Below are 115,343 nucleotides of genomic sequence, written 5' to 3'. Positions count from 1 at the left end.
GCTATCTTATCTATCAGCGTTTGTCCAAACACTATAAGGTTACGTGTAATAAGCCGGGAGGTTTCTTTATTGCTGTACGCTAACCTTTTACTGTAAAAATACCTGAGCGGCCTAATGGCAGCAGGCACAAATAACTTGTAATAAATGATAACAAAACGCAACAGTAGGTAGGCTGCACCCAGTCCACCTTTACGCAGCAACCATACAAATATCCTATATCCCAATGTAGTGCCGCGCGAGCGGCCCTCCCATGAGGTTTCCTCAGACATTGCTAGCCTCTAACCTGTTTATAACATAATCGTAAAAATCCTGGATCGTGGTCATCTTCTGGAAATCTTCCGGCTTTACCTTAAAACCGAAATTCTGTTCAATAACAACCACCAGGTCAATGTAATCAAGGCTGTCCAGATCTAGTGTAGCTTTCAGATCAGCTTGCGGAGTGATAGTCTGTTCATCTACTTCAAAATCTTCAACCATAAAAGCGTTAATACGCTCAATTATTTCTTGCTGACTCATATTCTATTAAACGTTAGGGGTAACCGTTTACTAAACTATTTTAAGAGGCAAAGATAATTACAAAAAATGAATATCAGTGAAATCATACTAAGCCTCTCCTGTTCGCTGTATACAGGCAGCGACGAGCGGCAAACATCAAGAAGGGATACCCCTAAAAATGTATATCTATCACACTATTTAGCGGAATGTTGAGACCTCCCTTCAGCTGAATAAAGTTATTAGTAACGGACCATACCGTTGTAGTAACGGAACGTGGCCCCTGGGTTGTTTCAAAAGTTATCGTGGTTTTCCCCTTAAACTCATTACCCAACCTAGCTGCGTAATGCATTTCTTTTTCCCATTGTTCAGTTTTGTCTACGAACGCCGGAACAATCTTTACATCCGGTATTTGTTCTTTTTCAATGATCGTGCCCATTGCCATTATCGGTACTTTTAATATGAATTTAATTTGAAGTTACCGAAATGGAATGAAAAAAGCGCAGATTTTTAAGATTAAAATCTGCACTTTAACAAAGTGAAATCACAACAAAAATCAAGCCAAACTGCTATTTCAAGTAAATGGGGAAGATAGCCTGTGCATCTGTTTCCCCTCCGGCCTCATCGGGTGTATTAGCATTCTTATTAGTTGGCTGATGCTTCAGTGTTACAATAAGTGTTCCATCTCCGGCAGCGCCTGTAGTAAATTTGACGGTCCTATTGAAAGGTGCCCCATTATCATCTTTATTACCGTCAGAGAATGCTATTGAGCCGGCACCCGTTTCAGGCAAACTCTGATGCAGGAACAAATGCTCTGTATTCTCAGATATGATCTCGTCCGTAATATTCTGAGCAGGAGTATCGGCTTCATTCAGAACTGTTACCTCTACATTATATTCAGTGGCAGGTAGCAGTTCTACATCTTCAACCAATTTGATACCGGGCTCGGAGCTGTTGAAGCCATTCAACACTTTGTAGTTGAAACTTTTATTGAAACCACTACTGTTAGTTACGTTCAACCTGATAGTTGTTATCAATTCCTGTTGCACCGGTTGTGGATTATCTATCGGAGTCTTTTTACATGCTGTAAGTATTACTGACATTATCAGCATTGAGCATACTATTGATACTATCTTCTTCATTATTAAGATGATTTTTTATTGTTAAATGATACAGGCACACGCACTCTTAGTACGACATTCGTGCCCGGTTGGTTAATGAAATACCTGAACGCATCCAGGTAATCCCTGTATTTCTGGTTGAAAAGGTTCATGACGGTCAGGCTCATGTATAGAGGCTGCTTACCCGCTTCCAGTGTCGTACCAACAGATACGTCTGCGAGAAAATAACCCGCTGGCGGCCTTGGAAAATCTACCTGGTCGAAATTGGCAGGAATGCGCCATTGGTGAAATACAAACTTAGCATCAGCCGATATGTAACACTCCTTTAATCCGGGGCTTATATCCCTGGTATATGTAGTGCTCAGCGACAACCTGTCTGCCGGCATCAGTATCACCCAGTCGTGAGCAGTAACATTACGTGCAAACAGGAAGGACGCCATAAAGTTTGACTTCAGGTATGCATTCCAATTGTACATAGCTGAGAGATCGGTACCTGAAAGCTGAGCATTGGTCTGCTGATAATTAAAGGTTTTGAAATATCCGGAAATGGTCAACAGGTCAGCCCCCGGCTCCAGGTAAACATAGTTCTGAATGTACTGTGTGTACAGCGATATTTCCGTTGACAGTTTTTTGCCTAAAGTATTTTTACTTTCAATGTTCAGGTTATACGAGCGCTCCGGTTGCAGGTTCTTATTACCCAACTCTATTCTTGCCGCTCCCTGGTGCAGCCCGGCACTAAACAACTCGTTTGCCTGTGGTGCACGCCATGCGTTGGAAAGTATAGTAGACAACTGCCATTTATCACTTAGTTTTTTCGTTGCCCCGAATGTACCCGACAGATTATTGAAATGATACTCATACCGCACTACCTGCTGCTTACTACCTTCGGGGTTGAATGCCTCATACCAGCGATAATCATAGCGCAAACCACCTTCGAATGTCCAGTCATGGGCTCTGTACCTTTCTATAAGGTATGCTGCCGCTCCTTTAGAACGATAGTTGGGCAGGAATACCCTGTCTCCATTCTGGATAAAATTCTCCTGGTAGATACCATCAAATCCAGCCTCTCCTTTCAGCTTCCATATCTGCCTGTGCTCGAGGTTTAAGTTGAATGTCTGTGTATTCAGTGTCAGGTTCAATTGCGCCCTGTCTGTTTCCACCCTTTGCACGTCATACTCCTGCCTGAAATTCTGCTGGTAGGCATACGTAGCATGCCATGTACCCAAACTACTTTCAAGATACATTTTCGCTTTGCCCAGGTCGTGCTCCACATGCTGGCGCGGTCTTTTCAACTCATAAGTAAAGTCCGCAGGCACAAGAGGCGTATCGCTATTCACTGCAGCCAGCTTATCAGCTTCATTGCCCGTATGCGAACCACGATAAACGCCAAGGTTAGTATTGAAGTGACTATAGAACACCTCGGCACCATAATGCTGTTTTCGCCATGCTGCGGCAGCAGAATAGTTATTCTCCTCCACCCCCGTATTAGCCACCCAGTAGCCGGGGATACGATAATTACCACCCTTTTTATAAGTACCCTGCAAGCGAATACTCAATGGCGTTAACTTTTTAAAGTTGTGGTTCACCATAGCAGAAGCTACCCCCATGCGGTTGTTACTCAGCCCTGCCAGGTTCAGCTCAGCATCCGTTCCCTGTGTTGCACGCAAAGGAGCAGGCTCTACCAGTATTACGCCACCTATAGCGTCGGTACCATATTTTACACTGGCGGCTCCTTTTATAACCTCAAGACTATTGGCCAGGAAGGGGTCAATATTCGGGGCGTGTTCTCCACCCCATTGCTGGTCTTCCTGGCGCACACCATTGTTCAGCATCACAATACGGTTGCTGTGCATGCCATGAATAACAGGCTTTGCTATAGTAGCTCCATTAGATATAACCGTAACGCCATTCACAGCCTGCAACATATCGCCCAGGCTTTTGCCGCTATTAGCGGCTATTTGCTTGCTGTCCATGCCGTCTTTTGCCTGCAATAATGTCTGCTCGCGGGCATCAGCAATGGTCACCTCATCCAGCACACCTTCTATATGCGAAAGTTTGAACTTCAATTCAGTACTGCTTGTAATGGTCACCTGCTCTGCATAGTGTTCATAACCATCTGAGTGAAAATGGAAGTTGTATTTGCCCGGACAGATACTACCCAGCTCAACACGCCCTTTTTCATTTGTTTCGTAGGTAGCATTCAGTTCATCTATATGAACCACAACCGGGAACAATGGCTGCCCGGTATGCTTTTCAACCACCAGTACATTAATATTCAGCTTGCAGTCCTGTTGCGCATGTGCGGGTACTACCGTGTACAACAGAACCAACAGCAGTACATACTTCATAACTGCAATTGATAAAAAATAAAGTATAGGAACAGTAACAAGCTATATCGCTTGTACACACAGTTCCATTCAGACTATCATTAAGCGAAAATTGCCGGTGGGCCGCGCAGACGGGAAACAGGTACTGCACGCGGTATAAGATGCGATACCGTAACCGTGATATTGTGTAGAAATACTTCTTTAGGTTGTGGCAGCTCATAAATAGCCGCATCATCTACATAAGGTGGTAGTGTGAATGAAAGAAAGGTACAGTGATGGTGTTCACTCTCCAGGTGCAGACCATCGTTACCATAGTTGTGGTCAATGGTATCCGTGTGGCCGGTGAACATGTGCAGGTACTCCTTGGAGACTCCTCCAAAAACCAGCAGCAGCGCCATAACCACCGAAAAAACAATATGTACTATTCTCTTCAGCACAACTTAATATGCAAAAATACAGAAAATTGAAAAGTAGTGATTGGGGGATATTAGGGGGGATGCTCTGCAGAATACAGCCAGCATTATTTGAAATGCCCAACTACTACATCGTCCCCGGCTTCAGGTCCTGAGCAGTTTTGGGTTTACGCTTCAGGAAGTTCAGGCTCATATCATACCCCACAAGTCCTACTACCTCGCCGTACCAGAAATGATGGCTCACCCTGCCTGTACCCACACCTAACGCATCTAAATAATTAGCAAAACCACTTTTGCCCGTAGCTTCGAGAAACAGATGTTTTAAAGGATAAAAACGGAAACCTGCCTCTACACTGGCTATATAACCCGCCACCTTGAACCTGTTGTCCAGCTTCTGGTAAAATGCGATAATGAAAGATTTGGGTATCACAACACCCGCACCGGCCTTCCATACGGCTGTAGCCATTGTGCGGTCATTCTTCTTACCATGCCACAATTCGGTTTGTCCTACATAGTTCAGATGGTAGAAGTTGGCACCATTGGTATGCTCTACGTGTATCAGGTACTGACCAAGGTTGGTATCCGCATCTACCTGTTTACCACCTATCTGTCCTTTCATACGCAGGGTCTGGTTATCTACCTGCACATATTTGGCATGGTCGTAATTGATCTCAATAGCATGGGTATGCTTTTTGTTCAGGTAAAAACCTATACGATAACTGTTTTGCGGAATAGTTATATCAAAAGGATGATCTTTGTAATAACTAAAATCAGGTTTATCCTTCGCTACCACATCGTAAATAGTGATGTCGTATTTGTCGCCGTCCCTCAGACGGATGTCACTTTTTGAATACCAGTCGCGATTATAACCCCACTGAAAATATATTCCTGAGAAAACCGGCTTTTCTAACTTAAACTGGGCCTGCGAAGAAAACCCTGATAACAATAGCGCCACCAGGCAAATAAACTTGTTCATCTGTTCGATCCTTTCTGAAGAGTGGCAAAAATACGGATTTTCAACTCAGTAGTTTATAATAAGTTAGCCCAGTCGCTCAATAATTCCGGCAATACCTTGTCCGCCCCCCACGCAGGCTGTCACCATACCGTACTTTTTATCCAGGCGTTTCATATCGTGCAATAACTGTATGCTCAATTTGGCGCCACTGCACCCCAACGGGTGGCCTAAAGAGATAGCCCCGCCATTCACATTTACAATATCAGGGTTCATACCCAGCTCACGAATTACGGCAACGGATTGCGATGCGAATGCCTCGTTCAATTCTACCAGTTCTATGTCATTCAGTTGCAGGCCCGCCTGCTTCAAGACTTTAGGCACAGCAGCTACAGGTCCGATACCCATGATGCGCGGGTCTACCCCGGCACTGGCACATGCCACCAGCCTACCCCAGGGCTGCAGCCCCAGGCTCTTCATCAGCTTTTCACTCATAACTATCACAAATGCGGCACCGTCTGATGTCTGTGACGAGTTACCCGCAGTCACAGTACCGCCTTGCGCAAACACAGGTTTTAGTTTAGCCAGTGCCTCCATTGAGGTGTCTGCTCTTGGCCCCTCATCCGTATCTACTACGTATTCTTTCTCTACCCTTTTGCCCTTTTTGTCAATCCCTATCTCCTTTACCGTTATCGGCAGAATGCCTTCTTTAAAATAACCCTCTTTGATCGCATTCAGGGCTTTCAGGTGTGAGTTGTAGGCAAATTCATCTTGCTCCTCGCGTGTCACTTTATAGTCCTGTGCCACCTGTTCAGCAGTAAGTCCCATGCCAAGGTAATAATCACCATTGTCTTTTACATATTCGTAGTTGGGCATGGTACGCCAACCCGCGGTAGGCACCAGGCTCATACTCTCCGTACCTCCGGCGATGATACAATCGGCCATACCACTCTGTATCTTGGCGGTGGCAATAGCGATAGTCTCCAGCCCCGAGGCGCAATAACGGTTCACTGTTACACCGGGTGCCCACTCGCCAATAGCACGGTTGGCAATGATGCGTCCTACCTGCAGGCCTTGTTCTGCTTCCGGCACTGCATTGCCTACTATCACGTCATCCACCTGTTTGGGGTCAAGCTGCGGCACCGATGCCAGTAAACCTTTTATCACATCAACCGCCAGATCATCAGGGCGGGTAAAACGAAACCCGCCCCTGTTTGCCTTGCCTACTGCTGTGCGGTAGCCCGCTATTATGTATGCTGTATTCATTTCAAAATCAAAAGTAAAAAGTTAAAAAGTAAAAACCCTTTCCATTAAAGTTACTAAAAAAGGTACTCATTGATCTGTGAAGAAAAGGTGAAATAAGTATAACATGCAACTATAGTTCTATTTGTATCAACTCGCAGCGCTGTAGTAACTTTGTACTATGAGTAAGAAAACACTGGTTTTAGGTGCGTCGGAGAACCCTTCAAGGTATAGCAATATGGCGATACACAGGCTTTTATCGCACAAACACCCTGTAGTGGCCATAGGTAAAAGGCAGGGCGATGTGATAGGTGTAAAAATAGGTACGGATACACCGCATATGGAGGATATTGATACAGTTACCCTCTACCTGAATCCACGCAACCAGCAGGATTATTACGATTATATCCTGTCGCTGCACCCTAAACGTGTCATCTTCAACCCGGGTACGGAGAACGATGAGTTGGAAGATATGCTGCGCGAAAAAGGCATTGAAGCCAAAGAAGCCTGCACGCTTGTGATGCTGAGCACGGGCCAGTATTAAACATATTTATGGAATTTCCATGGCAATTGTATCTTACAGGTATCGTAACTTGTAGTTGCAATGAAACAACCCAAAACCATACAATTAAGCATACCCCAGCCCTGCACAGAGGACTGGCATAAAATGACTCCACAGCAGCAGGGCAGGAATTGTGATAGCTGCCGGAAATGCGTGGTGGACTTTACAGGGTTTACAGATGAGCAACTATACAATTTTTTCATTGAGCACAAAGGGCAAAAGGTTTGCGGGAGAGTGAAGAAAACGCAACTGAACAGGCCTATCTTACTTCCACCACAGCCACACAGTACTTTATATAAATGGATCATTGCGGCAGGGCTGGCATTGATAATAACAGTGGGGAGCAATCATACATCTTTTGCCCAGGTGCCTTATAAAAATAAGGCTGTTGTTATAGAAAAAGAGCAATCAGAAGATAGTGTTAGTAATGAATCAATTAACATTACAGGAACTATAGTAGACGAACATAACGAGCCTGTAATATTTGCCGTCATACAAATATTCAAGGATAGCATACTTAAAGGTGGAACTACAACAAATGAAGATGGGAAATTCAGCATCTCTATCCAGGGTAAAAGTAAGTATACATTAATAGCTAAATACGTCGGCTATGAAGAAGAACACATACAAATTTCTACTGACAGTTCTTTAAACAATATTGTCATTAAACTGCAAACGAATATCAACATTGATGAAGTCTATATCACATCGGGATATGTTGTTCCTCTAATTGAGAAAATCCCAATAAAATCTACAGTTGAAATAAAACGAAAAACACAGATAGACAAATTTGAAGGCGGCAATTCAAAAACTATCTATTCTGATGAAATAGAACATATGGGACACTAACCCGCCTCACCTACCTGATTAACTATACGAGTGTCCCATCCACAGCGCACCGCCTATACTATCGCGGCTGGCGCCGGTAATACTGCTCAGCACATTGGTCTCTTCGCGAAAGCGGAGTGTGCCTATCAAAGCCATAACAATAGCTTCTTTATAATTCACCGTTTGTTCATCGGGTATATGCAGGTCGGTATTCAATGCTGCCAGCCCTTCCCTGATACGCTCCATAAGGAAACCATTAAGAGCGCCGCCACCTGTAGCCAAAAGCACAGAACGTTCTTTGCCTGAGGGGTGTTTCTTTACAGCTTCTGTTATCTTATCTGCAATATGTTGCACGGCCGTACGCAACAGATCGTTCACTTCATTTTTACTTTCCAGCAGTATGGGGAATACCAGTTGTTTAGCCTGCTCGTTGCTTAACGATTTTGGAGGCTCCTGCAGGTAGTAGGGCTCGTCGTTCAGGTCGGCCAGTATATCCATTTGCAGTTTACCTGTACGCGCCATCGCCCCGTCTTTATCCATGTGCATGCCTTTCATCTCGGCCAGTCCGTTCAACATTTGGTTAGCCGCGCAAACATCAAATGCCAGTGTTTCTCCGTTGTGCGGGACAGTAATATTAGCTATACCACCAATATTCAGCCAATAATCATATTGCCCGAACAGTAGCTTATCGCCTACCGGTACTATCGGGGCGCCCTGCCCTCCCAACGCTACATCCATATTGCGCAGGTCGCTCACTACAGGCAACCCTGTTACCGCTGCTATAGTTGCGCCATCGCCAATCTGTGTGCTGGTGTGGTTATGCGGTTCGTGCATCACAGTATGCCCGTGCGATGCTACCAGGTGTACCTGGTGTTCAATACCATTCCGCTCAATGAAACCATTTACAGCTTCACCGAGGAAACGCCCATACGAAGTATTCAACCTCAGGTACTCATGTACGCTTTTTTGTGATGCGTTCCTGAGTTGTTCTGCTAGGTTTGCACTATAGGGTACACATTCAGCATGTATCACCTCATAGTTCCATTGTCCGCCCACCTCGTTCAGGTGCACGTATGCTATATCCAGCCCATCCAGCGAACTGCCACTCATCAAACCGATAACCTTGTAAACCATGCGGCGAAATTAAACAAATGACCTTTAACTTTACCTCATTATGTACGGACCTAAACATTATACGGAAACAGACAGGGAAAAGATACTGGAGTTCATAGCGACACACCCCTTTGCTACGCTCATTGTCAACGACAAAGAACGAAGCTATGCAACACAAATACCGGTAATGCTTGATGAACGTGATAATACACTTTACTTACAAGGTCATGTATCCCGCCATACCGACCACTATCCTATACTGGCAGACAGTACAGAAGTGTTGCTCATGTTTACAGGTGCGCACTGTTATGTAAGTGCCGGTTGGTATGCAGAGCGTGGCCAAGCCTCTACATGGAACTATATGACCGTACAGGCAAGAGGTAGCATTCACTTATTTGACGAGCACGAATCCTTAGAGTTACTAAAAGAACTGACCCACTATTACGAGGACGGGCAGGACCACCCTGAATTGCTGGAGAACATGCCGGAAGAATATGTCGCAGCCAATGTAAAGGCTATTGCAGGGTTCGAGATAACAGTCACATCTCTTGATGCCACATTCAAGCTGAGCCAGAACCGTACGGACGAAAGCTACAAACGCATTGTAGAGCACCTGATGAACAGCGGTGATATAGACAGCATATCCATAGCAGGAGAGCTGATACAGCGCAGGCCGGAGTTGTTTGAAAAATAAAAGCTGCTCCTTGTGGGAGCAGCTTTCCAGATTGCTTACTAAATATTATTATGCGGGTTGCTTTTGCAACACCTCAGCCATTGTTTTTCCTATATCAGCAGGGCTGTCTACTACGTGTATACCACACTCGCGCATGATCTTCATTTTTGCAGCAGCAGTATCGTCAGCACCACCAACTATAGCACCTGCGTGGCCCATACGGCGGCCCGGAGGCGCTGTCTGTCCTGCGATGAAACCAACAACAGGTTTTTTCATATTGCCTTTCAGCCAGCGCGCTGCGTCAGCTTCCATGCTACCACCAATTTCGCCTATCATAATGATACCATCCGTTTCAGGATCGTTCATCAACAGTTCTACCGCTTCTTTAGTTGTAGTACCAATGATCGGGTCGCCACCAATACCGATAGCGGTAGAGATACCCATACCTGCCTTAACAGCCTGGTCAGCAGCTTCGTAAGTCAGCGTACCTGATTTAGAAACAACACCTATGCGGCCTTTTTTGAATACAAAACCAGGCATGATGCCCACTTTTGCCTCATCGGCAGTGATAACACCAGGACAGTTAGGGCCTATCAGGCGGCAGTCTTTATCATTAATATACGCCTTCGCTTTCACCATATCCTGAACAGGAATACCTTCTGTAATACAGATGATCACTTTGATACCCGCGTCAGCAGCTTCCATAATAGCATCAGCAGCAAATGCAGGTGGAACGAATATGATAGAAACATCTGCACCTGTTTGATTTACAGCGTCCTGAACGGTATTAAATACAGGTTTGTCCAGGTGAGTAGTACCACCTTTACCGGGTGTAACACCACCTACTACATTTGTACCATACTCTATCATCTGACCTGCGTGGAAAGTACCCTCTCCACCGGTGAAACCCTGTACAATTACTTTTGAATCCTTATTTACCAATACAGCCATGAGCTTATTAATATCTTGATGTATAATTATTTTACGGGGCAAAATTAACGTAAATACTGCCAAAATCAAATGTAAAAATCCACACAGAACGTATTAAGATAAAAAAGTTTCAACTTTTACCAACCTTTTCTCCAATGCGTTCGTCTTATTGTTCAGAAGATACGAAATAATACAAAAACTATCCTCCTTCACCACACAATATTTAAGTATGTAATGGGTAATCAATTCTAGATTATGGAAGCCGGTCTCTACCGGCTTTCTTCATTTTCAGGACTCTGAGCACCCTTTCCCTAAAAACGGCTACAAATCTTTCGTCAGTATACACCAAACTGCCTCTACAATCTGGCATACTTGTTGATTAAAGTATATAATTAATATTATACAACTAATAGTTTTGAATAAAAAACAAGTTCGGAATTGATGAAAACCTCTTATTTAAGTACCGCCTTATCGCTGATATTGTTCTTTTCCCTTCAGGCAAACGGCCAGCTTCTCTCGTCATACGTCTACGGACCTTGTGATACAGTTAACTATTGGTATGTATGGGGAGCCAAAACAAATTATAAGACAAAAATATATTGGGGCGACGGAACATATACAAAAGATTCAGTTACAGCTTATATAAGAGTTCCAAAATCAGGTTATGGACATACATATCTAGCTCCAGGCAGTTATACAATCACTAGTATAATCAGGTTTCACGATGGAACTATTATGGATTCCTCAAGTACTACTTATTCAACATTTTGCAGTTTTGTAAACATCTACGGATTTATTGATAGCAATACCAATTGTGTGCGCGACTCGAATGAACGCTATATTAACAATCCTCTTCATATAGAAGTTGATTCGGCAGGCACAATTGTTGATACCATAGATATTTTAGGTAATTATCACTATGCAACTATACCCGGCACTTTATACAAATTCAAACCTATCAATATACCCGTAGGCTCCATTGTATCCTGTCCCTCAGGGGGAATTGCAACAGTAACAGGACCTCCGTCACATAGTACCATAACTGCGGGTTTTGCTTTTCAATGTGGCAGCACATCACAGTATGATCTGGCAATAGCAATGAGTGGTTTGTTCCGACCAGTTGCCACCAGCACGTTAACCCTCCATGCCTACAACAATGGCTGCGGCAGTCAAAACGGAACAATTACTCTACACCTAAGCAAGAAATACGCTTATAGAAGTGCTAGCAGACCACCAACTGGAGTGAGCGGAAACACCATTACCTGGAATGTTAGTAACCTTTCCATCGGCAATAACGCCACTATTTATGTGTATGCGGATGCAGCGATAGGAACAACTTTAAAAGTCGACGACACCATCTGCAACACAGTAGCAATAGCGCCCGTCTTAAATGATGTTAATCTGTCCAACAATACAATTTATCAGTGCGACCGTGTACGAGCATCTTTTGACCCCAATGACAAGGGAGTATTCCCATCCGGAGATATTTCGCCAGGAACTAAACTTACCTATACTATCAATTTCGAAAACCTGGGAGATGATACGGCATTTAATATTTATATCTTAGATACCCTCTCAGATATGCTGGATGCAGGTAGCTTTCAAATTTTGCACAGCTCACATGCTATATCACATGTTATGCAGGACCCTCCTGGTGGACAAAAAGTTGTCCGTTTCGAATTTAAGAACATTAACTTACCCTATAAAAATACTCCCGCCTTTAACAAAGGTTTCGTGCAATTCAGCATAAATGCAAAATCAGGCCTCCCCCCCCTGACCCAGATCAATAACAGAGCAGGTATATATTTTGATATTAACCCCGCTGTAATGACAAACAGTACAGAGAACAGGGTTACCCCGGTTGCTGTCAGTGATATTGATGTCACCGCCGAATACAGTTTATTCCCCAACCCTGTTAAAGATATACTAACAGTAGAAACTGAGCCAAACGGTTTCGAATCACTAACCCTGCTGAATAGTATGGGGCAGGTTGTAACAAAGCAACAGGTTACCGGACGCAGTTCATATATTAATATGATGTCTTTACCTGCAGGATTGTACTATATACAATTAATCGGCAGGGAAGGTGTTTCAACACAAAAAGTAGAGAAGCTGTAAAACAAGGAGCACTACAATAAAAAGCCGGCTTGTGCAAGCTTTTTGCTATTTAGTATTATCAGCCTCTCTACGACTGGCTTCTTTGGCTTTGCGCAGAAAATCTGAGGCAAAAATGAAGTTATTCAATTCTTTATCATCGCTAAAAACAATATCCCGACTGCTACCTTCCCATTTCTTAAGCCCTTTGTGCAGGTAAATGATATTATCACCGCTACCCATTACTGAGTTCATATCGTGGGTATTGATAACTGTAGTTATATTAAACTCCTGTGTTATATCCCTTATCAGTTCATCAATTACGATAGATGTCTGTGGGTCAAGGCCAGAGTTAGGCTCATCGCAAAACAGGTATTTGGGGTTCATCACGATTGCACGCGCCAGCGCAACCCTTTTCTGCATACCACCACTTATTTCTGAGGGGTATTTATCATTTACCCCTTCCAGGTTCACCCTTTTCAGCACCTCGTCAACCCTGTCTATCTTTTCACCTTTGCTTTTTTTCGTCAGCATATCCAGGGGAAATCTGACATTCTGCGCAACCGTCTGGCTGTCAAACAAGGCTCCTCCCTGGAAAAGCATACCTACTTGTTGGCGCAGTTCTTTCAGGCTATACTTATCCATATCAAGCAGGCTTTTACCTTCGTACAGTACTTCTCCCTCATCAGGCCTGATAAGACCGATCATACATTTGATAAATACTGTTTTGCCGCTACCACTTGCCCCTATGATCAGGTTGGTCTTACCGGGCAGCATGTTAGCAGAAACACCTTTCAGTACTTCTTTATCACCAAAACTTTTTCGAATATTCTTTACTTCGATCATGCAAAAAGGGAAGTATATCTCCCAAAAATAGACTTGTATCCCGCAATCTCAAAATCTATTTGAACCTTCGGGCGATCTTATTGACAAATGCATAGTAAGGTTTGCGCGGCAAAACAGGCATTATACGCTTTATGACTTTATTTATATGACCAGGAACACATATTACCTCACCCCTGTCCAGTCCTCTCAAAGACGCCTCTACAACCATATCCGGCTCCATCCACAAGCTCAGTCCACGCACCTCTGTGCGTTGCGTCACCTGCGTATTATTATGAAAACCTGTATGGGTCAGACCCGGGCAAAGACTCTGCACACGTATACCATATTTACGCACTTCCATATATATCGACTCCATAAATGAGTTGAGAAAGACCTTGGACGAGGAATAAATACTACTGCCCGGAGCCGGAACAAAAGCACTTAATGATGAAACAGTGATGATACTTCCTTTCTTTGCATTGATCATTTTAGGCAATACAGCATGCACCAGTTGTACCGTTGCATTGATAAATACGCTGATCATTTGCAGCACTTTATCTACCGGCTCATGTTCAAAACGGCTTCTTTCTCCATAACCGGCATTGCTCACCAGCATATCTATACTATCTATCGTGCTTAACTTATCGGTCAGCACTTCTATTCCGGTAGGATGAGAAAGGTCTGTGACAACTATATCCGTATCTACACCATATGATGTCCTTAGTTCGTCAGCCAGTTTTACAAGTTCGGATTCATTACGGCCCGATAATACCAGGTCATACTGCTGAGCGGCCAGTTGCCTGGCAAATGATCTGCCAATTCCGCCTGAGGCCCCTGTTATAATTGCTTTCCTACCTGTGGTATTAACATCCCGTCTCATAGAGTAATGACAACCCCGGGAGGTTTTACCCCTATAGGTGCTTACCTATCAATAATGTTACCACTCCGTATAATGCTGTCAGCATAAGTTATTTGATTGATCTGTGATGATATTATTTCCCCTATGGTATAACGACAACCAATAAAGATCTCACCCCTATTACTCTTTCAAATAACAGCTTTCACACCTATTTAAGATTATATCATATACCTTGAAACATATTTTACACCTGAGAAAGCTTAACACATGAAAAGAACATCATTACTTATTTCGTCAATAGCACTTGCTGCAATCATCATCAGCCAATCATCCTGCTACAGGTTGTGGACCTGTTCTTGTGCCGTTGTCTCATGGGATTCCAGTTCGGGAAATATGAATACTACCTACCCCGACCCTTATAGTGAAAAAACAGACCTGGATACCAAACAGAATATGAAAGAGTACTGCGACCGCCAGAAGTGGATCATACAAAGTAACGACCCTAACGTAGACGAAGCAGAATGTAAGCTCACACCGGGTTGACTGGGGAATAATGGAAACACTGTTTTTCTGAAATGTTTGATTAATTTTATTTCATGAAAAAACTTATACCTATTATTCTTACAGCAGTCGCCGTGCTAAGCCTGTCATCTTGTTTCAAAGTTTGGACATGCCGATGTGATATTACTGTTTATGACACAACATATATTACTCCTAACAGTTCTGCAGAGATTACAGCACCCGGATTTAAGAAAGACATGAAAAAGGATTGTGATGTACAAAAAGCCCGAATGGAAAGCTGGCAAGGCGTCACCCAAGTTGACTGTACCGTAAAATGAGTTTTGCGATTTGCAAAACTCATTCAGCATACTATATAAATTTCAGCTTTTAATTATACCTGGAAGACACCTGATTTAAACTCTTTCATATCAGGATTATGATTAGCAGCAGCAATACCTTCACTGATCACTTTGCGTGTATCTATCGGATCGATTATATCATCTACCCACAAACGGGCTGCTGCGTAATAAGCTGAGGTTTGAGAGTCGTATTTATCAGTTATCTCTTTCAGCAATGCTTTTTCCTTTTCGGGGTCTATCTCTTCTCCTTTTGCTTTAAGGCTGGCCACCTGTATCTGCAACAACACTTTAGCTGCCTGCGCACCACCCATAACCGCTATTTTAGCATTAGGCCATGCATATATAAAACGAGGGTCATAAGCCTTGCCACACATTGCATAGTTGCCTGCCCCATAAGAATTACCTATCACGATAGTAATTTTAGGCACAACAGAATTACTCACTGCATTCACCAGCTTGGCACCGTCCTTAATGATACCTGCATGCTCGCTGCGGCTGCCCACCATAAAGCCGGTAACATCCTGCAGAAACACTAAAGGTATCTTCTTCTGGTTGCAATTCTGAATGAACCTTGCAGCCTTATCCGCACTGTCATTATATATCACACCGCCTATCTGTATCTCTCCTTTGGTGCTTTTGATAACTGTACGTTGATTAGCTACTATTCCAACAGCCCAGCCATCTATACGTGCATATCCACATACGATAGTTCTGCCATAGTCTTTTTTAAACTGGTCGAACTCTGAATTATCCACTATCCTTTCTATCACCTCCACCACATCGTACTGCTTGCTGTTATCAGCAGATACAAAACCATATATCTCTTTCGGATCTTTCTTAGGTGCTTCAGGTTTCACCCTGTCAAAACCTGCGCGAGGTTGCTCACCCAGCTTATCAATGATACGTTTCACCTGGTCCAGGCACTCCTGTTCTGTATCAAATTTATAATCAGCTATACCACTTATCTCCGTATGCGTTTTAGCGCCGCCCAGCGTTTGCAAGTCTACATCTTCGCCAATAGCTGCCTTTACCAGGTATGGGCCTGCAAGAAAGATAGAACCATTACCTTCTACCATCAGCGTCTCATCGCTCATAATAGGCAGGTATGCTCCACCCGCTACACAACTACCCATAACAGCCGCTATCTGGGTGATTCCCATAGCGCTCATCTGTGCATTGTTGCGGAATATCCTGCCAAAGTGTTCTTTATCAGGGAATATCTCGTCCTGCATAGGCAGGTACACACCTGCACTATCCACTATGTAAATAACAGGCAGGTGGTTCTCCATAGCTATCTCCTGCAGGCGTAGGTTCTTCTTGCCTGTTATCGGGAACCATGCTCCTGCTTTTACAGTATTATCATTTGCTACTATGATACACTGGCGGCCTTTTACATAACCAATACCTGCAACGGTACCAGCCGAAGGGCATCCACCATGCTCTTCGTACATATCCCACCCTGCAAAAGAACCGATCTCAGTAAATGCGCTACCCTTGTCAATAAGGTACTGGATGCGTTCGCGCGGGGCCATCTTGCCACGTGCCTTGTTTTTCTCCATTGCCTTTTTGCCGCCGCCTAAGCTCACCTGAGCGTGGCGTTGTTTCATCTGGCTGACCAGCAGCTTCATCTCATCTTCGTTCTTATTAAATTCCAGGTTCATATTTGTGTATTAGACTGCGCAAAGATAATAGTATATGTCCAAAGCGAAAACGAGACACATTAGTGAAATACATTTACTTATCAGCACCGTATAATTCAATACCATGTTCACCAGCGGACTTGTACCATGCGCGGTTCATGCCAGCTGTATTGAATTGTATGGAGAAATCGCCTTTTTTGTCAACAACGATCACTCCTCCCGTAGCGCCCATATCCCGTAGCTTCTGATGAATCATCAGTTTAGCTGCGTCATCCACAGACAAGTGTATCAGTTCAACCCTGTCGCATATAGCTTTGGCCATGCCCAACCTGATGAAATATTCGCCCCAACCTGTGCAGCTCACTGCACAGCTGTTATTATCAGCGTAAGTACCGGCACCTATTATCGGGCTATCGCCTATACGATTATACTTTTTACCGCTCATTCCACCTGTGCTGGTTCCTGCCGCGAGATTACCATGTTTGTCAAGTGCTACAGCACCGACTGTACCGTATTTGTCATCTACATTACCCGGTTGTCCCAGCATAGACTTTTTACCTCTATTCTCTTTTGCCTTTTTCAGCCTTGACCTGTTCTTTTCTGTACCAAAATACGATGGGTCAACTATCTCACAGCCAGCCTTTTCTGCAAATTCTTCAGCCCCCCTGCCGCTCAGCATCACATGCTCACTCTTATCCATTACCATTCTTGCAGCAGTTATCGGGCTTTTTACGGTCGTAACACCGGCAACTGCACCCGCATTCAGGTCAATACCATTCATAATAGAAGCATCCAGTTCGTTCACACCATTATCGGCAAATACAGCTCCCTTTCCGGCATTGAATAAAGAATCATCCTCCATAACCATAATAGCCGCCTGCACGGCATCAATGGCCAGGCCGCCTTTTTCAAGCACGGCCCTGCCAGCATCCAGAGCTTTTTGCAGCCCTAGTTTATACATAGCCTCCTGCTCTGCAGATATTTGTCCCTTGCGTAAACCTCCGGCACCTCCGTGAATAACCAATGTATACGGAGTATCTCCTGTTGTTGATAGCGGCTGTGCATTAATCGCACAACATAGCATTAATGCTACTATTATTGAAGAAATTACTTTCACATGACGATAATAACCAAATATTCAAACAATGACAATTAAATTGCCCGTTATAATAATATTACGGAAATTTGATATCGGTGTTCCTAATGTTCAAAACATAGCTTTCGAATGTACAGGCGACTTGTACTTTTAGCTGCATTTCTATTTTTGCTGTTATCCTGTTTTACAGCAAATGCCACACATATATTCGGAGGTGAGCTTCTTTATACGCATATTGTCAACAATACTTACAGGGTAACACTTACCCTCTATGGAGACTGCACGGGACAAAGTTTTCCTAAACTATACAATGCACAGCCATCGGTTTATGTCTACAATTCAGGCATACTTACCGACAGCCTGTTTCTTGACGAAGATACTACCCAGCGTAAAGAAGTATCGCCTGTATGCCCCGGTGACGAGGGAAAAACTGCTTGTAAGGATATTAACGGTACATTACCAGGTGTTACAAAATTTGTATTTACTACTACTGCAAGCCTTCCCCCTTCTGCTGACTGGCGACTTGCTTTCACCGGACAGATGAACAATGGCACCCAGGCAGGACGCAGTGTCAGTATAAGTAATATATCAGTAGGCGCCGGAAGCGGACAGCTAATGTACCTGGAAGCAATACTCAATAACCGGGACGGACACAATTCATCACCAAGGTATACATCTATCCCGACACCTTTTTTCTGTATCAACAAGTCGCAGCAATATAACCAGGGAGCTGTAGACCCGGACAACGACTCATTGGCCTTTTCTTTGATACCGGCATTGGTAGGTAATAGTTCAGCCTCAGTAAAATATATATCGTCTTTCAGCGGAGCACAACCCCTGGCAACACTTTCAGGAACCTTCAGCTACAGCGCACTATCCGGTCAAATGAGATTTGTGCCGGACCAGATACAACGTTCACTGGTAGTAAATAAAGTTGAGGAGTATAAAAATGGTAAACTGGTAGGTAGTAGTATGCGCGAGATGACATTTATTGTACTTGACTACTGTCACAACACAGCTCCCGAAGGTACAGTAGATACCACATCATTAACAGGAGGCGGTATTTTTGACAACATTATCAATGTCTGCGTCAACACACCTAAACTTTCCTTTACTATACCTGCAAGAGATGTAGACAACGACAATATATTAGTTACACTGAACAATTTGCCTAATGGTGCTACAGCAACTGTAACATCCAATAACGGTCATGCACCGCTTGTCAATTTTTCATGGAACACCGCAAACATCCCCGTAGGTAACTACAACTTGTTTGTTACATATACAGATGATGCCTGCCCGCTGTATGGCAGCCAGACAATAGCCTATACCATAAGGGTTGTCAACCCTATAAGTATTGTACACGAAACATTGCAACCTACCAACTGCCTCTTCCGTGAGCATATAGGCATTAAGGTAGCTGATGGCATCCTGCCCCGCAAGATCACGATCGTCAACAACAATAATAACATAATACTCGGTACATATATTGACACGAGTGGATACCTCACAGACAGTTTCCGCTCAGGCAGCTACACTATTTATGCAGAATCTGAAGCACTCAGGTGCAAAACCTCTTATATATTTACCGTTGAAGACAGAGGCACATACCCTATTCCTCCCGAACATAACAACCCTGACCTTTGTCTTAACGACCCTCTTGAACCATTATATGTATTGCCGGCCAACAATGCTGAGGTAAAATGGTACTCAGTTGAAGGCGGTCTTTTAAAACAGAAACCTGTCTACGAAACAAAAGACATAGCTACATATCAATGGTTGGTGAGCCAGCAGGTAGGAGTTTGCGAATCCGATAAAGATACGGTAACAGTATCCGTAAATGGCTTCCCCACAATTAAAGTACTGAACACACCTCAAAGGGTTTGTGCAGGAGATGGGATGTACCTGTTGGCTGAAGGCGGCATTCGCTATGAGTGGACCCCGGAAACTGACATTATCTATTTCAACGACTCAGCCTATACTCGTGTAAAACAACCTACAACATATGTAGTAAAAGGATACGACGCACATGGTTGCGTGAACACCGACTCTGTCACGTTTGACCAGATAGAACAATGTTGTACTTTTTCATACCCGGATGCCTTTACGCCGAATCATGATGGACTGAATGACGGCTGGAGCCCTTTAACTTATGGCAATGTTGATTTCTATCTCTTATCAGTATATAACAGGTGGGGACAAAGAGTGTTCATTACCTCAAACCCCGGTGAACATTGGGATGGCACATGGAATGGTAAAGACGCAGGCACGGATACATATTACTTTTACCTGCGGGCAACCTGTGTCACAGGACATAAAGAATCGACCAAAGGTTCCTTCGTTCTTATACGGTGATCTGTCGGCAAGTAATAAAACCATAACACAACCATAAAATAAAACCCGCACCTATACGTTAACTTCAATATACTACCTGCCGTGGTAGCTATAGAAAACAATGAAAACGACCTGCACACTTATAACACTATTAACGTTGCTGCTGCTGCACAACACCACATATGCCGACCATGTTCTCGGCGGCGAACTATTATACAAACATCTTTCGGGCGACAACTACAAAATAACGCTTGTGGTTTATGGTGAATGCTCAGGAGGCAGTTTTAATCACCTGAAAAACGCTGAGCCCCGTATTGAAATACTCAATGAGGAAGGCGCGCTTAACCTCCTGGTATTACAGGAAGAGGTCAGCAACAGGAAAGAGGTAACCAATGTTTGCCCAAGGGACTCAAACAAAACTTCATGCAAGACCCCGTCCGGTACTATACCGGGAACAACACGATTTATCTACTCGCGTATAACACAATTACCCCCATCCGCTACCTGGCGTATTTTGTTTGACGGACGTATGGATAATAGCGGGAAAACACAATCCGGGTATACCAACCTGATCTCGAATATCACGAACAATTCAGGATTCGGTTACTTTATGTACCTGCAAGCTACTTTGAACAATCTGCATGCTCCTAATTCATCGCCGGAGTATTCGGTGGCACCCACCCCCTTTTATTGTGTCAACACACCTCACCAATACAACCAGGGTGTAATAGACAAGGATAATGACATATTGCGGTTTAACCTCATTCCCCCTCTCGACCTTAATGCCATCGCCACACATTATGTTTCTCCATACTCTTTCACTTACCCGTTTGCTACGCAAAGCGGCTCATTGTTCTATGATTCGATAACCGGACAAATGTCATTCACACCCGCCAAGATTGAAGTATCACTTATTGTAAATGAAGTAAGAGAGTATAGAAATGGCGAACTGGTGGGCAGCAGTATGCGTGCTATGACCTTCTTCATCAGGAACGACTGCAACAACCAGGCACCATCCGGCGATATTGACCCGTCATCTGTGGTAGGAGGTGAACTATATAATAACACTTTGAACTTATGCGATGGCCAGCAAACAGTATCATTTCAAATACCTGTTACCGATAATAACGCTGACAATATCAACGTCGTATTAACCAACCTGCCACAGGGTGCAAATGTGACCGTAAAAGGTAATGGCTCAAAGAATCCGGTTATCGAATTCAGTTGGGACATGTCAAATACTGCAGCAGGCACTTATACTTTCTTTGCCAATTATAATGACGAGGCTTGTCCTATTCCGGGCAACCAGGTGATGGCTTATACAATTAACCTGGTAACACCTTTTACAGTATTTCACGAAGTTCTGGAGCCGACAGATTGTATCCGTAAACAAAAAATAAGATTCCATACAGATGGCGGAGTATTTCCCAGGCAGTTGAAAATATATGACGAAAGCGGTAAGGTAATTACTACTCATACCGACTGGTCGGGTAGTCTTGATGACAGTTTCAAAACTGGCACCTACAAAGCAGAACTATTTGCAGAACACCTGCCATGTATCACTACTTACCATTTCGATGTTTCAGACTTTGGCACCTACCCACTGCCGCCTGAGTTTGAAGATATAGACCTCTGCCTGGGTGCACAGCCTGTTGAAACCAATGCCAAACCTGCAAAAACAGGCGTGGTGCAGTGGTATGATATGAACATGGATCAACTACCGGGTGCACCTGTTTACAATACTGATAGCGTCAGGCAATATCAATGGCTGGTAAACCAGAAGGTACGCTCATGTGAATCTGTTTTTGACACATTCAATGTGGCCATACATGACTATCCGGACATTCATGTAAAAAACACCGGCGGGCATGCCTGCGTGGGCGACGGGATGTACCTGGAAGCCACAGGAGGCATAAGATACGAGTGGTTACCTAAGGACAAAATAGTTTTTTATGACAGTATGCCTTACGCCTTTGTGTATGGTCCTGTAACATTTATTGTAAAAGGCTACAGCGAGTTCAACTGTATGGCAACAGACACCGTAAGCTATGATAATATTGAGCAATGTTGCCTGTTCTCCTACCCCACTGCTTTTACCCCAGATGGCAACGGAACCAACGACGGGTGGCATCCTATCACTTATGGCAATGTTGACTTCTATCTTCTGTCTGTCTATGACCGTTGGGGAGAAAGAGTATACACCTCATCTGACCCGAAAGAAAAATGGGATGGTACTTACCTTGGCAGATCTTGTGCGATAGGCACCTACTACTATTATCTGCGGGCAACGTGTATTACAGGTCACGAAGAAAAAAAAGCAGGTTCTTTTATCCTGATCAGGTAATATTACTCCCACTTAAAAACTTTGCCGGCAACTATATAAAGCACTACTGCCCATACCATCAGCACCAGGATATCTATCCTTAATTCCCACAATCCGGCATTATCAAAAGCTACTTTCCTCAATGCATCATTCAGGTACGTAAGCGGAAGTATCTTACAAAACGGTTGCAGCCAGCTCGGAAATACATCTATCGGGAAGAACGTACCTGCCAATAGAAATTGTGGTAGCGTCACCAGGTTAGACAATGGAGGAATAGTGGTCTGGTTCTTGGCAAGCCCGCTGATAATAAAACCGAACCCCATAAAAACGAGTATACCTAATGCACACAACAGTATCATTTCAATAAACGTGACAAAACCATTGACCAATGTATAGTCGAAAATAAAATAACCTGCTGTTATTATAACAATAGCACCTAACAACTGGAACACCATACGTGCAATTCCTTCGCTTAATACTATCACTTCGCGGCGGACGGGTGTTGAGAAAAAGCGTTTCAGTACCAAAGTCTCCCTCAGGCTGAAAAATATGAATGCAGTACCAAATACACTACCGGCTAACAGGGAAAAACCAAGCTGGCCAGGCAAAATAAAATCAATGCTTTTGAATTCCCTGATGGTGGCAACCTCAACGTCTATCTCTGCCAGCGCTTCTGTACGTTGCCTTATTACCGGGTCAGAATTCTGGAGCATACCCCTGATGATCGCCTGCAATTGTTGCAGCTTATCCATTTGAGATGTAGCTGAATGCAACTGTATACTATACCTGGGCTCATGTCCTTCAGGATTTTCTTTTACTTCAACCAGCGCAGAAATATCTCCTTCGCTCAACATTTTATTAGCTTGTGTTGTATCATCAACATGGGTCCACTTCAAGGCAGGGCTGCTTTTCAATAACTGATACAAACCATTTGTGGTATCACTACCCGGTACAGGTGCTACCCCAACAGAAAAAGTTTTTCCGCCTCCCAGGAAACCGAACACAAGAATAAATACCATAGGAAATGCAATAGTAAACACTATAGCCGAAGGACTTTTCATGGTAGATTGCAAACTGGCACGCGTTAACGCCATCAATGCCTTTATGTTGCTGTATTCCTGCTTATTTGCCATAACGGGAGCAAAGTTAATGAACCGTTGCTAGTTTATGTGATGTTAAAAATAATACCACTATAAGGGCAGATACCCCGAATAGCTTAACTTAGGGCAATCATATGATACGTTTTATTACATATACCATAGCCATCCTGTTAATGGCTGGCGCAGGTACGGCGCGTGCTGCAAAAATATTCATACCTATGAATGCCGAAGAACAGACCAACCACCTGAAAGCCTATGGAGTGACCTATGCTGCATTACAAAAGGAAATTGAGGTGGATTGGCTGTTGAATTATGAGGGCGGCAGCTTTGCCATGACACAAACCGAATACATTGAGAAGCTATGCAAACTGCGTGGAGTATCCTACAAAGTAATGAGCGATGCCCAATACAGTGGCATCATCAATACAATTGCAGACCCGGACTATAACGGCGATATAATCAAGCTGGAAAAGGCTCCGAAGATAGCGGTATATACTCCTGAAGGGAAACAACCCTGGGATGATGCGGTAACCCTTGTACTTACCTATGCGGAGATACCTTTCGATAAAATATATGACGATGCCGTTCTGCAGGACAAGTTACCTGAATATGACTGGCTTCACCTGCACCACGAAGATTTTACAGGACAGTATGGTAAATTCTGGGCAGCTTACCGTAATGCAACCTGGTTTCAGGAAGATGTAAAAATGAATGAAGCCATAGCTGCGCGTAATGGCTTTAAGAAGGTTTCAAAACTGAAACTGGCTGTGGCTAAAAAGATACAAGGATTCGTTGCCGGAGGTGGCTACCTGTTTGCCATGTGTTCAGCAACAGATAGCTATGATATAAGTGTAGCTGCTGAGAATACAGATATATGCGAAATTCCATTTGACGGCGACCCTTCCAGCCCCAATGCACAAAACGAGCTGGATTTTTCACAGTGTTTCGCTTTTAAAGACTTCGTACTATCTCGCAACCCGTACGAATACGAATTCAGCACTATTGACGCTACCCAAACGCGCAACAGCTACATAAATATGGAGACCGATTATTTTACCTTATTCACATTCTCTGCCAAATTCGACCCCATACCTACCATGCTGTGCCAGAACCATACTACTACCGTAAAAGGGTTTATGGGACAAACTACAGCTTTCCGAAAAGAGGTATTAAAAACCAGTGTACTGGTAATGGGCGAATGCAAACCCGCCAACGAAGCACGATACATTCACGGAGAATTCGGGAAAGGTACCTGGACATTCTATGGTGGTCACGACCCCGAAGACTACCAGCACGCCATAGGTGATCCTCCTACCGACCTGAGCCTGCACCCCAACAGCCCCGGTTACAGGCTGATACTCAACAATGTATTGTTTCCTGCAGCCAAAAAGAAGCCCAAAAAGACCTGATATCGAGGTATAAAACAAGTCCGCTTATACACACAGGGTAACATCTGCCATAATTACCACATTAACCTTTCATTATCATGGATAAGCCATAGAAACCACGTATCTTTGCCGACCACATTATCTGAAATTATGGCAGAGACACTTGAAAAGGTCATAGAGGAAGGAAGGCAGGGAGAAGCGTACGCCCCTTTTGTAAACGACCCGAATTCATATAATAAAAAATTCTACATAGAAAGTTATGGTTGCCAGATGAACTTCAGCGACAGCGAGATAGTTGCATCTATACTGAATGAACAGGGATTTGGCGCAACCGGTAATTATACTGAGGCCGACCTGGTGCTCATCAATACGTGTTCTATCCGCGAAAAGGCAGAACAAACAGTACGCAACCGACTGAAAACATTCAAACAGATAAAAGATGACCGCCCGGGAATGCTCATAGGGGTATTGGGTTGTATGGCCGAACGCCTGAAAGCCAAGTTCCTGGAAGAAGAAAAACTGGTAGATATAGTTGTCGGTCCGGATGCATACCGCAGCCTGCCCGGACTGGTCGTAGAAGCAGAGACAGGGCAAAAAGCTGTAAACGTACTCCTGAGCCGCGAAGAGACCTATGCTGACATTTCACCGGTAAGGCTCGACAGCAACGGCGTTACTGCCTTTGTAAGTATCATGCGTGGCTGTAATAATATGTGCACTTTCTGTGTAGTGCCTTTTACGCGCGGACGTGAGCGCAGCCGCGATGCGGAAAGCATCGTTAATGAGTGCCGTGACCTGTTCGACAGGGGCTTCCGCGAAGTAACCCTGCTGGGACAGAACGTAGACAGCTACTATTTCACTACCAAAGACGGCACCAACGTGACATTCGCTTTGTTGCTGGAAATGGTGGCACAGGTATCTCCTCAGCTACGTGTAAGGTTCAGCACATCACACCCTAAAGATATTACAGATGATGTACTATACACCATGGCCAAATATCACAACATCTGCAAATACATACACCTGCCGGTACAAAGCGGCAATACCCGCATACTGGCACTCATGAACCGTACTTATACACGCGAGTGGTACCTGGCTAAAGTAAAACGCATTCACGAAATAATGCCTGATTGCAGCCTGAGCACCGATGTGATAAGCGGGTTCTGCACAGAAACGGAAGAAGACCACAAAGACACACTGGACCTGATGGAACAATGCCAGTTCGATATGGCTTATATGTTCTCGTACAGCGAACGCCCGGGCACACTGGCTCAGCGCCGTTACACAGACGATGTGCCGGAAGATGTAAAAAAACGGAGGCTCACGGAGATCATCAACCTTCAGAACGGCCATTCTCGCGAGAACTATAAAAAAGAGATAGGCAAAACATTCGAGGTGTTGATCGAAAGTAACAGTAAGAAGAGTGAACATGACTGGTGCGGGCGCAATAGCCAGAATAAGATGTTGGTATTCCCCAAAGGAGACCACAACCTAAAAGTAGGCGATTATGTGCAAGTGAAAGTGAACAGCGCCACGTCTGCTACACTGATTGGCGAAATAGTATAACAACTGCCTCCGGAATGGAAGTAGGTTTATTTTAATATTAATTAGCCCATTTAAGGGTTAGGGTATATGGAAATACAAAGCATTAAGAACAGGTTTGGCATCATCGGTAATTCTGCCGCACTTAACCATGCGTTGAGCACTGCGGCACAGGTAGCCAATACCGACCTGTCCGTACTCATAGTAGGTGAAAGCGGTGTAGGTAAAGAAGCATTTTCCAACATCATCCATGCATTATCACCGCGCAAACACAATCCATTTATTGCCGTTAACTGTGGCGCCATACCTGAAGGCACAATAGACAGTGAACTGTTTGGCCATGAGAAAGGGTCATTTACAGGAGCGGTAGACAGCCGTAAAGGATATTTTGAGACGGTAAATGGCGGTACTATTTTCCTGGATGAGATAGGAGAACTGCCTATCGGTACACAGGCGCGTTTGCTGCGTGTACTGGAATCAGGTGAATTTATACGCGTAGGTTCTTCTAAAGTGCAAAAAACTGACGTTCGTGTGATAGCCGCCACCAATAAAGACCTGCTGGAATACACGCAAACCGGCAAGTTCCGCGAAGACCTATATTACCGCCTCAGCACTGTGCCCATCCGTGTGCCTTCCCTGCGCGACAGGCCGGAAGACATTCCGCTGTTGTTTCGCAAGTTCGCTTCAGACTTTGCTGAGCGCTACCGTACACAATCAGTCCAGCTTTCTCCTGAAGCTCAACAAATGCTGGTTAATTATTCCTGGCCCGGCAATGTCCGCGAGCTGAAAAACATAGCAGAACAACTCTCTGTATTAAGTACGGAACGTGAAATAACAGGCGAAGCACTACACCGCTTCCTGCCCAACGGACAGAACACCCGAAGCGTAGCCCTGTTCCAGCCTCCAAGTACACCTATCCCCAGCCCGTCGGGCAGTAAACAATATGATAGCAGTACAGAACGTGAAATACTATACAAGCTGTTCTTCGACCTGAAAAAAGACCTGGCCGAAATGAAACAAATGTTATACGACATGACCGGCAATCGTACGGGCGGTTATACCCCCCCTGCCAATGCCGACAACCTTTTGCCTACTTACAGTCCGCAGGATCAACCGGTAGTTCAGTCATATAACGCAAATACATCAGGACCGCTGGTTGTGCATCATGCAGAAAGCATGTCACACCATGAAGATGTTGAAGAGTCTTTACTGCTGGCAGACCGGGAAAAGGAGTTCATTATCAAATCACTGAAAAAACACAAAGGCCGCAGACGCGATGCCGCCAGCGAATTGGGTATATCAGAAAGAACATTATACCGAAAGATCAAAGAATACGATATCAAAGAGTAAATTTGCCCGGCGTACTATGGCTTATAGGTTATTATCATTATTACTACCATTCATACTTTTCGCAACTGCGGGTTGCGGGGTATACAGCTTTACCGGTGCCAGTATTGAAGGTAAGACAATCAAGATCATCACGCTTGACAATAAGGCAAGGAATGTAGTGCCTACACTCAGTCCCTCGCTTACCACGAAAATACGTAGCCGTATTTTATCGCAAACAGGCCTTTCACCTGTCAGCTCCGACGACGCAGACTATGAGATATCCGGCACGATCACCCAGTATAATGTAAGCGTTACCGGCGTAGAGAATACGCAGACGGCCAGCCAGAACAGGCTTACTATAGCGGTGCAGATAAAATTTGAGAACAGGTTGAATGAAAAGGCTAACTTTACCGAGACCTTTACCAGGTTTGCTGATTTTGCTGCTAACAAAACATTGCAGAGCGAAGAATCGCGCTTGATAACTGAAATAGGCGAGCAACTGGCCAATGACATTTTTAATAAAGCTTTCGTAAATTGGTAAGCAATTTCGAATAAACAAATATGATCACATCATCATCAATATCATATATATCCCAGATGCTGAACGAACCGCAGAATATTAATGATGCGGATGCGGACAGTATAAGAGAGCTTGTAGAAACATACCCGTATTTTGTTCCGGCACGTTATATGCAGGCTGCTCAGCAACACAAGCTGGAACCGTTTACGCCGGATATGATGTCGCGTATGCAGCTCTATACAGGCAACTGGCTCCAATACAGCCAATACCTGCAAGACGCAGTAAACGGCGAAGATGTTGAGTTTGTCGTACCGGTAGAACAGGATGCCAGAAGAAAAAGGACAGTGCCGCAGGAAGTAGCAGATGAGCTACAGGAAGAGCGTATTGAAGTAGAAACTATTGTTGAAGAGTACTCCACTGAAAACGGGGTAAGAACAGAAGAAGAAACTTCGGATGTAAAAGAAGAATCTCCGGCTATAGAAAAAGAGATTCCAGCAGAAGGGTTCAATCCCGGAAATACAGGATTTATCAGGGGCAAAAGAAACGAAGCGCCACCACCTCCTCCAGTAGAGGAACAGCTCGCAGAAGAGGAAATTGCCTCCAATATCAGCATGCAGGAGGAAGAGCCGGTTCATATTGATGATACAACTACCTCACCAGTTAGTGAAAAAGTGGAACAACTGTTTGACAAGTCAAACATGGACAACGATAACGAGAATTTAATTCCCCCGATCTATACTGAAGACTATTTCCTGCACCAGGGCATGCATGTGTCAAATGATATACCTGCAGACATAGGTAAACAGGACCATACGCTCAATATACCCGAGCCGGACAAGTCGCTTATGGTGGTCATGAGTTTCTCAGAATGGCTGATGTTCTATAAAAAGAAAAAACAACAGGCGCAGGAAGAGGAGCAGGATCAGCGCGAACTAAAAACCATGTGGCAAAAAGAAAAACTGGCTGCTGCGCTGGAAGAAGAAAATGAAGAGATACCGGAGAACGTATTTGAGATGGCGGTAAACTCTATAACGAAAGAAGAGAACCTTGCCAGCGAATCGTTGGCTGAGGTACTGGTAAAGCAGGGCCGATACGACCGTGCCATAGATATGTATAAGAAATTAAGTTTGCAGAAACCACAAAAAAAGGCGTATTTTGCGCGCAAGATTGAAGAAATATTAAAAGAAAAATAAACTTATGATAACTCTGATAGCAATTGTGATATTACTGGCTTGTGTAGTACTGGCTTTCTTCATACTGGTTCAAAACCCTAAAGGAGGTGGACTTACAGGTACTTTCGGTAGTGCCAGTACACAAATTATGGGGGTAAAACAATCAGGCGATATTATGGAAAAAGGCACCTGGACTACAATGGGGATCATTGCAGGTCTTTCTATCATATCTGTAATGTTTTTTGCCAAGCCTAAAGAGGCAAAACAAAACAACCAGCCTGCTCAAACCAGCGCACCTGCTCAGCAGCAACAAGCTCCTGAAGCACCTGCACAATAAGGTAACATTAGAAAATTTTAATACGCAAATAATTAATACCCGCTCAGAAATGCTCAGCGGGTATTTCTATTTTTACAGGAATGAATAAAACAAAAAAGAAAAGATATACAGGTTTATGGCTTTTACTCTCTCTCTTATTAATAGCAGGAGCAGGAGGTTTTGTTTACTATAAAGTATTTGGACCCAATACAGGCGACCTGCACCAGGGAGAATACCTGTACATACCCACGGGAGCGTCTTACCTGCTGGTATACGACGAATTGATAAACGGTGGGTATATCGACGACCCTGCCAGTTTTGATATATTGGCACACAGGGCAAATTACCCCGCAAGTATAAAACCAGGCAAGTATAAGGTACCAAAAGGCATCAGTAACTATGAGCTGATCAGGAAACTGAGATCAGGGAAACAGGAACCCGTAAAACTGGTCATTAATAAGCTGCGCACCAAAGCCGACTTTATTCAGTTTGTATCTGCAAGACTTGAACCGGATTCTGCCGCAATCGCAGCAATACTGAGCGACAATGAACTACTGAAAACCTATGGTTTTGATACAACCACTGCGCTGGCAGCCATCATACCCGACACCTATGAGTTTTACTGGAATACTGGAGCTGAAAAGGTATATGCAAGATTAGTTGACTATTACAACCGTTTCTGGACCGAGGATCGTAAGCAACAGGCATTTGCCAGATCGCTCACGCCATTACAAGTAATGGTATTGGCCTCTATTGTAGAAGAGGAAACTAACAGGGCTGATGAACGTGCCACAGTAGCATCGGTTTACCTCAACAGGCTTAAGTTTGGCATGAAACTCCAGGCCGACCCTACCGTAAAATTTGCCGTTAACGACTTCGCTCTGAAAAGAATATTGAATATCCACCTTGAGTTCGACTCCCCATACAATACGTACCTGTATGCCGGGCTGCCTCCGGGGCCTATCACAACCCCTTCAAAATCCAGCATCGAAGCTGTACTGAATGCTAAAGAGACAGATTACATTTATTTCTGTGCAAAAGAAGACTTCAGCGGTTATCACAACTTTGCCAGCAACTACAAAGAGCACATGAAAAATGCCCGTGAATACCAGAAGGCACTGAATGAGAATGGTATAAAATAAACCATGGACCAATTCCTCACATATCAAACCTTTATCACAGCAACTGCAGCACAAGACATTGTACAAGTGTTGCAGGAGAACAATGTTCCGTTTGAATTTGATAATGCCAATAACATGGGCTCAAAATTTTTTGAGTTCAATACCGGCACACAACAGTTGGAACTAAAACTCAGGAAAGAAGACTTTTCAAAAGCTGACAGGCTTATTGAGCAAACGGCTGTCGAACAGATCCCCTTGCTTACTGAAGATTACCACATATTCGCATACAATAAGGACGAACTCACCGGCATTGTGAGTGAACCTGATAAATGGAATAAATTTGACTATTACATAGCCAAACATCTGTTGCTAACCCGTTACAACGATGTAACACCTGGCCAACTGGAGCAATTAAAAGAACAAAGGCTGGAAGAGCTCTCGAAACCCGATACAAGTACCCCGTCCCTGATCAGGTTCCGATACCTATTTGCATTGGCGGGCGTACCGGGTATTATTTTAGGCCTTGTGATATATACACATAAAAAAACATTGCCCAATGGCGAAAATGTTTACGTATATAGTTACGACAGCAGGAAAAAGGCGTTAGTTGTTATTGCCATCAGCACTTTGTTCCTGCTACTATATATCTGTATGGCTCTTTACCGCCACCTTTCAAATTCTTATTAAAATATTATTACCTATACAATAATATGACACAATGCATGTTATTATTAAGTAATTTCATCTACGAGATCATCTAACCAAAACTCTGAATATGCGAAAATCAATACCACTCTTCGTACTTTTTTTACTGTACACACTTACCTTAAATGCAGCGACAAATATCTCAGGACAAGTACGTAATAATGTTACATGGACAAAATCAGGGAGCCCTTATATGATAGACGCCGGAGTTGAGATTGCTCCGAATGTCACTGTTACTATTGATCCGGGAACAGAACTCATTCTTGCCGGCAACCTTGATATTTATGGAGCCATACACCTTATTGGCACGTCAAATGATATTATCCGGTTCAGGTCACAAGATGGGAATGATAAAAAACTGTCCTTTATGACTGGTAATCTACCGGATACCCTGAAGGCTCAATATTGCTCATTTGAGCATATCAATCTCAGGGCAGGTGGAGTAAACCTTGCTTTCGACAACTGTTCATTCATGAATGCCAATTCACTATTTGGTTCGCAAACGCCTGCCAGCACTGTTTGTATTACCAATTGTAATATCACAAACACCGAGATAAACATGGGCCCCTCGAAAACATTTTTTGCTGATAAAAATGTAGTTGTAAATGGTTGGTTCAAAACACAGTATGTGAACAATGTTATTATTACCAACAATGTTATTTCCAATGGTCCTTACGGCATCTGGTGTTACTATGTCAACACCCCTGTTTTTCAGAATAACATTATTTTCAATACGACACAATTCGGAATTGACCTTGTTGGTGGGTGGCTGGATACAGACAACCCTATCTCTGGCAATATTATCACACACAACCAGGATATTGGTATAAGAGTCCGAAATTCTGATGCTATGCTTTCCGGCAATAGTATCTATGATAACACCACAGGAATATATTATGCATCTTCTTCTCAGCAAGCAACCTTTGAGAATAACTGTATTTATAATAACGGCGAGAACTTCAGGTATAATTCAGCCGGTAGTTATGCTATAGGCACTAACTGGTGGGGCACTCCTGACTCAACAACCATAGAAGGTACTATCTTTGACTATGAAGATGACTTCAAAATAGGCAAGATCAGCTTCATGCCGGTACTGCAACAGGCTTATACCTCATGCAAAACATATATTCCTACCGGTATCCCTGATATGGCAGAAACAAATTCAATATCAGTTTCGCCTAATCCCTGCTCAAACGTCATCAATATCAAGGCTGCACAAGGAGATAATATCAGAACTATTCAATTATTTGACATAACAGGAAAAGAGATCTATTTCTCAGCCTTCAAAAACACAAATAATGTGAGCATCCCTGCTACTAATTATCCTTCCGGTGTGTACATTTACAAAGTAACACTAAATGACAACAGTATAGCAACAGGAAAAATAAGCCATCAATAAATTACAGGATATAAAAAAGCGGCCTGAACTGTATGTTCAGGCCGCTTTGCTTTTAGGAATAATATCTACCACAGCTTCACCCGCATACTATCAGGCAGGTACATTTTATTACCGGGCTGCACATTGAATGCTTCGTAAAACTCAGGCACGTTCGGGAACGGACCGTTCACCCTGTACTTGGCAGGTGAGTGCACATCTGTCATTATCCTGCTGGCCAACGACTCTTTACGTATCTCGTACATCCAACCCAGGGCATACCCCAGGAAAAAACGCTGCAGTGGTGTAAAACCACTTATTTTCTCTCCTTTCTTATAGGTCTCTGTTTGCTTAAAAGCATCCAGCCCTATCAATATACCACCCAGGTCTGCCAGGTTCTCACCCAGTGTAGCTGCACCGTTTATATGCATGGTATCTACAGGCATAAATTGGTTGAACTGCCCTACCAGTACGTTGGCACGCTGAGTGAATTGCTCTTCATCCATTTTTGCCCACCAGTTCTTCAAGTTGCCTTTTGCATCAAACTGCCTGCCTTCATCATCAAAACCATGGGTTATCTCATGACCAACGGTTGATGCTGCCGCATAACCATACACCAATGCATCATCCAGTTCTTCGTCCCTATATCCCGGCACGGTAAATATACCCGCCGGCAGTACTATCTCATTATTTGATGGGTTGTAGTAAGCATTATAGGTTTGTGGTGTCATATCCCACTCATTACGGTCAACAGGCTTGCCCAATTTAGCCAGGTCATATGTATTCCACCACATGTGGGCACTCATCATATTCTGTGCGTACGACTCACGGCCTATCTTCAACGAAGAAAAATCTTTCCACTTATCAGGGTAACCTACCTTCTTTGTGATAGCTGCCAGTTTCGCCTGTGCCTTTTGTTTGGTGCTATCCGTCATCCAACCTAGGTTGTCTATACGTGCCTTATAGGCAGTGCGTACATTCTCTACTATATCTTCATAACGCTTCTTAGCCCTATCATTAAAATATTCTTTGGCAAACAACTGTCCCAGGGCCTCGCCCATTGCGCCTTCTTCGGCATTAAGTACACGTTTCCAGCGTGGCTTGTTTTCCTTGGCACCATATATCAGCTTGCTGTAATAGTCAAAATTTGCATCGACAAAAGCATTACTCAGGTAGCTCCCCATATCCTTTACAAGATGAAAAGCCATATAATCCTTTAACACCTGTATGTCAGTTGCAGACAATACTTTGTCCAACTGGGTATAGAATTCCGGCTGTCCGACTATCACGGTATCTACATTATTGGCACCTATCTCTTTTATCGTAGCAGCCCAGTCAATGGTTGGCGATATTTTTTTCAGGTTGCTTACTGCCATTTTATTGTAGTTGGCATAAGGGTCACGCAGATCTTCCAGCTTGCGCGACTTTTCTGCCAGCTTCGTCTCCAGTGCTACTATACCTGCAGCTTTTGCATCTGCTTCAGCAGCCGGCACGCCCGTCAGTTGAAACACTTTTGAGATATAACCCGGATAAGCGTCACGTATATTGGTCGTGCGCTCATCTGTATTGAAGTAATAATCACGGTTAGGCAGCCCTAGTCCGCCTTGCCATAATGTGTACGACATCACCTCGCTGTTCATGGCATCCTGCCCTACACCCTCTCCAAAGAAAACACCCACACCATAACGATGCATATCCGCAGCCTGCTTCATCACCTCTTCTTTGGTTTGCAAAGCTGCTATCTTATCCAGTTCAGGCTGTAGCGGAGCGATACCCTGCTTTTCTATTGTAACCGTATCCATAGCTGTCTGCCAGAAATCGGCTATCTGCTTGTCTGTACCTGTTGCGTTCTTATTCTTTACTGCTTCTTCATTTATGTGCAGCAAACGTGCGTACAGTTCGTCTTGCACCAGGTAAGCGATGCCCCAGCCTGTTTCATCATCGGGTATCGGGTGCCCTTTTATCCAGCCACCATTGGCATACTGGAAGAAATCATCCGCCGGGTTGATTGTAGTATCAACATTCGCAAGCAGTATATCCCCCTTAGCTTCCTTTTTATCAGCATTATTACACGCCGACAGTAACAAAATAGCCGCAACCGGCCCCATGAACTTCCTGTTCATCATATCATTAAAAAATTTGAATTGCGAATGTACAGGATTATTGCATTTTTGCGAATGTGCCATGAGGTCATATTTTGAGGGATATTAGGTAATATGCCAAATAAAATTTTAATAAAACGTGAAATATACGTATATTTGTTATTAACAGTACTATACATTAGCATTAAAGCTCTTTGACATATCACATGAAGATCAGGGTGAATATCCCCTCTCTAATGAACATTTCTATCAGTAACGCAGCATCCCCGTAGCCATCAGGACACAACAAAAAGCATTGGTACTTTTTTTAAAGCCCTGTTTGGGGAAACATTTGGAAACAAAACTGTCTAATTTATTTATTGTCAATAAATTATAAAGAACATACGGCCTAATCAGGGGGTAAAAAGGAAACAAAATGGAAACAAATGCAGTCTTTCGGGAACAAAACAGGACATTTTTCAACCTACTCGCATAACTTTGCACTTATCCTGCACATATTATAACAGGAATACTATATCACCCGTACTTTTTTCAGAAAGATTTTCCTATTTTTGCAGTCGCCCCGCTAATGGGGGCTTTTTAATTTGTGCCATGTTTCGGCAGCGGCCACAGGTTATACGGGTATAGTTCAATGGTAGAATAGAGGTCTCCAAAACCTTTGATGTGGGTTCGAATCCTACTACCCGTGCCAAAGCAATTAGCTAACTTGCTAAATATTAGTATATTATGAGCAAATTCGGATCCTATATCCAGGCTGCCTACGACGAACTGATACACAAAGTATCATGGCCGTCCTGGGACGAACTGCAACAAACAACCATTATCGTATTGGTGGCATTGGTTATCCTGACACTGATGATATTTGGTATGGACTTCGTGTCAGAAAAGGCACTGACCTTATTGTACAGCATTTTAGGATAAACCTTCAGGCAATGACAGAAGAACTGACAAATAACGAAGAACAATCAATGGAACCTGCAAACGAGGCACAGCCGCCAAAACCGGCTAAACCTGAGCAGGAAACCAAATGGTATGTTCTGCGCGCCATCAGCGGTAAAGAAAGAAAAGTGAAGGAATACCTGGACAAAGAGATCCAGATAAATGGCTGGGGTGGTTCTATACTGCAGGTGCTTTGCCCTTCTGAGAAGGTGTTCAAAGTACAGGGTGGTAAAAAGGTACTGCGCGAGAAAACACTGTTCCCGGGCTACCTGATGATAGAAGCACTGGATGGCAAACTGACTGATGACATGATACAAACCATAAAAGGTGTTACCAACGTAATACACTTTTTAGGTAAAGATCAGCCAACGGCACTACGCAAATCTGAGGTGAACAAGATGTTCGGTAAAATGGACGAAGTGGACGAGCAAGGCATCAGCTACGCAGATCCATACATCATCGGCGAGACGGTACGTATCACCGATGGTCCTTTCAACGACTTTAACGGTACGGTAGAAGAAGTGAACGACGAGAAGAAGAAACTGAAAGTGGTTGTGAAGATATTCGGACGTGCTACACCGGTAGAACTCAGCTATATGCAGGTTGAGAAGATAGCATAGTAACCACTTAATAATACTTGTTGATTCGCCCCTGCTTTGCGGGGGCGAACTTGTCTTAAGACAATCCTGTCACATCTGTTATCTTTATACTGTTGAACAAACCGATGGATAAATACGCAGTAATAGTAGCCGGGGGCAAAGGAGTAAGAATGGGTAACGCCCTGCCCAAACAGTTTCTGCCACTGGCGGGCAAACCCGTGTTATACTATACGATAAAAGCATTTGCGGACGCTTACGAGGATATGAAACTCATACTGGTGCTGCCTGCCGACCAGCTGAGCTATACACAAATGGTCTTACAGGCTTTTCCTGAACGAATAGACATAGCTATTGTTACAGGAGGCCTTACCCGCTTCCACAGCGTACAGAACGGGCTGAAAGAAGTACCGGCAGACTCCGTAGTGTTTGTGCACGACGGTGTGCGCCCGATGGTATCTCCTGCACTGATAAAGGCTTGCTACGAGCAGGCTGTTACCAAAGGCAGCGCCATACCTGCTATACCTGTTTCAGACAGTATGAGACAGGTAGAAGGTGATAAAAGCAAACCTGTTGACAGGCAATACATGCGGAGCATACAAACCCCGCAGACCTTCTTGTCAGAAATGCTGCTACCTGCATTTGAACAGGAGTATTCAGAGGCTTTTACAGATGAGGCTACCGTCGTAGAAGCATACGGCAAACAAGTGTATCTTATTAATGGCGAGCGCAGCAATATAAAACTTACAACACCGGAGGATATGCTCTATGCAGAGCTTATGTTGAAGCAGCAAGGTACTGATGAATAAATGGCTGATATACATATTACTGCTTGGCAGCCTTTCAGCAAAGGCGCAGGATACGAGTATATTCAAGTACCCGATCACCATGGACGAAGTAGTAATATCTGCCACGAGAGAAGGCTGGGACCTGCAGGGCTTCATAAAAAGGGTACAGAATGATACCACCTTTTACAAAGCATTCAAAAGTATGCGTATCATGTCGTATAACGCCACGAACGACATACGCGTGTATAATGAAAGGGGTAAGGTAACAGCGTCACTCTACAGCCTCACACACCAAAGGGCATGGAACGGTTGCAGGGCAATGGATGTATTGCAGGAAAAGATAACGGGCAACTTTTATAAGAAACATAAAGAGTACAGGTATTATACCGCTGAGCTGTATGCCTATCTTTTCTTTACAAAAGATACAATGTGTCACCAGTCAGACATCATTGGCGAAACATCAGGCGAGAAGGAAACGGGTACTATTGCCAAACAAAAGCAAAAACTAAAACAACTCATATTCAACCCCGGCAGCAAAATAGCGGGTGTACCCTTCATGGGAGATAAGGCAGCCATATTTGAGCCGGAAGTGGCTGAGATGTACAACTTCAGGCTGGCATCAGAGGAATATGATGGTGAGGAGTGTTATGTATTCAAGGCCACACCCAAAGCGGAGTATAAAAACGATGTGGTGTACAACTACCTGGCCACATGGTTCCGTAAAAGTGACTACTCCATAGTTGCCCGCGACTACTCCCTATCGTACAACACGCTGGCTTATGACTTTGACGTAGTAATGAAAGTACGCACCCGTATAGAGAATGGCAGGCTCTTGCCTGTACATATTGAATATGACGGCAACTGGCATGTGTTTACCCAGAAACGTGAGCGGGTGAAGTTTATCACCAACATAGTTTACTAAGTTTAGTAATTTAGCAAGAGACAGATGATAGCCCCCGAATCGATACAGGAAGTAATGGACCGCGCCGATATAACCGACGTGGTAGGGCAGTTCGTACGCCTGAAAAAACGTGGTGCCAACTATATTGCCAATTGCCCTTTCCATAACGAGAAGACGCCCTCCTTCTATGTATCAGCAGCTAAAGGGATTTACAAATGTTTCGGTTGCGGTAAAGGAGGCAATGTGGTTACGTTCATACAGGAGCATGAAAAACTCACCTATCCCGAAGCTATCAAGTGGCTGGCCGATTACTATAAGATAGAGATACAGGAGACGGAGAAGACTCCGGAGCAGCAGCAACAGCAGGCAGCAGAAGAAAGCCTGCGTATCATCAATGAATATGCAGCGCAATACTTTACAGACACCCTGCTGAATACCGAAGAAGGACAGGCAATAGGTATGTCCTATTTCAAACAGCGTGGTTTCCGCAAAGAGACAATAGAGAAATTCAGGCTTGGTTATTGCCCTGAAGGCTACGATACCTTTGCCAGAGAGGCTATACAGAAAGGCTACAAGCCCGACCTTCTGGAAAGATCAGGGCTTATCAAGCATCGTAATGATAAGTACTACGATGTGTACCACGGCAGAGTGATATTCCCGATACAGGCCATGACAGGACGTGTATTAGGGTTTGGTGCGCGGATACTGAAGAAGAACGAAAAAGCACCCAAATACATCAACTCGCCGGAGAATGAACTGTACAACAAAAGTCGTGTGCTATATGGCATGCACCAGTCCCGGCAGGCTATCAGCAAGCTGGATGAGTGCTTCCTTGTAGAAGGATATACCGATGTTATATCTCTGCACCAGGGAGGTGTGGAGAACGTGGTTTCCAGTAGTGGCACATCGCTTACCGACGGACAACTACGTCTCATAGGCCAGATAACAAAGAACCTGACCATACTATACGATGGAGACTCTGCAGGTGTAAAAGCCGCCCTGCGCGGTTTAGACCTTGCACTTGAGCATAGCTTTAACGTACAACTGGTACTCCTGCCCGAGGGCAACGACCCTGACAGCTTCATACAGGAGAAAGGTGCAGAAGAGTTTCATCAGTATGTAAAAGACCATAAGAAAGATGTCATTGGTTTCAGGCTGGAAGTAGGCCTGAAAGAAGTAGGTGACGACCCGGTGAAGAAATCGAAACTGGTGAACGAGATAGCGGAAAGCATCTCGAAGATCAACAAGGCTGAGGACTTCTCATTGCAGGACTACTATATCAAAAAAGCATCTGATGCACTTGAAGTAGATCTGACAGGAATGATCAACCTGGTGAACAAAAATATCAGGGAGAAGCTGGATAATGAGCGTAAACACCGGGCAAAAGAAGAGGCCGCACAGGAGCCTGTTCCACAGGAATACCTGCCGCAGGAAGAACTGGTTGAAGACAAAGGAGATGAAGAACAGGAATGGGAACTGGTAAGGATATTGCTGGAACACGGCAATAAAGACTATGAGCAATACAATAATGTAGCCGCACTTATTCATGAACGTATAGACCCCGACCTGATAGAAAGTGATATGGCACGTATGATATACGACAGTTATTACGCCTACGAATCAGAAAAAGGAGAACTGCCTGGCGCGAATTTCTTCAACCAGTTTCCCGATGTAGCTATGCAAAACAAACTGGCCGGCCTGATGCACACCCGCAACGAGATAAGCCATAACTGGAAAGACATATACGGCATCAGCACCCTGAATGGCGAAATGAACTATATCAACGAAATAGACAGTGCCCTCTCCTACTTCGAACTAAAAAAGCTGAAACAGGTGCAAGACGAAGTACTGAAACGAATAAAGGCCGAGCAGGACCAGGTAAGGCTTACCGCACTCATCAGCAAACACCTTGAACTAAAACGCGCCGAAGCCGACATACTGAAACGCACCGGTACCGTCATTGTAAAAAAGCCTGGTAAGTGATATATCACATCATTATCAACTTCCGCACAAAAGGTATCTTACTGATAATAAATGCTGACAGTAAAGACAGCATTATCAATATAGGAGTAAAGGCATAAGCCCACCACTCCTGCCCGAACAACTCTTTATAATTAACAAGAAAGAAATACATGAACAAAGGATGGATAAGGTACACCCCTCCTGATAATTTACCTGTAGTGCTCAATACTGAACTTTGCCCCGGGTATCTCATGGCCAATACCAGTATTGAACTGCTTAGTAACAATGTTGATATATAATAGTCTGCAGTAGTGGCATCGTAATTGTTTATCATCCACACACATTCATAATACTGTAGAATAAAGAGAGCTGCAATCAACACTGATAATGGTATAGTACTTATTTCTTTGATGCGGTATTCCTGCTTTCTTATGATATGACCCAATGCCATACATGGGAACGCAAAAAACAAACCACTACGGGTAAAGTATGTTTCCCTGAGCCAATCTGATGTTGGCATTGGCAGGAATGATACATGCTCAGGATATCCGAAACGAAACTGCTGCCCTGTCAGGCCCAGAGTATATAATAGCAATGCCAATGTCAATAACAACCATTGCTTTCTTCTTAAGAAGGCTACAATGAGTGCTGCTATTACATAGGCTATGAAGAACCATAAATGGCGCTCATACCCGTAGAATAATATCTTATACCAAACGTTGAGTTTATCATTTAGGGCCGTATCATCCGTAAATTGAAAAACAGGATAATTCAATCCGTTATGTTGTCTTATATAAATAAACAGTAATGACCAGGTAGCATATATCACGATAACCTTGCCTATTCGTATTAGTAGCTTCTTATAGTTGCCAAAATCTATAAGGAAACCACTGGCCACAAAAAAGAAAGGGACGGCAAAACGTGCGATATTATCAATCACAAAAGAAAAGCTCCCCTGCTCAAAGCCATCAACAGCACTTGTTGTTTTGGTATGTATACAAACAACAAAGAAAGCTGCGATGAGCTTTATAATATCTATTGTATAGTTTCGGCTTGTAGTTGTTTCGTGCACAATATTCACCTGTCTGTTGTAAATTTATAGAATGTTCGGCAGCAAATGGGTGCTTTGTGTTTTCAGCTACAACAGGGGTATGCTCTTGCGAAACCTGCTGCGTTCAGCAAGGCTTTTCTATCCGGAGTTCGATATTGTAATATTTGATGACAATAGTGATGATGCTGAAACTCAAAAAGTACTTACTGAACAGGGCAGCACTAACTGCAAAGTGATAATAAGCCCCTCAGACCATACAAAAAGTAAACACGGAGGCCTATATGCTCAAATGAACAAGGCACTGATGTATGCTATTGACCACCAATACAGCTATGCCTACTTCGTACAGGATGACATGCAGTTCTTGTGGCGCGATGAAGTATTAGAGAATAAGATAACCAAAGCCTTTACCCGAAAAGAATGCCTGATGTGCAACAGCAGTTTTTTACAAAAGATACTCACTGATGGAATTGAAGACAGGCTACCTCTTGCTGAAGATAATTTGTACACATTTAAGGGCAACGGTGTGGCTGACACCGGGATCATAGACCTAGAGAAAGCCCGGGAAGCGGATCTTCAATTTCCGGAACACAGTGAAAGTGGTAACGGACAATACTGGTATAATAAAGGCTTCAGGCTGTATTGGCTGCCACAACCACACCTGGCATGGGTGCCATGGCCAGCCACATTCCGCAACAGGCAAAAAGAGAACAGGAAGACCAACGAATTGCTACCTTTGACAGATGAAAGCATCAAACGGTTACAGCAAAACCAATCGTACGCCTACCTTGAAGATTATACAAAAACGGTTCGCCTTTTACCTAAACCTTACTGGTATACTGCCAACCCGGGCAAATTGAATTTGTTGAAAATTTATATTAAGTACTATTTAAAACACATCATATAAAAGTGGCAAGGATTCTAGCATTGGATTACGGCAAAAAACGAACAGGCATCGCCGTATCAGACCCTGAGCAGATCATAGCGAGGGGGCTGGGAACTGTTGAAACAAAGGAACTGATAGGCTACCTTAAGAACTACTTTAAGGAGGAATCGGTGGAAAAGGTCGTCATTGGTTACCCGCTGAACTTTGACGATACCCCTACTGATGCTACCCCATTGGTGGAGAAATTCATAGGCAAATACAAGCACGTGTTTCCTCATATAGAAATAGAGACCGTAGATGAGCGCCTGAGCTCGAAAATGGCCTCGCATGCCATATCCGGTATGGGGCTGAAAAAGAAAGAAAGAGAAAGCAAAGAACTGATAGATACAGTAGCCGCTACTATCCTGCTGCAGGATTACTTAGAAAGCCGCGGCTAATTCGTACCTTTGCTAACTTTAATACGTATTATGATTTTACCTGTTGTGGCCTACGGGCATCCCGTTTTAAGGAAAATGTGTGAAGATATAACCCCGGACTACCCGGAGTTGAAAAAGCTGATAGCTGATATGTGGGAAACAATGTATCACAGCAACGGCGTGGGACTGGCCGCTCCGCAGATAAACCGTGCGATAAGAATGTTTGTAGTAGATACTGAGCAGATAGTAGAGAACTTTGATGAAGTGGACAAAGAGGAATATCCGAATGAAAAGCCTGTAAAAAGGGTATTCATCAATGCGCATGTAATAGAAAAATCGGGCGAAGAGTGGGCTTATAATGAAGGTTGTCTGAGCATACCTAAAATAAGGGAGGACATTTATCGTCACGCCAAAGTGAAACTGCGCTTTGTTGACGAACAGTTCAATGAGCATTTAGAAGAGTTTGATGGCATTACGGCAAGGGTTATTTTGCACGAGTATGACCATATAGATGGCAAACTGTTCATAGATTATATGAAACCCATTAAGAAAAGACTGATACAGAAAAAGTTGAATGACATAAGTAACGGAAAAGTAAAGACCGATTACCGCATGTTATTTGTCAAATAAAGCCTACTTTCGGAAACCAAATTTTGTCAACAATAACCACATACACGGAAGGAGAACTGGTGATGCTGCTTAAGCAAAAGAGCAGACAGGGGTTCGATTACCTGTACAAGCAATATTCAGGTGCTTTGTACGGTATCATCCGTAAGGTTATTGCAGACGAACAGACAGCCCAGGATGTATTGCAGGAGGCATTTGTTAAAATATGGAACAACATTGACAAATTTGACCCCGCAAAGGGACGCCTGTACACATGGATGCTGAACCTGTGCCGCAATACAGCTATAGACAAGCTACGCTCGAAGGGAGAGATCATGAAAGGGAAAATCCGTACAGGTGATGATATCGTATATAATGAGCAGAATGATCTGAGCACAGAACAAAAAACAGACACGATAGGGCTTAGAAATGTAGTAGCAGGCATGAAGCCCGAATATCAGTCAATAGTAGAACTGGCTTATTTCAAAGGTTTTACCCTCGATGAAATATCAAAATCACTAGACGTACCACTCGGGACTGTAAAGACCCGGATGAGGAAAGCTATGAGTATATTACGGGAACATTATAATATTAATTAAGTATAAAAGAGTGAATATAAAGGAATACATAGAATCAGGCATATTAGAAGCCTACGTACTAGGCGCCCTCACAGAAGATGAGCGCATCGGCGTAGAGTCTGATATAGCCTTGTATCCTGAACTGGCGGCGGAACTGGCGGCCATTGAGGAGGCTATGCTAAACCTTGCACAGGACCAGGCGGTACCGCCTCCGGCATTTATGCAGGAGCAGATATGGGAAGCCCTGGACAATGAAACTACAGAAGAAGAACCTGCAGAAGATAATAATCCTGCCCCCACACAAACCATTCCTATACCTCCCAAACAACCTTCGTGGCAAAGAGCCGCTATATGGGCAGCCGTGATAGTAAGTGCGCTTACCAACTTCATACTACTGAGCCAGAGAAACCAGAGCAGGGATCAACAAATGGCGCTTGTTGCCAAAGTAGACTCGATGGAGGCCACGCAACAACAACTGGCGACTGTAATTGACGCGTACAAAAAAGAAAAAGATCTGCTGGCTGACCCCGGTATGAAGACTGTTGTCATGCACAAAGAAGGTGACACACATATGGCGGGTGTCGTATACTGGAATAAAGAAAAAGGTGATGCCTACCTGGCTTTTCACAATATGCCGCTGCCACCACAAGGCAAACAGTACCAACTTTGGGTAATACAGGATGGGAAACCTGTTGATATGGGCGTTATTTCCAACGATATGGTTGCAAAGGATGGCTCCCCGAAAAAGATACCTCTTAATGTACAATCCGGCCAGGCATTTGCTATTTCATTAGAAAAAGAAGGCGGCAACCCTACTCCTACGCAAGTGTATATGGTAGGGGTTATTTAACCTGCCTGCGATTCAACTTTCCTTATTCAACAGATCGGAATAGCAGTAGTGACGTACTGTTCAGGATGTAGTGGTTCACAACCAATATATTTCTTATAGTATCGTGTGTTCCCTTTTTCTGAATAAGGATCTCAGGTACTTCTTGTCCTTCAAAAAGATGTGTAACGATCCATGTAGCAAAACCAGATGAGGTATCATATTCACCACAAAGATGTTTAAACGCAGCAATTGATGTATGAGCATCCGCTTTAGATTCTAACACTGTATATACATCCTGCTGTTGCACATCGCCATTCATGCCACAAAGTAATACATCTATATCTGTCAACGATAGCCCTTGTGCAGACAACATATTATTTATGGCAGCAAGCACTTCATCTGTTGAGGCATCCTGCAACATTTCTACGGCAAGCAAGCTGCACAATGCATTTTCGCTTTTATTGGTCAGGGTAAAAAAAGCTGCGCCCTCACCGGCTAATGTACCTTTTGTATCGCTGTGCACAAACAGTTGAAGGTTGGAAGAAAGTGGCTCTTTCCAATATCCTATTTTGCTTTTCACCTTAACATAGTCTGGTGTTATTTCGTCCAGGCAACCTACAAGTATATTCTGCTCCTCACCATCTTCGTTCAACAGCATTTGCGCATCAAACAAGGCTAGTTCAAAAGAAGCACCCCTGTTCACGTAGGTCTGGTTGTATCCATTCGACCTGGTTTGCAATGCCAGCCAGCCATTTACTGAGTTATAAGTAGATTGTATAAAAGATGTGGGAGTAAGAGCTTCTTCTTCATTCTCTATCATATTCAGCAAAAAGGCCTCTGTATCTACCATGGATCCCCTGCCGGTACCAGTGATAATAGCATCAGGTTTTGTAACTCCCGCCCTTTCCAGTGCATTCATACCGGTACTGATGCCCATCTTCAGCAACTTACTCATACGCCTGATGGCTACAGGATTGATGTATTTCCTGTAATTAGGTTCAGACACAACCAGCATACCGTCATTCGTTTCCCTGATATCCTGCAGAAAGCCTTCATCCTCAAAATGCTGTTGAGGAGAAGTAACTGCTGCTGACAATATGTAGACAGGTTTCATCATGCGCGACTGAATAATAAAGAAACATTATTACCTCCAAACCCGAAGGAGTTGCTTAAAACATGTTGGATTTTCTTTCCTTGAACTTCTGTTACTGGCGCTATCTCCAACTCTTCCATTTTTGTATTAAAGTTGAGGTTAGGTAACGTTACTTGACGCTGCAAAGCAATAATACTGAATATCGCTTCGATAGCACCTGCGGCTGCCAGTGTGTGTCCTGTAAATGGTTTGGTTGAGCTGAAACAGGGCTGAGTGAATAGCCTTTGTAATGCCTTGCCTTCAGCAGCATCATTATTAGCGGTAGCAGTACCATGCGCATTGATATAATCAATATCACCGGGATCAAGCCCTGCTTTTTGCAAAGCCAGTTGCATGGTCATCAACGCTCCATCACCTTCGGGTGAAGGAGCAGTTGGGTGATAGGCATCATTCGTATTGCTGTAACCTGAGAGCACAGCCAGCACCTCAGCGCCTCTTGCTAAGGCATCTTCTTCTTTTTCCAGTACAAGATACCCTGCGCCTTCTCCCAGGTTCAGGCCAAAGCGCGACTGGTCGAATGGACGACAGGCGTCTTTATCTACATTCTTCAATGAATTGAAACCATTCAGGGTAAAACGGCTTAGCGCATCACACCCACCGCAGATGGCACGTTTCACCACACCTGCCTGTATCAATCTGTTGCCCAACATTATTGCATTGGCAGACGAAGAACATGCAGTGCTGATAGTAGCCGTAAAAGGTTTAAAACCAAAGTACTTTGCAATGTTCAATGTACTTTCAGCACAATCCAGCGTATCAATATATTTAATGAAAGGCCCTTCCTGTTTGTCTGAAATGAAATCGAGGTACATATCCTCTACAGAACACATACCTCCGACAGTATTGGCATTTATAAGCGCAATGGGTGCTTCTTTAAGAAAGTCCGCACCTACCTTATTTACCAGTTCCAGCATAGCGACAAGCGCCAGCAAGGTAGTCCTGGTGTAACCATTATCACCTACTGGCAAACCCAGCTTTGCAGCAAGCTGGTCATTAGACATATCCACCTCGCCCAGCAAAAACTCCTTAGCGTGTTTTGTTTGCAGGTGAGTTGCATATTTCAGTCCTGGAGTCATGGTCAGCAAAGCATGTGTATGCTCATCCTCACCCAGGCCAAGCGCTGAGATAATTCCGGTAGATGTGATAACTATTCTTCCCGCCATTTGGTTGCGGAGCTTATACAGTCCTGTGTTCCTGGATATATGCCGCCATTGATGCTACAGACTCTAATACTTTACGTCCCTCCCTGGCATCTTCTATCTTAATGCCATAGTTGCGCTCAAGCAATACCATCAACTCCAGAGAATCGATACTATCCAGGCCCAACCCTTCGCCAAAAAGGGGTGCATTGTCGTCTATATCAGCAGGTGTCATTCCTTCCAGGTTCAACGATTCAATGATCTGCTGTTTCAGGGTATTTTTCAATTCTTCCATATAATTCTTTCAAATATCGGACAAAAATAAGCATTCAATGCTTTATGATACCGATAAGTATTTAAAATTCAAATGCTTTATCCACTATCAGCTCTTTCTGCTGCTGGGCGTGCTGTTTAGCAAAACCGGTAGCAGAAGCTGCACTGGCAGGCCGTGTTATATACCTGTCCACCGAAAAATCTTCCTGGTTCATATACAGGTACCCGGCCGCACCCATATTACGCGGTTCTTCCTGTACCCATACCCACTCAGCTTTTTTATACTTGTCCTTCAACTCATTCAGTTGCCTTGTTGGCAAAGGATACATCTGCTCCAAGCGAACTAACGCCACATCAGTGCGTTTTTCCTCTATCTGCTTTTCACTCAGGTCGAAGTACACTTTACCGCTACACAACACCACACGTTTCACTTTGCCGGCCGTTTTTATGTTCGGATCGTCTATCACCTCGCGGAAACCACCTTGGGTAAAGTCCTCAACAGGTGAGTATGAGCGCACATGTCTCAGGTTAGCCTTCGGTGAGAAATTCACCAATGGCTTACGGAAACCCCATGTCATTTGCCTGCGGAACATGTGGAATAGGTTAGCCGCAGTAGTAATATTCGTTACTACGATGTTATCTTCTGCACATAATTGCAGGAAACGTTCAATTCTTGCTGATGAGTGTTCGGGGCCCTGTCCTTCATAACCATGGGGCAACAGCATAACTATGCCGCTCATTTTGCGCCATTTGGTTTCAGCTGATACGATATATTGGTCGATAACGGTTTGGCAACCATTAGCAAAATCGCCAAACTGGGCTTCCCATATGGTCAATGCGTTAGGGTCTGCTATTGAGTAACCATATTCAAAACCTAGCACGGCAAACTCACTCAGTAAAGAGTTATATACCTTAAACGCTTCCGGGTTATCAGACACTTTACTCAGCCTGTTGTAGCTGGAATTATCGTTCTCATCGTGCAACACAGAGTGGCGGTGAGAGAATGTACCTCTCTCCACATCCTGGCCGCTCATGCGTACGATCTTACCATCTGCTATCAGGCTGGCGTAAGCCATAAGTTCACCGGTAGCCCAATCCAGTTTTTTTTCCTCCTTATACAACTTCACTTTATCGTCCAGCAACTTCTTTATCTTCCTCAATGGCTTAAACCCTTCCGGAATATACATCAGGTCTTTGACTAACCTATCTACCTGCTCTGCACTAATACTGGTTTCAGGTGAATGGTCGAAGTCCTCATGCTTTGAGTGCCTGAGACTGCTCCATGCTTTCTCAGGCTCCTGCATGTTATATGGAATCGGCTTTTCTTTCACTTCGTCCAATCTTTGTTGCAAATCGTTCCAATACCTTTCTTCCATCTCCTGTGCCAGTTTCTTGGCATCAGAAGTACCGCTTGCCAGCAATTGCTGAGTATACTTTTCACGTGGGTTCACGTGTTTCTTTATCAGTTCATACAGTTTAGGCTGTGTAAAGCTCGGGTCATCACCTTCGTTATGCCCGTGCTTGCGATAGCATACCATATCTATGAAAAAATCCCCATGGTACTTCTGCCTGTATGCCACGGCTATTTCGCATGCTTTTACCACAGCCTCCGGGTCATCACCATTTACGTGCAGTACCGGTGCATGTACCATAGATGCAATACTGGTGCAATAGTTGGCAGAACGTGCATCATAGAAATCTGTAGTAAAGCCTATCTGGTTATTGATAACAAAGTGTATGGTACCTCCTGTATAATAACCTTCCAGTTTACTCATCTGCAGCAGTTCGTACACTACACCCTGTCCCGCTATCGCTGCATCACCATGTATCAGTATAGGCAATACGCTATCATAATCGCTATCATAAATAGAATCGGCTTTAGCACGGGCAAAGCCAACCACAACCGGGTCCACAACTTCAAGATGCGAAGGATTGGGCGTCAGTTGTACATTCACCTGTTTACCCGCAGGAGTCTCGATATTTGATCGGAAGCCCAGGTGATATTTTACATCACCGCTACCCATGGTAGTATCAGGAGGCAAATAACCTTCAAATTCAGAAAAAATCTGCTCGTAAGTCTTTTTCAGGGTATTAGCCAGAACATTCAGGCGGCCGCGGTGAGCCATACCTATCACTACTTCTTTCACACCTGTTTCTGACGCTGAGTTGATGATCGTATCCAACGCAGGAATAGTACTCTCCCCCCCTTCCAGGCTGAACCTTTTCTGACCTATGTATTTCTTGTGCAGGAACTCCTCGAACATCACTCCTTCGTTCAGCTTCTCGAGTATCCTTTTCTTCTTCTCGAGTGGCAACTCCTCATCCATCATTTCCTCAAACTCGTTCTCTATCCACTCGCAGGTAGCCTGGTCGTTGATGTAGGTATATTCAATACCCACATTACCTGCATATATTTTTTTCAGCTTGGCAAGTATATCCTTCAGCTTAGCCTTACCCATTTTCAGGCGAACACCAGCATGAAACTCAGTTTCAAGGTCTGCATCACTAAGTCCGAAATAATGGAGATCCAACTGCGGTTTACGATCTATTCTCTGCCTGATAGGGTTGGTAGTAGCTATCAGGTGGCCACGCTTGCGATAAGCACGTATCAGCCAGAATACGCCTACTTCTTTAGCTAATTGTTCGTCTGTTATCTGTGCCCGGTCTGCATAAATAGGAGTTTCCTGCTCTACAGCTCCATTTCCGTTCGTCCGGGAGGCGAAGTCGAAACCTTCAAAAAACTTTTCCAGTTCAGCATCAACAGAAGAGGGGTCTTTTTTATAATCCTGATATAGAGACTCTATATAGGCAGGGTGTGAATTCATCACATAAGAAAAATCTTTCATCGTACTACCGCAATTTGGTATGCTTCATTTCTAAAGTTAGTGGTCACATTTGCTATATTAACAAAATGTGAAGCACAAAGTTAATAGCTATTGATCAATTACAGCAATTGGCTTTTTCAATAGTCATAATTTTTGCATGCAAATATAGTTTAATGCTTTTTATTTCAACAAAACCCAGTTAAAACCGAACCGGATCATCGTATTCTGGGCAGGATATCCCGGCAAATTGATAACATTAGCCTTCCTAAAGGCTTGTTGTACCTGGTCTACCATTATGAAACTCCTGAACCTTTTTATCTTGAAATTGAAGAATGCCGCATATATAGGGTCATTACTCAATACGTAGGTATAATCATAATAGAACCTGTTAAATATGGCGCTGTACCTTGCTGTCTGGTATGGGCTGTGATAACGCATTTCTGCACCAATGGCGATTTTTAATGCGTTCTTGAAAATATACCTTTCATAACTGAGTTGGTGCCTGCCAAGGAACATAGGCAGGTTCAATGGCGCATTAGCAGTAAAACTCTGGTACAGCACCTCATTGTCAAATACAACACCCCTCCATTTGAAAGCCTTTTGTAATGATAACTGCAACAAGTTGATAGTAGGTGCATACTGGTCGGGCAATTGCGCAGCATTCATATACAGGTAATTGCTGATGAGGTAGTTGCGCACTTCCAGGTCTAAATGATATTTATTGCTGCTGATACTTCCATATACCTTCGTTACACTTTCTTTATTGAAATTATTTGTTAAAGTATCATAGGCATTGATATAGAGGGAATAATTATATGGAGCGTTGTTAATATTCTGTTGTATACCTGCTTTAATGATTGCAGTACCCTTACCCAACTCCTTTCCTGCTGCAAAATGCAGTAATGAATTGCCGGAGGCTGCACCGGTAACATAAAACTTAGCATCAGCTATGTAAAACAGGTCACCTTGTTCCAATGCCTCTTTGCGTATCTGCGCTACAAGGTAATTACTTGTTATAGTTGTAAAATCCGCATTGATAAGATAACGGGTAGAAAACCTGTCTACCCTTACACCGGCTCCTGCACTAAACTGTATCTGTTTTTCACCTTTGCCCAAAAAGCCATTTAGCAAAAGGGAGTTATCAAAGGTATTCTGCTTCTGGCGGGTAAATACCGAATCAGAACCATCTCCAAAGAATGCTTGTGCAAAAACCGGTGCATACCTCAGCGAGTCGGGTACAAGATCTTTGTAAGTGTATTGCTGGTTACTCAACCTGAAATTGTGAGTTACGCTGAACCTTGGCGTGTATTCTATCTTCATTTGAGTTGAGTCTTCACTATAGAGCGTGTCAGTATGTCCCCAGGAATAACCATGCTGTAACACTATGTTGTAATCTCTTATGGTGTTGGTGATCAGTGATCGCGGCACTGCAGAACCACCGCCGGATACTGCATTGGCGTAAGCAATGTCCACATTGCTCCTCTCATTATAACTATCATTGGTCAGTTGTGAGGTATCAACTATTCCGCCATTCTCATCCTGTATATCCTTATTATAGATTATACCGGCTTTTAGTTTGTACCGGTGATTAATACTCTCATAGTTGGTCGAAAAAGAGCCCATATCATGAGAGGTTCTCTGTAACAGGAAAAAACCCTGCGAGCTGACCCTGTTATACTCAAATGCAAAATTCCAGTTGGGTTTTATATTCTGCGTATGTAATATACCCACCTGTTGCTCCAGTTTGCTGCCCAACCTGAAACTGAATTCAGAATACGGCACCGTTGTATTATAATAACGCAAACTGTCAGGGTTTAACCTGAATACGTTAAAAGTGTTATAACCAAGGGAAGGACCTGTACGGTCTTCCGGGGTGAACATCAGGTTCTGCACAGAAGTACCGTAATTTCCCAGGTCTCGGTACCAGGGTTGTATATTCGGTCTGCGATGAAATGTATGAATACTTGAATCCGGCGTATGTACCTTATTAGAATTCAGATACTTGTACCTCACCTTGACAATGATATTGTCGTTGTGCCAATCGTCTGTGTTTGTCTTATCAAATTGTAATGAATCCTTTTTCTGATCTTGCAACCCTAATGGAGCGCCCGGTTGCTGCTGCGCAAAAACACCGTAACTGCACAACATCAGCAGTGCAAAAGCATATATGCCTTTTATGGTTGACACCTGTTTATTCTTATGTATTCTTCCGCTCAAAGAATTGCAAAGTTAATCCAATAGATGTTTATTATACGCTAAGGAAATGATGCTGTGGCAAAATACTACTCATCGTAGCCGGGATTGGGCACTTCATTCACTTTTACCACGCCTTCTTCCAGGTGTTCATTAGGCAATTCACGAAAATGCCTTTGTTCAATCGTGTCAATAGAAGCCTTACGGTGCAGATGCTGTCCAACAATTTCTTTAATGCTCTTACCTGCCAGGTTCAGGATGTCATTCTTCTGTCGTATAGCCCTTGAACTCCTGCCAAGTGCATAAAAAAGAACAGCAACCAATCCAAAAACAGCATATATGGCAAAAACAAAAGCCTGTATATTGATCCACCCCATACTCCTGAACTCTGATTTAAAACGCAGGTCTGCCAGGATATAGAAAGGGTATATCTTATCCATAAAGAACATAAAAGCAATAATACCCGCCGCCAGCAGGTAGCAGATCACTTCAGAAAATATCATGAAGCCCTTACTGATGAGTCTTTGTGCAGCGGGCTTACGTAACGATGTGCCTAAAGGATCCAGCAGTTCTACCTGCTCGTAGATCATCTTCTTCTGTTCTTTGAAATCCTTTAATAGATCGTCCTGTAACCTTGTAGAGGTCATAATCCTATATATTGGCGGTAACACAAATGTAACATAGGTATTGATTACCGCAAATGGGCTGACGGAAATAAGTTTCCACATTTTATTAGCATTTATGTTTATAAAAACCGGCAGTTTTCGGAACTTTGCACATCTTAAATTTTAGCATGGCACATAAAGTGTATTTTTACCAATATGTTTTGCGCTAATTATTATAATAATATAAGTACCCGGCTTAGCAGCTAACTGTATATAGATGAAGAATAAAAAGGAGATCAACCGAAGAAGGACATTTGCGATCATCTCTCACCCGGACGCAGGTAAGACTACGCTTACTGAAAAGCTGCTGCTTTTTGGTGGCGCCATACAGGTGGCAGGTGCTGTAAAAAGCAACAAAATAAAGAAACATGCTACCAGCGACTTTATGGAAATAGAGAAGCAGCGTGGTATATCAGTGGCTACTTCAGTTATGTGCTTTGAGTACAGGGATACACTCATCAACCTGCTGGATACGCCGGGTCACAAAGACTTTGCTGAAGATACCTACCGCACGCTTACCGCTGTTGACAGTGTAATACTGGTGATAGACGGTGTGAATGGTGTAGAAGAACAGACACGACGCCTGGTGGAGGTTTGTCGCATGAGGGATACGCCTGTTATCGTTTTTGTGAACAAAATGGACCGTGATGGCAAATTCCCTTTCGACCTGCTGGATGAAATAGAAAAAGAACTAAGCATCAGCCTGCACCCCATGACATGGCCTATAAATATGGGTAAAGAATTCAAAGGGGTGTATAACCTGCATGATAAAAGCCTGAACCTGTTTACTGCCAGCCAAAAAGCAACAGAAGAAAATACCGTTCCAATACCCGACTTGAACGACAAATTGCTGGACGAGAAAGTAGGAGAAAGAGATGCTAACCAGTTGAGGGAAGATGCTGATCTGCTGGAAGGCGTTTACGGAGAGCTGGATAAAGAAGCTTACCTGAAAGCACAGATAGCACCCCTGTTTTTCGGCAGTGCGGTGAATAACTTTGGTGTAAAAGAACTTTTAGATACTTTCATAACTATATCGCCCACCCCGCTAGGCAGGCCTACCAGCACACGTTGGATAGAGCCTGACGAGGATAAGTTCTCAGGTTTTATATTTAAGATCCACGCCAACCTGGATCCCAGGCACAGGGACAGGATCGCATTCCTGAGAGTAGTTTCAGGTGAGTTTAAACGCAATGTCTATCTGAAGCACACCCGACTTGAAAAAGACATCCGCTTCAGCAACCCATATACCTTCATGGCACGCGAAAAAGAAGTGGTTGACAGTGCATACCCCGGCGATGTTGTCGGCCTGTACGACACAGGTAGTTTTAAAATAGGCGATACACTTACTGATGGAGAAATACTGCAATTTACTGGTATCCCAACCTTCTCTCCTGAGATTTTCAAAGAGTTAGTGAATAAAGACCCGATGAAAACCAAACAGCTCGATAAGGGTATCCGCCAGTTGACAGACGAAGGTGTAGCCCAGTTATTTACCCAACATGGTGGCAACAGGAAGATAATAGGCTGCGTGGGTGAACTACAGTTTGAAGTAATACAATATCGCCTGTTGCAGGAATATGGTGCCTCCTGCGATTTCAATCACCTTAGCTTTTATAAAGCCTGCTGGATAACAGGCGACAAAAAGAAGATAGATGACTTTGTGCGTTTCAAACAGGCCAACATAATGGAAGATAAGGACGGCAACCTTGTTTACCTGGCACAAAGTGAATGGTTCCTGAATACAGAAAAGCAGAACAACCCGGACATAGAGTTCCATTTTACCAGCGAGTTTAAAACTGCCATGGCATAAATTTGTTGACGTATAAAGCACAGAGTTCACTATAAAATAACATAGCCTGTTAGTAACATACTAACAGGCTATATTATTATGTACCCATTCCTTATCAGACCAACAACAAGGACCTGTTATTTTTAAATGTCTTATTTTTAAGCATATCTCAATATACCTGAACAATCAGGCGCACTGAAATGTTATCCTTCCTGTAAGGATTTGCCATGTGATATGTCTTCATTACAATGGAGCTCACATAAGCAATACATCTGTAACGAATGTCAAGGCCTTAATACAATGACCTTAAAAGAACAATACTGGAAAGTAAGACAAAGAACTGAAGAACTATGTCGGCCATTAAAAACTGAGGACTATGTGCCACAGCCTGTTATTTATGCCAGTCCTCCCAAATGGCATATTGCGCATGTTACATGGTTTTTCGAAGAGATGATACTGAAACAGTATATGGAGGGTTATAAAGAGTATCATCCCGACTTCTGCTATTTATTTAACAGCTATTACAATACAGTTGGCGAAAGAACGCTACGTGCCGAACGCGGCAATATCACACGCCCGGGTGTAGACGAAGTATTTGCCTATCGCAGGTATGTAGATGAAAATATGAACCAGTATTTGTCAAACAATATTCCTGCGGATGTACAGAAACTGGTACAACTTGGCATGAACCATGAACAACAGCACCAGGAACTATTTATTACAGACCTGAAATATGCTTTGGGACACAACCCGATATTTCCTGTATATAAAGACGACTATAACTTACTGAAAGACCATAACACGGGCAATGGCTTTGTACATATAGATGAAGGTATTTACGAAATAGGTTTTGAAGGTGATGAGTTTTGTTATGACAATGAGCTGGGCAGGCACAAGGTTTACCTGCATACTTTTGATATAAGCAAAGCATTAGTAACTAATGGCGAGTATATAGAATTCATCCAGGCTGGTGGGTACAAAAATTTCAACTATTGGCTGGACGAAGGTTGGGCATGGGTGAATGAGAACAATGCACGATCACCTATGTACTGGCACAACATAAATGGCGAGTGGCTCTATTACACATTAGCCGGGTTGCAAAAGATTGCCCCGGATGCTATACTGGGTCATATAAGCTATTACGAAGCCAATGCTTTTGCCACTTGGAAAGGAATGCGCTTGCCAACAGAGTTTGAATGGGAAGTAGCCAGCGAACAGTTGGACTGGGGCAAGCGCTGGGAGTGGACCAACAGCGCCTACCTGCCCTACCCCGGATTCAGCATAGCTGCAGGGGCAGTTGGCGAATACAATGGTAAATTCATGGTGAACCAGATGGTGTTGCGAGGAGCATCGGTAGCAACATCCGAAGGGCACAGCCGCAAAACATATCGCAACTTCTTTCACCCGCACTACCAGTGGCAATTTTCAGGTATAAGACTAGTAAAATAATGAACGAGAATTTCAGACAAGACGTAGACACAGGATTAAGCGCTACACCCAAACAACTGCTCTCAAAATACTTTTATGACGAGACAGGCGATTCCTTGTTCGTAAAGATCATGAACATGCCGGAATATTACCTGACCAATTCAGAGTATGAGATATTCACGACACAGGCAGAAGACATTATCAAAGCATTTGGCGTAAACGGCGGCACACTCGAACTGATAGAGCTGGGTGCCGGAGATGGAACAAAAACTATTGAACTACTTAAGGTACTGCAAGGGAAAACAAATTTCACCTACGTACCAATAGATATTTCACAGAATGCATTAGACCTACTGTGCCTACGTCTGGCAAAAGAAGTACCGGGAATTAACGTGCAGCCATTACAGGGAGATTATTTTAGTGTACTGGCAGATATAAAGCAACATCAAGCGCAAAAGGTAATTCTCTTCCTAGGGTCGAACATCGGGAACATGCTGGACCATAACGCCCGAAGATTCGTAAGGCAGTTATGCGAACAACTGAACCACGGGGACAAAGTACTACTGGGTGTAGACCTCAAGAAAGACGCATCCATTATCCTCCCGGCTTATAACGATGCACAAGGCATAACAAGAGACTTCAACCTCAACCTGCTGACACGCATCAACAGGGAACTGGGTGGCAATTTTGTCGTCAGTTTGTTTGAGCACAAACCTTTATATAATGAAGAACTGGGGCAGGCTGAAAGCTACATCCAAAGCATGAAAGATCAGGATGTACACATAAAGGCCACAGGCAAAACCTACCATTTTGATAAAGGGGAACGTATCCATATGGAGATATCCCGTAAGTACGATGATAAAACCATCAATGATATCATCAGCGACACAGGTCTGCAACTGAAACATAAATTCACAGACAGCAAAAACTATTTTGCTGACTATATATTAGTAATGGAATAAAAACAATAACATGAAAGCTACATGGAATGGCAAGGTACTTGCTGAAAGCAACGAGACAAGAGTGATCGAAGGCAATTATTACTTTCCGCCGGAAAGCATAAACAAAGAGTTTTTCTCGGAGAGTAATACTCACACGATCTGCCCATGGAAGGGTACGGCCTCGTACTACAATGTTACGGTAGATGGCAAAGAGAATGCTGACGCAGCATGGTATTACCCGGAAACCTCACAACTGGCGGAGGCTATCAAAGGTTATATTGCTTTCTGGAAAGGTGTTGAAGTAAGCAAATAGCATATATTAAACTTTCGTTTGTATATTAAAGTTCAATATCAGATCATCTCAGTATTCCACAAACGAAAGACCATATAACGAAAAGACTGAACCATGCAGTATTCTGGCCACCGATGATACTGCTGTTAACGGCTCTGGCATTCAGTCTGTGGGGAAAAGATGAATTCCTGGCAATGGTCAATGGCGCAAACGATTGGATACTGAACCATTTTGACAAAGCATTCAGCTATACCTCTTTCTTTATGGTGTTGCTATGCATCACCATCTATTTTTCTCCTATCGGCAAAGTAAAGATCGGTGGGCCGGAAGCGAAACCTACGCTGAACAAATACCGCTGGTTCTCTATTGTACTGTGCACTACTATTGCTGTAGGTATATTATTTTGGGGGTCTGCAGAACCTTTATACCATTTATCCTCACCACCCGACTCGCTACCTCCTGGTACGGACCCCATAGGATTCAGCATGTCTACTATGTATATGCACTGGAGTTTTACACCTTATGCCATTTACACAATCCCTGCGTTACTGTTTGCGTTAGGCTATTATAATATGAAGCAGCGGTTCTCACTCGGCACAATGCTTTTCCCTATCATCCGCAATAAAGACAGAAATTGGTGGTCGGTACCCTTAGATAACATTTGCCTCTTCGCACTCGTAGCGGGCATGTCTGCATCGCTGGGAGCAGGCATTTTAAGCATATCCGGGGGTATTCAAAAACTATCGGGTTTATCTTCCGGTTCATTACTCACCGGGGCAATAGCATTGATCATTGTCTTATCATTCACTATATCTGCCGCAACAGGCCTGCTAAAAGGGATACGCATATTATCCTCGATCAACGTTGTGATATTTATACTACTCGTGTTGGCAGTTATAATACTGGGGCCGGCAAGTGAATTACCCGGCTATATGCTGAGAGGATTAAAAGAGTACATTATCAACTTCATCCCTCATAGCCTATCTACAGGAAATTTCAGCGACAAAGAGTGGACACACTCATGGACCACATTCTACTGGGCCAACTGGATGGCATGGGCACCTGTCTCCGCGCTTTTCCTGGGACGGATAGCATATGGATATACTGTCAGGCAATTCATCATCTTCAACTGGCTGATACCTGCACTTTTTGCTATTGTATGGATGACTGTCTTCAGTGGCACAAGTATCTACCAGGAGTTGAACTATGGACACCTGTTAGGGAAGTCATTACATGAGCAAGGCCCGGAATCTGTTATGTATAACATTGTCCATACATTCCCGTTCAGCCGACTTTTCATCATAGTCTTCCTGTTCACCATGTTCATATCTTATGTTACAGCTGCAGACTCGAACACCGAGGCAATGTCCGGCATTAGCACAGAAGGCCTGTCACCGGACAACCCCGACCCTCCAGGCTATATAAAATACATATGGGGCGCACTGGTGGGTGTAGTGGCGTGGGTTATGGTTAGCTTTTCCGGCATCTCGGGAGTAAAAATGTTGAGTAACCTCGGTGGACTTCCTGCCCTGTTCCTGCTCATACTTTGCTGTGTGGGTATGACCATCCTGATATTCAGACGGAAGCAAATACTGTAAGAAGCTTATACTTACTTATTCAGCTTCTTAAGCAGTTTTTCGATCCTCTTCTTCTGAGAATCTTTCTCCAAGCCTTCTATCCTATCATTCAGGATAGCGATAAATTGCTGTTTATACTTATTGGTAACAACAGGCATAGCCTTTTCCGCATACATTGGGAACTGGTTACCCGCAGCCTGCATCAGTTGTTCAAACAATAATGGCATCACCTTATCTGCCATCTTGCCGTTAGCAGCCAGGTTACACAAAGTCCCCATTACGTGATCTTTGGTTATAACAGAACCTTTTTCGCCCGCGTCCAGTATCTCAGGCAGATGTGCATATATTTTATCAGGGGCGACCTGGCTGATGGCGTCAATAGCGGTCATCGCTCCCCATATCATCCTGTTGTTCTTGCTGTTAAGTTTAGACAGGAAAGCGCCAAGGTGGTCTTTTACCAGATAAGGTGATATATACCCTACTTCGTACAGAACCTTGATAGCGTCATTATGAATGTCTTTCTTCTTATCATTCAGTAATGCTATCAGGTCTTTTACAGCGGCAGCATCTTTTGCCGCTGCAATTTTCTGTGCCAACTCAATATTAGGGTCTTCATCCCGCCTGCCTAGCGAAGATGCGAGGTTGTCTATCACGTTTATTTTTGCCATCTCTCAAGTTTTGGTATTCCTTTAGTAAGCATGCCTGCCAGAAAACCCGGGAAACCCATAGACTGTAATTTCTTCTTCACGTATTCCTGCATTTCAGTTACAGTCATATCCTTTGCCACAAATTCTCCATTGGCATAACAATAGCTACAGTATTTATCACTCTTACTACCATCTGCATTGGTACCGCCGCCGCCGGGGTCCTTATCTAATGGCATGCTGCAACTCTGGCAATTCTTATACGTACTCATATATGCTTCTTAATTTATCAGCAAAGTTAACCCTCCCGATGACAACCCTATGTCACTCCGGTTATTCATTCTTTATTTTTCTCTTGAAATACTGTTAATATGGCTTTTTATTATGAACCTGTTTTTATCACCTCAAATCAATAATAATTTTAAAATATTGATTATCAATTAGTTAAGTTGCTAATTTTGTTAACAGGTTGTTAGCAGGTTGCAAACGCGTGGTTAACCGGGCGTAAATATTTCCCATATGTGTACCGGCGTCGCATCTTTGTATCGTCAATAACGACAAACACAAACAACAAACATTTTTAAACAAACAACCAAACTAACAAAAACAAACAATTATGAAAAAGATCATCGCAATCGCAGTTTTCGCTTCAATCGGTTTCGCAGCTAACGCTCAAAACCAGGCTAACCAGACCTCTTCTGCTTCTCAAACTACCAACCTGGTACTCAGCAACGCAATCGAGATCACTTTCACAGGTAACAGCTCTGCTACAGGTGCTGACGTGACTATCCCTTTCACAACAGTTAACGACTACGCTAACGGTGTTGAGAGTGATGCACAGGAACTGAAAGTACGTTCTAACAAGAATTTCTCAGTAGCTGTTAAAGCTAACGCTACAAACTTCTCATACACAGGTAACACTACCCCGGCTCCAACAATGCCTGTAAGTGGTGTTCTGGCAGTAAAAGTAACAGCTAACGGTACAGGTGGTTCTATAGCCAGCCCGTTCTCTTCAACTGCTTACTCTACGCTGACAGCTTCTAACCAGGACCTGATCACAGCAGCTGACCGTGGTGGCAACCAGACTTTCAGTGTAAAGTATAAAGCTACTCCAGGTTTTGCTTACCCTGCAGGTACTTACGCGGTTGACGTAGTGTACACTGCTACTCAGGAATAAGTTTTGTCTCTCTCGTAATAATTTAACAAGAAAGGAGCCCCGTAAGGCTCCTTTCTTGTTTTTATACTTTTCTTCAATTATTGTTTTACAAAAGGTGCAACACCTATTCCATTCTCAAAAGTTACACGGGTGAAGTAATTACCCGGAGTCAGCCTGGTAATATCCAGATCATTATTATCCTGCGCTGAAAGAACCAGCTTACCCTGCAGATCAAACACTTCAACTATAAAATGAGTGTTACCCGCAGGTATATCAATACGCAACCTGTTATCAGCGGGATTAGGATAAACGTCCAGCTTACTGATAGTGTTTGTTTTCACATCCCCTACAGAAAGCCCTCTGTATGTATCCCTGTAACGTACCGTAGAAATAGTTTCTGTACTACCCACCATATTCGTAGTTATCCACAATGCGGGATAATGTTCACCCTGCACAAGCCAGAAGTAGTCTACCGTCTGTCTTGGGATACCTATCGGAGGCACAGGCAATGAGCTCATAATAAAGCTATCCGTCCCACTCACTTCGGAGCGTACTCTGATACAACTTTTGGGTGTAGTAAAATAAGGCGTTTGTATTGTTCCCCATGCGTCTACCTGTGTTCTGCGGTCACCGGTTTGTACCATTCTGCCTACAGAAGGCACCGGAACATTCAGATAATAATCAGAAGTATCTTTATCGCCATACTCCAGCGGAAAGAAAAACAGCTCATCCTCATTGCTGTAAGTTGCAGGAATTGGCACACCACTGATCTTGGCACCAAAGCCCTCTGCAATGAACCTGTTATTAGGTGCCGTGCCTTTTTTATTGAAGAATGTGTATACCTCAGTAACACTGATCGGCAATGGAGCACCGCCTGCCCCCCCAAAGGTATCGGCTACTTTATACCCATAAGCCGTAGGAGAAATTGTCACATAGGCTAAATTTACTTGCAGTGCTAACTTATACTCATTCAATCCTTGTGTAACGGGTTTCATAGTATCAAAATTCCAGACCTTATTAGCACCGGTATCATTCAGGTTTATGTTAAACCCTACGGGAATGGTTGTGCTGTACCTCAAAGTGTCACCGGATACCGGCATATCGCCTGATGTAATAGTAATTTGTCCGCAGGCACAGGTTGCAATTCCTGCACACAGTAAGAAAATGGGTAATACTTTTTTCATAAAACCAGATTTATACTGCAATATACCAAATATGTGTATCTGTTGAATAAGGATGTAACGGTTCGTACCTTTAAACAACAGTAAATACAAATATCATGGAAGATAAAACAAATGACGCCACCCCGAAAAGACCTGAAGGAGAGCGTACCATTGATGCCCCGCTTGTAAATATTGACCTGAACGGTTACATCCGCCAGATAAAATCGGAAGAAGCATGGCTGAACAACAAACGGAACTCCATTACATTGTTCAAAAGTGACAATATGCGTATTGTGATGATAGGTTTGCATATGAATACCGAACTGCCTGAACATACCGCAGACGGTGTCATCAGCGTACAGGCGCTGGAGGGGCATATCATATTTAAAGCCAATAACGAAGAGCAAAAGCTCACACCCGGAAACATGGTAACCCTACATGAAAAAATACCTCATAGCGTGGTGGCAGTAGAAGATTCTGTATTCCTGCTGACCATGGCCATGAAAAAATAGAGTAGCTTCGCACACTAAACTATTGGCAAATGGTACAGGCGGGTATATATCATACATTAAAGGTTGTGAAACATGTTGACTTCGGCATCTACCTGGATGGAGACGGAACGGAGATACTTATGCCAACCCGCTTTGTGCCCGAGGGTGTGCAGGATGGGGATGAGATAACGGTATTCGTTTATAACGACAACGAAGGCCGCCCTATCGCTACCTCTCAAAAACCATACGGTGTTGTGGGCGATATTGTAGCACTGCGCGTAAAAGACAAGAATAACCAAGGCGCCTTTCTTGACTGGGGGCTGATGAAGGACCTTTTCCTGCCATTATCTCAACAATCGTCCCCGATCAGGGTAGGCGGTAAATATCTTGTATATATATACGTTGATGAAATGACAGGACGCGTAGCTGCCACCGAACGTATCTCAAAACACATCAGCAATGAAGAACTGACCGTAGCAGAAGGCGATGAGGTAGACCTGTTGGTATGGAGGGAGACTGAGATCGGCTATGCTGTCATCATTAACAACATGCACGAAGGGTTGGTACACTTTAATGATGTTTTTAAAGAACTGAATACCGGGGACAAGTTGAAAGGGTATGTAAAATCAATATTGCCAGACAATAAAGTAACAGTTGCTATAGGCAAAAAAGGGTATCAACGTATTGAGGACGAAACAGAAAAAATTCTCCGCTTGTTAGACGAACATAATGGGTACCTGCCTTATCATGATAAATCAGACCCGGAAGAGATCTACGATTTTTTTGGCATGAGTAAAAAAGCATTTAAGATGGCCACCGGTTCACTCTACAAACAGCGTAAGATCTCATTTACAAAAACAGGCATCAAGCTCGAAACGGATTAACGCTGATTATACAGGTCTTTCTTGGTATAATTACCCATATTGATGGTATAGCCCGATTTTTCATTTACCTCTACCACTTCCATACTCCCCTCCAACTGGTTGTTCTTATAGAACTTACCCTGCATGATCATACCCGTCATGCCATCTAACCCATGAAAATATTTCCCCCACGGACTTTTGCCTGATGCTTTGGCAAAATCAACCTGCATCTTATTGGTCACCCAGGCTTCGGTTTTAGTATGGTTATCTTCATCTACGCACACGTACTCTTCGCATGGGTAACCCTTTATTGTTTTTGTCTTTCCCGATTTACTACATTTCACGTTGCTGTAAGTTCCGCGCTCCTGCATCATCTTATCCAGTCCCAGGTCTTCTATTGCCTTTGTATTCATGGCTATGTAAGATTTGTCCTTTTCAGCAACCATAACAACCGCGTTATTTTTTGCATCAAATATTGCCGTCATATCCTGGTTTTTGTTCACCTTGTCTTTACCCATAAATGCCAGTGTTTGTTGCTCAGCATTGATGTAATATTCCATGTTGCTGGTCTCCTTCTTAGCGCCTTTCTCATAGCTGTTTATCTCCATCTTCATGCTTACAGGAAAACTATACCGCGACCGTGTTTCCACACTCATCATCTTGCTCATCATTTCCATCATTTTAGCAGCACCGTCACCGCTCATCATTTCTTTTGCGGCTTTTTCCGCTTCTGCATTCTGGGCAAAAGAAATAATACTTCCTAAAAACAACCAGAGCAAAACAAGAAATCTCTTCATAACATATGTTTATTTGAATAAATGTACGATACACAATGGTTTCACCCAACAACATTTCAGGCTGTTTTAACAGATTATTGATATACAATTGCTTATTTTTCGTTCTTACAATAATCTATGTCCTGGAAGAAAACAAAATGGCTGTTCAGGTATTACGCACAATACTTTCCGTTTACCATCAACACTTTATTTTGTGTGGTGGCAGCTTATTTCAGTTACAGGCTATTATACAGTCCTGCGTCTGATACAGATCCTGAGGCTTTCCGCCCCTTTATTATGCTCATGGGCAAGATGGTATTCTGGTTCATCATCGTGCTTATCTGTGCTTCTGTGCTGAGTACGCTCATTAGCTGGCTGTACTACATGTGGCTATACAAAAAAGGTAAGGCAAGGCTTGAACTGAACTTTGTAACCAAAACAGCAGAAGGTAAAAAGAACAAGCTATACATGGATGCACTACTGTATAGTGCTAAACGTCCTTTGCTGGGTTTTATTAAAGGGCGGCTTTTTTACGACGACCATCACATGACGGATAAATTCAGCCTGCTATCCAACAAAAGAAAAGAGAACAGCATCTGGCCAGTTGCCGTAACAGGACGCAACAGGATGGAGCTACCTGACATAAAAGAATACGAACTGAGAGGTGGGTTCATCTATTTTCATGATATGCTGCATTTGTTCTCGCTGGCTGTGCACCAACCCGTAAAAGGACAGTTTCACCAGCCGCCTGTTCTGCGCAAGAAGGAGGATAAAGATGTAGCTCCTAAAAAAACGGAGAATACAGATGTACGTATCGACCAGCTGAGACGTGTAGAAGGCGAATACCTGAACTATAAAGATTTTGAAGCGGGTGATGACGTACGCAGAATAGTATGGAAGGTATATGCAAAGAACAGAGAACTGGTGGTTCGTATCCCTGAACGGTTTGAGCCATTTGCATCGCACCTGTATTTCTATGCTTCCTTTTACGCACCTGTAAAAACACAGTGGATAGGGGATGGCTACATGAAAGAGATGCTGAACTATTACAAAAACAACATCTGGACTGTGTATGATACATTAGCGGCAAAAGAATGGGCTATGCGCTACATTCCCGACCAATCCTTTAACCTGCCGGAGCACCTTACCGATGCCGAACGCAGCTCAAGGATCATCAGCAACAGCTCCTGGCACAAAGACAAAAGCCTGCAGGAATACTTCAACCCGAAACAGGGAACCGTACTATGTATATCTTCATTTACCGACCCTCACGAACTGGATAATCTGCTGAGCGAATGCAACGAGTCAACAGTTGTGTACTTTGTAAAACTTTCGCGTACTTTCAAACATTTCGTTGCCCTCAACTGGATCAGGCGTATCATCTTCCTCCCTCCCAAAGACAGACTGAACAAGCTACGCACTACCTGGACCTTCTCCCCTGCCCGGTTTAGGATACAAAAACGCGAAAAAGAGCTGGAAGAAGTGATAAAACGCTCAGGTGTTACAACTGCTACGCTGTAATTAATCATTAATTCATAACAGCTAAACAGCATTTTTGCTACTTTACAGCAACAAAATCCATAAATATGTTAGATCAATTGATGCAGATAGTGCAACAAAATGCACAAAGTTCAATAGTAGAGAACGACAATGTGCCTAATCAATACAACGAAGCCGTGATGCAGGAAGCCGGCACGAGCATTTTTTCGGGCTTGCAAAACATGATGAACAGCGGCAACATGGACCAGGTAAGTAGCCTGTTCAGCAATGGCAACAATGCAGGCGACAGCAATATAGTCAACCAACTGTCGGGAAATTTTATAGATAGCATTACTCAGAAATTCGGTATTGACAAAGGTGCTGCATCCGGCATTGCTGCGTCACTCATACCCCAAGTCATCAATTCGCTGACAAAGAAAGCTAACGACCCCAACGATAACAGCATCGGCCTTTCAGGTATCTTGTCTTCGTTACAAGGCAATGGCGGTATATCAAATACCATCAATAGTGTAGGAGGTATGCTGGGATTGGATAAAGACAAAGACGGCGATGTAGACCTGAATGACATCACAAAGATGTTCAGTTAAAATGTACTTATTGGCAAAAAGCATATTATTGTTTAATATGCTTTGCCTTTTTATCCCATCTCAGGGCATAGCCCAGGTAAATGTTAAAATCAAATATGCTGTTTTTTTCGCCCCTGCCGTAACCGGCTATATAGTATGGTGGCAACTCGGTAAATTTCTTTCCGTTCAACAAGAACTTACCGCGTACACTCCAACCAAGAAATACCTGCTTAATTATTTCTACTCGCACACCGCCCGTTAGCTCTATCCAGTGTGCAGTGAGATTTGTAGCAGGGAATGTACCTGAAACAACTCCCCATGTGCTGTCTGTAATAGAATAGTCAGCTGCACTGCGGTCTATAAAACCTACACCGTATCGCAAACCTATAAAAGCCATATCCCAGTCGTTCTGTCTTAGCCTTGGCAAAAGACTTTTATTAATACCTCCACGAAAAAATATATTGCTGCTTTTGTACGACAGGTCGCTATAGTTTAATGAACCGTTACCCCAACCACCTTCCAACACAAAGAACATGTCTTTACGATGGTAATAGTCAAACTCTATTTCATAGCCTGTCTTTTTCTGTTTGCCATTCTGCAACTGGTTGAACAGCAATTTACCAACATCGAAACCCAGACGCACCTGGTGTGCGCTATCTATAATAGCGTTGCGTTGTTCATCACTTTCATCAGCATCCTGTGCCGCTGCGTGAAGACAAAAACCCAGTAATAATATGCTAATAAAATACTTTAACATGGATCACGTCTTTGGTACCATTCACTTCGGCGGCCTCTACTCTGGCCGAGTCAATAATATTTTTGGTAACAGATAAATATTGCAACGAATACTTCATGGTATAGCCACACCCTGTTGACAAAAATACAGGTACTCGCTGGTAGTAAAAAACGATCGTATCCTTTGCGTCGGGGAAATTCGTATCCGGGGCAATGAACCATCTGGTACTATCTGCAACTGACGACAATGGCCCCGTAAAACTGTTTGATGGAGCTTTCCCATCTGCAAACCAGATAGCTGTATCTACATACCCGACTTGGGGTGATGGTAGCTTCACTGCTACACCCGCACTACCTGTATCAGCTGCATTGCAGGTTTGCATGGTCAGAAAATACCGCCTGGGCACCAGGCAGGGGTTACGGCCATCTCCACTCTTATTGCAGCCTGCAACTGAAGTGCCCGCAATAATTAACAATATGAGTAAGATATTATTCGGCTTAGTCATTGAGTGATGCCAGTAGTTTATCAATGTCTCCTATCAACGTGTTAAGTTGTTTTTTCACGGCGGCCTTATCTTCTTTGGCAGTTATTGCGTCAGCTGTTTTTGCTGTATTCAGTTCATCTTCCAGGCTGGCCACTTTTTTGTTCAATACCAACAACGTCTCGTTTTGTGCACGCATAGTCTGTAGCAGGTCGTTATGTTCGGCCTGCAAAGCCGTGTATTTCTTCAGCAGCTTCTCCAGTTTGGTATGTAACAATGCCAGTTCCTGCATTACTCCCTGATTTGTGCCTGTAGCTCCTTTTTATATGTTGTTATCAATTGCTGCATCAGGCCATCAGTCTCTTCATCTGTTAAAGTACGGTCTTGCAACTGAAAAATATAATTCAACGCATATGACTTTTTACCTGCACCCAGTTTCTCACTTTCAAACACGTCAAATAAGCCATACTCCTGCAAAGATGCGATATTCAGTTTATTTGTTGCTTGCTGTACCTGCTGGTAAGTGATATTTTTATCCAGTACTATCGCCAGGTCGCGATGTACAGCCGGGTACTTAGGCACTTCTGTGTACTTTATCTTACTTACTGCTACTGCCTGCATCCATACGTCCCAGTTAATAGCTGCAAAAAATACAGGTTGTTTGATGTCAAATGCATGTAATTTCCTACTATTCACTTCCTCTATAGTTGCCAGTGTTTGTTTCTTCCATTGCAACACCAGCCCGATATCGGTATAGTTCTCAGCTATCTTTTTTATTCCTGCATAGGTAGCAAGATTGTTCACAACCCCTTTCACATAATAAACATCTGCGTCCTGTTCTTTCTGGTTCCAGCTTCCTACGTGGGTTTTGCCCGTTACATATAGCGCCAGTTGATGCTGCTCTGCGTAACCATTTTCACTGGTACCATATATTTTGCCAAATTCAAAGAAAGCCAGGTTCGTGTTCTTACGGTTGCAGTTATACTGTATCACTTCCAGTCCGCTCTCCAGCATCGAAGGACGCAACACATCCAGTTCACTGGTCAGGCTGTTCAGCATCTTCACCATACCTTCTTGTTCAGGATAGTATTTGCTGTTCACGATAGAGTTGGTTACCAGTTCACTAAAGCCCATACCACAGAGAATATCCGCCAGTTTGTTCCTGTCGTCCCTGTCGTTCGCCATAGGACGGGTCAGACTCATGTTCAGTTTATCCGGTATCGGAATGTTATCCAGTCCGTCCATTCTCAATACCTCCTCAACAATATCCGCAGGCTGGCTCACATCTGTTTTATTTGTAGGTACGGTAACCGTAAAACCTTCTTCATTTTCTTTTTCAATCACAAATCCCATCGAGGTCATCAGTCCTTTTACCGCCTCTTTATCATATTCCTTACCACTCAGCTTAGTAATATAGGTATAGGTAACATCAACAGATACCCGTGCCAATGGCTGAGGATATACATCTGTAATATCCGAAGCTATGGTTCCTCCTGCCAGTTCTGCCATCATAGTTGCAGCACGTATCAAGGCAGGCTCCAGGTTATTGATGTCCACTCCTTTCTCAAAATGAGTAGCAGCATCCGTACGCAGCCCGTAACTCATGGAGGTCCGGCGTATATGCATAGGATCAAAGTAAGCACTCTCGATAAAGATGTTGGTTGTAGCATCTGTAACGCCACTGTGCGCGCCACCAAACACTCCTGCGATACACATACCTTCACTGGCATCGCATATCATCAGGTCGCTGTCATTCAGTTTGCGTTCCTGCTCATCCAGTGTTACAAACTTTGTACCCTTAGGCAAAAACTGAACATTGACAGCATTTCCCTTTATCTTATCTGCATCAAAAGCGTGTAGTGGTTGTCCCCATTCGTGCAACACATAGTTGGTGATGTCTACAATGTTATTGATAGAACGTACGCCGATCGCCTGTAAACGTTGTTTCAGCCAGTCCGGAGAAGGTTCTACTTTCACACCCTTTACATCAATACCCATATACCTTGGACAGGCATCTGTATTATGCACATTTATCGTAATGCCTGATGCTTTACCAATCGACTCAAGCTTAGTTTCAGGTAACTTCACTTCATACTTCTTACCCTTATGATAGGATAGATATGCAGCCACATCTTTAGCCACGCCTATGTGGCTCATTGCGTCAGAGCGGTTAGGCGTTAAGCCGATATGTATCGCTGTATCTGCCGCCGGAATATTGAAATAGTCTTTGGCAAGCATGCCCACCTGCGCCTCTGCAGGCAGTATCATTATTCCATCATGGCCTGTACCCAGGCCTATCTCATCCTCTGCACATATCATACCCTCGCTGGCTTCACCACGTATTTTAGCTTTCTTTATAGGGAAAGATTCACCACTGGTCGGGTGAACTGTACTGCCCACGGGCGCCACAACCACCTTTTGCCCGGCAGCAACGTTAGGTGCCCCGCACACAATGTGCAGGGGTTCATCGCCCCCGATATTTACCGTTGTCACCTTCAGTTTGTCTGCTCCGGGGTGCTTTTCACAAGTCAAAACTTCGCCGATAACCAACCCTTCCAGGCTGCCTTTCACTACTTCCGCAGGCTCCAGTGCCTCTACTTCCAATCCTATTGATGTCAGGATATCAGACAATTCGCCCAACGCTACGGGCTCCTGCATATAGTCCAATAACCAATTATATGATATTACCATTACCTATGTCCTGTTTCTGAGATCGGGTGTAAAGATAACCCATCGTTATAGCAAATCGCATCCTTTAAAAGAAATCCTTCGCAAAACCTTTTATTAACAGCATATTGTGAGTTATATGTGAATATATGTGATTTTCGCATCATAAAAGTTCGTAACTTTAATACATATCAATAATACAATAGAATAAGCTGTGGAAAAGCTGTTGACGGATGGCTGAAAATTATATTTTTCTCAAACCTCGGCAAGTCTCATTTTTCCGATTACATTCGTTTTCCGCTATCGCAATTAACACTCCGGTAATGCCACGTTAACGATTAGGACACGTTTCCGTAACATAGAAAATGGCAAAACAGGGCTGGTAGCGGATGGATAATTTTTGATTTACAATAAAAAACGTACACTAACCCACAATGGCAGTAAACATAAAAAAAGAATTCGGAGGCACTCGCAGCCGCAAACCGGATGTTTCTACACTTGTATATGGCAAAATACCACCTCAGGCACCAGAACTGGAAGAAGCTATACTGGGCGCTATTATGCTGGAAAAGGATAAGCTGGCAGAGGTATTGGAGATCATACAGAGTGTAGAATGCTTTTATGTAGACGCTAACCAGAAGATATATGCGAGCATCCGCCGGCTGTTCGATAAGGGTATGCCTGTCGACCTGCTGACCGTAACGGAAGAACTCAGGAAAAGCAATGAACTGGAAATTGTTGGCGGGCCTTACTACCTGACCAACCTGACCATGAATGTGGTTTCCAGTGCGCACGTAGAGTCGCATGCTCGTATCGTGATGGAAAAGTTCATTCAGCGCGAACTGATACGTATTTCCGGCGAGATCATCAGCAATGCCTATGAAGATAGCTCTGACGTATTCGACCTGCTGGATAAGGCTGAGAGCAGCCTATACGAGATAACAGACAATCACCTGCGTAAGAACTTCACCAGCCTGAAAGATGTATTGGTGAGAACTGTACAAGAGATAGAGGAAGCCAAGAATAAAAAAGACGACCTTACCGGTGTTCCTACCGGATTTAAAGACCTCGATAAGCTTACTTCCGGCTGGCAAAAGACCGACCTTATTATCCTTGCAGCACGTCCTGCGGTGGGTAAAACGGCATTCTGTCTTAACCTGACCATGAATGCAGCTATGCACTCACCGGATCCATTCCCTGTAGCCTTCTTCTCACTTGAGATGGGTTCAGGACAGTTGGTAAAAAGGATGCTCGCAGCCGTGACAGAGGTAGGCATGGAGGCTATTACAAAGGGACGTATGCAGGAGCACGAATTTGTGCAGATGACGCAACGTATGAACAAACTGGCATCTGCGCCTATCTATCTTGACGACCAGGCAGCTCTGAACATATTCGAATTGCGCGCCAAGGCAAGGAGGTTGAAACAGAAACACGACATCAAAATGATCGTGATAGATTACCTGCAGCTAATGCAGGGCAGTAACGAGAAAGGCGGCAACCGTGAGCAGGAAATATCTAAAATTTCCCGCGACCTGAAAGCACTGGCAAAAGAACTGGAAGTTCCTATTATTGCACTGTCCCAGTTGAACCGTTCTGTTGAATCAAGAAAAGAATCTAAAGTGCCCCAGTTGAGTGACCTGCGTGAATCAGGAGCCATCGAGCAGGATGCAGATATGGTAATGTTCCTGTACCGTCCTGAATACTACGGCATCAACAACGACGAAATGGGACAGCCTATTGAAGGGGAAACCCATATACACGTAGCCAAACACCGTAACGGTAGTACCGATACCGTAAAAGTCCGCTTCATAAAAGAATACCAAAAGTTTACCGACATGCCTGACGATGGCTTTGGTGGTTTTGGTGGCGGAGGCAACTTCGGTGGTGGATTTAACCCACCTGCAGGAGACAACCCGCAAGCGGGCATTAAAGGCCGCGATACCAGCGATTTCGGTGGTTCCAAGATGTACATACAGGGCGGCTACCAGACCCTTCCTTCAAAGGCCAATGATTTCAACCTGGATGACGACGACATGATGCCTCCACAAAAATTCAACAGGCCAAGGCCGGAAGAGGATGACGACGCACCATTTTAATACAGTCTGACTAAATGGAATTCCATACGATGGCCCCGTAAAAACGGGGCCTTTGTTATACTTACTATTCGTAAACGGCTATTGTTTTATCCATTTCATTACAGATGTATTGCCTTCACCTGTTGACAGGCGAACCACATACATACCACCGGCCAGGTTGCCGGCAGGGAGTGCAATACTATGCTCGCCTTTAGCATAGTTACCATCAACAGACCACACCACTTTGCCGGTAACATCGGATACAGTCACGTTCACATCAGCATCAGCTTTCAGTGACATATTAACGTGCGCGGTGTTGCCCGAAGGGTTAGGCACTATAGACACAGCATTTATCTTTGCAACTACACCTGCTACACCGTTCGACTGCTGTAATGTACCCGTTGCTTCTACCTGGTTAATGTCATAACGCTCAACACCATCTTTATCAATAAGCACAGTATTAACAAAGCTAAGCTGATAATGTGCACCAATTGTCAGCGATGTAGGCACGGTAAAATTAAGGGTGCCTATCGTTCCCTGGCCTGAAACGTTTTGCTGGTTGGTGCGACCCAGTACCCAGTCCACTGTTGTATTATTTACCCCATAATTGAAGTTAACAGCACTGCTGCTGTTATCCAGCCAGCTGTTGTTGTTAGTGATGGTTGGCGCTGCTGTAAGCGGCAAGCCATCAAGTTGTACCTGGGTTGCAATGGCGTAAATATTGTTGATGGATTGTGTTGACGAACCCAGTTTTATCGGTATAGATACATGCGCACCCGGTGTCATATTAATGCCGGTCATATCAAAATACAGGTCATTAATCCCTGTAGTTTTACTCCTTCCCCCCTTTGGATGTGAGAGTGAATAGTTAGCAGTTACAGCAGTAAGGTCTGAGTTATTTACAGTACCATCACCATTACAGTCAGCATGCTTCATATTGGTATTGTTGGTCACCAATGTTGTCGCCCAGTTAGCACAATACTGTGGTGTCCAACTTATGGTGGCACCCGTCCTGGTAGGTCCTGTTTGTCCGGCCGCTATAGCAATAGCCAGCGGGTCGTATATATTCACCGTAAAGTCTCCATTGGCGTCGCCTGGCCACACTGTATCTGCATTGCACTGGCGGGTACGTACCAACACCGAATATTCTGCTTTTGAACTGGGACATGCATTATCCCTGGCTTTTACTGTTACGTAAAAATATGGTAGCGTAGCAGGGTTCAAAACAGAGGGTGTAGACCATGTGATAGTGGCAGACGCAGACGGGCTGCCATTTGAAATGACCTTGTTGAAAGTCCATCCTGTCAAAGCAGGTGTAACCACATCTAAATAAACAGAATCTGTACTGGTTGGGTCAGTAAAATTAAGTACAATACTATTGGATGATTGTCCCGGGCAGGTATACACAAAGGTAGGGTTGGTTGTACTTTGTTTAGGGTAAGATAACTTTGGTGTAGACGGTACTACAGCGAATGTTATGTCCCTGATATAACTACCCACCTTAACACCATGCCTGTATTCTTCTACTACAAAGGCTACATCAAACATCCCCTGGGTAGGTGACTTCAACATTAACGTATGAGTTGCAGCATCAATTTTGCATATGCCGCCAGGCCCCAACGGATTGGTAAGTGAATACGGCAACGGGGCATAAGTTATTGACGTTCCTACTGCTGATAATGGCTCAATTATCTTGTAAGCTATACTATCGCCATCCGGGTCTATTGTTTGCAGCGGGATCACAGCCGTATCATTTGCCGATATATAGTACGAAGGAGCAGTGGTCATCCTCGCATTTGAGTTGATAGCAGCTGTATTGTCCAACCATGTATCAATGTAAAAGCTCTGACCTGAAGCGCCGTTTAATATACCTGAAATGCGGCAACAATTTTGCCAGCTGATATGCCAGTCACTGGCCTGTGAGGGTAAGGTTATCGTACTTTTGAATTTCGCCTGTATATACCCGGGCAAAGTGCCGGTAGTTGGATTATGACAAAAATTTGTGCTGCTGGGACAATTAATATCGATCGTATCAAACCCAATGAAAGTAAGGGCCTGCGTAAAACTGGTTGCGTTATTAACAGATTGAACATTAATAGTAACAGAATTAGGCAAAGGTGCCCCTGCAGTGCTTTCACAAACTTTGTACACAGTCAGGTACACATCATAATTAGTCCCATTGAATTCATACCTGATCTCTCCGCCTGAGAAGTGAGAGGCATATGTACTGAACGTACACAAAAAACAAATCAGTAACTGTATCAACTTTTTCATAGAGACTATTTTGGAACGTTACATATAAACTTCAAATTCAAAAATAATAATACTTACTCACGTACAACAAAAAGAAAACTAAATGACTACATTGTTGTACTTAGTACATCATTGTTTTATCCATTTCATTACAGACGCATTGCCTTCACCTGTTGACAGGCGAACCATATACATACCACCGGCCAGGTTACCGGCAGGTAGTGCTATACTTTGTTCCCCTTTAGTATAGTTATCATTAACAGACCAAACCACTTTGCCGGTAACATCCAATACCGTTACATTCACATCAGCATCAGCTTTCAGTGACATATTAAGGTATGCCGTATTACCGGAAGGATTGGGTACTATTGACACAGCACTGATGCGGGCAGCTACACCTGCTATGCCGTTCGACTGCTGTACAGCACCTGTGGCATCTACCTGGTTAATGTCATAACGCTCAGCACCATCCTTGTCTATAAGCACAGTATTGGTAAAACTCAATGTAAAGTTATCTCCTATTTTCGCCGTTGCAGGCACCATAAAGTTGAGTGTACCTATCGTTCCCTGGCCCGAAACATTTTGCTGGTTGGTGCGGCCCAATACCCAGTCAACGGCTGTGGCACTTGCGCCATAGCTGAAGTTGATAGCATTGCTGCCATTATCCAGCCAGCTGTTATTATTGGTTATGGCAGGAGCAGTAGAAAGCGATAAACCATTCAACTGCACCTGTGTGGCAATGGCATATACATTACTGATGGTTTGAGTGGACGACCCCAGTTTTATGGGTATGGACACATAAGCACCCGGAGCCATATTGACACCAGTCATATCAAAATACAGGTCATTGGCACCTGTAGTTTTGCTCCTTCCTCCCTTGGGATGAGAAAGTGAGTAGTTGGCCGTTACTGCTGCAAGGTCTGAGCTATTTACAGTACCATCACCATTACAGTCGGCATGTTTCATGTTAGTATTGTTGGTCACAAACGAGTTGGCCCAGTTAGGACAAGCCTGTGCTGTCCAACTGGTGCTGGCTCCCGGCCTGGTTGGCCCTGTCTGGCCGGCTGCTATGGCAATGGCCAGCGGGTCATATATATTCACTGTAAAATCACCATTGGCATCACCCGGCCATACCGAGTCTGCTGTGCACTGGCGGGTACGCACCACAACAGCGTAGTCTGCAACAGCTTTAGGACAGCCATTGTCCCTGGCCCTTACTTTAATGAAGAAGTGAGGTAGTGTTGCCGGGTTGAGTGTACCCGGTGTAGTCCAGTTGATGGTAGCGGAAGCGGACGGAATACCCGGTGTAACACTGGTGCTGAATGTCCAGCCGCTTAATGTCGGTGTTGTTACATCTAAGTATACAGAATCTGTACTGGTCGGATCCACAAAGTTCAGAACAATGCTGTTGGTTGTCTGGCCCGGACATGTGTAATAAGTGAAGCTGGTAGTAGAGGTAGGAGCTGGAATAGTTATACCTGAACCTGTGCCCGGCATCACCGCCAATGTGAACTCCCTGATATACTCCCCAACCAGTACACTGTTGCGGTATTCCCGCACACGCAGGCCAATAGCAAATGTACCCGTTGCAGGTGAGTTAAGCGTGAGTGTATTATTAGTGGTATTGATAGTGGCTGTACCTGTGCTTCCTAATGGGGCAGTTGCAGAGTACCCTGCCGCATATGTAGCATTAGATCCCGAGGCTGTCAAAGGAGCCACAAGGTCATACACCAGCGCATCTCCCTCGGGGTCTATGGCCTGCAGAGGAATGATTGTTGGTGTATTGACCAACATAAAGTAAGAAGGTGAGCTGGCCATCAATGGGTTTGAGTTGATAGCTGTACTGTTGTCAATATTTGTATACAGGTACATCTGTGCACTTGCGCCTGAATTCAGGTTCACAAGGCTGCTGATCCTGGCAGCACTGGTATACGACACCACCCAGTCGGTAGCAGCCGTGGGCAAAGACATGGTGCCTTTAAAACGTGCCGTAATATAACCGGGTATGGCTGAAGTAGGATTAATACAACGACTTGCGCTGAGCGGGCAACTCACATTAACCGTATCAAAACCCAGGAAAGTAAGGTTGACATTTGCATTGTATGTTTGAGATACGGACGATACATTTATTGTAGCCGCGTTGGTGAGCGACGCACCACCTTCGCATATTTTGTATAAAGACAAGTACACATCATAGTTCGTTCCGTTGAATTCGTACCGGATCTCTCCGCCTGAAAAGTGAGAGGCATATGAGGTGCAGGTAAATATGAATCCGGATAAGAGTAGTAACAGCTTTTTCATGTGGTATATAAATTTGCGATTATATTGGGTAGAGGGCTAAAATACCCGGATGGTTGGGGTAAATCATAAAAAAACCTAACATTTCTGTAACAAATAACAAATTAACACTATCTGTGTAGCTATTTTTAATCAGCGGTTAAACAATTAATTATCAATCAGTAACCGGACATTTTGTTAAGTTATTAATGTCTATTCAATTGCCTTAACGAGCTCACAAGTTCGGTTGTTAAGTTATTAATGTCTATTCAATTGCCTTAACGAGCTCACAAGTTCGGTTGTTAAGTTATTAATGTCTATTCAATTGCCTTAACGAGCTCACAAGTTCGGTTGTTAAGTTATTAATGTCTATTCAATTGCCTTAATGAGCTCACAAGTTCGGTTGTTAAGTAATGTTAAGTAAATCATGGTAGTCAGTTTACTTAACAATCCTCCCGAAGCACTACTTTCCGATAGTATCAAAGAACTTTCCGACAACAACACCGGACATACAAATATACGTATTTTTGCTATTTTAGACAAATATAAATCAGGACTGATAGCTATCGGATTTGACTTTTTACTTCTTAATAACCCTCCCCGCTACACTACCATTTACTTTGATGATATATACACCCGCGGCAAGGCCGCTCATATCAGCCTGTACTTTTTTGCCGCCGCCGGTTTGGCTCAGCACCTGTTTTCCTAACAGGTCGGTTAGGGTGATTTGCTCTATGATGGCAGAGGATGTAACCGTAATAGTACCACTGGTAGGATTTGGATAAATACGGATATTATTGTCACGGACAATATCCTCAACACCCAGCCTTATCTCCAGCTTGATGCAGTTGCTCAGTGCCGTATCAGGGTTCGGGCAGGCATAGTCGCTGGTAATCAGTACGCAGATATTATCACCATTGGTGAGGAAGTTAGCATTGGCGCCCCATGTTTTGCCTGTGGCGCCGCCTACACTTTGCCCGTTGCGTTTCCACTGGTACTTCGGATTGCTTCCCGCATCTTTCGGGTCTGCCGTAAAGTTGATCGGCTCATTAGGGAATAAAGAAGGACCTGCATCGGCACTGATGGTCACGCTTGGGGTTTTCAGATCCTGTACCACCATTTTTATGGCATTGCTGGTATCGGTAAAAGTAGTAGCACAGGTGCCTATGCTCACCATCAGGCAGGTCACCTCATCACCGTTCTTTAAGCCTGTGGTGGTATAGCTGGCTGTTGTCACTCCCTTGCTGGCTCCGTTCACCCGCCAGTCGTAGCCCACGCTGCCACCGTTGGTAGGTATGGCGGTGAATATAGCTTTTTGCCCGTCACATATCGTAGTGCCCGGTGTGGGGTAAATGCTCACATTCGGGTCGGTATTGACTACCACTACCACGCTGTCGGTATCTGATATACAACCATTCAGGTTGGCGAATACATAGTAGGCTCCGGCATAGTTCAGTTGCATATAGTTGCGGGTTGGGTTTTGGGTATATTCATAATACCCTGCCGGGCCGTACCATGTGTAGTTAGCGCCGTTGATGGTAGTAGCAGTTAGTTGCAGGTCCTGGTGGGCGCATAGCGGACTGTTGGGCGCAGCCGCTGTTGGCTTCGCTGGTTTGGGTAGTACGGTTACCGTTACCGTATCTCGGTTGCTGCAACCATTAATGGTTACCGTGCTGATATAGTCTCCCGCATGTGTACTCGCTGCATTATTAGTCACCGTAGGGTTTTGTGTAGCCGAACTATAGCCCGGTCCCGTCCATGCATAGCTCACGCCATTGGTGGTGGTGCTGGTTGACAAGTTAATGGTCTTTGTTTCGCACACAGGACTGTTGCTGCCAGCTGTAGGCTTGGCGGGTGTTGGGTTCACTGTTACCGTGGTAGTATCCTTCAGGCTGCAGCCGGTGCTGTTCAGCGTTGCCGTGAGTATATAGTTACCAGCATGGCTCATGGCGGTATTAGCTATCACCGTATCTTCTGCTGAGGAGGTAAAGCTGTTCGGCCCTGTCCATGCCCAGGTAATGCCTGTGCTGGTGCTGCTACCATTCAGCCTTAATGTATCTGTTGTACACACAGGGCTGTTGCTGCTGTTGCTGAAAGATGCCGGATTAGCTTTGATACGTATATCCCAGTCGTTATCTTCTGAGGTGCGTGCGGGATTGCTGCCCACTATGCGAATGCGGTAGCCCGTACCTGCCGTGGTAGCCAATGGTATTACGCAGGTGATGGTATCTTTATCTACCGCTGTTTTGCTGCCTATGGTTACAGGGCTGGCAAAGCTGCCGCTGGCATTGCTCAGTTGCACCGTAAAGCTGTTGCCCGATACAAAGGGCAGGTTAACACCATACACGATATGCACCGTATCGCCCGGGCACCAAACCGTATCGGTAAAAGGCTGTTTCACAAATACCGTAGTATCGGTATAAAACGCTACTAAGTAAGCATCTAAATTTCCTCCGATTGTACTTTGGTAAACATTGCCTATAGATATGTTACTTGTACTGGAAGTACCTGAAGCTAAATATACTACGCCCTCACGGCTACAAGTAAGGCCAACTTCTCCTCCACCTCCAGAAATAACTGAATAGCCATCAACCCCACCATCATTTCCCACACCTCCGTAATAGGTGGCATACCGTAGTTGTCCCCCCGCAGTGAACTCTGCAATAAATGCATCAGAGGCACCGGACCTGCTGGTTTTATAAGCATTATTAGTAGCAACAACAGTATCACTGGATGTAGACCCTCCTATATATATCCTGTTACCCGGACTGATAGCAATCCCCGTTGCATTAGTAGTAGCACCTCCATAATAAGTACCCCATATCCTGTGACCATTAGCACCATTAAACTTCACTAAGAATGCGCAGGAGCCATTTCTGCTGGTGTCATAGGCATTGGGGCTGGCAATATTGGTCGTACTGTAGGTGTACCCTGTTGCATATACCTGCCCGCTGTCATCACAAGCAATATTGTATATCCTATCATTATTGCTGCCTCCATAATAACTGCACCATAATAATGAACCGGAAGGGCTGAACTTGGCTAAGATACCATCACTTAAGTTTGAGCTGTTTACAGGCCCCTGCTGGTACACCCCGCTGGTAGCAAGAGTATTGGTGGTAGTTGAACTTATAAAGGTATTCCCGCCCACAAACACATTATTAGCAGTATCACAACTCACCTTATAAAGTGCCTGTCCATTACTATCGGCAAAATAAGTGCCCCAGAGCCGCTGCCCCGCCCCGTTGAATTTGGCCAGGAAGCCATGTGTACCGTACAAAGGGACCGTACTGCCATAAATAGGAAAATACATAAAACTACCCAGTGTAGATATATTAGTAGCGCTGGTAGTATTGCCGCATATATACACCTGGTTATTCCTGTCACAGGCTATACCCAGGGCATGGTCAATGCCCTGCCCACCATAATAAGTACTCCACTGGCGCTGTCCGGCACTGTTCAGTTTCACCAGGAACCCATCGTCTGTTACATTCTGCATGGGCGGTAGCGGGTAGCTGCCATGTATATCCTGGTGCGCACCCGTAGTGGCAATACCGGTATCACTACAGGTAATACCGCAAAAGTATATATTGCCCAACCTGTCTGTAGCAATGCCGTGCGCTTCTTCCTGGTTTGCCCCACCATAGTAGGTAGCCCATAATCGGTGGCAGCTATCATCAAATTTAGCCACAAAAGCATCAGTATAGGCGCTGCCCGAGAGGCTTGTACGGTAGGCACCACTTGTAGCGATATTATTAGTACTTTGAGTACGACCAGCCATGTATATATACCCATCTAGGCTAGTGGTTATATCATCCGCATCGTCACCAAGGCTGCCACCAAAATATGTGCCCCACCTCAGGTAAGGGTCTATCACTAATGTACCCACGTATTTGCCAATGTCAAAGCTCAGTTCATTACCCCTCAGCTTGTAAGCGGAAGTAACTGCCACGCCACCTTCCTGCACATAACAATAAGGTGCCTGCTCCGTGATACTGCCAAATGGCGTCGTCGCCATAAGTGCGCCATCCACCATCTTCATTTCCGTAGCCCCATCGTAGCGCAACCGTATATCCGCAACATTACCACCCGGGTACACAATAAAGTCGTATTTCAAATTTCCCCTCTCGGGAAGGGTTAGGGCTGGGTGCTCACTCGTGCCGGATAGTTTTTGATTTTCACTTTTCCCTTTTGAATTCTCATCAACGTAGTAGATGAGGTCTATCCCCGGGTAAATATCCTTATAAATAACTCTTTTATATCCCTTCGCCATCACACCATTTTCACCCGTATGCGCCGTGTAATAATTCTCATAATAACCCGTCGGCTCCTCAAACACTACCTCTGCATTCTTATTCGCCCCCACCAGCGTCACATCCATCCTGTATATCTCGATATTAGATGGTTGATCCTGGATATCGGATGTTGGATCAACACTTCCCCTCTTGAGAGGGGTTAGGGGTGTGTCTTCACTCGCGCCAAACTTTTGGGTTTTGCCTTCTGACTTTTGACCTTGCCCCGCAACCCACTGATAATGCAGTTGCCCGTCCCCTATAAACATCGTCACGCCACCCGCCTCTATCTTAGCGTCTATATCAGGTCTTGCTCCATGATACTGGTCTGTCACCTGCCCTTTGTTGGCAATAAATTGAGTGGAAGCTGAGTTTGCGATGTTATTCCCCTCTTTGGAAGAGGCATGCAAACACATCAACAACATGGAAGTAATGAGGTAATTTCTACAGGTGGTCATAGTTCATGTAAGGTTTTCAACATATTAAAGTTACCCAAAAAGCGAATTGGTTGTATGTATTTACTACCCCAATCAAAGCCGTCATGTCGAACACAGGGAGACATCTCCTGAGCACATGCAAGATGCCACATTACTAAACATCATGCAGATCCATTCACTGCGTTCAGAATGACAATAACAATAGTAAAGATCTATTCGAGGCGTCCCCCTATCCCCCTAAAGGCGAGACTAATTATGTGTAAAAAGCTGTTATACTGAACGAAACATCCTGAAGTGAAGTATCTGCCAGGTACCTGCATAAAGCTTCATTACTACACATCATGCAGATCCATTCACTGCGTTCAGTATGACAATAACTATTAAACCATGTATTTTGCTTAAATAACAAGGCCCCTCTCTGAGAGAGGGGCCTTGTGCCCAGGAATGGATTCGAACCATCACACCCTTGCAGGCGCTGCGACCTGAACACAGTGCGTCTACCAATTTCGCCACCTGGGCATTCCGTTCAGGAACTAAAGGGCTGCAAAGATAAGGCAGTTTTATTTACAAACAAATGAAAAATTTATACAACCATCAGGTTGCAACCACGCAGTGCAGAATGGTCGGCACGGCCCAATACTTCAAAGCTCCCATCCGCATATATTCGCCCCATATCATCTGTAGCAATAAAGGCGCAGGAGTGCACATTGGCCAGGTCTATAACGTTGATACACCCGCTGCCCGATGTACTTACATCCAGCGGATCGTTCATATCGCGCACCAATACACGCATAGTAGCAGACGGACGAAATAGTCCATCGTGCGTAGCATATGCCTGCGATAAAAGTTCAGTCATGCCATATTCAGAGTGTACCTGTTTTACGCCCAATTTTTCTTTCAATACATCATGTACCTCACCACGGGTCATCTCCCTGCGCCTGCCTTTCATACCGCCTGTTTCCATTACTATGGTATGTTTCAGTTGCATAGGATGTGCCTCCGCAAAATCGAGCAATGCGAACGTGACACCCAATAACAAAGTGGGTTGCCCGCCAGCTTCCAGTTCTGCCAGCACAGCAGCCAGTTTTTCATATTCGTCCAAATAGAACCCATTAAGTCTGTGCCCGCTTGCCTGCATCAATCTTTCTGCCATATATACCAGCGATGCCCCTCCGCGCTGCAGGTAAGAGGGCAGCAGAGCCAGTATCGCATAATCCTTCACGTCGCCATACTGCTGTGCAAAACCTGTAAAAAGGCTCTCATCATACAATGTCTTATCCTGTACATAATGCCTGCCGGGGATGTCAGAGGTTGTGGTGCTGCTGCTGAATACCAGCGTATCATCATTTATATCGCCGATAACTACTTTATGCGTTTTGTAAAAGCTTACCGGTAAAAAAGGTATACCGGTGATATGATGTACATTGCCGGGAATGATATGCAAAGCATCGGTAAAACGGCGGTAGATATCGTTACGGGCATACTGGTAGCGGAACAGCTCCAGGGCAATATCCTCAAAATTCTGCCCGTTTATACTGCTGAGATATTTAATTGGTTCCTTTTGAAAAATATATCCCACTTTTATTAACTTTGGTAGGTATGAAAAAGTATACGGTACTCTTTGCCTCTATGATCATCATTGCTACATCCTGTAGTAAACCCGGTTCTCCGCTGGAAAAACCGGCTATCGTCTTCAGGGGGATTTCTGACACTATAGTAGTAGACCGTGCAGCCAAAGATACTGTAATAATGAACTTGCGGTATACAATTGCCGTAGACAAAGTAGGCAGCAGTACTACACCTACCATCGTGTACCTGAAAGACTCCCGCGACCAGAACGTGGCTACTTATTCATTGCCCGATGAAATATATACTAAACTGCCGGACGACCAGTTCAACATAAGTGGTGATATTACCCTGAAACTACCTGCATCAACACAATTTGCCCTGAGGCCAGATCACCCTACAGGTGATACCCTTAATTTTGAGATATACATGGAAGATAAGAACGGTACAGGCAGCAATAAGGTGTACTCGCCCAATGTATATATTGTTCCTTAACAGGACCACCTCCCATTATTTTTTAAAATATCTTTAGGCCGCCGGTAACTACAAACCTTGTAGATACAGTAGTTTAATGCCAAAGCAACATTGCCATTTTCAGGGCCTGCTCATTTAAGATATAATTCACTTTTAGTCTTGGCAAAAAAAGTATAAATTGCTAGGTAATCGATCGTATCCATTCGTCCGGTAAATGTTTTTTCACATTACCGCGCAGCACAATCAGAGATCAGGAAGAGCTATGTCAACAGTTACATACTTGCCATATAAAGACAAAATATTCATTACAGTGAACAGGGACGACAGACCCTCAAAGTCAGGCGCCATTGCCCCTACTGTGAAGAAGGTAGAGTCCGGCAAAATATTATACCCGCAAAGCGATAAGAGTGGCGGTACCTGGATAGGTATACACAACAACGGTAACTCAATGGTACTGTTGAACGGCGCATTTGCACCGCACATACGCAAAGACAAATACAGGAGGAACAGGGGACTCGTATTCCTGGACATTTTTGACTCTGACAATCCCGTAAAAAAATTCAATGAAATAGACCTGCATGATATTGAGCCCTTTACCCTTGTGGTATGGCTGAAACAAAACGGCACACTATGGGAAATGAGGTGGGATGAATATGAAAAGTTCGTTACCTCGTTGCCGGCAGACATGCCCAATATGTGGTCGTCGGTAACACTGTTTGACGAGGCTATGATAGCCCGCCGCCGCAAACGGTTCGACGAATGGCGCCTGTCTCAGAAAAAGATAACCGGCGAAGCTATACGCTGGTTTCACGAGCACGGAGGCGAAGGTTTTGAACGTATGAACCTGAACCTGAACAAAGGGGCTACTCATACCCTCAGCATCACGGGCATTGAAATATCAGAAGACCGCTCTGTGATGTATTATCACGACCTGGTGACAGGAGAACAAACCATAAACGGGTGGTTGTTTGCCGACGAAAAATCTGACAAATAATATTTTGAATAGTTGACCGACTAAAAGGCCCTTTGCTGACGCAAAGGGCCTTTATTTATCTTAAGTACCTTTTATTTACGCAGGTACATTACGTCTTTTATCAGCTTTACCGTGCGGGCCACATCAGGCAGTGCGGCTGCTACCAGGTTGCCTGCATAGTGCATGTTGGTATCAGCTGCCGTAATGCGTTTCACCGGGGCGTCCAGGTAATCAAAAGCATCTTTCTGCACCCTGTATGCTATTTCAGATGACACACTGCCGAACGGCCATTGCTCTTCTACTATCACCAACCTGTTTGTTTTCTTTACCGACTCAATGATGGTTGCCCAATCCAGCGGGCGTATAGTACGCAGGTCTATTACCTCAGCGTCTATTCCCTCTTTGGCCAGCTCTTCAGCAGCGCCCAGCGCCACCTTCATCATCTTGTTAAAAGATACAATGGTAACATCGGTACCGGAACGTTTGATGTCGGCCTTACCTATAGGTATCAGGTACTCTTCTTCCGGCACTTCTCCCTCGTCTCCATACATTACCTCGCTTTCCATGAACACTACGGGGTTCTCATCCCTGATGGCAGACTTGAGCAAGCCCTTTGCATCATACGGATTAGAAACGGATATTACTTTGATACCGGGGATATTGGCATACCAGCTTTCAAACGCCTGTGAGTGCTGCGCACCCAGCTGACCTGCCGATGCATTGGGCCCCCTGAACACGATAGGGCATCCAAACTGTCCGCCACTCATAGAGCGCATCTTGGCTGCGTGGTTCAGTATCTGGTCCAGTGCCAGTACGGCAAAGTTCCACGTCATGAATTCAACTACCGGGCGCACGCCGTTCATAGCTGCTCCCACACCTATGGAAGCAAAGCCCAGCTCGGCGATGGGTGTATCAATGACACGCCTCGGGCCAAACTCGTCCAACATACCCTGGCTTACCTTATAAGCGCCATTATATTGTGCTACCTCCTCCCCCATCAGGAATACGGTCTCGTCCCTTCTCATCTCTTCCTGCAGAGCCTCTCTTAATGCCTGGCGAAATGCTATTGTACGCATATTACTTACTCGTTTCTTTTATTAAAAAAGTGGTTAAAGATAAACACTAATTATTTATCTGATGGCCTAAATATTACCGTGCTGCTCATTCCTTCTTCATTCAGTTGCAGTTTCAGCATGGTATCGCTCAGTGATATGATATCCATTTTTATCTCTCCCGAGGTGCTTCCTTTTGATGTTTCATCCAGTGTAAGCATACCTTGCTCGTCTATATGCCATTTGGTAGAGTCCGCCTCCCCGTTGAAGTTCATCACCACGATACCATCCTTGCGAAAATCGAACCATGTATTCTTTACTGCTGTCTCCTGTGCTGTTATATAGGCTTCCAGCTCCATTTTATTGGCCTCACGGGCACTGTCTATATTGCTGAAACCGTATACTTCTACATTCTGCTCAGGAGTGTTGTTCCTGCCAAATGTATCGAGGAAGTGGCGTTGCTCATCCATAAGTTTTGCCAACTCAGGATTATCCAGGCTTATAGCCTGCCATTTGCCGGTTATCATACTTTTCTTATCCTGTGTTTTACACGCCGCAAATAACACCACCATTGCGGTACAGCCTAACAGTATCTTTTTCATAATATTATTTTGATATGATCAGCCTGAAATAACTCTTCCATTCTTCGGTAGACAGCAGATTTTCATGAGCAGGAAAATTATACTGGTCCGTGATACGGGGGTATACCCTTTTCAGGAACGTGTATTTTTCCGGGTCATTACTTAATGCTTCTGTCAATATCCGTGCCTGGTTGCTGGTATAACAGCCATCCATTTTCGACAGAAGGTATTTCAGTTTCGTTTTTTCGTTTTTGTCCTGCACTTTTTTATACAGGTCTTCAAAATCCCCTTCGCTTACGGGTTCGGGGCAGTCGCTGTTCGTAACTGCCATGCTATTCCCCTCCGGTTCCGGCGAGGTATATTCATCCTGCCTGCCATAACCTGTTTCAGAATAACTGACCTCTTCCTGTGGTTCATTCCTCCTGCTTTCGCGTACCTCACGCGCAGGCTCCTGCTGTATGGTGCGTTCGTTGTTCAGCTCTACATTCGTCATGAACCTGGGCCCTGAGCTTTGCCTGGCTACCGTGCTATTTGCAACCGGAGCAGGCGTACTTTCAATCCGGGGTTTGTATACATAGGCTTCTGCTGTATTGGCAACGGGAGCTTTATCATCTTCGGGCTTATTACCTGCATGCAGGTAAAACTGCTGGTGAATATCATATAAGGTAAACGCATCACCTTTCTTCATGAGCAGAAACCCCCTGAAACCACTCTCCGGGACTACAATAGAGAACTTTTGTGCCGGGTAAGCATTTTGCTGAAACAGTACCTGTATATTAATAACACCGGGTGCCAGTTGTGGTATCAGGTTATAGTTTTTTCCATAACGGGGCAGCATCTGGTCCTCCAGTTTCACATAGAAAGGCAGTGTCTTGTCTCCCTGTATATATACATAGGAAAAACCATTGGCCAGCAGCCCACCGGGCAATACCGTACACAACAAAACAAACAGTATGGTATGAAGGGCCTGCTTCACTATTCCAGTTCTATTAATATTGCTCCCTTTTCGACAGCTGTTTTTTCCTGTACATTGATGGCTTTTACTTTAGCATCGGCACCAGCCTTCAGCACATTCTCCATCTTCATGGCCTCAAGAATCAGCAACCCATCGCCTTTGGCTATCTGCTGCCCGGGTTCTACCATTATTTTCAGGATCATACCCGGCATAGGTGCCTTTACAGGCTCTGCCTTCTGCATGGCTTTCAGGTCCATACCCATACTGGCCAGCAACTGGTCCATCGGCTCACTGACAGCTACCCGCTGCAGACGACCGTCTATCCTGAGCGTTAGTTGCTTGGCTTTGACATCAATACCCTCAACAGTAGCTGTATAACTTTTGTTATTATATAATATGCTGATGAGCCCATTGGGTTGCAACTGAATATCACAATCCACTTTTGTACCATCCAGCAGCCATTCGCCGCCTTCATTTACTACCGAATAGGCTTCTTTATCGTTTACAGATATCTGCAGCATGTAACGTGTTTGTTTTAATAGAGGGCAAATTTAACCAATTATTATTGGCTTTCAGCAGACTTGGAAGGTTTAACAACTCACCTTAGGTATGGCCTTGTGCCCTTAAATCAAAATACCCCGGTAAAGGGTAGCTCTATATTGTAAGTATTGAGTAATATTACCTCTGCAAATACACATCAGAGCAATAATACATATGAGATCTTTATTCCCTCTTTTAATGGTGCCCGTTCTTATTGCAGCATCTTGCAGCAGCAGTCGGAAAACAGCAAGGTCGGTAATGCTACCGGATATCACAATAAGTTCAGCAGGCAGCGAATACAGGGCGTCAGAAACCATGGACTGGGATATTACTCATACAGATGTGGCCTTACGTTTCAACTTTGCAGAAAAAACAGCTACCGGCCATGCAGAGCTGGATATGCACCCCTACTTCTACAGCAGCGACAAAATAATACTGGATGCTAAAAGCATGCAGATAAAAGATGTCCTGGTGAATGGCATGAAACAAAAACTGAATTACAACAACGACAGCCTGACCATTTACCTTGACAGGAAATACCACAACAAAGAGCAAGTAAAAGTATCCATAGACTATATAGCCCAACCTTATGCTGCACCTACAGGAGGCAGTAAGGCCATCAGGGACGACAGGGGATTGTATTTTATCAATACCGACAGGAGTGTACCCAACAAACCTGTGCAGATATGGACACAGGGAGAAACACAGGCCAACTCGCACTGGGTACCCACCTTCGACAGGCCCAATGAGCGTTTTACCACACGCATACACCTTACGGTGCCCGACAGCATGACCACGCTGAGCAACGGGCAGTCCGGAGAGGCAGTGTTTCATGAGGATGGTACACGTACTGATGTGTGGAGCATGGATAAGGAGATACAGCCTTATGTAATGATGTTTGCCATAGGTAAGTTTGAGATAGTGGCAGACAAACAGTGGAATGGCAAGGATGTGAACTACTACGTAGAACCACAATTTGCACCTTACGCCCTGGAAATGTTCAAAAACACACCCGAAATGATCGGCTTCTTTTCAGGTGTTACCGGTGTGCCTTATCCTTGGAATAAATATTCGCAGGTAGTAGTCAGGGATTATGTTTCCGGGGCGATGGAGAACACCAGTGCTACCCTGTTCGGTGAGTTCATCAACCAGGACAAGCGCGAAATGATAGACAAGGATTATGAAGACGTGGTATCCCATGAGTTGTTCCACCAGTGGTTTGGCGATTATGTAACGGCTGAGTCTTGGTCGAACCTGACATTGAATGAATCATTCGCTACTTATGGCGAACAACTGTGGCGCAGGTACAAATACGGCGAAGCATCGCAGCAAAAACTCGGCTATGATGATTTTATGTCCTACCTGAACCAGGCAGACAAGAACGATGCACCACTCGCCCGTTTCCACTACAACGAGCGTGAGGATATGTTCGACAGGATATCCTACCAGAAAGGTGCCAGTATACTGCACTACCTGCATGGGCTGGCAGGCGACAGCGCTTTTTACAGGGCCATGGACATATACCTGCATAGTAATGCACTGCAACCTGCCGAAGTACATAACTGGCGCATGGCTGTAGAGAAAGCAACAGGTAAAGACTGGAACTGGTTCTTCGACCAGTGGTATTTCAGGGGCGGACACCCGGTAATAGATGTGAATTATGTATTTGACGACAAAGCACGAAATGTCAAAATAACACTGGTGCAAAAACAGGACCAGATGTACCGCCTGCCCTTCAAAATTAATGTGGTGAATGGCAAGCAGGTATTCAGTGATATGATAGACATGGATGTACGGACGATGACCGTAAGCTACCCGTATCATGACAGCACAAGACCTGCTGTTTACATCGACGCTGACCACCTGCTGGTTGGCAAAATAAACGACGACAAAGCAACCGACCATTGGGTAAGATGTTACTACAATGCTCGGCCCGAAGACTACCGTGCAAAAATAGCCTCGCTGAAAGCCTGCAGCAACAGCTTAGGCACTGCAAGTGTGCAGGATATGTATAAAAAGGCCGTAATGGACAACCTGGAATATGTAAGGGTTTTTGTGATGAATGTGTTGCAACAGCAGAAGACGGACAAAGTGCAGAATATGTTCAGGTCAGACGTTCAGATGCTGGCCGTACAGGATATGTCCTGCCACGTGCGGGCAGCTGCTTTCGATGTGCTGGCCAAATGGAAAGTATCTGCTGCAGAAGATGATATATACGTGGGGCTTGCTGATATATCATATAAAGTAGAAGCCGCCGCATTAGGCGCACTGGCAGTAGTAGATAAAGACACCGTGTACTCTGTTGCTAAAAAGATGCTGGCACAGTACCCGAAAGCAGCGCTGCTGAATAAAGTATGGGATATTATAGGTGAAAAAGGGAATACCGAAGATACCGTTCTGATAAATGAATGGCACTACCGTTTTGCAGGCAATAACAAAATAAGCTATTCAGGCAGCCTGGCTAAATATATGAAGAACACACCTTCGGATGATGCGTTTGCCAAAGTTCTGGCCGAAGTGGAAAACTATATTACCACGGAAAACATAGGTGTTTACCGGGCATCAATAGCATCTTATATTTTCGACGTTGCCTATTTCTTTAAAGATGAGGTGGCAGCCACCAACACAAAAAACTCAGCTACCAAAGCAAACAGGAGATTGAATATGCTGCACAAAACCTTATTGCACCTGCAGGAAACGGAAACTGACGAGGATAATATATTTGTTTACAAGAAGTACATTGCCGATGTGTGGGGCGAGTAAATTAGCGCAGTTTTGCCCTGTCAAGTAGTTGGCTATGCAACTGCATTACCTGAGGTATGATGGCCTGCTTATCATCATTGATAATTACATGATCACACATGGCCATTTTTTCTGCGTCATTCATCTGGCTGGCAATACGTTCCTGCACTTTTTCACGGGTCATACCCGAACGTTGCATCGCCCTTGATATTCGAAGTTCTTCAGGTGCAGTAACACCTACCATCACATCCATATCCTTGTAGCTGCCGCTTTCAAAAAATATGGCTGCTTCTTTTATGGTATAAGGCGCGTTTTGCTGCTGCATCCATTTCTTACCGTAGTCTATGGTTGCGGGATGCACCAGCGCGTTGAGTTGTTGCAACAGGCTTTTGTCTTTAAACACAGCCGCTGCCAGTTGCTCCCTGTTCACCTTGCCCGACGTATATACACCGGGGCCAAGCAACTTAGTAATACCCGCTATCAGTGTGGGGTCTGTGTCCATGAGCATTTTTGCAGCATGGTCAGCATCAAATACAGGTATGCCGAGTGTATGAAACACCCGGCATACAACTGACTTACCGGCCCCTATGCCTCCTGTAATTCCTACTTTCAGCATAAACCCGTAATTATTTTTTTGTATCGGCAGATGCTGTTGCAATTCCTGCTTTTTTGCGGAATGCATTGGTCATTTCCATTGATACAGCTGAGCGCTCAATAGTAATAAAAGAACCGTGGTGTACTTCCAGCAAAAGGGTATCATCATCATTGGTACGCTTGATAGTACCATGGATCCCCGCTGAAGTAACTACACGCTCACCAACATCTATAGTGGTGGCAAATTGTTTTTGCTCTTTCTGGCGTTTTGCCTGCGGACGTATCATAAAGAAATACATCACGGCGATCATACCTACCAAAAAGATAAGCTGGATACTGCCTCCGCCGGCCGGCGCTTGTAATAATACTGAATAGATCTGTGCTAACATTATTCTGATGGTTTATTATATAAAATTAATACGTTTTATTCGGATCAGCCTTCACATCACCTTTAAAGTACAGCATATGCACGCTGCGTGCTGTATTGGTGGTGACAGATACTGATTTTTCCTGGTGGCCTGACTTATCTATAGAGTTAAATACCACTTGTATCTTACCTGAAGCTCCAGGCGCGATCGGGTCGCGCGGAAACTCTGCTACCGTGCATCCACAAGAGCCTTTTGCGTCGCTTATGATCAGCGGCGTTTTACCATTGTTGGTAAAGGCAAAATCATATACTGCTTTCTCTCCTTCATTCAGGGTGCCAAAGTCATGCAGAGTATCTGTAAAATCCATGGTCGGCAATGCATTCTGCGCTGCTGTGTCCAATCCGTCGGCAGAGTGAGGATTGTTCACCAGCTCAGTAGACAAAAGGTCTTTACCTGTCGCATCCTGCTTTTGCGTTGTATCATCGTTACAAGCTGTTGCTAATAAAACCAGCATCAAAAAAGGCATGAACTTTTTCATACAAAGTGTTTTGGCAAATTTATTTAGCGTTTCTCTGTTCTTTATGAATTTTATTTTCCTTAGCCAGGTCTTTCAGAATATTATCAAGCACCCCGTTCACAAACTGCCCGCTTTGTGGTGTACTGTACAACTTGGCTATCTCGATATATTCATTGATAGTAACCTTGGTAGGTATGGTTGGGAAATACAGGAGCTCACAAACGCCCATGCGCAGCAACAGCATATCTATCAGCGCTACACGCTCAGAATCCCAGTTCACCAGTTTAGGCTGTATCAGCTCCACACAGTACTCTTCTTTCTCTATAGTTGTAACCAGCAGGTTGTGTGCATATTCATTCTTCTCGGCAGAGATAAGTTTAAGGAAGTTGATGCGTGAGCTGCTTTTGAAGAAGTTATCCATCAATATCTTCACCATATCCATATCATCTTCCCAGCCGGGCAGTTCATCTGTAAAATATTCCATCACAGACTCATCACCGTATATCTGCTCATCCCATATGTATTTGATGATAGCCACCTCAATTTTGGGGTCTCTTTCCCTTACCGAAGTATAGCTTTCATACTCATCGGTTTCAACAAATCGCTTGTATATCTTTTTTACCAGGTCCTCATCCAGGTACCTGTTTATATCCTTATCCTTTATTTTCTCTGTAAAGGTCTCATTGTTCAGTATCTTCCAAAGAAAATCATTGCCAGAGATCTTGGTATTGACATTCAGGTCGTCTGAGGTTGGAAGATATTTTGATGCCCTTTTGCCGGCGTCTTTTTCGGCATACTGGGCTACACGCATTGTATACAGAACGGATATTACGAAGAGATCTAAAAAACGGGCCAGCTTTTCGTCCAGTAATTCAGCACCTTTTTTCTTTTGTTCTTCAGGGGTGGTTACACCTGTAGTAGCAAGTGTATAAAGTGCCTGCATAACTTTGACCCTGATATTTCTACGACCGATCATTCTATTAAGAACCTGTTTGGGGCGCAAAGATACAGGTTTGCAGCAGATAAATGAAGGTTTTATCCTTTGTAAGGCTTATTTTTTAACTTATTGAAACTGTCTCAAGGGCAGAACATCACCTGATATAATATAAAATAATGTCCCGAAAAGCTTTCAGAATATTCTATTTTACTGAAACAGCACCTGGAATATGTAACTGTTCTATTGGTGTATCGCTCGCCTTTACGGGAGCATGGTCTTCTATCTTATCGCCACTCTGCACTTTGGCAAACCTTGTTTTTGCAGACAAGAACCATTTTTCGAAGTATTCATATGAAAGAGCAGAAAGCAGCCCGGTGCCTCCCAATGATAATACATAAAGAACGACTGTACCTGCAACAGAACTTATTTCAACAACATTATATATTATCATCAGCTTGATGGTCACTATCAGTACTATATTATGGTACATGTACAAACCATATGATATTTTTCCTAAATAATTCAGCGGTTTGAATTCAAGATTGATAACAGATTGCTTATTAGCTGCCAGATTCAGTATAAGAACGGTAAATACCAGGGCGTACCACTCTTTATTATACCAGGGCAACACCCAGCCTTTTACAGTAACAATAGCAAGGACAGCGTACAAAGCCAGTTGCAGGTATCTATTGAACAAGATGTCCAGAATCTTTTGTTTGTTATAGAACAACAGGTAAGCGCCAATGCCGCCCAGAGCCATACAGTCTATGGAGAAATGATCCCAGAACAACCATGCATATTCCTGCGTGGTGAAACGGGTCATATCCTGGCTATAGAAATATACGGTTACCGTTTTTACTAACAGGTAGAATACGATAACACCAACCAGCATGGGCATTATCTTCTTCTTATTGATGGCCCACAACATCAATACAGGCCATATCAGGTAGAACTGTTCTTCTACCCCAACCGACCACGTTTGTGTGGCATAAGCAATATGCTCGTACAAAGTATAACCCAGGTTGGGCAGGAACGAAAGATACAATGCCGCCTTTACCCAAAAGGCGTCATTAATATGTTCACTATAGGTGGGCAGGTAAAAGAAGTCTATATGCGGAAAGACAAAAAAGCTGAGCAGAACAATAAGATAGTATACCGGCCATATGCGCAGGATACGTCGCATATAGAAACTCTTGATAGATATTGTTCCAGAACGGCGGTGTTCTTCCAGCAAAAGATAAGTGATGAGGAAACCACTCAACACAAAGAACAGAATAATACCCAACTGACCGAATACACCGCCCACAAATGAATTTTTATAGATATTGGGCTGTCCCAACCAGAACTTACCCATCTCTATATGGTGGATAATAACCACCAGTGCCGCCAGGAACCTGACGCCGTTTAAGTTCTTGAAATATACCCTGTTATCGGACATTTTATCTATTTGTTCGTTTCATATGCCTGCCGGCATTACATACAAACTTAGCATGCCGGAGGTGTCGTCAACAAGTTTGCAGGCGACATTTACATATTGTTAACCAATGTAGTATGTAGTTGAAATAAGGTACATCATGCAGAATTAATGCTGATTATTTGGGCAAACAGGCATAAAATTGGCTTTAGCCTGCTATATTTGGCGCTTCAAGAAGCAATGGACAGTAAGCATTTAGAGACTTCGGTTATTATCATCGGTGCAGGGCCTGCAGGAGCAGGAACGTCAATATATCTATCAAAAGCAGGCATACCACACATAATCCTGGAAAAAGACCAGTTTCCACGCGATAAGGTATGCGGCGATGCATGCAGCGGCAAAACAGCCTTTGTATTGCGCAAAGCCAACCCCGAGTGGCTGCAGGAGATATTCCGTCAACCTGAGAAGTTTACGCCCAGCCACGGCATCATATTCGTTGCGCCCAATGGCAAACCATTGCATATACCCTTCAACCCCAACAAACAACCGGGCGAACAAGCTCCGGGATTCACTACCCCGCGACTGGTTTTCGACAATTTCCTGTTTGAAAAACTCCCTACTGAATACAGCACCATATTTCAGCAGGCGTCAGTAAAAGAAATTACCCGTACCGATGGCAAAGTGACAGTAACTTTTGTACAGAACGGGCAGACATATACCATCACCGCACCACTGCTGGTTGGTGCAGACGGCGACAAGAGCATTGTGCGTAAGCAGTTCCTTAGTGAATACACAACAGATAAAACATCTGCCGTAGGTCTGCGCGCTTATTATGATGGCGTGACAGGTATGCACGAAGAAAATTTCATAGAACTGCATTTCCTTCCCGAGGTATTGCCCGGCTATTTCTGGATATTCCCCCTGCCCAATGGAAAAACCAATGTGGGGGTAGGCATATTATCAGAACGCATCAGGGCGAAAAAGATCAACCTGCGCGAAAAAATGCTGGACGCTATCAAGAACAACCCTAACATCAGCCCACGCTTCAAAAATGCTAAACTGGATGGTAAGATACTGGGCTGGGGATTGCCGATGGGTATGGAGCAAATGCCCGTGTCCGGTGAGAACTTCTTATTGACCGGTGATGCAGCCAGCCTGATAGACCCTTTCAGCGGTGAGGGTATCGGCAACGCTCTGTACAGTGGCATGCTGGCGGCAGATGCCATTGAGAACTGTCTGAAAGAAAATCGTTTCGATGCCGCGTTCATAAAAGAAGCTTACGATATCGTACTATACAGGCGACTGGGCGACGAACTGAAACTGGGTACTACCATGCAGAAGCTATGCCGTTTCCCATGGTTGTTCAACCTGGTGGTGAATAAAGCTGAAAAGAGTCCTTCTTTAAGTAAGACTATCAGTTGCATGTTCACCGACCTGGATCTGCGCGACCAGCTGAGGAAACCATCTTTCTATCTTAAGATATTGTTCAACAGGTAAGCACTACCTGCTGCGGTATACGATCTTTCTTTTGTGCTCTCTGTCGCCTATGACAATGCGCATAAAGTACATACCTGAAGCATACAATGGCGTCTGCAACGTCGTTTTGTTATAACCCTCATTTCCTGCGGTTGCTGTTGACTGGTATACGGTTCTGCCCATAGCATCTGTCATTACCAGGTGCATATCCGTACCATTGTGTGCTGCCCATTCTATATTCACAATGCCATTATCAGTAGGATTAGGACTGATACTGATAATACTGTTATCAGGCGTGTACAGTTTCAGGTCATATATCCTGATGTCATCAATGGCCAGCCCCTCAAAAGATGCGCCCTCATCTGAATGGAATACGTAGCGCAACTGTATATTGCCTACGCTATCAGGTAACGCTATCTCTGCCTGGTGCCATGTCGTGTTATCCAGCACATTCCATGCCTGGTAGTTGCTGTCGGTATACCAGTTGGTACCTTCTCCGTATGCCCCTACACGCAGCCATTTGTCGCCATCTGTTGTGTATTCCAGGTGCGCCTCGTCACACAGCACAAAATCACAGTTCTCAATATCCACCGCTATCCTGCTGCTGAATGTAGGGTGCTCCATCCCTGATATATCAAAACATGGAGAATAGAGATATGAGTTCTCCTTATCATTATAATTGCCAGATAAGTTGGTCACCCATGCTTTTTTCCCGCTATAAGCAGCACTTATCTTTGGTGCAGACGGTGTGCCATATGCCCAGGAACTGTTGATGCCTCCCGTGTACCAATAACCGTCTCCGGATTCAAAATCCTCAAAATACGGATAGGTACTTACCAAAGGTTGGTTCCTCACCTTGTAATCAAGAATGCTGTCATTCTTCCGATATGTATCCCCGTTGGCCGAAAGCCATATATCCAGTTGATGCTCGCCGGAGGCGGAGATGTCCAACAGGTTACTGAATGTAAAATCAAGGGTTTGTTTACCTGCCAGGCTTGATAACGATTCTGACACTACGCTACCATTATCCAGCCTGTAATGCAACGAAATATTCTTCTGCTCGATATTCACACCATTACGTATCCTTATGGTCAACGGCGAAGGCCCGGTGATACCGCAGGACAGTTGTGTAGGCAGCACCACACCCAGTAGTTGTACATCATTTTGCACGGTATACAACCGTACATTATCCAGCGTCATACCACTACCTGCTTTCAGTGCCCCGATATTTGAAATATCATTCTGGCCAAACTGCACCTGTGTACTGGATGAAAAATTGTCACCGGTATTTAATACCAGGTCGCTGAGAGATATACTGCCTGAATTCAGCACCTTGCCAACGTCACCTAACCTCATTTCATAGGTATATATGGGTTGAAACTCCTTAGTATCCTTGCCTCTTGCTACTACCTCGTTGCCGGGTTCAAACTTGGGCACGCCATGTATGATATAATCAAATTCCAGCCTTACTTCATCTTTGTTCGCATCATAATTAGCCAGGTTGAATGTACCTGTCAGCGCATTGAAATTGCCGGGGCAGTTCTTATAGGCGTCAAGACTCAGCGAACGCTGGCCACTGATCAGCACACTGTTGAGTACAAAGCTCCTGAGCTGCCCGGTATCGGTGGTCTTCTCAAAATCCCATCGCCTGTCCGTACTCAACCCGAATGTATCTTTAATACTCCTGAAAACCGGGAGCGATTCAAAGCCATCATAATAATCCAGCGTAACAGAAGGATTAGGCAATTGGGACACGTAGTAGTCAAAACTATCATTACTATGTACGGGATCTGCCAGTGCCAGATTCTCAATAGCTACCCTGATGTGGTGATCTCCTTCAGCAGAAAGGTCTAAACCAAGTATACTCACAGATGTCGCGCTGTTGGCGGCAACAGGAGTAGCCATACTCTGCGGCACCCATGGTCCGCCATTGATGCTGTACGACAATTTGTAAGTATTACAAGGCGCATCATCAAGATTACGCACCCTTACCGTTAATAGTTCAGCGGCTGTTAATTCCGTGCCCGTTAGCTTTCTCCCCGTTAGCGGTGCCGTCACTTTTTCTATCATCAGGTCACCGTCAGAGATATTGCCGCTGCAGCTACCATCTTTAGGTGTGCGCTTTACCGCTACATTCCTGTAACCCGCCAGGCCATCTATTACCGGGCTCACGGCCACATAATAAGTGCTATCCGGGTCTAAACCGGAGAATACATAATTAGTTATTGTTACGGTATCCACCACTGCCATAACAGGCCCTGCTTTTCTCATCACCACGTACCCGGTAGCATTGGGTATGGCACTCCATTCTATTTGTATGTATCCGGGACATTGCACGCTACTCAGTTTCACATCAGGTTGTGTGCTGATTATGAACATTTCACTCGTCGCTTGTTCAGCGCCGCGAGTCAACCGCATCAGGCATTTGCCCGAGTTGATGCCGGCAGGTACCGCCCACTTATAATGCAATTGTCCTGCGGGAATATTGTTATCTATCATATTCCACACACCACCGGTATTCTCAGAATACTCAAGCGTGAATGTGCTGTTCCCTTTCGATGCATCCCAGTAGATATACATAGAATCACCTGCCTTTACAGCACTGGCAGTAAGCGGGTATTTAAAGGCTATGCCTGCAGGTATAAAGTCATACGCGATGACATAATCCTGGCTGCCCGTTGGCACACTAAAGCCTTTTACCCTGATAGTATATTTACCCGGACCGGGATCATCTATTACTACCTGTTCACAGTTATTCAGCCTGTCTTCTTTTTCTACCGCCGGGTTATTGATATTAGCCGGTGTGGCATCAAGTACCAATGGTTGGTGCACCTTATTACCCGGTTCAGCCACTTCAAGGTCTATATCATTTACCAGCACCTTAGCAGCCATTGGCGTAGCAGGCGCATCATGCCAGCACAACAGCACCTTCAGTTGAGCAACACCGGGAGGTACTACAACATCATAGGTTTGCTCTCCTCCTGTAGAAATATTGCCGGTGGCATACCTGTTACTGTCCAGCATAATAAGAGAACGCTGCACATTAAGAAAGCCAAAACCAAACCTGTAGTCCGGGCCTTCGTTGCCTATATCTGTAGCTCCGTTTATCAGCAAGGTTTTCAGCAGGTCAGCCCTGGGTTTTGTAATGCCGCTCAGTTGTTTCATTCTTTGTGCCAGCAGCGCTGCTGCTCCTGCCACCTGCGGGCAGGCCATGCTGGTACCACTTGCTACAAGATATTCATCATGCCTGGTGGTTGAGTTCACATTCACGCCAACGGCAGATATCTCAGGTTTCAATCGTCCGTCCCTTACAGGCCCGCGCGACGAGTTGTCTGCATTCACATACTCACGGTCGGTACTGGCCACTACAAGGTTATTTTTTGCAGGTTGATACCCTCCTGTAATGGTGGCAAACCCCTGCGGGTAAGGCGGACAGTCATACAGGCCGTTGTTAGCAGCCGCAAAAACCTGCAATACGGTATTATTAGAATTACAAAGTTTATCCAGCCCTTCCGACAATACGTCGTAGATACCCGAGTTATCGCAATTGCCCTGTACCGACGAGTAAGAGTTGTTAGTTACGATCACATTATACAATGATGATATTTCGGGGGTAGCATCAAGCACATCACTGAAATAATGGTTCGTTAGCGTAGCTGCAGGTGCCATGCCTTCACCTCGCAGGTCTACTATGCCTGCACCACCAACAATACCGTTGATATGCACCCCATGATTGGTATAAGCTGCCGTATTGTAGTTGATGATCCTGTCCATCAGGTCTACGTGATATATGCCCGAAACATTATCTCCTACACCAATAGTTATACCCTCCCCTTTCAGTCCATATCCTCCGTTGCTTAATGGTGCTGCTGCCAATTGTCCGCGGGTCATCGCTTTCTCGTCTATATTCAATGGTACATCTTCCCGGTATACATTCGCATATGCTACGCCATACCATTGCATAAGCGGAACGACGTTGTGCTTTGGCAGCCGGGCATGGATATAGCCCATAGAGGTCAGCCTGTTGCTGAGCATTACTCCGCCCGATGTAGCTATAGCCTCCAATGCATCAGCCTCTTTTACGCCGGTAAACATCACTGTCAGTTCTACCTCTTCTCCTGCATGCTGAACTGCGGCTTTCAGATCATCACTCATTTTCATGTCCGGTGTAACGTTCGTTATGTAGCTTATGCCGGCTGCATTCAATAATTCCTTTTGCGGGTATTGGTAGCAGGTAACTACATAAGTATTATCGGGTATATAATCACCCAATACTATACCGCTGTTTTTCAAAACTTCTTTCCTGCTGTCAGCTGGTAACGTATCAAACTGAAACAGTAGTTGAACAGGAAGCTTCAACCGTCCCGCCGGATTATTTTGCAACCACTCATCTACATTGTTGTGCGTGTAAACGGTTCCGCTTTTCAGCAGTATCTTTTTATTGACAAGTGCCTGCGCACTGACAACTGTAACATAAACAGTCAGCAGTATTGTACTTGCCAGGCGTGTAATGAAACTATATTTATTATGTATTGAAATTCCGAAGTTCATAAGAGGCGTTGCAAGCTGCAACTTATTATTTCAAGATGTCAATTTACCAATTAATGAGGAATAATAATGTGCTAATAACCTGTGGTTTGTAATCTGCATGTCAGTTTGTAACAGTTTGGGATATTTTCATTATTTTTAATGTTTTAACAGGAACGAAGATCTCATTACTTAAAAAGTATTTATGAACGTAAAAACTCTACTTGTATTCTCTCTTTTATGGCTGTCCCTTTCATCAAAAGCACAGGTTACTCGTGTGCAGTTCATCAACAATTGTCCGGAGCTGGCCTTACCAACGATTGATATTTATGTAAACGGATCATTGTCGGTAAACGATTTGTTTTTCAGAAGCTCACAGGCATATGTTGACCTGCCTGCAGGAACAGCTCTTGACATAGGAGTTGCGGAAAGTACTTCACTTACCGTGGCCGATACTTTTTACAACATGAATATAACGCTGAACCAGACCAATGTTTATGTGATGGTGATAGACGGGGTAAAAAGCACTACAGGTTACAGCCCATACAAAAAACTGTCCATGCACGTATACAATATGGGACAGGAAGGAGCAACTGCCGGAAAAACCGACCTGCTGTTCCTGAACGGATGTACTGATGCACCCCAAATGGATATCAGAACAGGGCTGGACATTCTGGCCAACGATCTGGGATATGGCGATTTCAGCAACGGTTACACTTCATTGTCTGCTACTGGCTACTACAACTTCCGCATCACCAATACCGTTGGCAACAAAACCACACATAATTACGAAGCTGACTTCCCTACCTTATCTACTTCGGGACTGGGTGTAGTAGTGATTGGTTCAGGTTTTATGAATCCTGCAGCCAACAGCAATGGTGAACCGTTCGGTCTCTGGTTGTCACTGCCTACAGGTGGGCCGCTGGTAGAGTTACCATTTACCACAACAGCCGAAAAACTGGCCAGGATACAGGTAATACACAACAGCGCGGATACCGGGGTTGGGAAACTTGACTTTTATGTCAATAACCAAAAAGCAATAGATACGTTAGATTTCAGGCATGCCACAGCCTATATGGACGCATATGCCGGCCTGGCCATGAACGTAGGTATCGCCAAGGCAGGTTCGGGTAATCAATTCTTCAATACCAATATCACGCTCGACTCGGGCAAAACATATGCTGCAGTGCTGAATGGTATCGAAAGCGATACCAACTACCTGCCAAAGCCGGCACTGACCATTGACCTGAACAACAATGCGCGCGAAGAAGCTACGGTAGCAACGAGCACCGATGTATTGTATATGCACGGCAGCACAGATGCCCCTGCTATCGACATCAGGAAAGCGGACAACTCATCGTTATTTGCTGACCTTAATTATGGTGATTTCAGTGCGTCTTACGGCACTATTGCACAAGGCGGTGTTCCTGTCATCAAGATAGATACGGGCAGCGGAAATGTACTAATGGAGAAATACGAGATCAAGATCACAGACTGGAACCTTACAGGCAAGTCTGTAACGATTCTCTTCTCAGGCTTCGCAACACCTGACAGTAACAGCGGAGGTCCCGCTCTCAGCATGTGGGCAGCACTGCCGGAAGGTGGAGCCATGAAAGAACTTCCTGTGTACACAACAGTTGACAATGCAGCTGCTAAAGCAAAACATATCAAACTTTTCCCTAACCCGGCGCACAACGTCATCAGCTTCGAAACTACTACTGCAACGAACAACATACTGGTAACAGATGTTACAGGCAAAGTAGTGATCAGGTTGGACAATTACAGCAAAACAGGTATAGACATCAGCGGCCTGGCTTCGGGGACTTACCTGCTGTTGATGCAGGATGAAGAAGGAACAATAAATTATAGTGAATTTATAAAACAGTAACGGGAATAGTAAGCAGTATGTAACTACATTACATACTGCTTACTATCATTTTAAATCCTATGCCATAAGCATTCAATATTTCTATAGCAGGGTCTTCTTTCAGCCTCTTCCTTATCTTGCTGATGTACACATCCATACTCTTAGCCGAAAAATAATCATCATTACCCCACACTTTTCTCAATATTACATCCCGATTCACCAGCACATTGATATTCGTCACCAGCATATACAGCAATTCACATTCTTTTGAGCTGAGCTTTTCCACCTCTCCATTGATCTCCAGGGTCATCGCAGTATGATCGAAAGTATATTTTCCCACAACAAAAACATTTGTATTGGCTGCAGTAGCAGGCTGATGCAACCTGCGCAAGATCACATTAATGCGCATATACAACTCCTGCGTACTGAACGGCTTGGTGATATAGTCTTCACAACCGTATTCAAAGCCTTTTATCCTGTCGTTCTGCATTCCTCTCGATGTAAGAAAGATAAAAGGCACATCAGGGTCTACTTTTCTTATCTCTTTAGATAGCTCAAAGCCATCTTTCATCGGCAACATCACATCCAGTATGCATAGACTGAAGTACCCGGGTCTGAACTTCTTCATCCCCTCTTCTCCGTCCTTACACCACACGGTCTCAAAACCTTTATGCTCCATATTCTCCTTCAGCAGCATACCCAGGTTGGTATCGTCTTCTACAAAAAATATCCTGTTCATCATGTTTTGTTGTTTTTGGGTAATCGAATGGTAAACGTGCTGCCATAGCCCGGTTTGCTTTTCACCAGTATTGTACCGCCATGACAGTCAACAATATATTTCACATAACTCAGCCCGAGCCCAAAGCCTTTTACATCATGTCGGTCGCCGGTATCGCTTCGGTAGAAACGCTCAAATATATGTTCCTGTGTCTCGGCTGTCATACCAATGCCATTGTCACGCACTTCTATCACCAGCCATGTTCCTTCATCATAGGTACTTACATGTATCTCAGGATTGGCCGACCTGTACTTTACTGCATTATCCACCAGGTTCAGTACCATATTATACATCTCTCTTTCGTTGCCGTATATATGGTGTGTATGCGCACCCGGCTCAAATACCAGTTGGCCATTCACACTCTTTACCTGCATGTTAAAACTCTCTATCGCCTTCCTGGTCAGTTCGTGCATATCCACCGGTTCATATGCCACCCCGTTATCCTTATGCTTCATCGTTGCCAGCTCAAGTATCTGGTTCACGTTTTTCTCCATATGCCGGTTCTCTTCCTCGATGATGTTGTAATAGAAATCAGGATTCTTACCCGTATCCCGCCAGTTCTCAATAGCCAGCCCTATGTTGGTGATAGGTGTCCTGAATTCATGGGTCATATTATTTATAAAGGCGTTCTTCATCTCAGACAGTTTGCGCTGGTTGATGATGGTGCGTACAAAATAGGCATAGGATAATATCAGTATCAGGATGATCACTACCGACGATATCAGCATTACAGATAATGACCTGATAACCTTGGCAAAAGGTTGGGGCAGGCCTATGACCAGCAAGTAGGGCTCGGTTACCTCATTGGCAAACAATGGCACTTCCAGCACGTCTCTATAGCTATAAGGCTGCCTCAAACTGTCTGTAAGAATAAGAAAGGCTCCGGCACCCTGCTTTTTTACCCCGGCACTGTAATTGGTATCCAGCTCATTTCTGCGCAACACCTCTTTTATCTGTGCGTCCAGGTAGTTCCGTCCTATGGCATTTTCAATATCAATAGTATTATCAAAAGCTTGTTTCAGGTTCTCGCTGGTCAGCTTATCAAAAGCATAAGAAGCAGGATCCCTGACGCCTTCAATAGCAAAATTGAAGGTCGCGTCCAGCGAACTCGCAAACCTGCGCAGCTCCAGCGACGGGTAATTCTCAAGGATCGTATCTCCATTCACTATGTGAAAGTTGAACAGGTTCACCGTATCTATAAACCCTCCTTGCTCCGGCCCTATGTAATTGCCGTTGCTATCTACCTTCTGCTTGACAAGGTATATCCCCTCCCCTTTGTTGATATAAGTTTTTGCACGCAGTATGTAGCAGGATGCGTATTCCTCTGCCTGGCGCGCCAGTTTCTCAAAATCACTGTTCAGGCTGCGCTTTATAGCATTCTTCTCTACTGCGATGGTCTTATTGATCCAGTATAACTGAATGCCTATCAGCCCTACCAGTACAAATGCTATCAGTACATAGAGGTAATTATATTGCCCTTTCCGCAACGACATAACCAAAGATAAACGCTTAATATATGTCATAAAGCCATATAGCTGACTAAAATCACGATTTAAGGATGTTTAACTTTTGGATGACAACTCCCCCAAAAGCAACGGGCCCCGCTATTGCGGGGCCCGTTATTAATTATGAGTTATACTGAATTATTTATCGTCTTCAGCTTTCTTCATTTTTTCTTTCAGCTCAGCCAGTGCATCCAGGTCGCCCAGGGTAGCTTTTTCTACCTTGCTCTGAACGTTCTTCATTGCCTTCTTGGTCTGCTCTGTTTCAGCTGCTGCTTCTTTGCGTGCGGCATCTTTCTCGTCAGCTTTTGCTTTTTCCCAAATGCGGCTGTGAGATACCATAATACGCTTGTCGTTGCGATCGAACTCGATGATAACGAACGGAAGTGTTTCGTCCACTTCTACGTTGCTGCCATCTTCTTTGCGCAGGTGGCGTGCAGGAGCAAATGCTTCCAGGCCATACTGCAACTGTACGATTGCACCTTTCTCATCACGCTTGGTCACTTGTCCTTCGTGTGTGCTACCGATAGGGAACACTGTTTCGAAGGTATTCCACGGATCTTCTTCCAGTTGTTTATGACCCAGTGCCAGTTTGCGTGTTTCTTTATCTATGCTCAGGATAACCACGTCTATCTCGTCACCTACTTTAGTGAACTCGTTAGGGTGATTGTAGCGCTTGATCCAGCTCAGGTCGCTGATGTGGATCATACCGCCGATACCTGTTTCCAGCTCAACGAATACACCATAAGGAGTGATGTTCTTCACGATACCTTTGTGGCGGCTGTCTATCGGGAATTTGTTCTCGATAGTATCCCATGGATCTTCAGTCAGTTGTTTGATAGACAGGCTCATTTTGCGCTCGTCTTTATCCAGTGTTACAACTACTGCCTCATACTCGTCGTTCATGTTAAAGAACTCCTTGGCATTGATAGGCTGAGATGACCATGTGATCTCTGATACGTGTACCAGGCCTTCTACACCAGGCATGATCTCCAGGAATGCACCGTAATCTTCTATGTTTACTACCTTACCTTTTACTTTAGCACCTTCTTTCACATCATCGCTCAGGCTCTCCCAAGGATGAGGAGTAAGTTGCTTCAGGCCAAGGCTGATACGTTTTTTCTCATCGTCAAAGTCAAGAACTACCACGTTCAGAGACTGACCGTTATGCAACACCTCGCTCGGGTGGCTGATGCGGCCCCAGCTGATATCTGTGATGTACAACAGGCCATCTACACCGCCCAGGTCGATGAATGCACCGAAGTCAGTAACATTCTTAACAGTACCTTCCAGTACCTGTCCTTTCTCCAGTTTACCGATGATCTCGCTACGCTGCTGCTCGATATCGCTCTCGATAAGCGCTTTGTGAGATACAACGGCGTTGCGTATAGCTTCGTTGATCTTTACTACTTTGAAATCCATGGTCTTACCAACATACTGGTCGTAGTCGGTAACTGGTTTCACGTCAATTTGTGAACCCGGCAGGAATGTTTCCAGTCCGTAAACATCTACTATCAGGCCGCCTTTGGTTTTGCTGGTAATGGTACCGGTAACCACTTCGCCTGTTTTGTAGAAATCCACGATCTTCAACCATGCACGGCTCTGGCGTGCCTGGCGGCGGCTCAGGTGCAGGTGACCGTTGCGGTCTTCCTTCTCTACCACCATTACTTCCACTTCATCGCCGATCTTTACTTCGTCAAGGTCACGGAATTCGTTCAGTGATACCAGGCCATCGCTTTTGAAACCGATGTTGATGATCACGTCTGTTTTGGTTTTACCCACTATCTGGCCTACCAGCAGTTCAGACTCTGTAATGTCTTTAAATGTACTGTCGTACATCTTTTCCATTTCGTCTTGCTCACTTTGTGAGTAGGCAGATACGTTTCTTTTGTCCACGCTCCAGTCGAAATCGTCATGAGCGCCGGCTTGTTGTTCTGTCAAGCCCTCAGTTTGGTTAACAATTTGATTTTCTTCCACTTTTAAAAAATTTTTTGGACGGCAAAGGTACCGAATATATTCAAAACAAAAAAATCAAAATCTAAATACTTTGAGCGATTCCAATACTGGTTTTCAACCAATTACACATTAACAAATATCCGCCGACAATCCGCATCTATCACCGCCTTTGCCTTACCTTTGCACCACATTTTATAATACAGGTACTGCATTGCGACCATACATATCCTTTTTAATAAAGAACAAAACACTGCGATACAAGGAGTTCCGCAGCTATTTAGGTATGCGCATCGCGCTCATACTGGCCCTGAATATGCAGATGACCATTGTGAGTTATATGGTATACCAGCTCACAAAAGATCCGTTATCGCTGGGTATGATCGGCATATGCGAAGTAGTACCCGCCATAGGTTTTTCTTTCTTCACCGGCCACTTTTCCGACCAGCACGAAAAACGAAACCTGATGATGTGGTGCATCGCAGGTTTTATGGCCACTTCGTTGATATACCTCGGGCTGTCATTACAGTCGTTTCAGGATATTGCAGGCGTTAAGGCTACTGTTTGGTTCATGTATGCAGTAGTATTTGCCAACGGGGCTATCAGGGCCTTTGCCAGCCCGGCCAACTTCTCGCTTATGGGGCTGCTGGTGCCTCGCAAACACTACGCCAATGCCAGTACATGGAGCAGCACCGCCTGGCAAACAGGTGCAGTGTTAGGCCCCCTGCTGGGTGGGGCCATCATGGCCATTGCCGATTATACCATCAGCTATGCACTGGTGTTCGTGATACAGTTACTATCTCTGCTGGCTATACTCACCATACCCCGCAAACCGCTCACCCATAAGCCCAACACACCTATGCTGCAGAGCCTCAAAGAAGGACTCACGTTTGTATTCCGCACACAGGTGATACTGGCAGCACTGGCACTGGATATGTTTGCCGTACTCTTTGGTGGTGCTGTTGCATTATTACCCGTTTATGCTACTGATATACTCCAGGTAGGCGAAGTAGGCTTTGGCTGGCTGCGTGCAGCACCGGGCATTGGTTCTATCATATCATTGCTCATTCTCAGTGTGATACCGCTCAATAAGAATGCCGGAAAGAAATTGCTCCTTGCATTGATCGGCTTCGGAGTCTCTATTATCATATTCGGTATCTCTACCAATTTCTTCCTGTCGTTTAGTATGTTGCTGCTTAGCGGTATGCTCGATGCGGTAAGCGTGGTCATCCGGTGGACGATACTACAACTCTACACCCCCGATGCCATGCGCGGGCGTGTAGCGGCAGTAAATACCATGTTCATCTCCAGCAGCAACGAGTTGGGTGCCGCTGAAAGCGGCTTTACTGCAAGGCTTATGGGTACCGTCACTGCTGTAGTATTCGGCGGTTGTATGACCATTGGTGTAGTTATCTTCACATGGCTCAAAGCGCCCAAGCTTCGGCAACTGCAACTGAATGATGCCCCCGATCACTAAAGCCTTACTTTTATTACTCATTTCAAGAAACAAACCATGCCACAGGAACAAAAAGACTTCAGCACTATCAGCCCTTCAGCCAAATCGCTGTTGCTGATGAAAGGTTATACCAATATACCATATGCTGAGCAAACGGCAGCACTCATGCAGGGCCCCGAAGCATTCGATCTCAACTTCGACAATAAAGACTTCTGGTTCTGGATGCGCGTGATGCACTTTGAGAGCCGCTACTGGAGTATCGACCAACTACTGAAACAAACCAACAGCACCAACATACTCGAGCTGTCTTCCGGCTATTCTTTACGAGGGCTTGACCTTTGTGTCAACGACGAACAAATACACTACATTGATACCGACCTGCCCGAAGTGGTAGCTACCAAGCAGAACATGATAGACCAACTGCATTTAGACAGCGGCATGAAAGGCACGTTCGAGTTGCTGCCACTGAATGCAATGGACGAGTCTGCCTTCAACAATGTAGTAAACAGGTTTCCGGATGGCCCTCTGACCATCGTCAACGAAGGCCTGTTGATGTACCTGGACATAGTAGAGAAAAAACAACTCTGCCAAACCATACACAAAACACTGAAACAGCGTGGCGGCTACTGGATCACTGCAGACATTTATGTAAAGCTACCCGCAGAAATGAGGGCTAAGATGCCGCAAAGCATGCAGGAGTCCTCCTTCCTTGAGCAGCACCGTATCGAAGAGAATAAATTTGACAGTTACGAAGATGCCCGTGCATTTTTCAGCGAACAGGGCTTTGAAATAATACAGGAAGCAGCTCCCGACTACGAAAAACTAAGCACGCTGCCACACCTCATGAAAGTATTGCCCCAACAGGCACGCAACAGCAAAGAGCCACCACCCAAAATACAGGCCACATGGATGCTCAAAGCGGTATAGTCTTCTTTTGTCTCGTCAAATTAACCGATGTCAGTATAACCGGAGTTTCACCACACCTCATCTATCGAGGCACAATCACACCTGGCACCACTCCATTGCACTTCCGGCTTATGTTTGCAGATACATTCCGGAACACTACATTTTTCTGCGGGCTGCCAATATACGGTACGGCTGATGTCTGAGAGTTTTTTGCTCAGGTAGCCTAACCCCATAGGTGGCGTACACTTACCAAATACAATTTCTTTTATTGTGCCGTCTTCAAATTGAATAACGAACACATTACCATGCCTGATCTGGTCATCATTACAATTGTCGCTGTATTCGTTACGGTCAATATCAAGGTATTCAGCCAGTCCCCACAAGCTTACTAATTCCGCCCTGTTAATTGTACCGGAAAAAGTAGCATCATGTTCCTCGAATCGCAAATAACATGCACCATTTACATTCACTTCCACACAGGCATTCATTGGGTCATCACTACTAAATATTTTGTTGTACACAATTTTAGCAATGCTCTTATGTATGGAATGAGCATTATATTTCACAAAACCGTCAAATTGATAAACCAACGTATCGTACACATGATAACGTTTCATATCTACGGTATCGCTCTGCACACAACGGTAGCTGTAATAGGGCTTACCGGCGTTCCAGTTATATATCGAATCAATTATCGTAACGATCTTGTACATAGTATCTATCCTCGACCCTCCTGATGTCCCTCCAGTTATCGTGTCTGTTATGTACGATATGGTGCTGGGTCTTGCCGTGCGTTCTCTTAATGTACAGGGGTTATGTCTGAGCACTAATGCAGTAGAACCATCCGGCAATAACGTGAACTTCCTGAAGCTATATGAAAGAAAATCTTTATTGTCTAACAATGCATGTCCCTCTACCCTTTCACCCATATCCATCAACACTATTGTGCCGGACATACCTATGTCTATTACAAGGTCTGTATTCCCATTTCTGTCTATATCTGCTTTATACATATGCCAGGATTGCTCCTTCATCAGGCTGACAATACGATCATATGGAATGAATAAAGAGAGGCTTTGAGAATCAAGCGTTCGCAACCCGCTTGAATCCCTCTGCACAGTAGTACGATACACCTCCGAGGTAACAGGGTCTTCTACATAAATAGTATCCGGGATCTCAAAATAAAGATGGTTGTACAAACGGTTCCTTTCTGTTACCGATATCCCCGTACATCTTTTAAAATATAAAACGCCCGTCTCTCCCAGCTCAACAGACAGGAATTGTTCCACATCCGCTAAGTTAGCAAGCGAGTCTATCTTATTGGCATATGCAGAAAAGCATAAACACATGCACAAACAAGACCATAAACCATATCTTATAGATGTTATCATAGCGGGACAGTGTATATCATTTCAAGCCCTGCCGTACTACTGCAGGTTGCTGATAACTAAAATTAACGATTTGCATAAAACATGAGCACACCTCGTATCCGCAGCCATTTTTTCAGCATTACCATTCAGCTCCACAGTCGCTTTTGCTGTCAAACCCTGTATACTCGCAGGGGCATTCAAAATCCTCCCTGTTTTCTGCAGGCAACCATTCCAGCTCCCTGCTTATTGCCGCTATGTTTTTGCTCAGGTAGCCTAAACTTATAGGTGCGGGGCAAGACCAGACCTCTATTTTTTTCGTCGTACCATCTTCAAAGTGAAAAGAAAACCTTCCACCCTCTCCGTGGTTGATCCAACTGGAGTAAACATCTTTTTTCGACTTAACATCTATATAGGCTACCAGGTTCAGGAGCTCATCCACCTGCCTGCGGTCCAGCATAGCAGAAAAAGTGGTGTCATATCGCCCGGGCTCAAAGGCAGTGGCCGCATATTTCAGAAAGCACCTTCCGTCCTTGTTTATTTCCATACAGCTTTGCCTTTCAAAACAATACCGTGCCGAACTGTTGGAGTAGTAGTAGTTTATTTTACTGATATGCAATGATTGATAACCTGCGTTATATTTTACAAATGCATTGAACTTATAAACAATGGTATCAATTGCAGCGGTATCTGCTCCACAATGCATATACTTAAGCAAGATGCCATTTGTCTTGTCTGCCAGCGGCACAATACCCTCAAGTTTTATCGCATCAGGAACTTCTGAGAACGTATAGCCATCAACACCGTTGCCCTTATCCATAACAACGACGACATTGCCCGAATATACTACCAGGTCTGTATAACCATTATGGTCCAGGTCAGCTTTATAGAAGATACAGCGATCTAAATCCTTCTTTGAAAGTACCTGCTCCAGGCTCTCATTTACAAATGGATAATCCTTGCAGCAATTATCAGTACTATCAAATTCCCTGGACACAGTGGTTCGTAAAACCACCTCTCCGGTAATAGGGTCCTCTACACTAATGTATTCAGATAGATACATTTTGATCTTTTCAGCCTGCGATATATCAGTACAATAAACCGGGAATATAACGCCCTTCTGCCCCAGGCTGTCTTCCAGGTATTTCCACACCTGTTCTTTTGTATACAGCGAGTCTATTGTGTTAGCAAAGCCCGTTTGCAGGCCGCAAAACAACAAGCACAATAAAAGACCATATCCTGTGATCGTATTCATAAACCGGTGCGATAAGGAAAAATACAAAAAACATTCCATGCTATTGGCCGGCCGGGCCTCCTCTAACCGTCATCTGGTTGAGTGTAGTCCCCTGACTACGTCCTCACGGCCGTCAATCCCCTAGATTGACAAACCACACCAACAAAACCTCGCTGTTGCACATCTTCCGCAGGGCGATGTGGAATAAACGAATTGGCAGCCGTTCTCTGAACGGTATTCAATGCTACACAGTTGATGTCCACCCATTCTGGTCCTTGTTTGCAACGAGGATCACACGTAACGACGTTTGTAACGCGAACCATAACCGCCTCCTGTTGGACGTAGTCCCCTGACTACGTCCTCACGGCAATCAATCCCCCGATTGACAAACCCAGCCAGCAAAACCATCCTGCAAATCCTAATATCCTGCAAATCCTGATTCAGACAATTAAATTTGTAAATATTTATAATTTTACGTATTTTTGTTGTAATAAATACGGACGTACTTATGGAAATCCCGCTCATGCGGGGCTACTATAAAATCCCACCCGATGGGATAATTGTTTAACCATGAAACAAGACCTTACATCCACACTGGGGTTTTGACTATAAAATTTCTACCACCATGACAACAAAACATCTACAGTTCTGCCTCAACTACCTGCAAACACACGACCCCGGCGTAGCCTACAAAATGACCTACCCCAAAGCAAGCACCAACTCACTCTATGCAGCCGCATCGCGCCTCATGGCCCGGCCTGACGTATCGGCATGGATAGAAGAAACAGAGCGAAGCATGCACCAGCGCGTGCTGCGGCAGATAGAAGAAGAGCAAGGCGAAGTACTGAAAAAAGACCTCCTCACCATCAACCAGAAGCGTGCCGTACTTTCTAAGATCATCACGGGCGAGACCAAACGCAGGCGCAACATCAAAACAAAATACGGCTACACAGTGGTTGAGGACGACCTGCCCGTTTATGCCGTGCTCCGCGCCATAGATATGGATACCCGTCTCGAGAACTTTTACAACTACCTCACTAACTCCCACACCTGGCGCAAGACCCACAACCTCTACGTCAATACCCCCACCCTCCAGCAGCAGGTCAATATCCTCATAGCCCAAACCACTGAAAAAGAGAAAGAACCCATACAGGAAATAGATATACCCGTAGAACCAGCCCCTGTTTTCTCTCCCTCCGGAGGGAGAGACCGGCAACAGCCGGTAGAGGCTGGAACACCCGCGAAGGGAAACACAGAATACAACCTGTCCCCCGCCGGCGGGGGTGGCACACTCGCGACAAACAATTCTCCTGAACGACACACCCTATGTCTCCCCTTCAGGGGGATAGGGGGACAACCACCCACACCAAACAATTCCCCTCTTGGGAGAGCCTGTCCCCCCACAGTGGGAGGCGTAGGGGTAGGTACACTCGCGAGGGGAAACACACCGTACAAAAAAACACCCCGTTACTTAACATCACTTAACAATTTCAGCCCACAGAAGCAGCAAACATCCGGGACACATGATAATAATTCACCAACCCAAACGTTATGCAAACAATGAAACGCTTACAACTATTAACACTCATACCCTCCATTTGCTTTGCGCTTACAGGAGCATTTGATATAGGCATGGATGCCTGGCACGGTACCCTCAGCTGGTCGCACACTCTGTTCAACCTCGCATTCTTCATCCCGCTTGTTTTTCGCAACAGGTATGTATACCTCATCTGTGGCAGCTTGTTCACCATACTCTGGGGTTACATGCTGTTTGCAGGCATATTCCTTGCCGCCACGGGCCGGGTATCAAAGGTCAGCGCGTTGGAGATGACAGGTGTCAGCCTGTTCCTGGCATTTTCATTTGTGTGTGCGGTAGCTATGCTCTATGCAGGTATTGAGTTGGGTACCGTAACCCGCAGGCAGGCACAACAGGCAGGGCAACCCTAAACAAAAAAGGCTGCAACTCGCGTTACAGCCCCCTTAATTATCTATCAGTATGAATACATTACCTAGCTATATTCACCGACCTCAGCTCGCGTATTACGGTCACCTTGATCTGGCCGGGGTACTGCATTTCCTTCTGTATCTTATCAGCTATCTCAAACGACAGTTTATCGCTTTCAGCATCACTTACCTTTTCGGCCTCTACTATCACGCGCAGCTCGCGGCCCGCTTGTATAGCGTACGCTTTTTCAACACCCGTGTAGGCCGTAGCCAGTGCTTCCAGGTCTTTGATACGCTGCAGGTAGCTCTGCATGATCTCGCGGCGTGCACCCGGGCGTGCACCGCTTATAGCGTCACAAGCCTGTACGATTGGCGAAATAATGTAGGTCATCTCCATCTCGTCGTGGTGGGCACCTATTGCGTTAACAATAGCCGCATGCTCACCGCAACGCTCAGCTACTTTAGCCCCAAGCAGTGCGTGGCTCAGTTCAGACTCTTCGTCAGGCACCTTACCAATATCGTGCAGCAATCCGGCGCGCTTGGCCAGTTTCACCACTTTCTGTCCCAGTCCCAGCTCTGCTGCCATAGTAGCGCAAAGATTAGCTGTTTCTTTAGAGTGCATCAACAGGTTCTGCCCGTAAGACGAACGGAAACGCATTTTACCTATCAGGCGCACCAGGTCTTTGTGCAGGCCGTGAACGCCCAGTTCTATGATCGTGCGCTCACCTATCTCCATCACCTGCTCTTCCATCTGGCGGCGTGTTTTTTCCACAACCTCCTCGATACGTGCCGGGTGTATACGGCCGTCCTGTACCAGCCTTTGCAGCGACAGGCGGGCTATCTCCCTGCGGAACGGGTCAAAACAACTTAATATGATAGCTTCAGGAGTATCATCAATGATCAGGTCAACACCCGTAGCCGCCTCAATAGCGCGGATGTTACGCCCTTCGCGGCCTATTATCTGGCCTTTCACCTCATCCGTTTCCAGGTTGAATACCGTAATAGCATTCTCAATGGTCTGCTCTGCCGCAGTACGCTGTATGGTCTGTATAACGATCTTCTTGGCCTCTTTGGTAGCATTCAGCTTGGCCTCTTCCATTATCTCCTTCACGTGCGACATGGCTTTGGTACGGGCTTCTTCCTTCACCGCTTCCATCAGTTCTGCCTTAGCCTCTTCGGCAGACAGGCTGGCTACCTTTTCCAGGCGCTTGATGTGCTCTTCCTGGTGGCGCTCCAGTTCCGAGCGCTTGATGTTCACAACTTCCAGTTGCTTATCCAGGTTTTGTTTCAGCTGGTTATACTCGTTGATCTGCTTCTGCATGCCTGCGTTCTTATCATTCAGGCTCTGCTGCAGTTGCTTCAATTTGCTCTCCTGCTCTACTATTTTCTGGTTACGGCGGTTAACTTCCTGCTCGTGTTCGCTTTTCTTTTGCAGGAAATGCTCTTTGGCTTCTAATATTTTCTTTTCCTTAAGTGTTTCTGCGTGTTCTTTCGCTTCTTCTTTTATCTTTTTTACTTGCGCCTCAGCTTCTTCTATCTGTTTTTGGGTATTCTTTGCAAAGAGTTGTTTACCTAATAATATACCTATAAGGATCGCTACCACCGAGACGACGGCAACTATGATCGCTGTTGTTGAATCCATATTCTACTGTTACTTTTAACCTATGATTATTATCCATTGCTTACCGCCTTATTTATATTAAAAATACACCATATGGCATGGGCATGACATTAGCGAGCTAAATTAATAAAAGATTTCGGTATAGAAACGTTCCGATTGATAATATAAATACATTATTCAGTGTAATATTGTGCTGAGGAAAAACACATATAGAATATAATGGTTTTATCGTATGCTTTCTGCAATAGTTCATTGGTGCCGGTGAGGAGCGAACCCACCCACAGGGCAGAAATGGTAACCCAGCTACTTTTCGGCGACCGTGTAGAAATACTGGAGATCAATGATAACGACTGGGCAAGGATACACTGCAACTGGGACGACTATATAGGCTGGGCCAAACTGGGACAGCTATCTATTATTGATAAGAAAGACTACCGTAAAGAA

Annotated in this window: 99 protein-coding genes and 2 tRNA genes (2 of these 101 only partly in view); 49 read left to right on the top strand and 52 right to left on the bottom strand. The window is 44.4% G+C overall.

Features of this window, described 5'->3' with window-relative positions; genetic code table 11:
* The 8 genes from H6550_07205 to H6550_07170 all read right to left on the bottom strand — a co-directional run.
* Window positions 1–269: the beginning of a lipid A biosynthesis acyltransferase gene (locus H6550_07205; protein ID MCB9045910.1), read on the bottom strand. It extends 619 nt beyond the left edge of the window; the window shows 269 of its 888 coding nt (coding positions 1–269); its start codon is at window positions 267–269; its stop codon lies off the left edge, out of view.
* Window positions 262–516: an acyl carrier protein gene (locus H6550_07200; GenBank protein ID MCB9045909.1), complete on the bottom strand. Its 255-nt coding sequence runs from the start codon at window positions 514–516 to the stop codon at window positions 262–264. Before H6550_07200 ends, H6550_07205 begins: the two co-directional genes overlap by 8 nt.
* Window positions 517–667: 151 nt before the next feature.
* Window positions 668–931, bottom strand: a complete 264-nt coding sequence (locus H6550_07195; GenBank protein MCB9045908.1) for a hypothetical protein — start codon at window positions 929–931, stop codon at window positions 668–670.
* Between the two features lie 130 nt (window positions 932–1,061).
* A complete protein-coding gene (locus H6550_07190; protein ID MCB9045907.1) occupies window positions 1,062–1,634 on the bottom strand; it encodes a hypothetical protein in 573 nt (190 codons plus the stop codon).
* Window positions 1,635–1,636: 2 nt separating this feature from the next.
* Window positions 1,637–3,961, bottom strand: a complete 2,325-nt coding sequence (locus H6550_07185) for a TonB-dependent receptor (GenBank protein MCB9045906.1) — start codon at window positions 3,959–3,961, stop codon at window positions 1,637–1,639.
* Window positions 3,962–4,041: 80 nt separating this feature from the next.
* Complete coding sequence (locus tag H6550_07180; GenBank protein ID MCB9045905.1) at window positions 4,042–4,377, bottom strand: hypothetical protein; 336 nt, start codon at window positions 4,375–4,377, stop codon at window positions 4,042–4,044.
* 103 nt (window positions 4,378–4,480) lie between these two features.
* Window positions 4,481–5,329 carry a hypothetical protein gene (locus H6550_07175; protein ID MCB9045904.1) on the bottom strand — a complete coding sequence of 283 codons (849 nt, stop codon included), beginning with the start codon at window positions 5,327–5,329 and terminating at the stop codon, window positions 4,481–4,483.
* Between the two features lie 63 nt (window positions 5,330–5,392).
* Window positions 5,393–6,571 (bottom strand): acetyl-CoA C-acyltransferase, encoded by a 1,179-nt coding sequence (locus H6550_07170; protein MCB9045903.1) that lies wholly within the window; start codon window positions 6,569–6,571, stop codon window positions 5,393–5,395.
* A gap of 157 nt (window positions 6,572–6,728) precedes the next feature.
* Between H6550_07170 and H6550_07165 the strand changes: the two genes are divergently transcribed.
* Both H6550_07165 and H6550_07160 read left to right on the top strand, forming a co-directional pair.
* Window positions 6,729–7,091 carry a CoA-binding protein gene (locus H6550_07165; protein MCB9045902.1) on the top strand — a complete coding sequence of 121 codons (363 nt, stop codon included), beginning with the start codon at window positions 6,729–6,731 and terminating at the stop codon, window positions 7,089–7,091.
* Between the two features lie 60 nt (window positions 7,092–7,151).
* A complete protein-coding gene (locus H6550_07160) occupies window positions 7,152–7,958 on the top strand; it encodes a carboxypeptidase-like regulatory domain-containing protein (protein MCB9045901.1) in 807 nt (268 codons plus the stop codon).
* 18 nt (window positions 7,959–7,976) lie between these two features.
* Here the strand turns inward: H6550_07160 and H6550_07155 are convergent, their stop codons facing one another.
* Complete coding sequence (locus H6550_07155) at window positions 7,977–9,071, bottom strand: anhydro-N-acetylmuramic acid kinase (protein MCB9045900.1); 1,095 nt, start codon at window positions 9,069–9,071, stop codon at window positions 7,977–7,979.
* Window positions 9,072–9,111: 40 nt separating this feature from the next.
* Here H6550_07155 and H6550_07150 point away from each other — a divergent pair, with 40 nt between their 5' ends.
* Window positions 9,112–9,744, top strand: a complete 633-nt coding sequence (locus H6550_07150; protein ID MCB9045899.1) for an FMN-binding negative transcriptional regulator — start codon at window positions 9,112–9,114, stop codon at window positions 9,742–9,744.
* A gap of 48 nt (window positions 9,745–9,792) precedes the next feature.
* Here the strand turns inward: H6550_07150 and sucD are convergent, their stop codons facing one another.
* Window positions 9,793–10,674 carry a succinate--CoA ligase subunit alpha gene (gene sucD / locus H6550_07145; GenBank protein ID MCB9045898.1) on the bottom strand — a complete coding sequence of 294 codons (882 nt, stop codon included), beginning with the start codon at window positions 10,672–10,674 and terminating at the stop codon, window positions 9,793–9,795.
* A 420-nt stretch (window positions 10,675–11,094) separates the two neighbouring features.
* Between sucD and H6550_07140 the strand changes: the two genes are divergently transcribed.
* Window positions 11,095–12,771 carry a T9SS type A sorting domain-containing protein gene (locus tag H6550_07140; GenBank protein MCB9045897.1) on the top strand — a complete coding sequence of 559 codons (1,677 nt, stop codon included), beginning with the start codon at window positions 11,095–11,097 and terminating at the stop codon, window positions 12,769–12,771.
* A 45-nt stretch (window positions 12,772–12,816) separates the two neighbouring features.
* Here the strand turns inward: H6550_07140 and H6550_07135 are convergent, their stop codons facing one another.
* Complete coding sequence (locus H6550_07135; protein MCB9045896.1) at window positions 12,817–13,593, bottom strand: ATP-binding cassette domain-containing protein; 777 nt, start codon at window positions 13,591–13,593, stop codon at window positions 12,817–12,819.
* Window positions 13,594–13,648: 55 nt separating this feature from the next.
* A complete protein-coding gene (locus tag H6550_07130) occupies window positions 13,649–14,452 on the bottom strand; it encodes an SDR family oxidoreductase (GenBank protein ID MCB9045895.1) in 804 nt (267 codons plus the stop codon).
* A 246-nt stretch (window positions 14,453–14,698) separates the two neighbouring features.
* On the opposite strand from H6550_07130, the gene H6550_07125 reads away from it, so the two are divergent.
* A complete protein-coding gene (locus H6550_07125) occupies window positions 14,699–14,974 on the top strand; it encodes a hypothetical protein (GenBank protein MCB9045894.1) in 276 nt (91 codons plus the stop codon).
* A 53-nt stretch (window positions 14,975–15,027) separates the two neighbouring features.
* Window positions 15,028–15,270, top strand: coding sequence for a hypothetical protein (locus H6550_07120; protein MCB9045893.1), 243 nt, complete (start codon window positions 15,028–15,030; stop codon window positions 15,268–15,270).
* 53 nt (window positions 15,271–15,323) lie between these two features.
* Here H6550_07120 and H6550_07115 read toward each other — a convergent pair whose 3' ends face one another.
* Window positions 15,324–16,952, bottom strand: a complete 1,629-nt coding sequence (locus H6550_07115) for an acyl-CoA carboxylase subunit beta (GenBank protein MCB9045892.1) — start codon at window positions 16,950–16,952, stop codon at window positions 15,324–15,326.
* Window positions 16,953–17,025: 73 nt separating this feature from the next.
* A complete protein-coding gene (locus H6550_07110) occupies window positions 17,026–18,015 on the bottom strand; it encodes an isoaspartyl peptidase/L-asparaginase (protein ID MCB9045891.1) in 990 nt (329 codons plus the stop codon).
* 141 nt (window positions 18,016–18,156) lie between these two features.
* Between H6550_07110 and H6550_07105 the strand changes: the two genes are divergently transcribed.
* Window positions 18,157–20,382 (top strand): gliding motility-associated C-terminal domain-containing protein, encoded by a 2,226-nt coding sequence (locus tag H6550_07105; GenBank protein MCB9045890.1) that lies wholly within the window; start codon window positions 18,157–18,159, stop codon window positions 20,380–20,382.
* Between the two features lie 100 nt (window positions 20,383–20,482).
* Window positions 20,483–22,705 (top strand): gliding motility-associated C-terminal domain-containing protein, encoded by a 2,223-nt coding sequence (locus tag H6550_07100; protein MCB9045889.1) that lies wholly within the window; start codon window positions 20,483–20,485, stop codon window positions 22,703–22,705.
* Window positions 22,706–22,707: 2 nt separating this feature from the next.
* Here H6550_07100 and H6550_07095 read toward each other — a convergent pair whose 3' ends face one another.
* Window positions 22,708–23,817, bottom strand: a complete 1,110-nt coding sequence (locus tag H6550_07095) for an ABC transporter permease (GenBank protein ID MCB9045888.1) — start codon at window positions 23,815–23,817, stop codon at window positions 22,708–22,710.
* A gap of 101 nt (window positions 23,818–23,918) precedes the next feature.
* On the opposite strand from H6550_07095, the gene H6550_07090 reads away from it, so the two are divergent.
* From H6550_07090 to H6550_07050, 9 genes are all read left to right on the top strand, one after another.
* Window positions 23,919–25,193, top strand: coding sequence for an asparagine synthetase B (locus tag H6550_07090; GenBank protein MCB9045887.1), 1,275 nt, complete (start codon window positions 23,919–23,921; stop codon window positions 25,191–25,193).
* 129 nt (window positions 25,194–25,322) lie between these two features.
* On the top strand, window positions 25,323–26,735 hold the full coding sequence (gene miaB, locus H6550_07085; GenBank protein MCB9045886.1) for a tRNA (N6-isopentenyl adenosine(37)-C2)-methylthiotransferase MiaB: 1,413 nt from the start codon (window positions 25,323–25,325) through the stop codon (window positions 26,733–26,735).
* A gap of 66 nt (window positions 26,736–26,801) precedes the next feature.
* Window positions 26,802–28,061: a sigma-54-dependent Fis family transcriptional regulator gene (locus H6550_07080; protein ID MCB9045885.1), complete on the top strand. Its 1,260-nt coding sequence runs from the start codon at window positions 26,802–26,804 to the stop codon at window positions 28,059–28,061.
* A 16-nt stretch (window positions 28,062–28,077) separates the two neighbouring features.
* On the top strand, window positions 28,078–28,581 hold the full coding sequence (locus H6550_07075) for an LptE family protein (GenBank protein ID MCB9045884.1): 504 nt from the start codon (window positions 28,078–28,080) through the stop codon (window positions 28,579–28,581).
* A 20-nt stretch (window positions 28,582–28,601) separates the two neighbouring features.
* Window positions 28,602–29,753: a hypothetical protein gene (locus H6550_07070; GenBank protein ID MCB9045883.1), complete on the top strand. Its 1,152-nt coding sequence runs from the start codon at window positions 28,602–28,604 to the stop codon at window positions 29,751–29,753.
* A gap of 4 nt (window positions 29,754–29,757) precedes the next feature.
* On the top strand, window positions 29,758–30,069 hold the full coding sequence (gene secG, locus H6550_07065; protein ID MCB9045882.1) for a preprotein translocase subunit SecG: 312 nt from the start codon (window positions 29,758–29,760) through the stop codon (window positions 30,067–30,069).
* A gap of 80 nt (window positions 30,070–30,149) precedes the next feature.
* Complete coding sequence (gene mltG / locus H6550_07060) at window positions 30,150–31,190, top strand: endolytic transglycosylase MltG (GenBank protein MCB9045881.1); 1,041 nt, start codon at window positions 30,150–30,152, stop codon at window positions 31,188–31,190.
* Window positions 31,191–31,193: 3 nt separating this feature from the next.
* Window positions 31,194–31,856, top strand: coding sequence for a hypothetical protein (locus H6550_07055; protein ID MCB9045880.1), 663 nt, complete (start codon window positions 31,194–31,196; stop codon window positions 31,854–31,856).
* Between the two features lie 88 nt (window positions 31,857–31,944).
* Entirely contained in the window at window positions 31,945–33,273 is a 1,329-nt protein-coding gene (locus H6550_07050) for a right-handed parallel beta-helix repeat-containing protein (protein MCB9045879.1), read from the top strand.
* Window positions 33,274–33,338: 65 nt separating this feature from the next.
* Here H6550_07050 and H6550_07045 read toward each other — a convergent pair whose 3' ends face one another.
* On the bottom strand, window positions 33,339–35,372 hold the full coding sequence (locus H6550_07045) for a M13 family metallopeptidase (protein ID MCB9045878.1): 2,034 nt from the start codon (window positions 35,370–35,372) through the stop codon (window positions 33,339–33,341).
* A 596-nt stretch (window positions 35,373–35,968) separates the two neighbouring features.
* Here H6550_07045 and H6550_07040 point away from each other — a divergent pair.
* The 6 genes from H6550_07040 to H6550_07015 all read left to right on the top strand — a co-directional run bounded on the left by H6550_07040 (window position 35,969) and on the right by H6550_07015 (window position 40,558).
* Window positions 35,969–36,042: transfer RNA gene (locus H6550_07040), tRNA-Trp, on the top strand.
* 35 nt (window positions 36,043–36,077) lie between these two features.
* Window positions 36,078–36,272 (top strand): preprotein translocase subunit SecE, encoded by a 195-nt coding sequence (secE, locus tag H6550_07035; protein MCB9045877.1) that lies wholly within the window; start codon window positions 36,078–36,080, stop codon window positions 36,270–36,272.
* A 47-nt stretch (window positions 36,273–36,319) separates the two neighbouring features.
* A complete protein-coding gene (gene nusG, locus H6550_07030) occupies window positions 36,320–36,910 on the top strand; it encodes a transcription termination/antitermination factor NusG (protein MCB9045876.1) in 591 nt (196 codons plus the stop codon).
* Between the two features lie 104 nt (window positions 36,911–37,014).
* A complete protein-coding gene (locus tag H6550_07025; GenBank protein ID MCB9045875.1) occupies window positions 37,015–37,695 on the top strand; it encodes a 2-C-methyl-D-erythritol 4-phosphate cytidylyltransferase in 681 nt (226 codons plus the stop codon).
* Window positions 37,688–38,596, top strand: a complete 909-nt coding sequence (locus H6550_07020; GenBank protein MCB9045874.1) for a hypothetical protein — start codon at window positions 37,688–37,690, stop codon at window positions 38,594–38,596. Before H6550_07025 ends, H6550_07020 begins: the two co-directional genes overlap by 8 nt.
* A 24-nt stretch (window positions 38,597–38,620) precedes the next feature.
* Window positions 38,621–40,558, top strand: a complete 1,938-nt coding sequence (locus H6550_07015; GenBank protein MCB9045873.1) for a DNA primase — start codon at window positions 38,621–38,623, stop codon at window positions 40,556–40,558.
* Between the two features lie 4 nt (window positions 40,559–40,562).
* Here H6550_07015 and H6550_07010 read toward each other — a convergent pair whose 3' ends face one another.
* Window positions 40,563–41,618, bottom strand: a complete 1,056-nt coding sequence (locus H6550_07010; protein MCB9045872.1) for an acyltransferase family protein — start codon at window positions 41,616–41,618, stop codon at window positions 40,563–40,565.
* A gap of 22 nt (window positions 41,619–41,640) precedes the next feature.
* Between H6550_07010 and H6550_07005 the strand changes: the two genes are divergently transcribed.
* The 5 genes from H6550_07005 (at window position 41,641) to H6550_06985 (ending at window position 44,924) form a co-directional block, all read left to right on the top strand.
* Window positions 41,641–42,495: a glycosyltransferase family 2 protein gene (locus tag H6550_07005; protein MCB9045871.1), complete on the top strand. Its 855-nt coding sequence runs from the start codon at window positions 41,641–41,643 to the stop codon at window positions 42,493–42,495.
* Window positions 42,496–42,497: 2 nt separating this feature from the next.
* On the top strand, window positions 42,498–42,911 hold the full coding sequence (gene ruvX / locus H6550_07000) for a Holliday junction resolvase RuvX (GenBank protein MCB9045870.1): 414 nt from the start codon (window positions 42,498–42,500) through the stop codon (window positions 42,909–42,911).
* Window positions 42,912–42,941: 30 nt separating this feature from the next.
* Entirely contained in the window at window positions 42,942–43,520 is a 579-nt protein-coding gene (locus H6550_06995) for a peptide deformylase (GenBank protein MCB9045869.1), read from the top strand.
* Between the two features lie 62 nt (window positions 43,521–43,582).
* A complete protein-coding gene (locus H6550_06990) occupies window positions 43,583–44,095 on the top strand; it encodes a sigma-70 family RNA polymerase sigma factor (protein ID MCB9045868.1) in 513 nt (170 codons plus the stop codon).
* A 10-nt stretch (window positions 44,096–44,105) separates the two neighbouring features.
* The gene (locus H6550_06985; GenBank protein MCB9045867.1) at window positions 44,106–44,924 is read left to right on the top strand and encodes an anti-sigma factor; all 819 of its coding nucleotides are present in this window, start codon (window positions 44,106–44,108) and stop codon (window positions 44,922–44,924) included.
* A gap of 22 nt (window positions 44,925–44,946) precedes the next feature.
* On the opposite strand, the gene H6550_06980 is transcribed toward H6550_06985, so the two are convergent.
* The 6 genes from H6550_06980 to H6550_06955 form a co-directional block, all read right to left on the bottom strand.
* Window positions 44,947–46,020, bottom strand: coding sequence for a beta-ketoacyl synthase chain length factor (locus tag H6550_06980; protein MCB9045866.1), 1,074 nt, complete (start codon window positions 46,018–46,020; stop codon window positions 44,947–44,949).
* The gene (locus H6550_06975; GenBank protein ID MCB9045865.1) at window positions 46,017–47,219 is read right to left on the bottom strand and encodes a beta-ketoacyl-[acyl-carrier-protein] synthase family protein; all 1,203 of its coding nucleotides are present in this window, start codon (window positions 47,217–47,219) and stop codon (window positions 46,017–46,019) included. Before H6550_06975 ends, H6550_06980 begins: the two co-directional genes overlap by 4 nt.
* Window positions 47,220–47,232: 13 nt before the next feature.
* Window positions 47,233–47,490, bottom strand: a complete 258-nt coding sequence (locus tag H6550_06970) for an acyl carrier protein (GenBank protein ID MCB9045864.1) — start codon at window positions 47,488–47,490, stop codon at window positions 47,233–47,235.
* A gap of 61 nt (window positions 47,491–47,551) precedes the next feature.
* The gene (locus H6550_06965) at window positions 47,552–50,314 is read right to left on the bottom strand and encodes a 2-oxoglutarate dehydrogenase E1 component (protein ID MCB9045863.1); all 2,763 of its coding nucleotides are present in this window, start codon (window positions 50,312–50,314) and stop codon (window positions 47,552–47,554) included.
* 159 nt (window positions 50,315–50,473) lie between these two features.
* On the bottom strand, window positions 50,474–52,510 hold the full coding sequence (locus H6550_06960; protein ID MCB9045862.1) for a hypothetical protein: 2,037 nt from the start codon (window positions 52,508–52,510) through the stop codon (window positions 50,474–50,476).
* A 65-nt stretch (window positions 52,511–52,575) separates the two neighbouring features.
* The gene (locus H6550_06955) at window positions 52,576–53,133 is read right to left on the bottom strand and encodes a hypothetical protein (protein ID MCB9045861.1); all 558 of its coding nucleotides are present in this window, start codon (window positions 53,131–53,133) and stop codon (window positions 52,576–52,578) included.
* 235 nt (window positions 53,134–53,368) lie between these two features.
* Here H6550_06955 and H6550_06950 point away from each other — a divergent pair, with 235 nt between their 5' ends.
* The 5 genes from H6550_06950 (at window position 53,369) to H6550_06930 (ending at window position 59,199) form a co-directional block, all read left to right on the top strand.
* Window positions 53,369–54,961: a peptide chain release factor 3 gene (locus H6550_06950; protein MCB9045860.1), complete on the top strand. Its 1,593-nt coding sequence runs from the start codon at window positions 53,369–53,371 to the stop codon at window positions 54,959–54,961.
* Between the two features lie 279 nt (window positions 54,962–55,240).
* Window positions 55,241–56,389: an ergothioneine biosynthesis protein EgtB gene (locus tag H6550_06945; protein MCB9045859.1), complete on the top strand. Its 1,149-nt coding sequence runs from the start codon at window positions 55,241–55,243 to the stop codon at window positions 56,387–56,389.
* Entirely contained in the window at window positions 56,389–57,330 is a 942-nt protein-coding gene (egtD, locus tag H6550_06940) for an L-histidine N(alpha)-methyltransferase (protein ID MCB9045858.1), read from the top strand. Before H6550_06945 ends, egtD begins: the two co-directional genes overlap by 1 nt.
* 10 nt (window positions 57,331–57,340) lie before the next feature.
* Window positions 57,341–57,622 (top strand): DUF427 domain-containing protein, encoded by a 282-nt coding sequence (locus tag H6550_06935; protein ID MCB9045857.1) that lies wholly within the window; start codon window positions 57,341–57,343, stop codon window positions 57,620–57,622.
* 113 nt (window positions 57,623–57,735) lie between these two features.
* Window positions 57,736–59,199, top strand: a complete 1,464-nt coding sequence (locus H6550_06930; protein ID MCB9045856.1) for a BCCT family transporter — start codon at window positions 57,736–57,738, stop codon at window positions 59,197–59,199.
* Window positions 59,200–59,210: 11 nt separating this feature from the next.
* Here the strand turns inward: H6550_06930 and H6550_06925 are convergent, their stop codons facing one another.
* Together H6550_06925 and H6550_06920 are read right to left on the bottom strand one after the other, a co-directional pair.
* Window positions 59,211–59,846, bottom strand: a complete 636-nt coding sequence (locus tag H6550_06925) for a hypothetical protein (protein MCB9045855.1) — start codon at window positions 59,844–59,846, stop codon at window positions 59,211–59,213.
* Window positions 59,834–60,094, bottom strand: coding sequence for a zinc ribbon domain-containing protein (locus H6550_06920; GenBank protein ID MCB9045854.1), 261 nt, complete (start codon window positions 60,092–60,094; stop codon window positions 59,834–59,836). Before H6550_06920 ends, H6550_06925 begins: the two co-directional genes overlap by 13 nt.
* A gap of 344 nt (window positions 60,095–60,438) precedes the next feature.
* Between H6550_06920 and H6550_06915 the strand changes: the two genes are divergently transcribed.
* Window positions 60,439–60,999 carry a hypothetical protein gene (locus H6550_06915; GenBank protein ID MCB9045853.1) on the top strand — a complete coding sequence of 187 codons (561 nt, stop codon included), beginning with the start codon at window positions 60,439–60,441 and terminating at the stop codon, window positions 60,997–60,999.
* Window positions 61,000–61,076: 77 nt separating this feature from the next.
* Here the strand turns inward: H6550_06915 and H6550_06910 are convergent, their stop codons facing one another.
* Window positions 61,077–62,162, bottom strand: a complete 1,086-nt coding sequence (locus H6550_06910; GenBank protein ID MCB9045852.1) for a T9SS type A sorting domain-containing protein — start codon at window positions 62,160–62,162, stop codon at window positions 61,077–61,079.
* A 95-nt stretch (window positions 62,163–62,257) separates the two neighbouring features.
* On the opposite strand from H6550_06910, the gene H6550_06905 reads away from it, so the two are divergent.
* Window positions 62,258–62,653: a cupin domain-containing protein gene (locus H6550_06905; GenBank protein MCB9045851.1), complete on the top strand. Its 396-nt coding sequence runs from the start codon at window positions 62,258–62,260 to the stop codon at window positions 62,651–62,653.
* Window positions 62,654–62,682: 29 nt separating this feature from the next.
* Window positions 62,683–63,516: an RNA-binding protein gene (locus H6550_06900; protein MCB9045850.1), complete on the top strand. Its 834-nt coding sequence runs from the start codon at window positions 62,683–62,685 to the stop codon at window positions 63,514–63,516.
* Here the strand turns inward: H6550_06900 and H6550_06895 are convergent.
* Window positions 63,513–64,292, bottom strand: a complete 780-nt coding sequence (locus H6550_06895) for a hypothetical protein (protein MCB9045849.1) — start codon at window positions 64,290–64,292, stop codon at window positions 63,513–63,515. The two genes, H6550_06900 and H6550_06895, sit on opposite strands and share 4 nt — an antisense overlap.
* A gap of 117 nt (window positions 64,293–64,409) precedes the next feature.
* Between H6550_06895 and H6550_06890 the strand changes: the two genes are divergently transcribed.
* Both H6550_06890 and H6550_06885 read left to right on the top strand, forming a co-directional pair.
* Window positions 64,410–65,792: a DUF58 domain-containing protein gene (locus tag H6550_06890; protein MCB9045848.1), complete on the top strand. Its 1,383-nt coding sequence runs from the start codon at window positions 64,410–64,412 to the stop codon at window positions 65,790–65,792.
* 65 nt (window positions 65,793–65,857) lie between these two features.
* Window positions 65,858–66,358: a hypothetical protein gene (locus H6550_06885; protein ID MCB9045847.1), complete on the top strand. Its 501-nt coding sequence runs from the start codon at window positions 65,858–65,860 to the stop codon at window positions 66,356–66,358.
* Between the two features lie 25 nt (window positions 66,359–66,383).
* On the opposite strand, the gene H6550_06880 is transcribed toward H6550_06885, so the two are convergent.
* From H6550_06880 to H6550_06865, 4 genes are read right to left on the bottom strand one after another with little or no spacing between them, the layout of a single operon-like run.
* Window positions 66,384–67,094: a hypothetical protein gene (locus H6550_06880; GenBank protein ID MCB9045846.1), complete on the bottom strand. Its 711-nt coding sequence runs from the start codon at window positions 67,092–67,094 to the stop codon at window positions 66,384–66,386.
* Window positions 67,075–67,578 (bottom strand): hypothetical protein, encoded by a 504-nt coding sequence (locus H6550_06875; GenBank protein MCB9045845.1) that lies wholly within the window; start codon window positions 67,576–67,578, stop codon window positions 67,075–67,077. Before H6550_06875 ends, H6550_06880 begins: the two co-directional genes overlap by 20 nt.
* Entirely contained in the window at window positions 67,571–67,846 is a 276-nt protein-coding gene (locus H6550_06870) for a hypothetical protein (GenBank protein ID MCB9045844.1), read from the bottom strand. The genes H6550_06875 and H6550_06870 overlap by 8 nt, the downstream gene beginning before the upstream one ends.
* Window positions 67,846–70,245, bottom strand: a complete 2,400-nt coding sequence (locus H6550_06865) for a phenylalanine--tRNA ligase subunit beta (GenBank protein ID MCB9045843.1) — start codon at window positions 70,243–70,245, stop codon at window positions 67,846–67,848. Before H6550_06865 ends, H6550_06870 begins: the two co-directional genes overlap by 1 nt.
* A gap of 410 nt (window positions 70,246–70,655) precedes the next feature.
* Between H6550_06865 and dnaB the strand changes: the two genes are divergently transcribed.
* Window positions 70,656–72,317 (top strand): replicative DNA helicase, encoded by a 1,662-nt coding sequence (gene dnaB / locus H6550_06860; protein MCB9045842.1) that lies wholly within the window; start codon window positions 70,656–70,658, stop codon window positions 72,315–72,317.
* Window positions 72,318–72,395: 78 nt separating this feature from the next.
* Here the strand turns inward: dnaB and H6550_06855 are convergent, their stop codons facing one another.
* The 5 genes from H6550_06855 to H6550_06835 form a co-directional block, all read right to left on the bottom strand.
* A complete protein-coding gene (locus tag H6550_06855) occupies window positions 72,396–74,570 on the bottom strand; it encodes a T9SS type A sorting domain-containing protein (GenBank protein ID MCB9045841.1) in 2,175 nt (724 codons plus the stop codon).
* A 108-nt stretch (window positions 74,571–74,678) separates the two neighbouring features.
* Window positions 74,679–76,850 (bottom strand): T9SS type A sorting domain-containing protein, encoded by a 2,172-nt coding sequence (locus H6550_06850; GenBank protein MCB9045840.1) that lies wholly within the window; start codon window positions 76,848–76,850, stop codon window positions 74,679–74,681.
* A 556-nt stretch (window positions 76,851–77,406) separates the two neighbouring features.
* Window positions 77,407–81,576 carry a T9SS type A sorting domain-containing protein gene (locus H6550_06845; protein MCB9045839.1) on the bottom strand — a complete coding sequence of 1,390 codons (4,170 nt, stop codon included), beginning with the start codon at window positions 81,574–81,576 and terminating at the stop codon, window positions 77,407–77,409.
* A gap of 414 nt (window positions 81,577–81,990) precedes the next feature.
* Window positions 81,991–82,074, bottom strand: a tRNA-Leu gene (locus H6550_06840).
* Between the two features lie 64 nt (window positions 82,075–82,138).
* Window positions 82,139–83,107 (bottom strand): acyl transferase, encoded by a 969-nt coding sequence (locus H6550_06835; GenBank protein ID MCB9045838.1) that lies wholly within the window; start codon window positions 83,105–83,107, stop codon window positions 82,139–82,141.
* A gap of 47 nt (window positions 83,108–83,154) precedes the next feature.
* On the opposite strand from H6550_06835, the gene H6550_06830 reads away from it, so the two are divergent.
* Window positions 83,155–83,616 carry a hypothetical protein gene (locus H6550_06830; GenBank protein ID MCB9045837.1) on the top strand — a complete coding sequence of 154 codons (462 nt, stop codon included), beginning with the start codon at window positions 83,155–83,157 and terminating at the stop codon, window positions 83,614–83,616.
* 241 nt (window positions 83,617–83,857) lie between these two features.
* Window positions 83,858–84,589, top strand: a complete 732-nt coding sequence (locus H6550_06825; protein MCB9045836.1) for an NRDE family protein — start codon at window positions 83,858–83,860, stop codon at window positions 84,587–84,589.
* A gap of 71 nt (window positions 84,590–84,660) precedes the next feature.
* On the opposite strand, the gene H6550_06820 is transcribed toward H6550_06825, so the two are convergent.
* The 4 genes from H6550_06820 to H6550_06805 are packed head-to-tail and all read right to left on the bottom strand — an operon-like array spanning window position 84,661 to window position 87,677.
* On the bottom strand, window positions 84,661–85,644 hold the full coding sequence (locus tag H6550_06820) for a pyruvate dehydrogenase complex E1 component subunit beta (GenBank protein MCB9045835.1): 984 nt from the start codon (window positions 85,642–85,644) through the stop codon (window positions 84,661–84,663).
* 50 nt (window positions 85,645–85,694) lie between these two features.
* Window positions 85,695–86,222 (bottom strand): hypothetical protein, encoded by a 528-nt coding sequence (locus tag H6550_06815; protein ID MCB9045834.1) that lies wholly within the window; start codon window positions 86,220–86,222, stop codon window positions 85,695–85,697.
* A gap of 4 nt (window positions 86,223–86,226) precedes the next feature.
* Entirely contained in the window at window positions 86,227–87,177 is a 951-nt protein-coding gene (locus H6550_06810; GenBank protein MCB9045833.1) for a DUF4476 domain-containing protein, read from the bottom strand.
* Complete coding sequence (locus H6550_06805) at window positions 87,177–87,677, bottom strand: acetyl-CoA carboxylase biotin carboxyl carrier protein subunit (GenBank protein MCB9045832.1); 501 nt, start codon at window positions 87,675–87,677, stop codon at window positions 87,177–87,179. Before H6550_06805 ends, H6550_06810 begins: the two co-directional genes overlap by 1 nt.
* Before the next feature lie 193 nt (window positions 87,678–87,870).
* Between H6550_06805 and H6550_06800 the strand changes: the two genes are divergently transcribed.
* Complete coding sequence (locus H6550_06800) at window positions 87,871–90,459, top strand: M1 family metallopeptidase (GenBank protein ID MCB9045831.1); 2,589 nt, start codon at window positions 87,871–87,873, stop codon at window positions 90,457–90,459.
* Between the two features lies 1 nt (window position 90,460).
* Here H6550_06800 and H6550_06795 read toward each other — a convergent pair whose 3' ends face one another.
* The 5 genes from H6550_06795 to H6550_06775 form a co-directional block, all read right to left on the bottom strand.
* Window positions 90,461–91,054: a dephospho-CoA kinase gene (locus H6550_06795; protein ID MCB9045830.1), complete on the bottom strand. Its 594-nt coding sequence runs from the start codon at window positions 91,052–91,054 to the stop codon at window positions 90,461–90,463.
* A gap of 10 nt (window positions 91,055–91,064) precedes the next feature.
* The gene (gene yajC, locus H6550_06790; GenBank protein ID MCB9045829.1) at window positions 91,065–91,421 is read right to left on the bottom strand and encodes a preprotein translocase subunit YajC; all 357 of its coding nucleotides are present in this window, start codon (window positions 91,419–91,421) and stop codon (window positions 91,065–91,067) included.
* A gap of 25 nt (window positions 91,422–91,446) precedes the next feature.
* Window positions 91,447–91,938, bottom strand: a complete 492-nt coding sequence (locus H6550_06785; protein ID MCB9045828.1) for a DUF1573 domain-containing protein — start codon at window positions 91,936–91,938, stop codon at window positions 91,447–91,449.
* Between the two features lie 19 nt (window positions 91,939–91,957).
* The gene (gene nusB / locus H6550_06780; protein MCB9045827.1) at window positions 91,958–92,893 is read right to left on the bottom strand and encodes a transcription antitermination factor NusB; all 936 of its coding nucleotides are present in this window, start codon (window positions 92,891–92,893) and stop codon (window positions 91,958–91,960) included.
* 163 nt (window positions 92,894–93,056) lie between these two features.
* Window positions 93,057–94,292 carry an acyltransferase gene (locus H6550_06775; GenBank protein MCB9045826.1) on the bottom strand — a complete coding sequence of 412 codons (1,236 nt, stop codon included), beginning with the start codon at window positions 94,290–94,292 and terminating at the stop codon, window positions 93,057–93,059.
* 216 nt (window positions 94,293–94,508) lie between these two features.
* Between H6550_06775 and H6550_06770 the strand changes: the two genes are divergently transcribed.
* On the top strand, window positions 94,509–95,765 hold the full coding sequence (locus tag H6550_06770; GenBank protein MCB9045825.1) for a geranylgeranyl reductase family protein: 1,257 nt from the start codon (window positions 94,509–94,511) through the stop codon (window positions 95,763–95,765).
* 3 nt (window positions 95,766–95,768) lie between these two features.
* Here H6550_06770 and H6550_06765 read toward each other — a convergent pair whose 3' ends face one another.
* Window positions 95,769–100,295, bottom strand: coding sequence for a S8 family serine peptidase (locus H6550_06765; protein MCB9045824.1), 4,527 nt, complete (start codon window positions 100,293–100,295; stop codon window positions 95,769–95,771).
* A 181-nt stretch (window positions 100,296–100,476) separates the two neighbouring features.
* On the opposite strand from H6550_06765, the gene H6550_06760 reads away from it, so the two are divergent.
* Window positions 100,477–102,159: a DUF4397 domain-containing protein gene (locus H6550_06760; GenBank protein MCB9045823.1), complete on the top strand. Its 1,683-nt coding sequence runs from the start codon at window positions 100,477–100,479 to the stop codon at window positions 102,157–102,159.
* 28 nt (window positions 102,160–102,187) lie between these two features.
* Here the strand turns inward: H6550_06760 and H6550_06755 are convergent, their stop codons facing one another.
* From H6550_06755 to rpsA, 3 genes are all read right to left on the bottom strand, one after another.
* On the bottom strand, window positions 102,188–102,877 hold the full coding sequence (locus tag H6550_06755; protein MCB9045822.1) for a response regulator transcription factor: 690 nt from the start codon (window positions 102,875–102,877) through the stop codon (window positions 102,188–102,190).
* Entirely contained in the window at window positions 102,877–104,409 is a 1,533-nt protein-coding gene (locus H6550_06750; GenBank protein ID MCB9045821.1) for a HAMP domain-containing histidine kinase, read from the bottom strand. The genes H6550_06755 and H6550_06750 overlap by 1 nt, the downstream gene beginning before the upstream one ends.
* A gap of 150 nt (window positions 104,410–104,559) precedes the next feature.
* Window positions 104,560–106,431 (bottom strand): 30S ribosomal protein S1, encoded by a 1,872-nt coding sequence (gene rpsA / locus H6550_06745; GenBank protein ID MCB9045820.1) that lies wholly within the window; start codon window positions 106,429–106,431, stop codon window positions 104,560–104,562.
* Window positions 106,432–106,657: 226 nt separating this feature from the next.
* Between rpsA and H6550_06740 the strand changes: the two genes are divergently transcribed.
* Together H6550_06740 and H6550_06735 are read left to right on the top strand one after the other, a co-directional pair.
* The gene (locus H6550_06740; protein ID MCB9045819.1) at window positions 106,658–107,848 is read left to right on the top strand and encodes an MFS transporter; all 1,191 of its coding nucleotides are present in this window, start codon (window positions 106,658–106,660) and stop codon (window positions 107,846–107,848) included.
* Window positions 107,849–107,884: 36 nt separating this feature from the next.
* Complete coding sequence (locus tag H6550_06735) at window positions 107,885–108,754, top strand: hypothetical protein (protein MCB9045818.1); 870 nt, start codon at window positions 107,885–107,887, stop codon at window positions 108,752–108,754.
* Window positions 108,755–108,801: 47 nt separating this feature from the next.
* On the opposite strand, the gene H6550_06730 is transcribed toward H6550_06735, so the two are convergent.
* Window positions 108,802–110,022 (bottom strand): hypothetical protein, encoded by a 1,221-nt coding sequence (locus H6550_06730; GenBank protein MCB9045817.1) that lies wholly within the window; start codon window positions 110,020–110,022, stop codon window positions 108,802–108,804.
* A gap of 220 nt (window positions 110,023–110,242) precedes the next feature.
* Window positions 110,243–111,355: a hypothetical protein gene (locus tag H6550_06725; protein MCB9045816.1), complete on the bottom strand. Its 1,113-nt coding sequence runs from the start codon at window positions 111,353–111,355 to the stop codon at window positions 110,243–110,245.
* A gap of 604 nt (window positions 111,356–111,959) precedes the next feature.
* On the opposite strand from H6550_06725, the gene H6550_06720 reads away from it, so the two are divergent.
* Both H6550_06720 and H6550_06715 read left to right on the top strand, forming a co-directional pair.
* Window positions 111,960–112,898, top strand: a complete 939-nt coding sequence (locus H6550_06720; GenBank protein ID MCB9045815.1) for a hypothetical protein — start codon at window positions 111,960–111,962, stop codon at window positions 112,896–112,898.
* Window positions 112,895–113,281 carry a hypothetical protein gene (locus H6550_06715; GenBank protein ID MCB9045814.1) on the top strand — a complete coding sequence of 129 codons (387 nt, stop codon included), beginning with the start codon at window positions 112,895–112,897 and terminating at the stop codon, window positions 113,279–113,281. Before H6550_06720 ends, H6550_06715 begins: the two co-directional genes overlap by 4 nt.
* A gap of 58 nt (window positions 113,282–113,339) precedes the next feature.
* Here H6550_06715 and rny read toward each other — a convergent pair whose 3' ends face one another.
* Window positions 113,340–114,920, bottom strand: coding sequence for a ribonuclease Y (rny, locus tag H6550_06710; protein MCB9045813.1), 1,581 nt, complete (start codon window positions 114,918–114,920; stop codon window positions 113,340–113,342).
* A 198-nt stretch (window positions 114,921–115,118) separates the two neighbouring features.
* Here rny and H6550_06705 point away from each other — a divergent pair, with 198 nt between their 5' ends.
* On the top strand, window positions 115,119–115,343 hold the beginning of the coding sequence (locus tag H6550_06705; protein ID MCB9045812.1) for a C40 family peptidase. It continues 546 nt past the right edge of the window; 225 of the gene's 771 nt are visible here — the first part of the coding sequence; it begins with the start codon at window positions 115,119–115,121; the stop codon falls past the right edge of the window.

This window comes from Chitinophagales bacterium (genome assembly GCA_020636495.1).
Taxonomy (GTDB): Bacteria; Bacteroidota; Bacteroidia; order Chitinophagales; family Chitinophagaceae; genus UBA5543.
Note: the sequence above shows the minus strand (reverse complement) of the source record. Positions and strands in the feature narration are given on the sequence as shown.

What these genes read in the sequence shown, in the direction of transcription:
- H6550_07200 (MCB9045909.1), bottom strand. Translation starts at nt 516, where the DNA reads ATGAGTCAGCAAGAAATAATTGAGCGTATTAACGCTTTTATGGTTGAA.
- H6550_07195 (MCB9045908.1), bottom strand. Translation starts at nt 931, where the DNA reads ATGGGCACGATCATTGAAAAAGAACAAATACCGGATGTAAAGATTGTT.
- H6550_07190 (MCB9045907.1), bottom strand. Translation starts at nt 1,634, where the DNA reads ATGAAGAAGATAGTATCAATAGTATGCTCAATGCTGATAATGTCAGTA.
- H6550_07185 (MCB9045906.1), bottom strand. Translation starts at nt 3,961, where the DNA reads ATGAAGTATGTACTGCTGTTGGTTCTGTTGTACACGGTAGTACCCGCA.
- H6550_07175 (MCB9045904.1), bottom strand. Translation starts at nt 5,329, where the DNA reads ATGAACAAGTTTATTTGCCTGGTGGCGCTATTGTTATCAGGGTTTTCT.
- H6550_07170 (MCB9045903.1), bottom strand. Translation starts at nt 6,571, where the DNA reads ATGAATACAGCATACATAATAGCGGGCTACCGCACAGCAGTAGGCAAG.
- H6550_07165 (MCB9045902.1), top strand. Translation starts at nt 6,729, where the DNA reads ATGAGTAAGAAAACACTGGTTTTAGGTGCGTCGGAGAACCCTTCAAGG.
- H6550_07160 (MCB9045901.1), top strand. Translation starts at nt 7,152, where the DNA reads ATGAAACAACCCAAAACCATACAATTAAGCATACCCCAGCCCTGCACA.
- H6550_07155 (MCB9045900.1), bottom strand. Translation starts at nt 9,071, where the DNA reads ATGGTTTACAAGGTTATCGGTTTGATGAGTGGCAGTTCGCTGGATGGG.
- H6550_07150 (MCB9045899.1), top strand. Translation starts at nt 9,112, where the DNA reads ATGTACGGACCTAAACATTATACGGAAACAGACAGGGAAAAGATACTG.
- sucD (MCB9045898.1), bottom strand. Translation starts at nt 10,674, where the DNA reads ATGGCTGTATTGGTAAATAAGGATTCAAAAGTAATTGTACAGGGTTTC.
- H6550_07140 (MCB9045897.1), top strand. Translation starts at nt 11,095, where the DNA reads ATGAAAACCTCTTATTTAAGTACCGCCTTATCGCTGATATTGTTCTTT.
- H6550_07135 (MCB9045896.1), bottom strand. Translation starts at nt 13,593, where the DNA reads ATGATCGAAGTAAAGAATATTCGAAAAAGTTTTGGTGATAAAGAAGTA.
- H6550_07130 (MCB9045895.1), bottom strand. Translation starts at nt 14,452, where the DNA reads ATGAGACGGGATGTTAATACCACAGGTAGGAAAGCAATTATAACAGGG.
- H6550_07125 (MCB9045894.1), top strand. Translation starts at nt 14,699, where the DNA reads ATGAAAAGAACATCATTACTTATTTCGTCAATAGCACTTGCTGCAATC.
- H6550_07120 (MCB9045893.1), top strand. Translation starts at nt 15,028, where the DNA reads ATGAAAAAACTTATACCTATTATTCTTACAGCAGTCGCCGTGCTAAGC.
- H6550_07115 (MCB9045892.1), bottom strand. Translation starts at nt 16,952, where the DNA reads ATGAACCTGGAATTTAATAAGAACGAAGATGAGATGAAGCTGCTGGTC.
- H6550_07110 (MCB9045891.1), bottom strand. Translation starts at nt 18,015, where the DNA reads ATGCTATGTTGTGCGATTAATGCACAGCCGCTATCAACAACAGGAGAT.
- H6550_07105 (MCB9045890.1), top strand. Translation starts at nt 18,157, where the DNA reads ATGTACAGGCGACTTGTACTTTTAGCTGCATTTCTATTTTTGCTGTTA.
- H6550_07100 (MCB9045889.1), top strand. Translation starts at nt 20,483, where the DNA reads ATGAAAACGACCTGCACACTTATAACACTATTAACGTTGCTGCTGCTG.
- H6550_07095 (MCB9045888.1), bottom strand. Translation starts at nt 23,817, where the DNA reads ATGGCAAATAAGCAGGAATACAGCAACATAAAGGCATTGATGGCGTTA.
- H6550_07090 (MCB9045887.1), top strand. Translation starts at nt 23,919, where the DNA reads ATGATACGTTTTATTACATATACCATAGCCATCCTGTTAATGGCTGGC.
- miaB (MCB9045886.1), top strand. Translation starts at nt 25,323, where the DNA reads ATGGCAGAGACACTTGAAAAGGTCATAGAGGAAGGAAGGCAGGGAGAA.
- H6550_07080 (MCB9045885.1), top strand. Translation starts at nt 26,802, where the DNA reads ATGGAAATACAAAGCATTAAGAACAGGTTTGGCATCATCGGTAATTCT.
- H6550_07075 (MCB9045884.1), top strand. Translation starts at nt 28,078, where the DNA reads ATGGCTTATAGGTTATTATCATTATTACTACCATTCATACTTTTCGCA.
- H6550_07070 (MCB9045883.1), top strand. Translation starts at nt 28,602, where the DNA reads ATGATCACATCATCATCAATATCATATATATCCCAGATGCTGAACGAA.
- secG (MCB9045882.1), top strand. Translation starts at nt 29,758, where the DNA reads ATGATAACTCTGATAGCAATTGTGATATTACTGGCTTGTGTAGTACTG.
- mltG (MCB9045881.1), top strand. Translation starts at nt 30,150, where the DNA reads ATGAATAAAACAAAAAAGAAAAGATATACAGGTTTATGGCTTTTACTC.
- H6550_07055 (MCB9045880.1), top strand. Translation starts at nt 31,194, where the DNA reads ATGGACCAATTCCTCACATATCAAACCTTTATCACAGCAACTGCAGCA.
- H6550_07050 (MCB9045879.1), top strand. Translation starts at nt 31,945, where the DNA reads ATGCGAAAATCAATACCACTCTTCGTACTTTTTTTACTGTACACACTT.
- H6550_07045 (MCB9045878.1), bottom strand. Translation starts at nt 35,372, where the DNA reads ATGAACAGGAAGTTCATGGGGCCGGTTGCGGCTATTTTGTTACTGTCG.
- secE (MCB9045877.1), top strand. Translation starts at nt 36,078, where the DNA reads ATGAGCAAATTCGGATCCTATATCCAGGCTGCCTACGACGAACTGATA.
- nusG (MCB9045876.1), top strand. Translation starts at nt 36,320, where the DNA reads ATGGAACCTGCAAACGAGGCACAGCCGCCAAAACCGGCTAAACCTGAG.
- H6550_07025 (MCB9045875.1), top strand. Translation starts at nt 37,015, where the DNA reads ATGGATAAATACGCAGTAATAGTAGCCGGGGGCAAAGGAGTAAGAATG.
- H6550_07020 (MCB9045874.1), top strand. Translation starts at nt 37,688, where the DNA reads ATGAATAAATGGCTGATATACATATTACTGCTTGGCAGCCTTTCAGCA.
- H6550_07015 (MCB9045873.1), top strand. Translation starts at nt 38,621, where the DNA reads ATGATAGCCCCCGAATCGATACAGGAAGTAATGGACCGCGCCGATATA.
- H6550_07005 (MCB9045871.1), top strand. Translation starts at nt 41,641, where the DNA reads ATGTTCGGCAGCAAATGGGTGCTTTGTGTTTTCAGCTACAACAGGGGT.
- H6550_06995 (MCB9045869.1), top strand. Translation starts at nt 42,942, where the DNA reads ATGATTTTACCTGTTGTGGCCTACGGGCATCCCGTTTTAAGGAAAATG.
- H6550_06990 (MCB9045868.1), top strand. Translation starts at nt 43,583, where the DNA reads ATGCTGCTTAAGCAAAAGAGCAGACAGGGGTTCGATTACCTGTACAAG.
- H6550_06980 (MCB9045866.1), bottom strand. Translation starts at nt 46,020, where the DNA reads ATGATGAAACCTGTCTACATATTGTCAGCAGCAGTTACTTCTCCTCAA.
- H6550_06975 (MCB9045865.1), bottom strand. Translation starts at nt 47,219, where the DNA reads ATGGCGGGAAGAATAGTTATCACATCTACCGGAATTATCTCAGCGCTT.
- H6550_06970 (MCB9045864.1), bottom strand. Translation starts at nt 47,490, where the DNA reads ATGGAAGAATTGAAAAATACCCTGAAACAGCAGATCATTGAATCGTTG.
- H6550_06965 (MCB9045863.1), bottom strand. Translation starts at nt 50,314, where the DNA reads ATGAAAGATTTTTCTTATGTGATGAATTCACACCCTGCCTATATAGAG.
- H6550_06955 (MCB9045861.1), bottom strand. Translation starts at nt 53,133, where the DNA reads ATGACCTCTACAAGGTTACAGGACGATCTATTAAAGGATTTCAAAGAA.
- H6550_06950 (MCB9045860.1), top strand. Translation starts at nt 53,369, where the DNA reads ATGAAGAATAAAAAGGAGATCAACCGAAGAAGGACATTTGCGATCATC.
- H6550_06945 (MCB9045859.1), top strand. Translation starts at nt 55,241, where the DNA reads ATGACCTTAAAAGAACAATACTGGAAAGTAAGACAAAGAACTGAAGAA.
- egtD (MCB9045858.1), top strand. Translation starts at nt 56,389, where the DNA reads ATGAACGAGAATTTCAGACAAGACGTAGACACAGGATTAAGCGCTACA.
- H6550_06935 (MCB9045857.1), top strand. Translation starts at nt 57,341, where the DNA reads ATGAAAGCTACATGGAATGGCAAGGTACTTGCTGAAAGCAACGAGACA.
- H6550_06930 (MCB9045856.1), top strand. Translation starts at nt 57,736, where the DNA reads ATGATACTGCTGTTAACGGCTCTGGCATTCAGTCTGTGGGGAAAAGAT.
- H6550_06925 (MCB9045855.1), bottom strand. Translation starts at nt 59,846, where the DNA reads ATGGCAAAAATAAACGTGATAGACAACCTCGCATCTTCGCTAGGCAGG.
- H6550_06920 (MCB9045854.1), bottom strand. Translation starts at nt 60,094, where the DNA reads ATGAGTACGTATAAGAATTGCCAGAGTTGCAGCATGCCATTAGATAAG.
- H6550_06915 (MCB9045853.1), top strand. Translation starts at nt 60,439, where the DNA reads ATGAAAAAGATCATCGCAATCGCAGTTTTCGCTTCAATCGGTTTCGCA.
- H6550_06910 (MCB9045852.1), bottom strand. Translation starts at nt 62,162, where the DNA reads ATGAAAAAAGTATTACCCATTTTCTTACTGTGTGCAGGAATTGCAACC.
- H6550_06905 (MCB9045851.1), top strand. Translation starts at nt 62,258, where the DNA reads ATGGAAGATAAAACAAATGACGCCACCCCGAAAAGACCTGAAGGAGAG.
- H6550_06900 (MCB9045850.1), top strand. Translation starts at nt 62,683, where the DNA reads ATGGTACAGGCGGGTATATATCATACATTAAAGGTTGTGAAACATGTT.
- H6550_06895 (MCB9045849.1), bottom strand. Translation starts at nt 64,292, where the DNA reads ATGAAGAGATTTCTTGTTTTGCTCTGGTTGTTTTTAGGAAGTATTATT.
- H6550_06890 (MCB9045848.1), top strand. Translation starts at nt 64,410, where the DNA reads ATGTCCTGGAAGAAAACAAAATGGCTGTTCAGGTATTACGCACAATAC.
- H6550_06885 (MCB9045847.1), top strand. Translation starts at nt 65,858, where the DNA reads ATGTTAGATCAATTGATGCAGATAGTGCAACAAAATGCACAAAGTTCA.
- H6550_06880 (MCB9045846.1), bottom strand. Translation starts at nt 67,094, where the DNA reads ATGTTAAAGTATTTTATTAGCATATTATTACTGGGTTTTTGTCTTCAC.
- H6550_06875 (MCB9045845.1), bottom strand. Translation starts at nt 67,578, where the DNA reads ATGACTAAGCCGAATAATATCTTACTCATATTGTTAATTATTGCGGGC.
- H6550_06870 (MCB9045844.1), bottom strand. Translation starts at nt 67,846, where the DNA reads ATGCAGGAACTGGCATTGTTACATACCAAACTGGAGAAGCTGCTGAAG.
- H6550_06865 (MCB9045843.1), bottom strand. Translation starts at nt 70,245, where the DNA reads ATGGTAATATCATATAATTGGTTATTGGACTATATGCAGGAGCCCGTA.
- dnaB (MCB9045842.1), top strand. Translation starts at nt 70,656, where the DNA reads ATGGCAGTAAACATAAAAAAAGAATTCGGAGGCACTCGCAGCCGCAAA.
- H6550_06855 (MCB9045841.1), bottom strand. Translation starts at nt 74,570, where the DNA reads ATGAAAAAGTTGATACAGTTACTGATTTGTTTTTTGTGTACGTTCAGT.
- H6550_06850 (MCB9045840.1), bottom strand. Translation starts at nt 76,850, where the DNA reads ATGAAAAAGCTGTTACTACTCTTATCCGGATTCATATTTACCTGCACC.
- H6550_06845 (MCB9045839.1), bottom strand. Translation starts at nt 81,576, where the DNA reads ATGACCACCTGTAGAAATTACCTCATTACTTCCATGTTGTTGATGTGT.
- H6550_06830 (MCB9045837.1), top strand. Translation starts at nt 83,155, where the DNA reads ATGAAAAAGTATACGGTACTCTTTGCCTCTATGATCATCATTGCTACA.
- H6550_06825 (MCB9045836.1), top strand. Translation starts at nt 83,858, where the DNA reads ATGTCAACAGTTACATACTTGCCATATAAAGACAAAATATTCATTACA.
- H6550_06820 (MCB9045835.1), bottom strand. Translation starts at nt 85,644, where the DNA reads ATGCGTACAATAGCATTTCGCCAGGCATTAAGAGAGGCTCTGCAGGAA.
- H6550_06815 (MCB9045834.1), bottom strand. Translation starts at nt 86,222, where the DNA reads ATGAAAAAGATACTGTTAGGCTGTACCGCAATGGTGGTGTTATTTGCG.
- H6550_06805 (MCB9045832.1), bottom strand. Translation starts at nt 87,677, where the DNA reads ATGCTGCAGATATCTGTAAACGATAAAGAAGCCTATTCGGTAGTAAAT.
- H6550_06800 (MCB9045831.1), top strand. Translation starts at nt 87,871, where the DNA reads ATGAGATCTTTATTCCCTCTTTTAATGGTGCCCGTTCTTATTGCAGCA.
- H6550_06795 (MCB9045830.1), bottom strand. Translation starts at nt 91,054, where the DNA reads ATGCTGAAAGTAGGAATTACAGGAGGCATAGGGGCCGGTAAGTCAGTT.
- yajC (MCB9045829.1), bottom strand. Translation starts at nt 91,421, where the DNA reads ATGTTAGCACAGATCTATTCAGTATTATTACAAGCGCCGGCCGGCGGA.
- H6550_06785 (MCB9045828.1), bottom strand. Translation starts at nt 91,938, where the DNA reads ATGAAAAAGTTCATGCCTTTTTTGATGCTGGTTTTATTAGCAACAGCT.
- nusB (MCB9045827.1), bottom strand. Translation starts at nt 92,893, where the DNA reads ATGATCGGTCGTAGAAATATCAGGGTCAAAGTTATGCAGGCACTTTAT.
- H6550_06775 (MCB9045826.1), bottom strand. Translation starts at nt 94,292, where the DNA reads ATGTCCGATAACAGGGTATATTTCAAGAACTTAAACGGCGTCAGGTTC.
- H6550_06770 (MCB9045825.1), top strand. Translation starts at nt 94,509, where the DNA reads ATGGACAGTAAGCATTTAGAGACTTCGGTTATTATCATCGGTGCAGGG.
- H6550_06765 (MCB9045824.1), bottom strand. Translation starts at nt 100,295, where the DNA reads ATGAACTTCGGAATTTCAATACATAATAAATATAGTTTCATTACACGC.
- H6550_06760 (MCB9045823.1), top strand. Translation starts at nt 100,477, where the DNA reads ATGAACGTAAAAACTCTACTTGTATTCTCTCTTTTATGGCTGTCCCTT.
- H6550_06755 (MCB9045822.1), bottom strand. Translation starts at nt 102,877, where the DNA reads ATGAACAGGATATTTTTTGTAGAAGACGATACCAACCTGGGTATGCTG.
- H6550_06750 (MCB9045821.1), bottom strand. Translation starts at nt 104,409, where the DNA reads ATGTCGTTGCGGAAAGGGCAATATAATTACCTCTATGTACTGATAGCA.
- H6550_06740 (MCB9045819.1), top strand. Translation starts at nt 106,658, where the DNA reads ATGCGCATCGCGCTCATACTGGCCCTGAATATGCAGATGACCATTGTG.
- H6550_06735 (MCB9045818.1), top strand. Translation starts at nt 107,885, where the DNA reads ATGCCACAGGAACAAAAAGACTTCAGCACTATCAGCCCTTCAGCCAAA.
- H6550_06725 (MCB9045816.1), bottom strand. Translation starts at nt 111,355, where the DNA reads ATGAATACGATCACAGGATATGGTCTTTTATTGTGCTTGTTGTTTTGC.
- H6550_06720 (MCB9045815.1), top strand. Translation starts at nt 111,960, where the DNA reads ATGACAACAAAACATCTACAGTTCTGCCTCAACTACCTGCAAACACAC.
- H6550_06715 (MCB9045814.1), top strand. Translation starts at nt 112,895, where the DNA reads ATGAAACGCTTACAACTATTAACACTCATACCCTCCATTTGCTTTGCG.
- rny (MCB9045813.1), bottom strand. Translation starts at nt 114,920, where the DNA reads ATGGATTCAACAACAGCGATCATAGTTGCCGTCGTCTCGGTGGTAGCG.